The following is a 113435-nucleotide window of genomic DNA, read 5'->3' on the forward strand; positions in this document are numbered from 1 at the left end:
CCGAGATCGCCACGCTGCTAGGGGTGAGTCATGGATAAGCGCAAACGGCCGCCGGCCGTCCACCTGGAGGCGGCCTTCGGCGTCGTCCTCGACGCGGAGCTGCTGGAACGGGCCCTCACCCACCGCTCGTACGCGTACGAGAACGGGGCCTGCCCACCAACGAGCGGCTGGAGTTCCTCGGCGACTCCGTGCTCGGGGTGGTGATCACTACCGCGCTCTTCCACAACCACCCGGACCTACCCGAGGGGCAGCTCGCCAAGCTGCGCGCCAGCGTGGTCAACATGCGGGCGCTGGCCGACGTGGCGCGCGGGCTGGGGCCGAGCGGGCTGGGGGCGTACCTGCTGCTCGGCAAGGGTGAGGAGACCACCGGCGGACGGGACAAGGCGAGCATTCTCGCGGATACGCTGGAGGCGCTGCTCGGCGCGATCTACCTCCAGTACGGGCTGGACATCGCCTCCGAGGTGATCCACCGGCTCTTCGACCCGCTGATGGCCGAGTCGGCCGGCCGGGCGCGGGGCTGGACTGGAAGACGAGCCTCCAGGAGCTGACCGCCTCACTGGGGCTGGGCGTGCCGGAGTACCGGATCGACGAGGCCGGGCCGGACCACGCGAAGACGTTCACGGCGTGGGTTGTGGTGGCTGGCGACAGGTACGGCGGGGCCGAGGGGCGGAGCAAGAAGGAGGCCGAGCAGCGGGCGGCGGAGGCGGCGTACCGCACGCTGTCGACCAAGTTCGGCGAGACAGCCGGTGAACAGCCGGCGGGAGGGGACCATGCCGGAGCTTCCTGAGGTCGAGACGGTCCGCCAGGGCCTGGCCAAGTGGGTGACCGGGCGGCGGATCGCGTCGGTGGAGGTGCGACACCCGCGGGCCATCCGCCGGCACATGCCCGGCGCCGACCACTTCGCCGCGGTGCTGGCCGGGCACACGGTGCTCGACGTGTGCCGGCGCGGCAAGTACCTGTGGCTGCCGCTGGACTCGGGCGACGCGATCATCGGCCACCTCGGCATGTCCGGCCAGCTGCTCTTCCAGCCCGGCGACGCGCCGGACGAGACCCACCTGCGGATCCGGTTTCGCTTCGATGACGACGGCCCGGAGCTGCGCTTCGTCGACCAGCGCACGTTCGGCGGCCTGTCCGTCTCGCCGGGCGGCGCCGAGCTTCCCGCCGAGATCGCGCACATCGCTCGGGACCCGATGGACCCACTCTTCTCGGACGCGGACTTCGCGACCAAGCTGCGCCGCAAGCACACCGAGGTGAAGCGGGCGCTGCTCGACCAAAACCTGATCTCCGGCGTGGGCAACATCTACGCGGACGAGGCGCTGTGGCGGTCCAAACTGCACGGCGTCCGCCCGACCGACGCGCTCACCAAGCCGGCCGCCGCGCGGCTGCTCGGGCACATCCGCGAGGTGCTGTCCGAGGCGCTGGTCGCCGGCGGCACGAGCTTCGACGCGCTCTACGTCAACGTGAACGGCGAGAGCGGGTACTTCGACCGCTCCCTCAACGTGTACGGCCGGGAGGGCGAGCCCTGCAACCGCTGCGGCACCCCGATCCGGCGCGAGCCGTTCATGAACCGCTCGTCCTACTCGTGCCCCCGATGCCAGCCCCGCCCCGCACCCCGATCAGGGTGACCTCGTAGGGACCATTTCCAAGAGGCAGATCCGGGCTACCGCGATGCCCGTTGTGGTCCGGACCGCTGCTCCCGCGGCCTCACCCTCCGCGTTCCACACCCCAAGCCGGCTGCCGCCAGCGGCGGCGACGTGCGCCCTCGCCGGTCGCCGCCGACCGGGACGAAACCAACCCAGCTCGACACCGGCGGAGGCCGTGTGGGTTGGGCTTGGACCGCGGGCCTGGCAGTGGAGGCCGGGGGTTCGGGGAGCGCCAGCGAGCCGCCGGCCGGAACGGTGCCCGCGGGAGCATGCGGTCCGCAGGTGACGCGGACGGGGGCAGATTAGTCCTGAGGGAGGGTTGTGGCCCCGATGCCGAAGGTCTTTGGTCGGGGTATTCCCGAGGCGTTACTTCCGGGGCGGGGCGGGTCGCTCCCGGATGTAGCGTCGCGCTGCGCTCCCTAGCGTCATGTGCTGTGACCAGGACTGTGGCGGAGGGGGAGCCCACGATGGGCAAGCGACCGATGACCGTGCGGGTCGCGCGATGGAGCGCGGAGCATCCGTGGCGCGCGATCGCGCTGTGGGTGGTGTTCGTGGCGGTGTGCTTCGTAGGCGGCAACGCGGCCGGCCTCAGCGAGGCGACCGACGAGGACCAGGCGATCGGCGAGGCCGGTCGTGCGTCCGTGATTGAGATTCACGGTGACTTCGACGACCCGGCGGTGGAGAACGTCCTCATCACCGCCTCAAGTGGACAGTTGGACCGGGCGGCGGCGGATGCGGCGGCGGCCGACGCGGTCACCCGGATGAAGGCTACCGAGGGCGTGGCGAAGGTGGACCCGCCGGTGGCCGCGCGGGACGGCTCCGCGCTGCTGATCGGGGTCACCATGACCGGTGACCCGGACACCGCCTCGGACCGGCTCAAGCCGTTGGAGGACACGACCTCGGCGCTCCAGCAGGCGCACCCGCAACTGCGGATCGAGCAGGTCGGCGGGCCCTCCATCGGCAAGGCGCTCGACGACACGCTGGGCTCGGACTTCAAGCGGGCCGAGCTGCTGAGCCTGCCGGTCACGCTGGCCATCCTGATTGTCGCGTTCGGTGCGCTCATCGCGGCCGGTGTGCCGGTGCTGCTGGCCATGTCTTCGGTGTTCGCGGCGATGGGTCTGTCCACACTGGCCTCCCACCTGCTGCCGGCGACGGACACGACAAACAGCGTGATCCTGCTGATCGGCCTCGCGGTCGGCGTCGACTACTCGCTCTTCTACATCCGCCGCGAGCGGGAGGAGCGGGCCAAGGGGCGGAGCCACATCGACGCGGTGGAGATCGCGGCGGAGACGTCCGGGCACGCCGTGGTGGTGTCCGGCATCGCCGTGATGATTGCCATGGCCGGGCTCTTCCTCGCCACTGACGTGGTGTTCTCCTCGCTGGCCGTCGGCTCGATCCTGGTGGTCGCGGTCTCGGTGATCGGCTCGCTGACCGTGCTGCCGGCAATGCTGGCCAAGCTCGGCCGCTGGGTCGACCGCCCGCGCGTACCGCTGCTGTGGCGCCTTTCGGCCCGCCGCCAGGGTGCGCCCCGCTTCTGGCCGGCCCTGCTCCGCCCGGCGCTGCGCCACCCGCTGCTCGCCCTGGTCATCTCGGTCGGTGCGCTCCTGGCGCTGGCGGTGCCCGCGGCGGGTATGAAGATGAAGTTCCCGGGCATGGAGGACCTGCCCCGCACCACGCCGGCCATGCAGGCGTACGACCGGCTGACCGCCGCGTTCCCGAGCACCGGCACGGCGCACTACCTGGCCGTCGAGGCGCCGGCGGCCGAGGCGCAGCAGGTGAAGGCGGCGCTGACCACGCTCGCGGAGAAGGCCGGTGGTGACCCGCTCTTCGCCCCGGTCGAGGCGGACGGGCCGAAGATCGACCAGTCCGCCGACGGCACGGTGACGCTGCTGCAAGTGGCGACGCCGTACCACACCCGCACCGACGAGGCGCGGCAGTCGCTGGACAAGCTCCGCGAGGTGTACGTGCCTGAGACGATGGCGGGGCTGTCCAACGTGGACTACGCGGTCGGCGGTGACGTGGCCGGCAGCGTCGACTACGCCGCGCATATCCGGCAGAAGCTACCGCTGGTGATGGCGTTCGTACTCATCCTCACGTTCGTGGTGATGGTGCTGACGTTCCGCTCGGTGGTGGTCGCGCTGACCTCGATCCTGCTCAACCTGCTCTCGGTCGGCGCCGCGTACGGCCTGCTGGTGCTCGTCTTCCAGGGCACCTGGGCGGAAGGGCTGCTGGGCTTCACGTCGATGGGGTCGATCGTGACCTGGCTACCGCTCTTCCTCTTCGTCGTCCTCTTCGGACTGTCCATGGACTACCACGTCTTCGTGGTCAGCCGGATCCGCGAGGCGGTCCAACGTGGAGTGTCCAACCGGGACGCTGTGTCGTACGGCATCACAAGCTCGGCCGGCACGGTCAGCAGCGCGGCGATCGTGATGGTGGCGGTCTTCTCCATCTTCGCCACGCTGAGCACGATCGACATGAAGCAGCTCGGCATCGGCCTGGCGGCGGCGATCCTGCTCGACGCGACAATCATCCGCGCGGTCGTGCTGCCCTCGGTGATGACACTGCTGGGCGACGCGAACTGGTGGGCACCGCGCTTCCTGCGCAAGAGCCCGCCGGCCAAGCACGCGGAGCAGCCCGAGCGGGAGCTCGTCTCCGTCCACTGACGAAATGCTTACCAGGTGCGGGTTTCGGCTACCACGCCGAAGCCCGCACCTCGCCATTCCATCAGCTCGCGGGCGGCCTCCGCGTGGGCCGCCGGGACGCCGTACACGAGGTGGCCGTCGCCGGGCGCGGCACCCTCGCCGGTCCAGCGCTGGTAGTCGGCCCAGTCCCCGTCGAAGACGCAGATCGGTGCGCCGAGCGCCCGGTACGCCTGGTCCACCGGCCCGCCCGGGTTGAGCACCACCAGCCCGAACCCGGCCCGCCGGGCAGCCCGTACCGCCAGCGCGACCCCGCCCAGCCCGGCCTGGTCGCCCGGTGCCCGATCCAGGAAGATCCCGTCGAGCGGCTGGGCTGCCCGCCGCTCCACCGCGTCGAGGACGTCGGCGAGCGGGCGAGCGCCGTACTCCAGGTCGACCTTGACCAGCCGGTCCATGGTCATGCCGCCACGTCCTGGTAGAGGTGGTCGTAGGCGCGGCGCGGCGCGAACCGCACCGGCTCCTCCCCGCCCGGCACCACCACGACCTTGGCCGGGTCGGCGCCGTCGCGCAGCTCCCACAGCTGGTGGAAGCGGCTGGCCGTGGCGACGAGCGCGGCCTCCGTGTACCCGAGGCGGCGCAGAGCGCGATGGAAGCGCAGCAGCACCGCCTTGACCGCGGTGGATCCCTCCGCGGCGACCCGCGGGCGGTCCTCGGTGAGCAGGAATGGCGTCCCGGCGCGCCACCGCGCCGCGAGCGCGACAAGCAGCGGCGGCCCGGTGGCGATGGCGTGGCAGAGGTCCGCGGTGGGTGCGCGTACGGCGAGCGGCCGCAACGCGCTGTCGAGGTGGTCGGCCGCGCAGCGCGCGTCCCGCACCGAGAGGCGGGGCAGCGCCGGCTCGCAGCGGGCCGCCAGCCAGGCGTCCAGCAGCACGTCGGCGAGGGGTACGCCGCGTAGCGGGACACCGCCAGCCTCAGCCAGGTCGGCGAGCAGGCGCAGGCTCTCGGCGAACATCGCCGTGCCCTGCTCGCCGTCGGTCAGCAGCCCTCGGCAGAGCAGTACCGCGGCCGCGGTGGCAGCCCGCCTCCTGTGGCGCTGGGCCAGCCGCCCCGTCGGCGCGGGCCGGCGGTCGTCGAGCGGGTGGAGGAGTGCGTTGGGCGGGAGCGTGTACGCGGGCTCCCGCCGCCGCTCGTCCGGGCCGAGCGCGACAAGGTGGAACGTGTGCCGGTCGAGGCCGTGCAGCAGCCGGTGGCACCAGTCGCCCCGGCCACCCTTGACGTACGGGTAGGAGTCGTCCGTGATGAGCGCAACGCGCATGCATAGGACAACGACCGAGGTCGAATCCTGGCGTGTCAGCTACGCGACAGTTCAGACCACCGAACCGAACATCTGTGTCCAGTACGGCGTGCCGTTGCTCGCGTACGCCAGACCGACGCCAATCGCCTTCGCGTTGCAGTTGAGGATGTTGGCGCGGTGGCCGTCGCTGTTCATCCAGCCGTCCATCACGGCGGCTGAGGTGCGGTAGCCGGCGGCCACGTTCTCGCCGATCGCGTTCGTGTACCCGGCCCGCTCCGAGCGCTCCCACGGCGAGCTGCCGTCGCTGCCGTCGTGGGACATCTTGTTGTGCTCTGCCTGGTCCTGGCTGTGCAGCCGGGCGGCGCTGGCGAGCTTGGTGTTGACCTTGACCGGACCGCACCCGGCGGCCGCCCGCTCCTGGTTGGTGATCTCGACGACCTTGTTCTCGTCGGCCGACTGGGCCGGGCTCGTGCCGCCGCCGGTCGCCGGGCGGGTTGTCGACTTGCTCGGCGAGCGCTTCGGCGTCGGGCTCGTGGAGGTGCGGGGCTTGGCCTTGGCGGTCGGTGTGGGGCTCGCCTTCGGGCTCTCGGCGGGGGTCGCGGTGACCGAGACCGCTACGCCGAAACTACCCGTTCCGCCCGCTTCGTCGGTACGCTCCGAAGCTGTCCGATTAGCCCCTGATTCGCCGCCGGTCAGGCTGGGACGGAGTACCGCCGCGGCGGCGCCGAAGGCCAGCAGCAGGGCGCCGACCAGCACGGCGAGGGCGAGCGGGCCCGGCAGGCGGCGAGCGGGCCGGTGTCGGCCGGTATGCCTCGACGGCGCCTCGGCGTCCATAGGGTCCTTCCCGGTAGATGGGCCGTGCCGGACGGTACGGGCGCGCTCCCACCTGGGCAATCGCTCTAAGGAAGATCTAAGGCGGCGCCAAGGAAGCTATCGATCATGGTGGCCGGGCTGGGCATGGGCGCCAATCCTCGCAGGGTGAGGGTGATGTGGGCCCGGTTAACTTGACGAAGCGGTCGTCTCGGCGGAGTATAGGGATCGTCGCCAGTCGCGCCCAATCATGCCCGCGCGTGCCCGTGGGCTGATAGTCGCGAAATTGCTGGGCGCGCGTTGGCCGGCCACTCCGGCAGCGCATTACAAGGAGACGATATGGCGAAGGCCCTCTACGGCCACGTTGGTGCGGCGCCCGATCGGCGCCTCCTCGACGAGGTCACCCGACTGCGTGCCAGGGTTCAGGCACTGGAGTTCGAGGTCACTAGGCTGCGTGCGGAAAACGACCGGCTCGCGGCGGCGGCTGCCGAGGCAGGAGACCTGCTGAGGCTGCCCGAACCGGCCCTGACCTGACCTCCCGGGCGCCGGGGCTGCCGGCGCCCACCGCCTATAACTCGATCGCACCGCACACATCGCGCGCCGACACAACAAGTGGCGGCGCGCAGCTTTTTGCCTTCGCCGAATCATTCGTCCGACGTGCGGGAATCCCTGTCCGCGGTACTGAGCGCGGCGTGGCGGGTGCCCAGGGGCGAGCCGGGTTACCCTGCGAAGGAGATGTCACCTGCGAGCGGATAGAAAGACGTGCATTTAAAGAGCCTGACCGTGAAGGGCTTCAAGTCCTTCGCCTCCGCGACGACGTTGCGACTGGAGCCGGGTATCACCTGCGTGGTGGGCCCCAACGGCTCCGGTAAGTCCAACGTCGTCGATGCGATCGCCTGGGTCCTGGGCGAGCAGGGCGCGAAGGCGCTGCGCGGCGGCAAGATGGAGGACGTGATCTTCGCCGGCACGGCCGGCCGCGCGCCGCTGGGCCGCGCCGAGGTCACGCTCACCATCGACAATACGGATGGCGCGTTGCCGATCGACTACACCGAGGTGTCGATCACGCGACGGATGTTCCGGTCGGGCGAGAGTGAGTACGAGATCAATGGCAGCTCCTGCCGCCTGCTCGACATCCAGGAGCTGCTCTCCGACTCCGGCATCGGCCGAGAGATGCACGTCATCGTGGGGCAGGGCCAGCTCGACGCGGTGCTGCACGCCAAGCCCGAGGACCGGCGCGCGTTCATCGAGGAGGCGGCCGGCGTCCTCAAGCACCGCAAGCGCAAGGAAAAGGCGCTGCGCAAGCTCGACGCGATGCAGGCCAACCTCAACCGGCTCACCGACCTGACCGCCGAGCTGCGCCGCCAGCTCAAGCCGCTCGGCAAGCAGGCCGAGGTGGCCCGGCGCGCGGCCGGTATCCAGTCCGACCTGCGCGATGCCCGACTGCGCCTGCTCGCGGACGATCTGTCCACATTGCGTTCCACTCTGGACAAGGAGATCGCCGACGAGACCGCGCTGCGCGAGCGGCGTGAGCTTGTCGAGCACCAGTACGGCGAGGTGGGGCGGCGGCTCGCGGAGCTTGAGGCGGCGCACGCCGAGGACGCCCCGCTGCTCGCCGCCGCGCAGGACACCTGGTACAAGCTTTCCGCCCTCCAGGAGCGCTTCCGCTCCACCGAGCAGCTGGCCAGCGAGCGGCTGCGCCACCTGTCCGCCACTCCGGACGACGAGCGCCCCGGCCGCGACCCGGAGCAGCTGGCCGCCGAGGCGGAGCGGGTACGGGCCCAGGAGGAGCAGCTGCGCGCCGCGCTCAAGGCCGACCAGGCGCACCTCGCCGAGGCCGTGGAGCGCCGCCAGGAGCTGGAGCGGCAGCTCGCCGACGCCGAGCGGGCCCTGCGCACCGCCGCGAAGGCGATCGCCGACCGCCGGGAAGGGCTGGCCAAGCTGACCGGGCAGGTCAACGCCGCCCGGGCGCGCACCACGAGCGCCGCCGAGGAGATCTCCCGGCTCGCCGCGGCCCACTCCGACGCCCAGCTGCGCGCGGAGAAGGCACAGGCCGAAGTGGACGCTGTGGCCGCGCTATCCACTGAGGCGGATCGGGACAACGCGGACCTCGACGACCAGCACGCCGAGGCGGTGGCCGCGCACGAGGAGGCGACCGCGCGGGTACGGGCGCTGACCGACGCCGAGCGGACCGCGGAGAAGGAAGCCGCGACCTGGAAGGCGCGCGAGGACGCCCTGGCGATGAGCCTGCGCCGCAAGGACGGTGCGGGCGCGCTGCTGGCCCGTGCCGACCAGGTGCCCGGCCTGCTGGGCAGCCTCGCCGGCATGCTGACCGTCGCACCCGGACACGAGGCGGCGCTCGCGGCCGCGCTGGGCGGCCTGGCCGACGCGGTGGCCGTGGCCGGCGTCGACGAGGCGACCGAGGCCATGCGGCTGCTCAAGATCCAGGATGCCGGCCGGGCCAGCCTGCTGGTGGGCAGCCCCGGCGGCCCCGGCATGATCGGGTCGCCGGACGCGCTCCGCCCGGCCCTGCCCGACGGCGCGAGGTGGGCGCCGGACGTGGTCACCTGCCCGGAGCAGATCCGCCCCGCGGTGCACCGGGCGCTGCGCGATGTCGTACTCGTGCCGGATCTCGCCGCCGCCAGCCGGCTGGTGGCGACCAACCCCGAGCTGCGTGCGGTCACGCCCGACGGCGACGTCGTCGGGGCGTACGCGGCGGCCGGCGGCTCGGCCAAGGCACCCAGCTACATCGAGGTACAGGCGGCGGTCGAGGAGGCAAAGGCCCGGCGGGCCGAGGCCGAGGACGTCATGGCCGGCGCCGCCGAGGAGCTCACCGAGGCCCGCGCCGAGGTGGCCGTCCGCAAGGAGGCCGTCACGGTCGCCGCGGCTGCCAAGCGGGAGGCCGAGGGGCAGCGCAACGCCGCCGCCCGGCGCCTCGCCGAGCTGGGCGCCGCCGCCCGTTCCGCCAAGGCCGAGACCGAGCGGCTGGCCGCCTCCCGGTCCAAGGCCGAGGAGGCCCGCGAGCGCGACCTGGCCGCCCTCGACGACCTGGAGGAGCGGCTGCGGCTGGCCGAGGACACCGCGATCGACGAGGAGCCGGACACCGACGAGCGCGACCAGCTCGCCGCCGCGGTGCCGCAGGCCCGGCAGAACGAGATGGAGGTCCGCCTCGCGGTTCGCACCGCCGAGGAGCGGGTCGCCTCGATCGCGGGCCGGGCCGACTCGCTGGCCCGCCAGGCCGCCGCCGAGCGGGCCGCCCGCGAGCGCGCCGCCGCCCGCCGAGCAGCGCGGGCCCGCGGCGCCAACATCGCCCGCGCCGTCGGGGTCGGCGCCCGCGAGGCGCTCGCTCGTGTCGCGGTCTCGCTGGCCGGCGCGGAGCGTACCCGTGACGAGATCGCCCAGTCGCGGTCCGCGCGCGAGGCCGAGCTGTCCGAGGTACGGGGTTCCGCCAAGCGCCTCGGCGCCGACCTGGACCGGCTCACCAACGAGGTGCACCGCGACGAGGTGGCCCGCGCCGAGCAGCGGATGCGCATCGAGCAGCTGGAGATCAAGGCGGCCGAAGACTTCGGGCTCGACGTCGAGACGCTTGTCGCCGAGTACGGCCCGCAGCAGCCCGTACCGCCGACCCAGGTCGAGGTCAACGCCGCTCTCGCCGACGACAAGCCGGCGCCGGAGCCGGTCGCGTACCACCGGCCGACGCAGGAGAAGCGGGCCGCCAAGGCCGAGCGCGAGCTGACGCTGCTCGGCAAGGTCAACCCGCTCGCGCTGGAGGAGTTCGCGGCGCTGGAGGAGCGCTTCAAGTTCCTCTCCGACCAGCTCGAAGACCTCAAGGCCACCCGCCGGGACCTGCTCACCGTGGTCAAGGACGTGGACGACCGCATCCTGGAGGTCTTCGCCAGCGCGTACCAGGACACGGCCCGCGAGTTCGAACAGGTCTTCACGGTGCTCTTCCCGGGTGGGGAGGGGCGGTTGGTGCTCACCGACCCGGAGGACATGCTCGCCACGGGCGTCGAGGTCGAGGCCCGCCCGCCCGGCAAGAAGATCAAGCGGCTCTCGCTGCTCTCCGGTGGCGAGCGCTCGCTCACCGCGGTCGCGATGCTCGTGGCCATCTTCCGGGCGCGGCCCAGCCCGTTCTACATCATGGACGAGGTCGAAGCCGCCCTCGACGACGTCAACCTCGGCCGGCTGATCACGCTGCTGGCCCAGCTTCGGGAGAAGAGTCAGCTGATCATCATCACGCACCAGAAGCGCACGATGGAGGTCGCCGACGCGCTGTACGGCGTAACCATGCGCAGCGGCGTCACCGAAGTGATCAGCCAGCGCCTGTCGAACGACGAGGCCGCGTAGCGTGCGCGCCCGACCAACCGCCCTCCTGGTGGACCTGGACGGCGTGCTGCGCCGGTGGGACCCCGAGGTGCCCGCGCGCGTCGAGGCGGCGCACGACCTGCCCGTCGGCGCGCTGGAAAAGACGGCGATGGACTGGTCCCGCCTCCTCCCGGTGATCACCGGCGTGGTTAGCCACGCAGAGTGGATGGCGGGCGTGGCCGAGGCGCTGGAGGCGCCGGAGGCGGTCGCCGAGTGGCAGGAGTACTGCGGCGACGTCGACCCGGACATGCTGGAGTTCGTGCGCGACGCGCGCGCTGCGGGCATCCCGGTCGCGATCGCCACCAACGCCACCGACCAGCTCGACGCCGAGCTTGACGCCCTCGGCCTGATCGGCGAGGTCGACGCGGTGGTCAACTCTTCGGAGGTCGGCGCCCACAAGCCCACCAAAGAGTTCTTCGCGGCCGCCTGCCAGGCCCTGCGGCGCACCCCGAGCCAGGTGCTGCTGGTCGACGACTCCGACCGCTTCGTGCGCGGTGCCCGGGTGATCGGGCTTTCCGCGTACCGCTGGAACGGCCCCGCCGACCTGCCGTACCTGCGCGCCGCCCTCGGCCTGACCTGACCAACCAGGCCTCGGCGCCGGTTAGCGGCGTTCGTCGTTTTTGTCCTTACTGTCGCCGCGACCGGAAGCTGAAGATCTCTCCGTTATTTTTGATGTTGGGTGGGCCCGATCGGGCTCACCTGCGTCGTACGGAGGGGCAGGAATGCGGATCGAGACCCACGAGGTCTTGCCGGAGGCCATGCTCGACGAAGCGTGGCGACTGTACGCCGAAGCATTCGAAGAGCTGCGCACTGTGGCGGTGCAACGGCACGTGCTGACCCGGGCCGAGTTCGAGGAGCACATGGCCGACCAGCGGGTCGGCAAGTATGTCGTCCGGCATCCGGACGAGGTGCGCCTCGCGGCGCTCGCCACGATCACCAACGACCTTGACGCGGTACCGCTGATCTCGCCCGACTACTTCCGGCACCGCTGGCCGGTGCACTACGCGGAGCGGCGGATCTGGTACGTCCCCTTCAACGCGATCCACCCGGACCACCGGGGCAGCGGCATCTTCGAGCTGATCGTCGAGGCGATGCACCAGGTGGTGGCCTCGCAGCGGCCGGGGATCGTCGGGCTGGACTTCTGCCGGCGCAACGAGGAGCGGTACAAGCTGCCGCAGGCGATCCACAACGCGCTGGACCGGCTCGGCACCGTGCGGAGCCACCGGGCCGACACCCAGGCGTACTGGTGCTATGAGCTGCCGGCGGCGTCCTGAGTGGCCTCCGGCAGCACCGCGAGGGCCAGCCACCGCTCGGTGAACTCCTCGGCGCTCACCGGCGCGCTCCACAAGTGACCCTGTCCCACCGTCACGCCCAATGTGGACAGTACGTCCTGCTGTGTCGGCGTCTCCACGCCCTCGGCCACCACGGTGAGCTTGAGCGCGGTGCTCATCGCGACCACCGCGCGCACGATCTCCTCGTCCTCCGCGTCGGTGCCCAGACCGTCCACAAAGGACCGGTCGATCTTCACGCCCGTCACCGGGTGGCGGCGCAGATAGCCGAGCGCGGAGAAGCCGGTGCCGAAGTCGTCCACGACCATCTTCACGCCGAGCCGGCGCAGGTCGAACAGGACCTGGTCGGTGACCGTGGACGCGTCGATCATCACGGACTCGGTGATCTCCAGTACGACGCTTGTCTGCGGCACGTCCCACCGCTCCAGCGCCTCGGACACCTTCGCCGGCAGCGTGGCGTCGCGCAGCTGGCGGGGGAGACATTCACCGATACCCAGAAGTCCGGGCCGAGCAGCTCGTCGGCCCGCCACGCGGCGACCTGGCGAAGCGTTTCGTCGAGCACCCAGCGACCGATGGCCGCGATAAGCCCGCTGTCCTCCGCGATCGGGATGAAGACGGCCGGTGAGATCGCGCCGCGCAGCGGGTGGCTCCACCGGATCAGCGCCTCGGCGCCGACCAGGTTGCCGCTGGCCAGCTCGACGATCGGCTGGTACGCCAGGTGCAGCTGCCCGTGCGCGAGGGCCTGCCGCAGCGCGAGCTCGATCTCGACCCGCTCCCGTACCCGCTCGTGCATCGACGCGTCGAACTCGGTCCACCGGCCGCGACCGTCGGACTTGGCCCGGTACATCGCCGTGTCCGCGTCGCGCATCAGCGCCTCGGCGGTCACCGCGGCCACGGCGGGCACCGGCGCCATGCCGGCGGTGGTACCCACCACGCCGATCGACGGGGTGATGACCACCTCGGCGCTGCTGACCTGTACCGGTGCGCTGAGCTGCTCCATGATCCGCTCGACCAGCGTGACCGTCTCCTGGCGGCTGCCGACCATGGCGACCACGAACTCGTCGCCGCCCACGCGGGCCACCATGGCCGGCTCCGGCACGGTGTCGCGCAGCCGGCGGGCCACCTCGACGAGCAGGTGGTCACCGGCCTCGTGCCCCCACGAGTCGTTGACCAGCTTGAAGCCGTCGAGGTCCAGGAAGAGCACCCACACGGCCGGCTCGCCGCCGGCGCGGAAGGAGGTCGTGGCCGGCGGGACGGTGGAGAGCAGGCGGCTGATCTCGCGGGCCAGCATGAGCCGGTTGGGCAGGCCGGTCAGCGGGTCGTGGGTGGCCTGGTGCTCGGACTTGACCTGCGCGGCCGCGTAGTCCCGTACCGCCGCCACGGCCCGGGCGACAAGCAGCGCGATCATCGCCGTGCCGCCGATGGTCAGCACGATCCGCTCGGCATCGCCCTGCTGCGCCACGAGCGGGATGAGCGCGAACGGCACGAGCATCGCCGGCACGATCATCAACAGCCGCCGCACCGACCATGTCTGTACGGGCGTCGGTGTGGCGCGGGTCAGGTGGGCCACCGAGGGGTGCAGCGCCGCCGCGCCGATCGCCGTACAGGAGAGCACGAACGGTACGTCGAGGATCCGGCCGCCGGTGAGGTGACCGGCCGCGCCGATGACCGCGTACGCGAGGTCGCCGGCGAGCAGCAGCAGGATTCCACTGAGGAGCAACACGTAGGCCGGGCGGCGGCCGGTGGTGGTGAAGGCGAGGCTGAGCAGCAGCAGTATCAGCACGGCGTCGAAGAGCGGGTACAGCCCGGCCAGGATGGACACGGCCGGCGGGCGGCCGTCGATCGAGGCGGCGGGCAGGGCCAGCAGCAGCGTCGCAGCCAGGCCGGCGCCCACGCAGACGATCAGCCCGTCGATGATCGCGTGGCGCTGTAGGTTGCCGCGGGCCAGCAGGAGCCCGGCCAGCGACAGGGCCATCAGCAGGTAGCCCGGGATCGTGAACGCGTCGCCGAGCAGCGCCTGCCAGCCCGTCCGCTCGACCGACCAGGGCCGCAGCAGCGCCCCGACCAGGAACGTCGCGCCGGCCGCGCCGAGCAGGTACCACGGGTAGTGGGGAGTGGCGCGGTGCAGGCGCGGTGCGGCGAGGCTGGCGGCGACGGCCGCGAGCGCCATGACGGCGAAAGGTACCGCCGCTACCACCTCGGAGCTGGTGGCGACGTACAGTACGCTCGCGGCTACGCCAGCGGCGAGGAAGAGGGCGGACGCTACCCCAGAGGCTCTGCTAGCCCTCGGCGGGGCAGGCTCCTCTATCGGTATCGCCCCCTGCCGGCGTGTTGCGCTGAGCTGATCAACAACGCGCACACAGTATCAAGCAGGGGCGGCCGGGTGCGGAGAAACTTCGCGGAAGATCCGTTCCGTCAGTCTCCGGTCATACCGTCGATCCGCTCGCGGATGAGGTCCGCGTGGCCGTTGTGACGGGCGTACTCCTCGATCATGTGAACGTAGACCCACCGAACGTTGATCTCTTCGCCCGTTCGTGTGTGCACGAACGTCTCGTCCAGCCCGCGCCCGGCGGCCGCGGCCTTGGCCAGCTCCACCTCCGCGCGGAACGTCGCGAAGTCGGCCTCGGCGTCGGCCGTGTCCACGTCGTCGAACTCGCCGTCCGGGTTGTCGTCGGTGTAGTAGATGCCCGGCAGGTCGGCCTCGCCGCCGACCCGGCGCCGGAACCAGCCGCGCTCCACGTCGGCCATGTGCCGTACCAGCCCGAGCAGGCTCAGCGACGACGGTTCGACACTGCGCTGCCGGAGCTGGTCGGCGGTCAGCCCCTGGCACTTCAAAAGCAGGGTGTCCCGGTGGTAGTCGAGCCAGCCCTCCAGCATGGCCCGTTCGTCGGCGACGTACGGCTCGTGGCGGCGTTCGATCTCGGGCGCGGTCCAGGTCATGCAGGCATTCTGTCCGGTACCGCGCCCGGTTTGCGAGCTCAGCGGTCGAGCGCCCGCTCCAGGTGGCGTACGCCGCGCAGCTCGCCGATCGTCTCGCCGACCGGGCGGTCCAGGTAGGCCTCGTCGAGGTCGGCGAGGCGGGTGTGCGGCCCGAGGTGGCGGATCAGCTCGAACGACTCGCCGTACGGCTCCAGCAGTGGCCGCCCGCCGACGACGCTGTGCCCGGGCTGGCGGATGCGGTCCAGGTCGGAGCGGTCGAGAAACGGCGCCTCCGCGTCCGCGGTCACGAACATCCGCCGGTACAGCGCGACATAGTCCTGCTGGCTGGTGCCGCCGACCGCGACGACGCCGGGCAGCAGGCAGCGCACGAGGTAGGCCAGGATCCGGTCGGCGTACAGCACGCCCGCGCGGAGGGCGGCGGCGACGGCGGCCGGCTCCATGGGTACCGGAAGCGGCGAGCCGTTCGTCTCCACGGTCCACTGTGCACCCGCGCCCGAGCCGGTGAGCACCACCTGGTGCAGGCGGCTGCCCTTGCGCAGCCACAAGAAGTCGGGGAGGCGTTGTTGACCGCCAGGTTGCTCGGGTCGGCGACAAGGTGCCGCTTGGCGCGCAGGAACGCGTCCCGCACGGCCGGGTCGAAGAGCAGCGCGAACACCGGGCTGGCCGGGTCCTCGACGTGCAGGGCCACGCACTCGGAGACGACCGCCTCGTCGATCTGCACCCGGCGTACCCCGTGGTCGAGGTCCAGGCCGGCCCAGATCTCGTTGTTGGCCATCCGGTACGCGGTGGGCGCGTCCGGGGCCTTCAGCCCGATCAGCGGCCCGAGCACCGGGTCGGACGCGACGTCGTGCCGGGTCCCCTCCAGCGGCTCGAACGCCATCTCGAGCGGCCCGGGCAGGCCGCAGAACGAGGAGTTCTTCAGGACGGTCTTGGAGAACGGGTAGACGCCGAACAGGCCGCCGCGGCTGCGCAGGAACGTCGGGCCGAGCACCGGGGTGCGGCGGACCAGGCAGCTCACCGTCGTGCACTGGTTGACCAGCGCGACCGTGACACCCGCCTCCCGGCAGGCGACGTGGAAGAGGTAGTTGTGCAGGAAGGTCTCGGCGTCCAGGAGCAGGCTGGCGTGGTCGGCCTGCTGGATTACCGGTACCCGCAGCAGGTGGTCGCAGGTCGCGTCGACGTCCGCGTCACCGTACGAGTGCAGGTACGTCTCCACCGCTCGGGCCAGCCGGAGCCGGTGCGCGTTCGGGTGGGACTGCGGGGCGGGTACCAGCTCGCGCAGGTAGTCGCGCAGCGGTACGTCGAGCGCGCGCGCAAGCTGCACGCCCAACTCGGACCCGCCCGCCACCAGGCGATGGACCCGGTCCGCGGCTGGGTACACGGCGGGCCGGTCGAGCAGGGTCCCCTTGTGGGTGGACAATCCGGGCCTCCAACAGGTGCGAATGCGTCACCTTCCTGACGGAGACAGGGTGGGTTGGGGTTGGACGAACCTCGATCAAACTCCAATCCAGTTTCTGCGCGGATCCTGTGAAGAGAATGTGAAGACGCTTAGACATTGACCGATGTCTGTGCGTAGTGGATTGTTTACTCATCTACATCTATGGATGGGGGACTGGATGCGTTACTACAGAAGGCTTCTCGCGGCCCTGGTCGCACTGCTCGCGGCACTCGTCGTAGCCGCACCCGCTCCGGCTCGGGCCGCCGCCATCCCGCCGGCGCCGTACTGTGATGTACAGATCACTGTGCCGGCGCAGTGGCCCAATGGGTACATCGTGAGCGTCACCGTCAGGAACATTTCCGACGTACCGGTCACTTGGCACGCCACTGTCACCCTCCAGCCGCCCGGCTACATCGTCCAGGCCTGGAACGCGAACGTGACCGTCAGCGGCACGACCGTGTGGATCCGCCCCTGGAACCCGGTGCTCCAGCCGGGCCAGAGCGTCAACTTCGGGTACACCGGCACCGGCCGGGTCGTACTGCCACAGGTCGTCTGCGAACCGGTCACCTAACCTCCGGCGCGCATGGCCTTTCGCGGTGCCAGGTCAACGGCGGCGACCTCGCGCAGGTCGCCGCTGGTGGTGGTGCCCTCGATCAGCACCCGGGCCGAGCGGCCCTGATGCACGAGCGTGCTCACCGCGTTGCCGAAGTAGGGCCCGGCCAGCCGCTGCCACCGCACCGAGGGCGGGGCCACCTTGGCGGTGCGGGCCAGTACGCGTGCCGCCGCGGCCGGGCCCTTCCACCAGCCCAGCCGCAGCACCGGCCGCATGACCGACTGGAGTTGGTTGTGCACCGGGGAGCAGGTGAGCTGGTGCACGGGCGCGGCGACCGGGCGGTCGCGGAAGACGGCGCGGGCCACGTACGAGTGGTGCACGTCGCCGGAGAGCACGCTGATCGACGCGACGCCGGCCGAGCCGACCTCGGCGAAGAGCTTGGCGAGCGAGTCGAACGAGCGCTGGAAGGCCGCCCAGTGCTCCAGGTCCATGGCCCGGCGCTGGCGCTCGGCGAAGCCGGCGACCCAGGCGCGGGGGGAGAGCGCCAGCCGCTCGTTCCACGCCTCGAGGTGGTGGATGCCGGGCGGCAGCAGCCACGGCAGCGAAGAGCCGACCACCAGGTGGTCGAAGTCGCCCCGGGCCAGCCCGGCGAACCAGGCCCACTCGCCAGGCGGGAGTATCGCGCGGTGCTCGGGGTCGAGCACGCGGCTGCACCTGTTGTCCAGCACCACCAGGCGGGTGCGGCCAAGGTCGAGCGCGTAGCTCCACTGGTAGCCGGGTGCCCCGTCGGCCTCCTTGTCGACCGCCGTGCCGAAGTCGCGCAGCACCTCGGTGGCGTCGTCGGCGGACGCGACAACCTTCTGGTACACCGGGTCGGCGGCGATCTGGTCCGGGTCGAGGTTGCCCAGGTGCTGGTAGACCCAGTACGAGGCGAGCCCGCTGGAGATCCGCTCCGGCCACCACGGCTGCGTGCGCACCTCCCGGCGCCAGGAGACGGAGGAGTTCCAGTCGTCGATGATCTCGTGGTCGTCGAAGATCATGACGCTCGGCACGCTCGCCAGCAGCCAGCGGATCTCCGGGTCGCGCCACGACTCCAGGTAGAGCTGCGTGTACTCCTCGTACGACACGACCTGGTTGGCGGGCTTGTGCCTCTCGCGCCCGCGGCGGCTGCGCAGGAAGCGCTTGACGGCCGGCGAGGGGATGTCGGCGTACACCTGGTCGCCGAGGAGGACGAGCAGGTCGGGGGCGGCCTCTTCACCGGCCATCAGGCGCCGGGAGTACGCGTCCAGCGCGTCCGGGGGCAGCCGCCGCGGCGTCGCGTGCTGGGTGGTCTCCCGGCAGGAGCCGAAGACCAGCCGCACCGGCTCGTCGGTGTCGTCGCCCTCCCGGGTGCGGATCACGCTCGGTGGGTACGGGCTCTCCGCCTGTGGCCACACGCGGGTGTCGTCGAGGAACACCTCGTACGGCGTCGCGGTGCCCGGGGTGAGCCCCTCCACCACCACGATCGCGTAGTGATGGCCGTACACGCTGAATGTCGTCGCCTCCCCAGCGGCCGACCCGGCGGACACCCGCACGGTGGCCGGCGCGCCGGTCTCCACCCAGACGGTGGCGCGCGTGCCGACCACCCGGCGCAGCACCGGGCCGATGACAAGCTCAGCGGACAAGGTCTGACCTCCGGTCGGGGGGAATGAAGCCCATCCTCTCTACCCGACATGGCTCTCGGCTAGCCATGACCTATCCCTGAGCCTCACGGTGTGCGGCGCCCAGGCATCTGTCAGGATTTCCGCATGGAGTACGTCGTCATCGCGCTCGTCCTGCTGGGCGTGCTCGTGCTCGGTGGCCTGGGGCTTGTCATTCCCCGCCTGCGCCGCCGGCCCGAGCTGCCGCCGCCACCCGCCCCACCGTCGTCGGTGGAGACGGCGCCGGCCCCGGTTGTGGTGGAGGAGCCGCCGGTCGAGGCCACGCCCGAAGCGGTGACGACAGTCCCCGAGGTCGAGGTACCCGAGCCGACAGCGGGCCGGCTCATCCGGCTGCGGGCACGGTTGTCGAGGTCGCAGAGCGTCCTGGGCAAGGGCCTGCTCGGCCTGCTCTCCCGTGACCGGCTCGACGAGGACGTCTGGGACGAGGTCGAGGAAAACCTGATCACGGCCGACGTCGGCGTCGAGGCGACCGTCCAGATCGTCGAGCGGCTGCGCGAGCGCACCCGGGTGCTGGGCACCCGTACCCCGACGAGCTGCGCGGGCTGCTGACCGAGGAGCTTGTCGCGGCGCTCGACCCGAGCCTGGACCGCTCGCTGAAGCGCGCCGGCCGGCCCACGGTCGTCATGGTGGTCGGGGTCAACGGCTCTGGCAAGACCACCACCTGCGGAAAGATCGCTCGGGTCCTGATTGCCGACGGGCGTAGCGTGCTGCTCGGCGCGGCCGACACGTTCCGCGCCGCGGCCGCCGACCAGCTGGCCACCTGGGCCGTCCGGGTCGGCGCGGAGGTCGTCCGCGGCCCGGAGGGTGCGGACCCGGCGAGCGTGGCGTTCGACGCGGTGCGCCGGGGCATCGAGACCGAGATCGACACGGTACTTGTCGACACCGCCGGCCGCCTCCAGAACAAGGTGGGCCTGATGGACGAGCTCGGCAAGGTCAAGCGGGTGGTGGAAAAGCAGCGGCAGGTCGACGAGACGCTGCTCGTGCTCGACGCCACCACCGGGCAGAACGGCTTGGAGCAGGCCCGGGTCTTCATGGAGGTGGTGGATGTCACTGGCGTGGTGCTGACCAAGCTGGACGGCACCGCCAAGGGCGGCATCGTGATCGCCGTGCAGCGCAAGCTGGGCATTCCGGTGAAGCTTGTCGGTCTGGGCGAGGGCCCGGACGACCTCGCGCCGTTCGAGCCCAAGCAGTTCGTGGACGCGCTCCTTGGCACGGACGCGTAACCTCGGGTGACCTATCGCGATCAGGCGCCGCGCCTCGGGAGACCGTACGTGACTTCGCATGAGATCCCGCTCCGCGGCGGGAACGTCAGCACCGTGGTGCGCGTGGGGGACACCGTCCGGCGCAACGCCGGCCCGTGGACCCCGTCGGTGCATGCGCTGCTGCGCCATCTGGAGTACGTCGGCTTCACCGGCTCACCCCGCGCCCTCGGCATGGACGAGCGCAACCGCGAGGTGCTCTCCTACCTTGAGGGCGAGTGTGGGGAGTACCCGCTGGCCCCGCACTGGGTGACCGACGAGGCGCTGGTGACCGTGGCGACGATGCTGCGGATGTTCCACGACGCGCAGTACGGGTTCACCCCGCCACCGACCGCGGTGTGGCGCTCGTTCGGCCCGCCGCCGCCGGACACCGAGGTCATCTGCCACCACGACGCGGCCCCGCACAATGTCATCTGGCGGCCGGACGGCACGCTCGCGCTGATCGACTTCGACCTCGCCTCGCCCGGCGCCCGGATCTACGACGTGGCGTACGCGGCCTGGACCTGGGTGCCGCTCTTCTCCGACCGCGACTCCTACACGCTGGGCTGGAAGCGGCCCAACCGGCCCCGCCGCCTGCGCCTCTTCGCCGACGCGTACGGGCTGATCCCGCGTGACCGGCACCGCCTCGTGCGCACGATCCGTAAGCGGATCGTGGACCACGTGGAGGGCATCCGGCGGATGGCGGCGGCCGGCGACCCGGCGTTCGTCCGGATCGTGCACAAGGGCCATCTGCGGCGGCCGATGCGTGATCTTCGCCTCCTTGACTACGAGCGGCACACGCTGGAGTACGCGCTCCGGTGACGGTGGTTGATAAAACCGACCGTACGTTCGGTTGAGATGCCGCCCATCCGTCCAGCGGGTTTGAGGCTTTCTTCACACGTACGAAACAAAGCGTGACCTAGCGGAAACGGCGCAGGCACTCCGCGCGAAACCTCGGCGCTAGAAGCTTCCGCGCAACCGGCGTACGGGCAACGCTGCCCCGGCACTGCCGGAGGGAGGCAATCTAACCGAGAGGAGGCAGCGTGGAGATCAATACCGGGAATACCGCCTGGTTGCTCCTGTCGTCTGCGCTCGTGCTGCTCATGACGCCGGGTCTGGCCCTGTTCTACGGAGGCCTCAACCGGTCCAAGGGCGTGCTCAACATGATGATGATGAGCTTCAGCGCCATCGGGCTCATCTCCGTACTGTGGGTCATCTACGGCTTCACCTTGGCGTTCGGCACCAACGACAACGCCTCGGTCAACGATTTCATCGGCAACTTCACGCAATACCTGGGCACCGAGACCGACTTCATCGGCGAGGAGTGGCTCTTCCTCGGCGCGGGCACCGGCATCCCGACGTACGTCTTCATGGCGTTCCAGATGATGTTCGCGATCATCACGGTCGCGCTGATCAGCGGCGCGGCGTCCGACCGGCTCAAGTTCTCGGGCTGGCTGCTCTTCGCGTTCGGCTGGTTCACGCTCTGCTACGTCCCGGTCGCGCACTGGGTCTGGGGCGGCGGCTTCATCGGGGCCGACATCAAGGCGCTCGACTTCGCCGGTGGCACCGCGGTGCACATCAACGCCGGTGCGGCAGCGCTTGGCCTGGTGCTCATCCTCGGCAAGCGCATCGGCTGGCCGAAGGAGAGCTTCAAGCCGCACAACGTGCCGTTCGTGATGCTCGGCGCCGGCCTGCTGTGGTTCGGCTGGTTCGGCTTCAACGCCGGCTCGGAGCTCACGGTCGACGGGACCACGGCGGTCGCGTTCGTCAACACCCAGGTCGCCACGGCCGCCGGTGTGCTGGGCTGGATCATCGTGGAGTGGATCCGCGATGGTAAGCCGACGCTGGTGGGCGCCTCGTCCGGTGCCGTCGCCGGCCTGGTCGCGATCACCCCGGCCTGTGGTTTCATCGCCCCCATCCCGGCGGTAATCCTCGGCATCATCGCCGGTGCGATCTGCGCCCTGGCGGTCAGCCTCAAGTACCGCCTCGGCTTCGATGACTCGCTCGACGTGGTCGGCGTGCACTTCGTCGCCGGCTGGCTCGGTTCGCTGTCGATCGGTTTCTTCGCCACCCTCCAGGTCAACTCGGCGATCGAGGGCTTGGGCGCCAGCGAGGGCATCTTCTACGGCGGCGGTGCGACCCAGCTCGGGCGCCAGTTCCTCGCCAGCGGCATCGTGTCGGTCTACTCGTTCGCCATCGCCGCGATCATCGCCCTGATCGTCAAGGCGATCGTCGGCCTGCGCACCTCGGCCGAGTCCGAGGTCGACGGCATCGACGTGGCGGAGCACGCGGAGAGCGGCTACGACCTGTCCCCGGCCGCGGGTGGCGGCGGCGCGTTCGCCCAGGCGGGCATCGCTCCGACCGGTAACAGCGCGGCGCCGGCCAAGGAGCCGGTGAGCGAGAAGGTCTCCGGTTAACCTCGGACCGATGGAGGGATTGAGCATGAAGCTGGTGACCGCGGTCATCAAGCCGTACCAGCTGGACGCCGTGAAGGAGGCGCTGCACGCCCTCGGCGTAGCCGGCCTCACCGTCAGCGAGGTCCAGGGTTACGGGCGCCAGAAGGGCCACACCGAGGTGTACCGGGGTGCCGAGTACACGGTGGAGTTCCTTCCGAAGATCCGGGTCGAGGTGCTGACCGACGAGATCGACGTGGAAAAGGTCGTCGACGCGGTTGTCACGGCGGCGCGCACCGGAAAGATCGGTGACGGGAAGGTGTGGGTCACGGCGGTGGAAGACGTCGTCCGGGTCCGCACCGGCGAGCGCGGACTGGACGCGCTCTGATAGAGGCAAGCGACAAGGTCGGTGCCGCCGCACGCGTGGAGCGTGCGGCGGCGCTTGACATGTGGCTCCGATCGCTCGTGCCGGCCCTGCCGCCCGGAGTCGCACTGGTCGCGTTCGGTGGGCTGGGCCGGCTTCAGTGCGCCCCGCACAGCGACCTCGACCTGATCCTGCTACACACCGGCGTGCCCGGCATCGACGAGCTGGCCGCGTCCCTCTGGTACCCGATCTGGGACACGCGGATCGGCCTCGACCACTCGGTGCGCACGATCCCCGAGGCGCTGTCGGTCGCGCACGACGACGTCAAGGTCGCCCTCAGCCTGCTCGACAGCCGCCACGTGACCGGCGACCGCGAGCTCACCCAGCAGCTCGTCGAGGCGGCCGCCGAGCAGTGGCGGCGCACGGCCGTACGGCAGCTGGTGCGGCTCCGCGAGATCACGCTGGCCCGCTGGAAGGCGCACGGCGAGCTGGCGTTCCTGCTCGAAGGCGATCTCAAGGAGGCCGCCGGTGGGCTCCGCGACGTCGGCATCCTGCGGGCCATCGCCCAGGGTGGGCTGGCCGACACGATGCGCCCGGCGGTACGCGCCGCGCACCTGCGCCTGCTCGACACCCGTGACGCCCTGCACGCCACGGTGGGTCGGCGGGTCGACCGGCTGGTGGCCCAGGAGCGGGCGTCCGTTGCCCGGCTGCTCGGCTTGGACGACGGCGACGCGCTGCTGCGCCGCGTGGCCAGCGACGCCCGCACCATCACGCACGCGCTCGACGACGGCTGGCGGATGGCCGACCGGCTCCGCTCGGGGCGCCGCCGCGGGGCCGACGGCAAGCCGCAGCGCCGGCCGGTCGCCCGGGACGTGGTGGAGCAGGACGGCGAGCTGGTCCTCGCGCGCACCGCGATCGGCGCCCGCCCCGACCCGAGCCTCTCCGTGCGGGTCGCGGCCGCCGCGGCGGTGACCCAGCTGCCGATCGCGCGGGCCACCTGCGAATGGCTGGCCGCGTACTGCCCACCGCTGCCCGCGCCCTGGCCACCGGCCGCCCGGGACGCGCTCATCACGCTGCTCGGCGCCGGGTTGGGGCTGGTGCCGACCTGGGAGACCTGCGACCGGTACGGGCTCGTCGACGCCTGGCTGCCCGAGTGGACCAGGATGCGCAGCCTGCCGCAGCACAACCCGGTACACCGCTTCACACTCGACCGCCACCTGGTGCAGGCCGCGTACGAGGCGACCGCCTTCACCCGCGAGGTGGGCCGCCCCGACCTGCTGCTGCTCGGCGCGTTCCTGCACGACGTGGGCAAGGGCCTGTCCGGCGACCACAGCCTCGTCGGCGCGCCGGTCGCCGGCGGGATCGCCCAGCGCATCGGCCTGCCGCCCGAGGAAGTGGCGGTCATCGAAAAGCTCGTCCGCCTCCACCTGCTCCTGCCCGACGTGGCCACCCGCCGCGACCTCTCCGACCCGGTGACGATCCGCAGCGTGGCCGCCGCGGTCGGCGACACCACGACGCTGAGCCTGCTGCACGGCCTGGCCCGCGCGGACGCGCAGGCCACCGGCCCGGCCGCGTGGTCGGAGTGGAAGGGACGGCTGATCGCCGACCTGGTGCGCCGCGTGCACATCGCCCTCGACACCGGCGTGCTCCCCGCGCCCCCAAGCCCGACCCGTCGCTGGTGGCCGGCCCGCTGCCGGTCGTACACCTGGACGGCGAACGGGTCGCCGTGGCCGCCGCCGACCGGCGCGGCCTGCTCGCCGCGGTGGCCGGCTGCCTCGCCCTGCACCGCCTGGAGGTCCTCATCGCCGACGCGTCCACGGTGGACGGTCGGGCGCTGGTGGAGTTCCGGGTCCGCCCGCGCTACGGCACCCCGCCCGACTCGCTCGCGCTGGCCAGCGACCTACGCCGCGCGGTCTCCGGCGACGTCTCGGTGACCCAGCGCCTGCGCGGCCGGGCCCTGGCCGCCCGACCGGGTGGCGCCGCCCACGCGGCGCCGCGCGTGGTGTGGCACCGCGAGGCGGCCACGGACGCGGTGATCCTGGAGCTGCGCGCGGCCGACGCGCCGGGGCTGCTGTACCGGGTGACGTCCGCGCTGGACGAGGTGGGCGCCCACGTGCGGGCCGCCCGCATCTCCACCTTGGGCACGGACGTGGTCGACGCGTTCTACCTGGTGGGAGCCTGGGCCGACGACGCCGAACGCGACAAGGTCGAGGCCGCCGTCCTGGGGGCGGCGGCCACGTAACGGCGGTCAGGTCAGTCGAGGCCGGCCTCCTTCCGGAGCAGCGCCGGCAGTTCGTCGGGCGTGACCGCCCCTCCGGTCAGGTCGTGTCCGGTGAACCATTTGCCCACGTTGCGGGCGTCCCGCTCCAGGAAGTGCGGACCTTGGGGGTTCGCGACCACGTCGACCACCTGCGGCAGGTCGATCACGACGACTCGGCCGTGGTGGACCAGCAGGTTGTACGCCGACAGGTCGCCATGCGCCAGCCCGAAGCGGGCCAGCGTCACGAGAAGCTCCACGACCTGATCCCAGAGTGGGACAAGGTCGGCTCCCCGCGTGCGGGTCTCGGCCAGGCGGGGCGCCGCCGTGCCATCGGGTTCGCCGATGAACTCCAGCAGGACCTCGGTGCCGAGGATCTGCACCGGATATGGCACCGGCACACCCGCTTCGTAGAGCCGGCACAGCGCGGCGAACTCGGCGTCCGCCCACTGCGCGGCGATCATCTGCTGGCCGAACGCGGTGCGGTTGGCCATCGCCCGGTTGGTTCGGGACTCCTTAACCCGGCGTCCCTCCAGGTACCCGGCGTCCCGGTGGAAGAGTCGATGTTCGGCGCTGCGGTAGCGCTTCGCGGCGAGCAGGCAGGACTCTTCGGTCCCTGGGACACCCCGTCGCAGCAGGAAGACGTCGGCCTCCTTGCCGGTCTTCAGCACGCCCAGCTCGGTGTCGACCGCGGCGAGCGCGGTGACCAGCCAGTCGGGGTGCGGTCGGGGCCCACGCTGCCCCGCGGTGGACTGGTCCCAGGTGGACCAGCGGTCACCCTCGGGCAGGCCGTCGACGGCGTCTAGGGCGTCCTCGCTGGGTAGCTGGGCGCGGCCGGGATGGCGCTTGTCGTAACGTGGCTCGTCGTCGTCAAAACGCCGTTTTCCACGGCGCTGCGGTGTGAAGTCGCGCAAGGAAGGTGCTCCTCGGGAAGAAAGCGGTCAGGGCAGGCGGCATCGCGCCCACGACGGGCTTCGTCACTCGGCTCGCCTCCCTCCGCTCGACCGGCACGCGGCCGGTTCCCGACTTACGCGGCACAGCGTCCCGTCCCAGCCGGCGGACCGCAACCGAATTTCACCCCGCGACTGCTGCGCCGGGCCTTCCAGCGGCGGTCCCGGCGCCGGCGTGCGGTGGTCATCGGGATCGGCGGCGCCCGAGACGGTAGAGAACGACCGCGACAAGTGCGCCGACGGCCGCGGTGCCCACTGGCAGGAATTTGAAGCCGGCCGGCTCGCCGCCGGAGGCCATGCCGCCGATACCGATGGCCATGTCGAGCATGAGTCCGAACACGAAGCCGGCGACAAGCCCGGCGCCGGCCGCTGCAGACGTCCGTACCACTGCGCACTCCCTCATGAGATCCGAATAGGTTGCCAGTCTACATGTAGGTTGCCAACGTCCCGGCGTACGTCAGCGGGCGTACAGGGACTCACGCTTGGCGGCGGACGTTGGTGGGCGCGATCCGGGCGAGGGTTAGCGCATGTTTCCTGTAGAGACCCGCGAGCTCACCAAGCGGTACGGCCAACTCATCGCCGTCGATCGGGTGAGCCTCACCGTGCGGCCCGGAGAGGTCTACGGGTTCCTCGGACCGAACGGCGCCGGGAAGACGACCACGCTGCGCATGCTGCTCGGACTTGTACGGCCGAGTGCGGGCACCGTGCGCCTGTTCGGCAAGGACGTCGGGCAGAGCCTCGGCGACGTCGGAGCCCTGATCGAGGGGCCGGCCTTCTACCCGTACCTCTCGGGCGGGAGAACCTACGCGTCCTCACCCGCTACGCCGGCTGCCCCGCCGGGCGGGTGGACATCGTGCTCGACCTTGTGGACCTGGCCGACCGGGCCGGGGACCGCTACGGCACGTACTCGCTCGGCATGAAGCAGCGCCTCGGCGTGGCCGCCGCCATGCTCAAGGATCCCCGGCTGCTGATACTCGACGAGCCGACCAACGGGCTCGACCCGGCCGGCATGGCGGACATGCGGCGGCTGATCCGGCGGCTCGGTGCGGCCGGCAAGACCGTGCTGCTCTCCAGCCACATGCTCGGCGAGGTACAGCAGATCTGCGACCGGGTGGGCGTGGTGTCCGCCGGCCGCCTGATCGCCGAGAGCACGGTGGCCGAGCTGCGCGGTGGTGCGCGGCTGCGGGTGGTGGCCGACCCGCTCGAGGAGGCGGCCGCGCGGGCGCGGGCGCTGCTCGGACAGGACCGGGTGCGGGTCGAGGACGGGGCGCTGGTACTCGACGTCGAGGCGGGCAAGGCGGCCTGGATAAACGCCGAGCTGGTGGGCGCCGGCATCGACGTGAGCGAGCTGGGCGTGCGCGAGCGGGAGCTTGAAGACGTGTTCCTGGAGCTGACGAACGCTGGAGGCAGCGATGTGGGGTAGTACGCGAGCCGAGATCACCAAGCTCGTACGGCGACCGGCGAGCTGGCTGCTGCTGGCCGTCGCCGTCGTGCTGAGCCTGACCTTCACCTACCTCGTCCCGTACGCGGGCGCGAACGGCACCGCCGACGGCGCGCCCAACGCCACCCGGGGCATCGCCCAGACACTGCCGGACCAGCTGGTCGGCAACTCGATCGGCGGGCTGCCGGTGTTCGCCGGCGCGATCCTGCTGATCCTGGGCGTGCTGGCGGTCGGTGGCGAGTACGGGTGGGGCACCTGGAAGACACTGCTCGCCCAGGGACCGTCGCGGCTGACCGTGTACGCCGGGAAAATCGCGGCGGTCGCGCTGGCCAGCCTCGCGATCGTGCTGGCGCTCTTCGCGGCCGGCGCCGTGACCAGCGCGGCGATCGCGGCTGCCGAGGGCGCGCCCGCGGCCTGGCCGTCGGTGGTGGACCTGCTCGCCGGGATCGGCGCGGGCTGGCTGATGGCGGCGATGTGGGCCGGCCTCGGCGTGGTGCTCGCCGTCGCCCTGCGCGGCGTCGCGCTGCCGATCGGGCTGGGCCTTGTGTGGCTGATGGCCGTGCAGAACCTGCTCTCCGCCATCGCCGCACCCCTGCTGGACTGGGTGGCCAAGCTCCAGGAGTGGCTGCCCGGCCCGAATGCCGGCTCGCTCGCCGCCTCGCTCGGCTCATCTCCGGACACGCCCGGGGTCGCGACCCTGGTCGGGGACGGGCACGCGGTGGCGGTGCTGGCCGGATACCTGATCCTCTTCGTCGGCATCGGCGGCCTGCTTCTGCGCCGCCGCGACATTATCTAGAAAGAATGAGGCCATGAACGACGCGTACCGGAGGTGGGCGGCCGACGGGCTGCTCACCCTGGTGCTGCTCTTCATCGGGATCGGCGGTACCGCGCCGGCGGGGGAGGGGCAGGACCGGCAGGTCACCACGTTCACGTACGTGCTGGTCGTGATCGTGGCCCTCGCGCTGCTGGTCCGGCGTCGGTGGCCGCTCGTCACGCTCGCCGTCGCGACCGCCGGCACCTCGCTCTACCTGGCACTTCAGTATCCGTACGGGCCGATCCTGCTGGCGTTCATGGTCGCGGTCTACACCACCGCCCGGCACCTGCCGCTCAAGATCGCCGGCATCGCGTCCGGCATCGCGGTGGCCGTGCTGTCGCTGCATACGCTCGTCGACGGCAATGTCGTGGGCCTGGTGCCGGGGGCGGCGTGGGTGGTGGTGCCGTTCGCGGTCGGCGTCACGGTGCGGATCAGCCGTGAGGCAGCCGTACGGGCTCGGGACGACCTGGCCCGCCAGTACGCGGACGAGGAGCGCCTGCGCGTCGCCCAGGAGGTGCACGACGTGGTGGGGCACGGCCTCTCCGCGATCAACATGCAGGCCGAGATCGCCCTCCACCTGCTCGAAAAGCGCCCTGGGCAGGCCGAGACGGCGCTCACCGCGATCAGCCGTACCAGCAGGGAGGCGCTGGACGAGCTGCGGGTGACGCTCGCGCTCGTCCGCCGTACCAAGGAAGGCGAGACAAGAGCGGCCACCGCGGGCCTGGCCCGTCTGGACGACCTCGTGGCGCGGATGTCCGAGACCGGCGTGCCGGTCAAGGTCGAGGTCACCGGCGAGCGACCGGAGCTGCCGGCGGCGGTAGATCTGGCAGCATACCGGGTGGTGCAGGAGTCGCTGACGAACGTGTTGCGCCACGCCGGCGCGGCCACCGCCACCGTGCGGTTGGCCTACCTGCCCAAGGAGGTGAGCGTGGAGGTGCTCGACACCGGCCGCGGGGCGGCCGGCGCTCCCGGCGACGGGCACGGCCTGGTCGGGATGCGCGAGCGGGTCGCGGCGCTGGGCGGCGACTTCACCGCCGGGCCCGCCGAGGGCGGCGGATTCCGGGTGTACGCGAGGCTGCCGCTGCCATGATCCGGATACTCCTCGCCGACGATCAGGATCTGGTCCGCCTCGGGCTGCGCACGCTCGTGGAGAGCGAAGACGACATGGAGGTCGCCGGCGAGGCGCCCGACGGGCTGGCCGCGATCGAGGTGGCCCGGCGCGAGCGCCCCGACATCGTGCTGATGGACATCCGCATGCCGGGCATCGACGGCATCGAGGCCACCCGCCGCATCGTGGCCGACCCGGCGCTGGAGTCGACGCGGGTGGTGGTGCTGACCACGTTCGAGCTGGACGAGTATGTCTTCGACGCGCTTCGCTACGGCGCCAGCGGCTTCCTCATCAAGGACACCAAGCCGGCCGAGCTGCTCCACGCGATCCGGCTGGTGGCCGGGGGCGAGGCGCTGCTGTCACCGTCGGTGACGCGGCGGGTGGTACGCGAGTTCGCGACGAGGCCGAGCCGCGTGCCGAAGCCGCACCCGCAGCTCGACACGCTCACCGAGCGGGAGAAGGAGATCGTCGGGCTGGTCGGCGAGGGGCTGAGCAACGACGAGATCGCCGAGCGGCTGGTGGTCAGCCCGGCGACGGCACGCACCCATGTGAGCCGGGCGATGATCAAGCTGTCCGCGCGCGACCGGGCCCAGCTCGTCGTCTTCGCATACCAGTCGGGCTTGGTCGACCTCTAGAAGATCAATTGCAAGAGACAGATTCGAGCTACCGCGATGCCCGTCGTGGTCCAGACCGCTGCTCCCGCGGCCTCACCCTTCACGGTTGGCAAGCTCAACCCCCAGGGTCGTGGTCGGTCGACCACGACTTTTCGCTGCCGGGTGAGGGACCAAGCCCAGCCTTGACCTCGTTCGGAGTTGGGTCTGCTAGCAGTTCGCGGAGAGGAGGAGTCGGGCGTTGGGCTTGGCCCGCGGACCTGGCAGCGGAGGCCGGGATTTCGGCGAGCGCCAGCGAGCCGCCGGCCTGCGCGGTGCCCGCGGGAGCATACGGTCTGCGACTGACGCGGACCGGGGAAAATACCCATTTCAGGAAAATTGACCCGGAGAGCCTCGCCAGGGACGCCGGGACGGCCCCGCGACTACCTCGATCAAGGAAATGCTCGCGGCCATCGCCGTGTCTGGGCAGATCGTGGTACGGAATGGCCGTCAGAGGGGCGGCTCGGTACCACGATCTGCCGGTTGTCGAGGGAGCCGCTTCCGATTGCCGCCCGCCGGGCGGGAATCCGCGGGCGGATCCGGCGTTGAGGTACCCCGATGTCCATCGCGGCCCGCCCGCTTGGAGTGGGCGGGCCGCGCGGCACCACCCTTGATTACGAGCCGTTGATTGTCATGAACCACTTCACGGTGGCTGCGGTGCCGAGGATGTTGGCGCCGTTGTGGGTCGAGCCCTCGTAGACCAGGTCGCCGACGTCCACGATCGGCGCCCGCACACCGCGGGTGGCGAAGGCGGCCGCGCAGGCTGTGGCGTGCCCCGGGCGGATCTGCTCGTCGCCGCCCGACACCACAAGCCGCACGGGCACCCGTGGCGTCCAGCCGGTGCAGGTCGCGTCGTGTACGGCCAGTGCCGCCGCGAACGGCCCGGTCGGGTTGTCGATCAACGCCCGCCCTCGCTCGGTGAGCAGCAGGTCGAGGCTGGGCGGCAGCGTCTCGAAGAAGTCCTGGCCGGTGTGCACTCCGTCGAAGAGCTGCTCGATGCCGTCCACCTGGAACACGTCGCCCGGCTTGTCGTAGATGTGGTGCAGGCGGTTCCAGGAGACCAGCAGGTAGCCCGTGTAGCCGCTGTTGAACGGCGGTGGGATGTCGTCCAGGGAGGGAAGCAGCTCACGCCGCGCGTCGTACGCCCCGGCGATCGGCGACAGCGCGCCGAGCCGGAACCACCCGTCCGCGCCGCCGGCCAGCGCGCGGGCCAGCCCGGTCGCCGCGGTACCGCCCTGCGAGAAGCCGGTGACCAGCACCTTCCGGTCGAGGGTGTGACCGGCTCGGGGCACGAACTCGCGCGCGGCCCGGAGCAGGTCCAGCGCGGCCGTGGTCTCCGACGGCACGTCCAGGAAGGGGTGCGGGCCGGGGCCGAGGCCCAAGCCCAGGTAGTCGGGCGCGACGGCGGCGAAACCGGCCGAGGCGTACGTGAGCGCCGGACCCACGGCCCACCCGTCACGCCACATCGAGGGTGCGTCGGTCCGGTTGATCTCCGTGCCGTGCGTGTACGACACCGTGGTGAGCTCGCGCGCACCGCCGCGGGGCAGGGCCACCAGGCCGCTCGCCACCGTCGGCTGCCCGGCCGGGTCCACCGTGCGGTAGATCAGCTGGTACGTGTCCACCCCGTACCGCACCTCGTCCGTCTTGAACTCGGCGGCGGCGAGCACGCGCGCCACGTCGTCCTTTGTGGTGAGCGTGCGCAACGGCTGGACCGCCACGATCCGCCCCCGCTCGGTACCGCGCTGCCGGTCGTCGGCGACCGCGGGCGCGGTGAACGCGACCGCCCCCGCGGCGAGCGCACCTACCAGGACCCCGGCTGTCGTTCGCATATATCTCGTCATGGCCTGAACGCTATGAATCCACGTCCCCGGTCTGAATCCGGTCAGCCGGCCTCTTCGTGGTAGGGCCAGCCTGACTCCGTGGCGCCGCGCCGGTATCGGGCCGGTAGGGGTGGGTCCGGTTACGCTTGTTGGCGCGGCCTGCTCATGAGCGGCCGCTTTACCCGGCAAATATCGACAAACGGGATGTTGTGGCGTGTTTGATACCTTGAGTGACCGGCTCTCCGGGATCTTCACCAAGCTCCGCGGGAAGGGGCGCCTCTCCGACGCTGACATCGACGCCACCGCCCGCGAGATCCGCCTCGCCCTACTTGAGGCCGACGTCGCGTTGCCGGTGGTCAAGGCGTTCATCGCGAACCTGAAGGAGCGGGCGCGCGGCGCCGAGGTCTCCCAGGCGCTCAACCCTGCCCAGCAGGTCATCAAGATCGTGCACGAGGAGCTTGTCGCGATCCTGGGTGGGGAGGCGCGGCGGCTCCAGTTCGCCAAGCAGCCACCCACTGTGATCATGCTGGCCGGCCTCCAGGGCTCCGGTAAGACCACACTCGCCGGCAAGCTCGCCCGCTGGCTCAAGGCGCAGGGTCACCAGCCGCTGCTGGTGGCCGCCGACCTCCAGCGCCCCAACGCCGTCGGGCAGCTCCAGGTGCTCGGTGGGCGGGCCGGCGTCGAGGTGTACGCACCGGAGCCCGGCAACGGCGTCGGCGACCCGATCCAGGTGGCTCGCGACTCGATCGACCACGCCCGCCGCGTGGCCCGCGACATCGTCATCGTCGACACCGCCGGCCGGCTGGGCATCGACGCGGAGATGATGGCCCAGGCCGCGTCGATCCGCGACGCCGTCGATCCCGACGAGATCGTGTTCGTCATCGACGCGATGGTCGGCCAGGACGCGGTCTCCACCGCCGAGGCCTTCCGTGACGGCGTTGGCATCACCGGCGTGGTCCTGTCCAAGCTGGATGGCGACGCCCGTGGTGGTGCCGCACTCTCCGTGCGGCACGTGACCGGCCAGCCGATCCTCTTCGCGTCCACCGGTGAAAAGCTGGAGGACTTCGACGTCTTCCACCCCGACCGGATGGCCAGCCGCATCCTCGGCATGGGTGACATGCTCACGCTCATCGAGCAGGCCGAGCAGGCGTTCGACGAGGACCAGAAGGAGAAGATGGCCGCCAAGCTCATGGGCGGCCAGAGCTTCACGCTGGAAGACTTCCTCGACCAGCTCATCGCCGTGCGCCGGATGGGCCCGATCGCGAATGTGCTGTCGATGATGCCGGGCATGGGCCAGATGAAGGACCAGCTGGCCGAGCTCGACGACAAGCACTTCGACCGGGTCACGGCGATCATCCGCTCGATGACGCCGGGCGAGCGCAGCAACCCCAAGATTATCAACGGCTCCCGTCGCGCCCGCATCGCCAACGGCTCCGGCGTCACCGTGATGGATGTCAACCAGCTGCTCAACCGCTTCACCGAAGCGCAGAAGATGATGAAGCAGATGGGCGGCATGATGGGCCTGCCTGGGGGGCGGCGCAAGGCGACCAAGTCCCCGAAGAACAAGCGCAAGGGCACCAAGGGCGGCGGTCGCCCGCGCACTGCGGGCATGCCGGGTGGTCTTCCGGGCGGGATGCCTCCGGGCATGCCTCAGCTTCCGCCGGGCATGGACCCGAGCGCGCTGGCGGGTGGCGGGCTGCCGCCCGGCTTCAAGCTCCCGAAGCTCGACTTCGGCAAGCTCCGCAAGCGCGAAGACGACGAAAAGAACGGCGGCAAGTAGCGCGCGGCGCGACGCCTTTACGTGGTCAAGCTGGGTAAGGAATTGGGGGACTCGGACCAAGGCTGATGGGGCAGCAGGATGAGACGTGAGGTGGTTACGGTGTCGCAGCCCTCACGGAAGGAAGTTCCCATGACTGCTGCCCTCAGCCTGCCGCAGCGCGAGGTGTGGACCGTCGACGACCTGGCCGAGCTGCCGCCCGACCTTCCGTACGAGCTCGTCAACGGAAGGTTGATCCTTTTGTCCCCGGGTTTCGTCCATCAGTTCGTGTGCGGCGAGGTGTTTGTCGCACTCCGGCACAATTGCCCGGCGGGATATTCTCCCGTCCTCGACCTCTCACTCGACGTCGGCCGATACAGCGAACCCCGTCCCGACGTCGTCGTGATGGACACGTCGCACATCGACCAGCATCCGCCGCCCGTCGAGGACGCGGTGCTCGCCGTCGAGGTCGTGTCGAAGGACTCGAAGGTGCGCGACGTGTACGACAAGGCGGGCATGTACGCGGCCGCCGGCGTGAAGCACTACTGGGTGATCGACCCGCTGGGCGACAAGATCTCGCTCGCCGAGCACGTGCTGGAGCCGAAGCCGCGACGGTACGCCATTGCCCGGCAGACCACCGACAGGTTCACCACCGACGAGCCGTACCCGATCACCATCGACCTGCCCGCGCTGACCGCGCGGCGCGATGCTTTCCTGGCCCGGGCAAAGCTGGCGGAGTGATGATCAGGTAGGACTGTGCGTATGGCGTTTCACGTGCGTGGGGTCCTGCTGCCGGAAGACGAAGAGCGCGACCTCTGGCTCGTCGGCGACCGGGTGACGTTTTCACCGGTCGAGGGTGCCGAGACGATCGCGGACCGCGGCTACGTCCTGCCTGGCCTTGTCGATGCGCACTGCCACATCGGCATCGCCCCGGGCGGAGGGCCGGTCGAGGGGATCGCGCAGGCCAAGGAGCTGGCCGCGACCGACCGTGACAGCGGGGTGCTGGCCATCCGGGACTGCGGCTCGCCGTACCCGTACCCCCAGCTGGACGACGACCCCGACGTGCCGCGACTGGCCCGCGCGGGCCAGCATGTCGCGCCGCCCAAGCGTTATCTGCGGGATATCGGCGTGGAGGTTGGCGCGCCGGACGTGCCGGGCGAGATCGCCGCGCAGGCGCGGGCCGGAAACGGCTGGGTGAAGCTTGTCGGCGACTGGATCGACCGCTCGGTCGGCGACCTCGCGCCGGCCTGGGACGCCGCCACCCTCGAAGCGGCGGTGCGCGCGGCGCAGGCGGCCGGGGCGCGGATCACCGCGCACACGTTCTCCGAGGAGGCGGTGGCGGTGCTGGTGCGGGCCGGCATCGACTGCCTGGAGCACGGCACCGGCCTGTCAATCGACCTGATCGACGAGATGGCCCGGCGCGGCACGGCCCTGGTGCCTACGATGATCAATATCGCCACGTTCGGCGACATCGCAGCGCGGGCGGAGGGCAAGTTTCCCGAGTACGCGCGGCACATGCGCGCTCTCGGTGACGGCTTCCCGGCGGTCGTGCGCGCCGCGTACGAAGCGGGCGTCCCCCTGTTCGTCGGCACCGACGCCGGTGGCGGGATCAGCCACGGGGTTATCGCCGACGAGATGCTGTGCCTGCACGAGGAGGCCGGCCTGGCACCGCTCGACGTGCTGCGTGCGGCGTCCTGGGGCGCGCGCGAGTGGCTTGGCTTCCCCGGGCTCGTCGAGGGCGGGCTGGCCGACCTCGTCGTGTACGCCGAGGACCCCCGCCGCGACCTCCGCGTGGTCCGCGCTCCGCAGCGGATGGTCCTTCGTGGCCGGGTGATCCGCTAGCGCGGGTGGTCCGGTCGCCGCGATAGTGATCATCGCGGCGAGATGTCCCACACCTGGAAGCCGGTCGCCGTCGGGCAGGCTACGCGGCGCTCGGTCCACGAGCAGTAGCGGCCATGTTCTGGCAGCTCGCCCAGCACGCGTACGCTGCCGTCCGCGGCGTCGACGGCGGCCAGCTCCGTGGCGCCGAAGGAGAGCAGCGTGCCGCTGGAGAGCCAGACCACCTGAGTGTCCGAGCGCAGCACCTGCCGGCCGTCCTGGTCGAGCAGGACGCTCACCGTGCCCAGTTCGTGGCTTCGCCCGGTGGCGAGGACTCGCGCGCCCGCCGAGGTCAGCAGCTCCACGTCGCGAGGCGCGCCCACCCGCCACGCTTCCCGTCCCCGGTCGACGTCTATGGCGATCACCTGGGCCTCGTCATAAATGTCCAGCACGCACACCCGGCCGGCGCCGCAGGCGGCGAGGCTGGTGATGTTGTGGCCGGGGGCGCCGGTGAAGATGTCCCGGGGTGCGCCGGTACCGTCCACGTCGGACACCCGCAGGCGGTTCGTCTGCTCGGTCAGCGAGTACCCGTAGAGCCGCCCGCCGAAAGCGATGTAGTTGGCGTGCGAGCTAGGCGCGACTCCGGCCCGGGTGGCGGTCACCGCGCCGGTGGCCGCGTCGCGTACCAGCAGGTTGCCGCTCGCGGTGATCTGGAGCAGCCGGGGGTCGCGTAGCAGCGGCGGGTGCTGCTCGAGTGCGCCGGTGGGTAGCTCGCCGTCCACCTGGTGCATGCCGATGCTCATCACCGGCCGCTCCGCCGGGTGCAGCTCCTCCCACAGCACCCGGCCGGTGCCCCAGTCGTACCCCCGGGAGGTGCCGTCCGCGGTCACCAGCACCGCCGCCGCCTCGAAGAACAGCAGGTGGTCGTCGTTGATGCTGAACGGAAGCTCCCAGCGCACCTCACCACTGTCCGGGTCGATGATGAACAGCAGCTGGTCCGGGACCGTACCGTCGTTGTGCTCGCCGATCGCCAGCAGCGCGTGGGGGAGCGCCACGATGCCGTTGGAATCGTCGAACTCGCCCAACGCCCGCGGCGGCCACACCGGCCGGCCGGTCTCCAGATCAGCGGCGGCCACCGTGAGCTGGTCGCCGGCGAACCAGCTCGCGTACACCCGGTCGCCGCCAAGCGCGGTCAGCGCAAACTCCGGCCGCCCGCCGAAGGCGATCTCCTCGTTCAGCGGGCGCGGCGGGCCCAGCTCGACGACGCGGTCAGGCGGCGCCACCGGCTCGGGCTCCGGCCCGGCGAGGTCGCGGGTCAGCCACGAGCCGCCGGCCAGGCCCGCGACCACGGCGCAGACCACAGCCACGGCGGTCGCGACGAGCTGGGTACGGCGGCGCCGCTCGCCCCGCCGGCGCGCGCTGATCGCCTCGGTGAGCGGGATCGCGTCGGCGTCCTGCCGCAGTGCGTTGAACATCCGGTCGAGGTCAGTCGACACCGCCGGCACCTCCTTCGGTGGACCGGGCCAGCGGCTCGCCGAGGGCGGCGGCGAGCTCGGCGCGCCCTCGGGAGAGCCACGACTTGACCGTCCCCGTCGCCGCGCCGGTCTCGGCAGCGATATCCGCCACCGAGCGGTCGAGCAGGTAGTGCAGGACCAGCGCGCGCCGGTGCGCCGGCGGCAGCGCGCGCATGGCCGAGACCAGCAGCACGGTGTCCTCTGAGGGCGGTGGGACATCTGGCGGTGGACCGGCCGTGGCGGCGCGGAGCCGCCGTACCCGGAGGTAGCGCCACCGGTCCGCGGCCAGGCGGGTGATCACGATTCGCAGCCACGCCTCGGCGTTGTCGAACCCGCTCAGCCGCCGCCACCGCTGCCAGGCCCGCGCGTACGCCTCCTGCACGAGGTCCTGTGCCTCGGCCGCGTCGCCGGTGAGCCCGTACGCGTACCGCACCAGGCGTCTCGACGTGTCCCGGTAGAACGCGTCGAACCGCTCAGCCTCAGCCATCCCCACCACCTATCGATTCATGTGCCACTAGGAACACGGGGCGGCGCCGGTTCGGGTTGCATCCGGCGGCGCGGCTAGGATGTCGGCTCATGGCACGCGTGCTCACTCCCCGTGCGGAGGACTTCCCCCGCTGGTACCAGGACGTCATCGCAAAAGCGCAGCTCGCCGACAACGGGCCGGTCCGCGGGACGATGGTGATCCGACCGACGGGATACGCCATCTGGGAGCGCATGCAGGCCGAGATGGACGCCCGGATCAAGGTGGCCGGCGCGGAAAACGCGTACTTCCCGCTGTTCATCCCGGAGAGCTACCTGCGCCGCGAGGCCGAGCACGTCGAGGGCTTCTCGCCGGAGCTGGCGGTCGTCACGCACGGCGGCGGCAAGCAGCTCGCCGAGCCGGTGGTGGTGCGGCCGACCAGTGAGACGGTGATCGGCGAGTTCATGGCCAAGTGGGTCGACTCGTACCGCGACCTGCCGCTGCTGCTCAACCAGTGGGCCAATGTGGTGCGGTGGGAGCTGCGGCCGCGGGTGTTCCTGCGCACGAGCGAGTTCCTGTGGCAGGAGGGGCACACCGCGCACGCCACCGAGGCCGACGCGCGGGCCTACGCCCGCAAGATCCTCCACGAGGTGTACGAGGACTTCATGGTCGGGGTGCTCGGCATCCCGGTGCTGGTCGGGCGCAAGACGGCCGGTGAGCGGTTCGCGGGCGCCACGAATACGTACACGCTCGAGGGCATGATGGGCGACGGCAAGGCGCTCCAGCTGGGCACCTCGCACGAGCTGGGGCAGAATTTCGCCCGCGCGTTCGACATCACGTACTCGTCGGCGACCGGCGGGGTCGAGCACGCGTGGACCACGAGCTGGGGCACCTCGACCCGCATGCTCGGCGGCCTGATCATGTGCCACGGCGACGACAACGGGCTGCGGGTGCCGCCGCGGCTGGCGCCGGTGCAGGCGTACGTGATGATCGTGAAGGACGGCGAGGGCGTGGGCGAGGCTGCGGCCAAGCTCCGCGACGCGCTGCGGGACGCCGGCGTCCGGGTCGGGCTGGACGACCGGGTGGACACCCCGTTCGGCCGCCGGGCCGTCGACGCCGAGCTCAAGGGCTACCCGGTACGGATCGAGGTGGGCCCCCGCGACCTCGCCGCCGGCAATGCGGTGCTGGTGCGCCGCACCGACGGCTCGAAGACGCCGGTCGCGGTGCCGGACGTGGTCAAGGCGGTGCTCGCCGCGCTCGAGGCCGACCAGCAGGCGCTGTACGACGAGGCGCTGAAGAGGCGCCTCGACCGCACGGTCACGGTGGGGACGCTGGCGGAGGCGATCGAGGCCAGCGCCACGGGCTGGGCCAAGGTGCCGTGGTCGGAGGTCGGTCCGGCCGGCGAGAAGGAGGCGAACGGGCAGGGTGTGACCGTCCGCTGCCTGATCAGCGCGGACGGCACGGTGCCCGACTCCGAAGACGAACCGGAGCTGCAAGCGATCCTGGCTCGGGCCTACTGAGTCCGCGCCGGCCGATGTACTTCACTCCCGGTCAGCTGATCATCCACCGCAACGTCCACCGCGGCCGCATCGCCTGGGTACGCCCGGGGCGGGTGGTCGCCGACGACGAGCGCGGCCTGCTGGTCTGGATCGCCCGCGGCACACCTGTGGCGGGTGAGGTCGCCGCCGACGGGCGGGGGATGCGGGCGATGCCGTTCGCCGAGTGGATCGAGCAGCAGCCCTACCGCTTGGCGGAAGGCACCTGGGCCGGCCCGCCGGTGCTCAAGTTCCTGCCGCCCGGGGCGCACCACTCGGTGTGGTGGTTCCGGGACGACGAGGGCCGCTTCGCCAACTGGTACGTCAACCTCGAAGAGCCCGGCGTGCGCTGGGACGACGGCGAGATGGCCGGTGTCGACATCGTCGACCAGGATCTGGACATCGTGGTCCGGCCGGATCTCTCCTGGCGTTGGAAGGACGAGGAGGAGTTCGCCGAGCGGCTGCGGTACCCGGATCACTACTGGGTGGCCGACGAGGCGGCGGTACGGGCCGAGGGCTGGCGGGTGGTCAAGCAGATCGAGGCGGGCGAGTTCCCGTTCGACGGCACGTGGACCGACTTCACCCCGGATCCGGCGTGGACTCCTCCGGCGGTAATGCCCGCGGGGTGGGACCGTCCGCCGGCGCGTTTCTGATCATTCACCCCCGGTCGGGCCTTTCGTCGCGGGTCTGGCAGAATGGTTCGCTGGTATCCGGTCCGTGTCCGCGCCCTCTAACCCGGACGCGCGGCCAGTCCACCCGAGCCCCGACGTCACAACCCCACGTGGCGATCCGGTCAGCTCACCCGTATCGCACAGGAGCGAAAACAAACGTGGCCGTAAAGATCCGGCTCCTGCGGATGGGTAAGATCCGCAACCCGCAGTACCGCATCGTTGTCGCCGACTCGCGCACGAAGCGCGATGGTCGCGCGATCGAGTACGTCGGTATCTACCAGCCGAAGGAAGACCCTTCGGTGATCGAAGTCAAGTCGGACCGGGTGCAGTACTGGCTCTCCGTCGGCGCCCAGCCCAGCGAGGCTGTCCAGCGCCTGCTGGAGAAGACCGGCGACTGGCAGAAGTTCAAGGGCCAGCCGGCCCCGCCGCCGCTCCTGGTGGCCGCCGAGCGTGTCGACCGCCAGGCGGCGTACGAGGCGGAGGCCAAGGCGGCCGCCGGGCTCGCGGAGGCGGCCGCTCCGGCCAAGACCGCGAAGAAGGCGACCAAGAAGGCGGCTGCCGAGGCGCCCGCCGAGAAGACCGAGGAGCAGGCCGGTGCGGACTCCGGCGAGCAGGTCTGAGGTGGCACTCCGGCCGGCGCTGGAGCACCTCGTCAAGGGCATCGTCGACCACCCGGACGACGTTCGGGTGCGCATGATCGACTCGCGCCGTGGCAAGCGGCTCGAGGTGCGGGTGCACCCCGAGGACCTGGGCACCGTGATCGGCCGGGGCGGTCGCACCGCCAAGGCCCTGCGGCAGGTCATCGGATCGATCGGCGGTCGTGGCGTGCGCGTCGACATCGTCGACTCGTACTGATAGATGCTGCTTTACGTCGGGCGTATCGTCCGGCCGCACGGGATCCGCGGTGAGGTCATCGTGGAAGTGCGGACGGACGACCCGGATGAGCGTTTCGCCCCCGGAAAGGTCCTGGTGACCGATCCGGGGGCGATGTCGTCCACGAGCACGGACGCGGCCGCCTACAAGGTGCCGGACCGGCTCAGGATCGAAGAGGTGCGGGCCCACCTGGGCCGGCTGATCGTCGGGTTCGACGGTGTCTACGACCGCAACGTCGCCGAGGCCCTGCGCGAGGTGCTGCTCTGCGTGGATAGCGCCGACGTGGGTCCGCTGTCCGACCCGGACGAGTTCCACGACCACCAGCTGGTGGGTTTGACAGCGGTGACGCTCGCGGGGGAGACGCTGGGCGAGGTCACCCGCATCGACCACGCGCCCGCGTCGGACCTGCTGGTGCTGCGCCGGCCCGAGGGAGGGACCGCGCTGGTCCCGTTCGTCAAGGCGATCGTCCCCGAGGTCGACCTGGCCGGCGGCCGCGTCATAGTCGACCCACCCGAGGGCCTCTTCGACCTCTAGAAGATCCATTCCAAAGAAACAGATCTGAGCTACCGCCCAAGTCTTTTGGTTTGGCGGTAGCCCCTCCTTCCGTGGCCAGGGCCCAGTTCCCTGGCCACGGGGTCGGGGTCACTTCCTACTACCGGAACCCGGAGGCAGGGGTTCCTTCGAGAAACCCGGAGGCGTGGGTTTCCGTCTTGTAGAACCCCCGGGTGGCGGGGAGGCGTGGTACGTCCGCCACCCGGGGGCTGTCACCGGTCGGGGGATGACCGGCTGATCAGGCCGCCGTGGCCGGAGGCAGGGCGGGAGCGGCCAGATGACAGATGGTCGTTCGGGTCGACCATCCGGTTACGCGAACCGTGTACGCCGCCGCGACCGCCGCCCGAGCCCAGCGCATGCGGGCGACGGCGGTGTCGGGGTGGTCGCCGAACTGCTGCGCGACCTTGGCCACGCAGTCTTTCGCGCCGTACGCGCGAACGGTCCGGACGACTGCGGCGCGTACCTGCTCCGCGCTGGGGCGCTGCGAGTGCTGTAGATCGGACACGAACAGCGCCTCGCACCGCGTCGCGGTGATGTCCAGGCGGGGCATGGCTCTCACCATCTCCCCGCGTTGCGAGGGAAACATCCGCCACTACGCGGAGACTCGGACTTAGGTGCTTGGGGAGGGGTGGCAACGATCGCCAGAATCTGCTCGACGGTCGTGTGCGCCCGGTCGGCGATCTGGTCGATCGAGGCCTTGCTGGCGAGGGCTTGCCTGATCGCCGAGCGCCAGGTGACGTCGGCCCGGGCGCGCACATCAGCCGCCTGGTCCAGCACGTAGAGTGCCTGCTCGGGTGATCCGTACATGGGTTAAAGACTCGGCCAGAGCGCGTGCGGATACATCCGCCACCATGCGGAGGTCGAAACAGGGATGCGGATCGACGTTGTCACGATCTTCCCGGAGTACCTTGGCCCGCTCGACCTGTCGCTGATCGGCAAGGCGCGGGACAGCGGGCTGCTCGACGTGGGCGTACACGATCTGCGGGAGTGGACGCACGACGTGCACCGGACGGTCGACGACACTCCGTACGGCGGTGGTCCGGGCATGGTCATGCGCCCGGAGCCGTGGGGTGAGGCGCTGGACGCGCTGGCCCCCGAGGGCGGGGCGCGGCTGGTGGTACCCACGCCGGCGGGCCAGGTGTTCAGCCAGGCGATGGCGCACGAGCTTGCCGCCGAGCCGCGGCTGATCTTCGCGTGTGGCCGATATGAGGGCATCGACCAGCGGGTGCTCGACCACGCGGCCAGCCGGATGCCGGTGACCGAGGTATCGCTCGGCGACTACGTGCTCTTCGGCGGGGAGGTGGCCGTGCTGGTCATGTGCGAGGCGATCGTGCGGCTGCTGCCCGGGGTGCTGGGCAACGCGGACTCGCTCGCCGAGGAGTCGCACGCGAACGGGGTGCTGGAGGCGCCAGTCTTCACGAAACCACCGGAGTGGCGTGGACACCCGGTACCCGAGATCCTCCGGTCAGGTGATCATGGTCGGATCGCCAGGTGGCGGCGCGACGAGGCCCTGTTACGCACAGCACAGCGCCGCCCGGATCTGCTTGCCGCACTTGACCCCGGTATCCTGGACAAGCGCGATGTCGCTCTCCTCTCCGGGGCCGGATTTCAGGTCCGGGGTGTCGATATGGCAAAGTAGTGAGGTTGCCGCGACCAGCCACCGCCCTCCGGTGGGCCCGCGTGCTCATCCCCGGCCGCCGCCGGGTGGTGATCGCCCCAACGAGTCATGAGGAAGCCACGCGATGAACACGCTCGACCTACTGGACGCCCAGTCGCAGCGGACCGACATCCCCGACTTCCGCGCTGGTGACACCGTCAAGGTGCACGCGCGGGTCGTCGAGGGCAACCGTTCCCGGGTCCAGGTCTTCCAGGGCGTGGTCATCCGGCGCCAGGGTGGCGGCCTGCGCGAGACCTTCACGGTCCGCAAGGTCAGCTTCGGCGTCGGCGTGGAGCGCACCTACCCGATCAACAGCCCGGCGATCGACCGCATCGAGGTCGTGACCCGTGGCGCGGTCCGCCGGGCCAAGCTCTACTACCTGCGCGAGCTGCGCGGCAAGGCCGCCAAGATCAAGGAAAAGCGGGAGAAGCAGGCGAGCTGACGCTCGCCCCTCCTGGCATCGCCCGGATGGTCGCCCGTCGTCGTCCCGGGTTTGTGCTCTTGGCATTGGCCGGCGCGGGCGCCGGGCGGATACGCTGTGCGCGGTGACGTACGACGAAGGCTTCGTCCGCGGTCAACGCCGCGACGGCGCGACACCCCCGCACTACCGCTCGCCCAGCCCCCGCGGAGGAGGCCTCGCGGGCGGTAGTGCTGTATCTCGGACTCGGGGGGCGCGCGACGTGCGGTCAGACGGTGACGTCGATCCATGGCGGACACCCCGCCGCAGCGGCGGGCGCCGGCGGCAGATGCCGCTGTGGCAGGAGCTTCCGCTGCTGCTCATCGTCGCGTTCTGCCTGGCGGTGCTGATCCGTACGTTCCTGCTGCAGGCGTTCTTCATCCCCTCCGGGTCGATGGAGGACACGCTGCTGGTCGGCGACCGCGTGCTGGTCAACAAGATCGTGTATGACGTACGCGACCCCGAGCGGGGCGAGGTCGTCGTCTTCCGCGGCCCACCCAACTGGACGCCCGAGTTCCAGGAGGAGCCGCAGGTCGGCTTCATGGCCAAGCTCGGCCGCACGGTGGGCGACCTCGTCGGCGTCAGCCGCCCGGGTGAGAAAGACTTCATCAAGCGGGTCATCGGCGTGCCCGGCGACAAGGTCAAGTGCTGCGACGCGGATGGGCGCGTTCAGGTCAACGGCAAGTCGATGGACGAGCCGTATGTGTTGGAGAACTCCGATCCCGACCTGCCACCCAATCCGCGCGAGTGCCGCTCGCGGCAGTTCGACGAGATCACCGTCGCGCCGGGCAACCTGTTCGTGATGGGCGATCACCGCCTGGTCTCGCAGGACTCGCGGTGCCAGGGCCAGGTGCCGATCGACAACGTGATCGGGCGGGCCTTCGTGATCGTCTGGCCGTACGACCGGTGGGCGGGGCTCGGCGTGCCACCAAACTTCGACGACGTGCCGCAGGCCGCGGCGCTCGGACCGCCGGCGGAGTCTCCGGCTCGCCTGCCTGACCAGGGAGGTCTCGCTGTCGTCCTGCCGCTCTTGCTGCCGTTGGCCTTCACCACACGAGGCTCGTCGCTGTGGTCTTTGGGGCTGTCCGCGCGTTCCCGACGTGCGTTTCCAGGTGGCCGTCGTAGGCTCCGTCCGTGATTGACGAGCAGACCGACAAGCGCCGCAGTTCGTTCTGGCGCGAGCTTCCCATCCTGCTGGGCGTGGCGATCCTGGTGGCCGTGCTCGTGCGCGCCTTCGTGCTGCAGACGTTCTACATCCCGTCGCCGTCGATGGAGCACACGCTCGACATCAATGACCGGGTGCTCGTCAACAAGCTCGTCTACGACTTCCGCTCCCCGCATCGCGGCGAGATTGCCGTCTTCGAGGCGCCCGCCGACTGGCGCAGCAATCCCGACGGCGAAGACTTCATCAAGCGGGTCATCGGCGTGGGCGGCGACCACATCGTCTGCTGCGACCCGGACCAGCGCCTGATCATCAACGGGCAGTCGCTGGACGAGCCGTACCTGTTCTCCGAGGGCGGCACGAGAGACCTGGCGGCCGACGAGTCCTTCGACATCACGGTGCCCCAGGGGCGCCTGTGGATGATGGGCGACCACCGCTCGGCCTCGGGCGACTCGCTGGAGCACTGGGAGCGCACCCGCGACATCAACGCCTCCACGATCCCGGAAGACGCCGTGATCGGGCGCGCGTTCGTGGTGTTCTGGCCGGTGGGCCGGGCCAAGTGGCTGACTGTTCCGGAGCCGTACGACAAGGTCCCTAACTCCTGACCGCTGTCGAGGTCTTCACCGCGTCCCGGGCTTCGGGGCCGGTAGCCGCGTGTCGAGGCTTCCGGGGCTGCTGGCTGCGCCTTGGGGCTTCGCGGGTGCTGGCCGTGCCTTGAGGTTTCGGGGCCACTGGCTGTGTCTCGGGGCTTCGGGGGTGCTCGCCGGGTCGTGAGGGTTCTCGGGTGGCTCACCGGGTCCTGAGGCCTCTTGGTGCTCATCGCGTGGTGAAACCTTGGGAGTGCTCACCGAGTGGTGAGGCCTCGGGGTGCTCACCGGGTCTCGAAGCGAAGCAATAGGCTGGGGCCGTGGACGTTATCCCCGCCGGGCGGCCCGGGTGCTGCTCGTCGACGGTAACGACCGCGTGTTGCTGTTTCGTGGCTTCGACCCGGCCCGGCCGCACCATCGCTTCTGGTTCACCCCTGGCGGTGGCCTCGACTCCGACGAGTCATTCGCGGTGGGCGCCGCCCGCGAGCTCGCCGAGGAGACCGGCCTGCGGCTGGCCCCGGAGGAGCTGGGCGCGCCAGTGTGGGACGAGGTGACGGAGTACCCGTTCGACGGCCAGTGGTACCGGCAGCGGCAGGAGTTCTTCCTGGTGCGCGTGCGAAGCTGGGAGGTCGACACGGGCGGCTTCGACCAGGTGGAGCGCGACTCGATCGACGATCACCGGTGGTGGGAGGTGGGCGAGCTGGAGTCGACCGACGAGCGGGTGTACCCGAAGGATCTCGCCACCCTGCTGCGGCGCCTGCTGCCGCAGGGCCCAGCCTTGGGCGGCAGTCTTCCCGCTGGCGGTGGTGGCTTGAGCGGGCTTGCGTCGGGCGGCGCCCTTGCCTCTGACGGCGGTGCTGGCGGGGTAGTGCCTGGTAGCCGTGTTGCCGGCGGTGGTGGCTCGGGTGGGCTGGCTTCGGGTGGTGGTCTTGTGGTCGGGGACGGCGCCGGTGCGGCGGCCTCTGATGGGGGTCTTGCGGCCGGAGATGGCGCTGGCGTCGCGGAGGCGCCGTGTTGACGCCGCCGCGGACGGTGGTCCGCCGGGAGGGTGGCATCTACGCCCTTGAGCGGGCGCTACAGCGCCGCGGCTTCCGCATCGTGGCCGGTGCCGACGAGGCCGGCCGAGGCGCCTGTGCTGGGCCGCTGGTGGCCGCCGCGGCCATCCTCCCGAGGGCAAGCGCGGCGAGATCGACGAGCTGACCGACTCCAAGCTGCTCACGCCCGCCGCCCGCGAACGCGTCTACGCCGAGGTGGTCAAGCGCGCCCTCGCCTACGCCGTCGTGATCATTCCGGCCGCCGAGGTGGACGCCCGCGGCCTGCACGTGTGCAACCTCGCCGCGATGCGCCGCGCGCTGGCCACGTTGACCACCCGCCCGGAGTACGTGCTGACCGACGGCTTCGGCGTCGACGGGCTGGGCGTGCCCGGGCTCGCGGTGTGGAAGGGCGACCAGGTGGCCGCCTGCGTGGCTGCCGCCAGCGTGCTCGCCAAGGTCACGCGAGACCGGATCATGGTGGACCTGCACGAGCGCTTCCCGCAGTACGGCTTCGACGAGCACAAGGGCTACGTCACGCCCGAGCACAGCGCCGCACTCTCCGCTCACGGTCCGTGTGCGGAGCATCGCTTCTCGTACGTCAATGTGGCCACCGTCTCCGGCCGCGACTCCCGCCCTCCACGGTCCCGCCGACCCGCGGTCGTCGGTGTGCTCGATCCGATAGAGCAGGCGATCCCCGCAGGGGGTACCGTCGGCGTGGCGTTGGCCGAGGGGGCGCGGCTGCCGCTGTCGGTGGGGGAAGATGTGGCCATGGAAGGCGGAGTGTGATGAGCGCAGAAGATCTCGAGAAGTATGAAACCGAGATGGAGCTGCAGCTCTACCGGGAGTACCGCGACATCGTCCGCCAGTTCTCCTACGTGGTCGAGACCGAGCGCCGCTTCTACCTCGCCAACCAGGTCGACCTACACGTTCGCAACTCGGACGGCGAGGTCTACTTCGAGGTCGAGATGCACGACGCGTGGGTGTGGGACATGTACCGTCCCGCCCGTTTTGTGAAGAACGTGCGCGTAATGACCTTTAAAGACGTCAACGTGGAGGAGCTGGAGAAGCCCGACATCTCCCTCCCAACCGAAAACGGCTTCGGCAGCTAGCCCGCGGGCCTCCTAGCAGATCAACAAGCTTTTCGGGCGTTATCCACAACGGGCCCGGCCATCCACAGGATGACCGCGGCCCGATTGCCTTCTTCCCCGGGTACGGCCGACGCTCCCCTCCATGCACGCGTTGGTATGGCTGTTAGCGATCATGCTGTCTCTGCCTGATCCGGTGCCGGCTGTGGCCGGGGCGCCGGGCTTCGTTCCAGTGCCGGCTGCGTCCGTGACCTCGGGCTTTGTTCGGGTGCCGGTCGTGGCTGTGGCGTCGGCTCCTGTTGGGGTGCCTGTTGTGGCTGGGGCTTCTCGGTGGTCCTTGGCGCGGCGGTGCTCGCCGTCGAACCCGCCCTGGCCAGTTGGGACAGGGCCGGGTCACCTGGCCAGGTTCGCTCCGCCGCGTTTGGGTCCTGTCCGGGTGCCCGCCGTGTCTCGAGCCTCGGGGTTCAATTGGGTGCCGGCGGTGTCCGGGGCCTCGGATTCGGTTCAGGTGCCGGCTGTGGCTGGGGCTTTGGGGCGTGTCCAGGTGCTGGCGGTGTCTGGGACCTCGGGTTTCGTTTGCGTCCCGGCTGTGTCTGGGAGCACTGTTACCATCCGGGCGCCGCTGGTGGCTTGGCCCTTGGGTTCCGTTTGGGTGCCGGCTGGGGCTGGGGGCTCGGGTCTTGTCTGGGCTGGCGCGGTGGCGCCCCTGCCCGCCGGGTCGTTCCGGTGGCCGTTGGACGGGCCGCCGCGGGTGGTGCGTCGCTTCGACCCGCCGCCGCGTCCATGGCTGGCTGGCCACCGCGGCGTCGACCTGGCGGCCTGGCCGGGTGCCCCGATCCGTGCGGCGGGCGCCGGCACGGTCCACTTCGCCGGGCTCGTGGCCGGCCGTGGCGTCGTCAGCGTCACCCACCCGAACGGGCTGCGCACCACCTACGAGCCCGTCGAGCCGGCCGTCCGCGCGGGACAGGCGGTGGCGCCCGGTGACCAGGTCGGGGCCCTAGCTGCGGGGCACGCCGGCTGCCCTGTGGCGGCCTGCCTGCACTGGGGCCTGAGACGCGGCGAGGAATACCTGGACCCGCTCGCCTTGCTGGGCCTGGGCCGAGTGCGTCTGCTGCCGTTGGGAACGGTTCCCATTTCGTCTTCGGCTCGCCTCGCCGGAGTTGTCCGATGACCGCCGAGCGATTCGCCGTGCCTGAGCAGCATGCGGGTGGACGGGCGCCGGAGGTGGTCGACGAGCCGGAGTGGCGGACTCGACTGCGCGCGGCCGTCGAGCGCACGGTGAGCCAGCGCGCCGCCCGCGACGAGCACCGGCGGGCCCTCACCGCCCGCCGCGCGGCCGGCCTACAGGCCCGCCAGGCCGCCCGCCTGGCGCGGTTGGACGAGATTCCATGACGGCCGGCTGGGCGGGCCAGCCGCTTAGCGGAGTCGGCGCAGGAAGTCGGGCAGCTGTTCGGCCAGCCGGTCGTACTCGTCTCGGCGGTTGTAGACCTGGCCACAAAGCCGCAGCCACCCACGGCCGCTCCACGACATCACTCCCACGACGGCGGCAAGCTCTTGCTCGATCAGCCTGGGGAGATCCTCCGCCGCCTCGAAGGTCGTCGCTATGCCGCGGGCAACGGCAGGATGCGCATCGCCACCTCGGGGAGCCGGGGTCGGGCAGCTCCTCCGGAGTCAGGCCGAGCGCGGCCCCCACCACCCGCTGGCCGTACGCGGCGAGGTCGGCGTTGTGTGCCCGTACCCGCTCCGCGCCGAGCGTCCGTAGAAAGAAGAGTCCGGTCGGCGTGGCCAGCCATGGTGAGTAGTCCAGCGTGCCCTGCCACTCCACACGCGCCGGGTAGCCGCTGTGCTGCTGCCACGAGATGGCCAGCGGGTCGATGCGCTCACGCCAGGGCGGGGCGACGCTGAGCAGGGCGGTGCCGCGCGGGGCGTACGCCCACTTGTGCAGATTGCCCACCCAGAAGTCGGCGCCGATCGAGTCCACCGAGACCGGCAGCATGCCCGGCACGTGGGCGGCGTCGACAAGCACCGGTACCTCACGCTCGCGCGCTGCCGCCACGATCTTCTCGACGGGGAAGAGCCGGGCGGTCGGTGAGGAGATCTGGTCGACGATGAGCAGCCGCGTGCGCCCAGGCCGGAGTGCCTGCGTCACGGTTGCGGTGACCTCGTCGTCGTCCGCGTCGAGCGGCACACCGACGGTGCGGACGGTGGCACCCGTACGGCGGCACTCACGCTCGGCGGTGAAGGCGATCGCCCCGTACCGGTGGTCGGTCATCAGCACCTCGTCACCCGAGCGCAGCCCGAGCGACTGAAGCACGATCGCCGCACCGATGGTGGTGTTGCCGACCAGTGCGGCACCCGCCGGGTCCGCGCCGAGGAAAGTGGCGATGTAGCGGCGCGTGTGCGCGATGCGATCCGGCAGGTCGCGGAAGTAGCGGATCGGGTTGGTCTCGCCCTCGTCACGCACCCGCTGCTGCGCCCGCTGTACGGCGATGGGGACGGCTCCGCGAGCGCCGTGGTTGAGGTATGCGATAGCGGGGTCGAGCGAGAAGCTTTCCCTGATGCGGTCCCAGCCGACTTGTACGCCCTCGACCACCGTGCCTCCCACGCACCAACCCTACGCGCCGTCAGGCAGGTCCCGACACGCCAGCGTGTGTACGCCGGCGAGTGCTTCGCCGAGGAGTCCACACCCGGCATCGGAAAGGGACATCGCCCTTGGGGCTGGCTTGAACCCCGAGCCCGCCTGAACCTCCTACGCGCGGGGATGGGCCTGGCGGTACGCGGCGCGGAGGCGTTCGACGGAGACGTGGGTGTAAATCTGGGTGCTGGACAGGGATGCGTGGCCGAGCAGCTCCTGAACCGCCCGCAGGTCGGCGCCGCCCTCCAACAGGTGGGTCGCTGCGGAGTGGCGGAGGCCGTGCGGGCTGGTGTGTGGCAGGCCGGCGGCGCGGGCGTAGCCGCTCACCACGCGTCTCGCGATCGTGGGCTGTAGGCGGCCGCCGCGGGCGCCGAGCAGGAGGGCGTCGCCGCTGGCGGGGGTGGCGAGGGCGGCGCGGCCGAGGCGGAGCCAGTCGTCGATCGCCTCGTCGGCGGGGAGTCCATAGGGGACGGAACGTTCTTTGGCGCCCTTGCCGAGCACGCGCACCACGCGGCGGCCGCGGTCCACGTCGGGCACGTCGAGGCCGCACAGCTCGCTGACCCGGATGCCGGTCGCGTACAGCAGCTCCAGCAACGCGCGGTCGCGTAGCAGTACCGGGGATGCCTCGTCCCCTGGGGCGAGCACCAGCGCTTGGGCTTGGTCGGCGCGGAGCACGGCCGGCAAATCGCGGTGGGCCTTCGGGCTGGCCAGCTGGGCGCCGACGTCGGTGGCGAGCCGGCCGACGCGGTGGGCCCAGGCGCTGAAGGTACGGGCCGACGCGGCTCGGCGGGCCAGTGTGGTGCGGGCACCGCCCAGCGTGCGGAGCTTCGCCAGCCAGCTGCGCAATACGGCGATGTCGATGTCGGCCGGCTCGGCGCAACCCATCAGCGTGGCGTGGTCGAGGAGCGAGACGATGTCGCCGACGTAGGCCCGGACGGTGTGGGCCGAGCGGTTGTCGACGCGGGCGAGGTGGTCCGCGAAGTCGTCGACCGCCTCGCGCATCAGCTCGGGCAGACCCTCGTGGATCGCCCGGATGCTGATGCTCTTTCGCTTCACATGGCTGACCGTGGAAGCCAGGGCCGGTTGGTGTCAAGGCGCCGCGCCGGCTCTGCGCTCCTTCGACAGCCGTGAGCGGGCCGCGCGGCGGGTGCCAGGGGCACTCGCGGGAGCGGGCTCAACCGCACGGGCCTCGGGCGGCGACGTGCCAGCTTCAGGCGGTGAGGCGCCTCCTTGAGGCGTTGAGGCGCCAGTTTCGGGCGTTGAGGCGGCTCCTTCGGGTGGTGAGGTGCCTCCTTGGGGCGGTGCGGCGCCTCCTTGAGGCGGTGAGGCCTCTGCCTGATCTGCCTCGGCAGGAGGTGTGGCGGCTGCGGGCGACGCCGCTGCGGCCCTCGCCGGGCGGGACTTGGCAGCGATCGTGTAGCCGCCGCCGCGCCGGGCCACGAAGCCCAGGCTCTCTAGCAGCGTGAGCTTGCGCATCACCGTACGGAGGTCGAGGCCGGCGCGGGCCGCCAGCTCGTCGGGGCCGACGGAGCCGCGGCGCGGGACCGACTCCAGCACCATCGCCGACTCGACGTCGAGGCCGTCGTGCGGCCGCTCGGGGCCCGCGGCCGGGGTGCGAGGTCGCTGCCGATGTGGCCGATCTCCTCCAGGACGTGGGCGGCTCCGGTGACAAGTCGTACCTCTGGGCGCTCGCGTAGCAGCTCGTGGCAGCCCACCGACATGGCGGACGTGACCGGGCCGGGCACCACCATCGGGCTGCGGAGGAGCGCGATGGCGCGGCGCAGCGTCTGGCTGGCGCCGCTGCGGGCGGACGCCTCGATGACCACGGTGCCGCGAGTAGCGGCCGCGATCACGCGGTTGCGGATAAGGAAGCGGTGGCGGACCGGCACCGTGCCGGGCGGCCACTCGCTGATGAGCAGGCCGCCGTCGGCGATGCGGTCGAAGAGGCCGGTGTTGCCGGACGGGTAGGGCTTGTCGACACCGGACGCCAGCACCGCGACGGTGAGCCCGCCGGCGTTGAGCGCGCCCCGGTGCGCGGCGGCGTCGATACCGTGGGCGCCGCCGGAGACGACGGTCCACTCCCGCTCGGCCAGCTCGTACGCCATCGTGGTGGCCACGTGTTCGCCGTAGTGGGTGGAGGCCCGCGCACCCACCAGCGCTACCGACTGGGCGAGCGTCTCGTCGAGCCGGGGTGCGCCGCGCACCCACAGGCAGAGCGGCGGTGCGACGTCGCGGTCGATGCGATCTTTGGCCGGCCGGCCGAGTAGCTGGGTGAGGTCGCGCACGGACCGCGGCCACTCGTCGTCTTCCGGGATGACGATGCGGGCGCCCAACCGCTCGGCGCGGCCGAGTGCCGCCTCGGCCACCGCGCGTGGATCGCCAGCGCCCATCCGGGCCTCGGTCGCGCCGCGCAGCTGCGGGTCGGACACGTCACCCTCGACGAGTCGCTCCAGCGCGCGGAGTGGGCCGTTGGCATTGACCATGCGGTACACGGCCTCGTTTCCCGGCTCGATCAGCCAGTGCAGCGCGATCCGAGCCAGTCGAACCTGCTCGTTCACAGAACCTCCCTCATGGGGCTATGCCAGTGCGTAGCTGGGTGGCCTCGAGTACGTCATCACCGTCCGGCCGATGCCGACCGTCGAGGTCGGCGATCGTCCAGGCGAGCCGGAGGATGCGATCGAAGCCGCGGGCGGAGAGCGAACCGTGGTCGAGGCGCATGCGCAGCGCCTTCAGATCGGCGGCCGGCAGGCGCCACGGCGGTCGCCGAAGTGCCGCGCCGGGCACGTCGGCGTTGGTCCGCCAGCCGTGCTCGGACCAGCGCGCCGACGCCGCCGCCCGCGCCTTGAGCACGCGGTCGGCCACCACGGCGGACGGCTCGCTCCTCGACTCCGGCGCCATCAGCTCGGCGGCGCCGAGTGGATCGAGCGTGACCTGCACGTCGATCCGGTCGAGCAAGGGGCCGGAGATACGTCCGATGTAGCGGCGGCGGGCCTGCGGGCTGCACTCGCAGAATTGATCGCCTGAGGGCTTTGCGCAGGGGCAGGGATTTGCCGCGAGCACCAGTTGAAACCGTGCGGGGTACTCGGTCGCGCCGTCGGCCCGGCGCAGCAGGATGCGGCCGGTCTCCAGCGGCTGCCGCAGCGCGTCGAGAGCCCGGCCTGCAAATTCGGCTGCTTCATCCAGAAAAAGCACACCATGGTGTGAAAGCGACACGGCGCCCGGTCGGGCCAGACCGGAGCCACCGCCGACCAGGGCCTGGACGGTGGCGGTGTGGTGCGGGGCCTGGAAGGGCGGCCGGCGCCGCAGCCGCCCGCCGGGTGGCAGCACGCCGGCGATCGAGTGCAAGGCGGTTACCGCGAGCGCGGCCTCGTCGTCGAGCTCGGGCAGGATCGACGGCAGGCGCTCGGCCAGCATGGTCTTGCCGGCGCCGGGCGGGCCGAGAAGCGCCACATGATGCGCGCCCGCCGCGGCCACCTCGATCGCGCGCCGGCCCAGCGCCTGGCCGGCCACCTCGGCGAGGTCTGGCCCTTCCGGCTCGGCCTCCGGCCCGCCCTCGGGCGGGTCGAGCAGCGGCACGCCGTCGCGCACGAACGCGACAAGCCGGTGCAGCGTGTCGACGGCCTTGACCTCGACGCCGGGCACTACCGCCGCCTCCGTGGCGTTGCCGAGCGGCACGACCACGCGGCTGATCCCAGCCTCGGCGGCCGCCGCCACCATCGGCAGCGCGCCGCGCACCGGGCGGACTGTGCCGTCGAGCCCAAGTTCGCCGAAGATGGCGACCTCGTCGAACGCGGCCAGCGGCAACTCGCCCGCACCGCCAAGCAACACGACGGCGATGGCCAGGTCGAAGGCGGAGCCGGTCTTGCGCATGCCGGCCGGCAACAGGTTGACCGTGATGCGGCGGCTGGGCCAGCGCTGCCCCGAGTTGACGATCGCGGCGCGGACGCGGTCGCGCGCCTCGTTGAGCGCGGTGTCGGGCAGGCCGGAGAGCACGACCGCAGGCAGCCCCGGCGACAGGTCGGCCTCCACCTCGACCAGGTGACCGGTGACGCCGGTCAGCCCCACCGACAGCACCTTCGCGTAACTCATGGCCGTCCTCGCTTCGCTGCTGGCGGCCGTGAGCCTTTGTGCGCGCTGTGCTTCTTGGTCCGCTTGCTGCGCTCCCGTATGGCCGCCCCCGCTTCGCCGTAGCCGGCTACAAGGCTCGCTGCGGACAGGCGCGAGTCTCGCCGTCCTTGCTGTGCCGCGAGGCGCGCCACAGCCAGCCGCGAGCCTCGCTGGCCCCATGCTTCGCCGCCGGCGCGAGCCCTGCCGCAGCCGGCCGCGAGGCGCGGGCCTCGCCGTCCTCGTTTGGCCGCGGGCGTGAGCCCGGCCGCAGGTGGCGGCGAGCCTCCGTGTGCGCTGGGCCGGTCGGCTCGCTCGGTCATCAGAAGACCCCGCGCAGGTGCTCGACGCGGGCCGCACCCCGTCGCTGCGGGAGCACGGATACTACGTCGAAGCGTACGTCGCGGGCGTGCTCGTCGTGCTCCTGGAGCCAACGCACCGCGAGCCGGCGTAGCCGCCGTGCCTTGGCCGACACCACCGCGCTGGCCGGCGGGCCGAACTCCAGGCTGCGGCGGGTCTTCACCTCGCAGAAGACGATGTCGTCGCCGTCGCGCGCGATGATGTCGATCTCACCGTCGGCGCACCTCCAGTTGCGCTCGACGATCCGAAGGCCCGCCTCGACCAGGTGGGCGACCGCTCGCCGCTCGCCGTACGCACCGACCGCCAATGTCGCCGTCGTCATGGGACCGAGCATGTGGGGGAGGGGGTGGGTGGGGCGCGGGGTCCACGATCGATATGTGGACGGGCGGGTGGGCTGTGGAGAGCCGGACAATCATGCGGTGGATGTGTTATGAGGCGGGCGCGTACGCGTACTCCCGCTGGACCCACTCCAACCACTGGCCGTGCGGGCCGGTCCGGGCCAGGACCTCGACGGAGGCCCGGCCGCCCCGCCACGCGACAAGCGTGAGCAGCCCCACGGCCAGCACCCCGCGCGGGCCCGCCTCGGCCGGGCGCCCGGTGAAGAGCTCCGCGCCGCACTGGGACGCCTCGTTCAGCACGACGGTAAGGTCGCGCCGCGCCCCGAAGTCGGCCAACGTGGCGGCCAGGCGTCCGCGGTCGGCGGTGGACAGGTACATGAGCGCGTTGGACGTGAAGACGCACGGCACCGCACCCTCGTCCACTGTGGACAGCACGGCGGGCAGGGTGGCGACCATCTCGCCGGCCACCAGGCGCGGCCGGGCGGCGGCCACCTCGGCCAGGGCGGCGTCGAGCCGGGCCAGCCGTTCGACGTGCTCGGGCCACACGCAGGCGCGCAGCCACTCGGTGGCCCGCGGGTCGGTGGCGTCCACAGGGGACAGGTCGATGCCGACCCGGTCGGCCACGGCGATGTCGGCCGCCACCGGTGACGGCCACCGATCGCCGCGCACCTCGCAGCTCATCGTCAGCCCGCCGGCAGGACCGTAGGACTCGACCCGGTCGCCGTTGCGGTACTCGCAGGCGTACCGGTCGCTGATCAGCAGCAGCCCCGCGCTGGTCCCGAGCTCGACGAGCGCGAGTGGCCGCCCGGTCATCTCCGCGGCGCGGCCGAAGGCCGGCCGCAGCAGGGCCGCCCGGCGTGCCTCGTTCGTCTGGGTCGTCCTTGTCGCGCAGAGTGCGGTGAGATCGTCGCGATGCCCGGCCACGAGGTCCGCGAGCGCCGCCGGCATGCCGCTGTCCACGTCGCGCGCGCCACCGAGCGTCGGCAGGTACGCGGCGAGCGGGTGGTCCCGCGCGACAGTGCGCAGGATGTACTGCACCGCGGCGAAGAACAGGATCGCCCGCCGCTGGTCCGGCGGGGCGGCGAGTAGCGGCTCACCGAGCTCGGGGCGGTCGGCGACGGCCGCGGACAGGTACTCGTACCGGATCGAGTGGCCGCGGAACTCCTTGCGTGCGAAATGCCGGAAAGTCCGGGTCAGCAGGGCGGCGTCCACCGGTCTCATGCCGGGATCGTGCCGGCGCGCCGCCGGCCGCGCAGCGACGCCGATCACAGGCCTTTGCCCGCTTTGCGCAAGTGGCCTTATCACGCCGGTTCGCATACCGTGCGGCCGTGGACCCACAAAGGAACGCTTCCGACCAGGCAGATCGCGGCTGGTATGACCGCCGGCACGGCGAGCCTGAGTGGGAGGGTTACCGGCTGCCTGGGCCGCGCGGCGCGGGGGACGCGCTGGAGGCCGACCCGCTCTCGGGTGGCTCGCGCGCGGCGCCGCAGTCGGGGTACGACCCGCAGAGCGGCTATGGGCACCTGGGAGGCCCGGCGATCGAGGTGCCGGCGTATGGGGTGCCGCCGTACAGCGCACCACCCGCGCCACCCGCGCCTGCGCCGGCCGCGTACGAGATGCCGCAGAACACGCTCCCGCCGCAGGCCTCGTTCGAGCCCCAAGCCTCGTTCCAGCAGCCGACCAGCGTGGTGCCGCCGGTGGCGCCCCGCCCCGAGGGTGAGCCGATGGAGACCCAGCGCTTCCACACCGAGGCGATCGACAGGGCCGCGCTGCGCCGCCCGCCCGCGCCGCCGGCCGAGGGGGTCTACCGGACAAAACGCCCAGCGGCGGGCATGGTGTTCGCGGTACTCACCGCGGTCTTCGAGATCCCGGCGCTGCGCCTGCTCGCGGACGGCGCGATCGGCGGCCCCGTGGTCGCCTCCGGTGTGGTGGCCGGCACGTTCCTGGTGGCCGGGCTGCCGCTGGTGGCGTTGGGGCTGTATGCGCTGGTCACCGGCGCCAACCGGCTCCCCGGCGACGGCGGAGGCGCGCAGGCGTGGCTGCGGCCGCCGACCGCGTACCTGCCGGTAGGCCTGATCCTGCTGGTCGCGGCGGCGCTTGCGGCCTAAACCCCGCCCGGCGCGGCATCCAACCCTGCCCAACAAGGTCGCGGCGGCGTAAACCGCACGCGGCGCCGGCATCCAACTCTGCCGGCAAGGTCGTGGCGGCGCTCGTGGCTTGCCCCCCCGGCGGCGCCGCGTATCCAGCCCGCCGGCCGACCGGACGGTGTGGGGCGTACACTCGTCTACTGGCGACCGCCTCGAGGCGGCCGACCTCGCGCGCCCTCCCCACGGCATCGTCCATGGGGCGACGGTCCCCTGGTCCCGACGCATGTCGGGCCCACCTCGGCCGGCGACCAGGCGCCAGGACGCCTGGCCGACCGGCCCGGCGTGACAACCAGGGAACGCACGAGGAGCACCCCACCATGGCCGTAGTTACCATGCGCCAGCTGCTGGAGAGCGGTGTCCACTTCGGGCACCAGACTCGCCGCTGGAACCCGAAGATGAAGCGGTTCATCTTCACCGAACGCAATGGCATCTACATCATCGACCTGCGCCAGACGCTCGACTACATCGAGAAGGCGTATGACTTCGTCCGCAACACCGTCGCCGAGGGCGGCAGCATCCTGTTCGTCGGCACCAAGAAGCAGGCCCAGGAGGCGATCGCCGAGCAGGCGACGCGGGTCGGCCAGCCGTTCGTCAACCACCGCTGGCTCGGTGGCATGCTGACCAACTTCCAGACCGTGTACAAGCGGCTCCAGCGGATGAAGGAGCTGGAGTCGCTCGACCTGACCGGCACCGCCGCGGGGTACACGAAGAAGGAGACCCTCCAGCTGTCCCGCGAGAAGGACAAGCTGAGCCGCACGCTCGGTGGTCTGCGTGACATGCAGAAGGTGCCGGCCGCGATCTGGGTGGTCGACACCAAGAAGGAGCACATCGCCGTCGACGAGGCCCGCAAGCTGGGTATCCCGGTGATCGCGGTCCTCGACACCAACTGCGACCCGGACGAGGTCGACTTCCCGATTCCGGGTAACGACGACGCGATCCGTTCCGCCGAGCTGCTCACCAAGGTCGTCGCCACGGCCGTGGCCGACGGCCTGATCGCCCGCTCCGGACGCGCCACCCGAAGCGGCGCCGAGGAGAAGCCCCAGCCCGGTGTGGTCGGCGCCGACGAGCCGCTGCCCGAGTGGGAGCGCGAACTGCTCGAGGACACCGAGAAGAAGGCGGACGAGCCGGCGCCGGCCGCCGCTGAGTCGGCGCCCGCTGCTGCTGAGTCGGCGCCCGCTGCTGCCGAGCCGGCGCCCGCCGCTGCCGAGTAGGACCGAAAGCCAGTCGACAACCCACGACCCAAAGAGAGAGTCATGGCCAACTTCACCGCCGCGGACGTCAAGAAGCTCCGCGACCTCACCGGCGCCGGCATGTTGGACGCCAAGAAGGCGCTCGAAGAGGCAGAGGGCGACTTCGACAAGGCCGTCGAGGTCCTGCGCATCAAGGGTGCGAAGGATGTGGGCAAGCGCGCCGGGCGCACGGCCGCCAACGGTCTGGTGGCCCACTCGGGCAAGGCGCTTCTGGAGCTCAACTGCGAGACCGACTTCGTCGCCAAGAACGCCGACTTCGTCGCGCTGGCCCAGCGCCTGGTCGAGCACGGCGACCAGGCCGGCGTGACCACCACCGAGGAGCTGCTCGCCTCGGCGCTCGAGGACGGCCAGACGGTCGCCGACGCGGTGCAGGACCTGTCCGCCAAGATCGGTGAGAAGCTGGTGCTCAACCGCTACGGCGTCGTCGACGGCACCGCCGCGGTCTACCTGCACCGCAAGAGTCAGGACCTGCCGCCGGCGGTCGGTGTGCTGGTGGCGTACACCGGCAAGACCGACGAGGCGGGCGACGCCGACGCTCGTGCCGTGGCGATGCAGATCGCCGCGATGCGCCCGAAGTACCTCGCCCGCGACGAGGTGCCGGCGGACGTTGTCGAGTCGGAGCGCCGCATCGCCGAGCAGACCGCGCGCGAGGAGGGCAAGCCGGAGGCGGCGCTGCCCAAGATCGTTGACGGTCGGGTGAACGCCTTCTTCAAGGACTTCGTCCTGCTGGAGCAGGCGTCGGTCGCCGACAACAAGAAGTCGGTCAAGCAGGTGCTGGCCGCGGCCGGCATCGACGTGACCCGCTTCCTGCGCTTCGAGGTCGGCCAGGCCTGACCGGCCTGGCCGGGCCTCCGGCCAGCGGAGAAGGTTCCGGAACTCAAGCACAGCCGAGGAGGCCGCTGGTGGACGAGACAGTCGCCGCGGCCTCCCGTGCCGTGTCCGCCGGATCGCAGCAGGGATCCGGCGGGCCAACACGGCGACCGGCGGCGCGTTCGCCGAAAGCCGAGGGGTCGGCTCGCACCGACAAGATCCACCGGGCAGGCCCTTGTCACGTAGTGTGAGCGTCAGCGCCGGTGCCACCGGAGCGCGCCACAGCAGCACCACCGGCATCACTCGCAAGACAGCCAACGACGGCGGAAGGCGGACCGGATGACGCAGACGGTGGCGGGAGAGCCCGCGACGATGGACGATCCGACCGCGCCGCCCCCGGGCGTGCGCGCCGGGTCGTGCTCAAGCTCTCCGGCGAGGTCTTCGGCGGGGCGCGGTCGGCGTCGACCCCGACGTCGTGCAGGCCGTGGCCCGGCAGATCGCGACCGTCGTGCGGCGCGGCATTCAGGTCTCCGTGGTGGTCGGCGGTGGAAACTTCTTCCGCGGCGCTGAGCTACAGAAGCGCGGGATGGACCGGGCACGTGCCGACTACATGGGCATGCTCGGCACGGTCATGAACTGCCTGGCCCTCCAGGACTTCCTGGAGAAGGAGGGCATCGAGACCCGGGTGCAGACCGCGATCAACATGGCCCAGGTCGCCGAGCCGTACATCCCGCTGCGCGCCATCCGTCACTTGGAGAAGGGCGGGTCGTGATCTTCGGCGCGGGTGCCGGCATGCCGTACTTCTCCACCGACACGGTCGCCGCGCAGCGGGCCCTGGAGATCCGCGCCCACGTCGTGCTGATGAGCAAGAACGGCGTCGACGGCGTCTACACCGCCGACCCCCGTACCGACCCCACCGCCGTGAAGCTCGACACGATCACCTTCGACGAGACGCTTCAGCGGGGCCTGCGGGTCGCCGACGCCGCCGCGTTCAGCCTGTGCCGCGATAACGGGCTGCCGATGCTGGTGTTCGGCGCCGAGGGCGACGACACGATCGTCAAGGCCGTGGGCGGCGAGCGCATCGGCACGCTGATCACCGCGAACTAGCGAGCGCATCGGCACCCTGATCACTGCGAACTAGCTAGAAGGGAGGCGACGAGGCAGGTGATCGACGACACCCTCCTCGAGGCCGAGGAAAAGATGGAGCGCGCGGTCGAGCACGCCAAGGAGGAGTTCGCGGCGATCCGCACCGGGCGCGCCAACGCGGCGATGTTCTCCAAGATCATCATTGACTACTACGGCAGCCCAACCCCGCTGACCCAGATGGCTTCCGTGGGCACCCCGAGCCGCGGATGGCCATCATCAAGCCGTACGACGCTTCGCAGCTCAGCGCGATGGAGAAGGCGATCCGCGACTCCGACCTCGGGGTAAACCCCAACAACGAGGGCAACCAGCTGCGCATCCTGCTGCCGCAGATGACCGAGGAACGCCGCCGCGACATGATCAAGGTGGCCCGCCACAAGGGCGAGGAAGCCAAGGTCGCCATCCGCAACGTGCGCCGCAAGGCCAAGGAAGAGCTGGACCGCATCGTCAAGGACGGCGAGGCCGGCGAAGACGAGGGCCGCCGCGCGGAGAAGGACCTCGACGACACCACGCAGAAGTACGTCACGAACATCGACGAGCTCGTCAAACACAAGGAAACCGAGCTGCTCGAGGTCTGATGTCGCAACTCGACCCTTACGGCAACCCGACGCCCAATCGGACACCCGACCACTGGGTGCCGGATCCGTGGCTGGACCAGCCCGACCGCGAGCCGGCGGGGACGACTGGTCGACCCGCAATGGGCACGTCGACGCGCCGTACACCGGGTCGGGTGACCTTTCGTACTCGGAGGGTGAGGCCGACACGGCGGCGTACCCGCAGGTCCGCCGCCGCCCGCAAGCGCCCCCGGAGCCGGAGCCCGAGCCGGTGCGCCCCCGCCGCCCAGGTCCTGGAAAGCGGCGGGCGACCGGTCGGGCCGGCCGCAATCTGCCGGCGGCGATCGGCGTCGGCATCACGCTCGGCGCGGTGGTCATCGCGTCACTGTTCGTGTGGCGGCCGGCGTTCCTCGCGGTGATCGCGATCGCCGTCGCCGTCGCGGTCTGGGAGATGAGCCGCGCGGTGCGCGCGGTGGGCGCGCATCCGCCGGTGGTGCCACTCGCCGCCGGGGCCTGGTCACGACCGGGATGGCTTGGTACGCGGGTGAGGACGCCCTCATGCTCGGCTTCCTTGTCACGCTGCTGGCGGCGCTCGTGTGGCGGCTCGCCGACGGCTTCTCCGGCTACGGGCGGGACGCGGCGGCGGCCACGCTGATCGCGGTGTACGTGCCATTTCTTGGCGGATTCGCCGCGCTGCTCGCCGAGCCCGACGACGGTGCGCGCCGCGTGATCGTCACCCTCGCCGCCGTGGTGCTTTCCGACACCGGTGGGTACGCGGCCGGTGTCTTCCTCGGCAAGCACCCGATGGCGCCCACGGTCAGCCCCAAGAAGTCCTGGGAAGGGCTGGTCGGCTCGCTCGTGGCGGCGGCGGTGGGTAGCGCCATCCTGCTCTACTTCCTGCTCGACGTGGAGCTGTGGTGGGGTGCCGTGTTCGGCCTGGCGCTCTCCATCGCGTCGGTACTGGGCGACCTTGCCGAATCGATGCTCAAACGCGACCTGCGCATCAAGGACATGAGCAATTTGTTGCCAGGACACGGTGGCCTGATGGACCGGCTGGACTCCGTGCTCTTCGCGCTGCCGACCGCGTACCTGCTGCTGGCCGTCTTCACCTGACACGAGTCCGCGCCAACTGCGGGCGCATGGGAGACTGGACGAGCTATGACGAGCCTGCCAGTACTCCCGCTCAGTCCCGACGCGCCCGGGCGCCGCCCGGCGCTGCCCCCACGACACTTAGCCGACCTCGATCTCGCCGGTCGGCAGGCGCTGTTGGCGGAGCTCGGCGAGCCGGCGTTCCGGGCCAAGCAGCTGTCCACCCACTACTTCGGCCGCCTGGTGCGCGACCCGGCGCAGATGACCGACCTGCCCGCCGCCAGCCGCGATCGGCTGGCCGAGTCGCTGATGCCGCGGCTGCTCACGCCGGTGCGCGAGCTGGCCTGTGACGGCGGCGCCACGCGCAAGGCGCTGTGGCGGCTGCATGACGGCTCGCTGGTGGAGAGCGTGCTGATGGGATACCCCGATCGGGTCACGGTCTGTATCTCCAGCCAGGCCGGATGCGGCATGGCCTGCCCGTTCTGCGCCACCGGCCAGGCCGGCCTCACCCGTAACCTGTCGACTGCCGAGATCGTCGACCAAGCCGTCTACCTGGCCGGCGTCGCCGCGTCCGGCGCGGTCACCGGATCGCCGCCCCGGCTGTCGCACGTGGTGTTCATGGGCATGGGCGAGCCACTGGCCAATTACTCTCGCGTGGTCGATGCGGTCCGGCGGCTCTGCACGCCGGCACCGGAGGGCCTGGGCTTTCGCAACGCCATGTGACGGTCTCGACGGTGGGACTCGTGCCAGCGATGCGTAGGCTTGCTGGAGAGGGACTCTCCGTAACCCTTGCGCTGTCGTTGCACGCGCCCGATGATGAGCTGCGCGACGAACTTGTGCCCGTCAACCAACGCTGGAAGGTCGCAGAGGTGCTTGACGCCGCGTGGGACTACGCCTCCCGCACGGGTCGCCGCGTGTCCGTCGAATACGCGATGATCAGGGATGTGAACGACCAGCCGTGGCGAGCCGACCTGCTGGGACGGCTTCTCAGCGGGCGGCTGGCGCACGTGAATCTCATTCCGCTCAACCCGACCCCGGGCAGTCGCTGGGACGCGAGCCCGAAGCCGGTCGAGCGGGAGTTCGTCCGGCGGTTGCGCGAGGCCGGCGTTTCGACCACAGTGCGTGACACGCGGGGCGGGAGATAGACGGCGCGTGCGGACAGCTGGCCGCCAGCGAGACCGGCAGCGCGGACGGAAGGTGACATAGGTGGCTAGTCAGGGTCAGCGGTTCCGGCGCCGGGCGCTGCGTCGCGGTTACAAGGTCGACGAGGTCGATGCGTTCCTCGACCGCGTGGAGGCCACCCTGGCGGGCGAACCAATGGGTGCGCCGGTCGCTTCGCAAGAGGTCCACGACGTGGTTTTCCGCGTCCGCTTCGGCGGTTACGACGAGTGGCAGGTCGACCTTCACCTCGACCGCGTCGAGCGGCAGCTCGCCGAGTTGGAGGAGCGCGGCGGCTATGGTCGTGGCCCCGAGCGCCTTGGCCCGCCCGACCGCCTCGCTCCCGCCGACCGTATGGGTCCGCCCGACCGTATGGGTCCGCCGGATCGCATGGGTCCACCGGACCGTATGGGCCCGCCCGACCGCATGGGCAGCGGCCCCATGACGGAGCGCATCGGTCCGCCGCTCCGTGACGACCGCATGTCTCCGTCCGGCCCGCCGATGCCCCAGCGGCCGATGCCCGCCCAGGCCGGCCCCCGCCCCGCGACCCGTATGGGCGCTACGACGAGCAGGGTGGCTACGACCAGGGCGGTTACGAGCAGGCTGGCTATGGCAGCAACGGCGGCTTCGATGGCCCGCCCGGCCGTGGCGGTTTCGACGGTCCGCCCCAGCGCGGTGGCTTCGACGGTCCGCCCGGCCGTGGTGGCTTTGACGGTCCGCCGCAGCGTGGTGGGTTTGACGGTCCGCCCGGTCGTGGTGGCTTTGACGGCCCGCCGAATGGTGGTTTTGACGGTCCACCGACCGGTGGCTTCGGCCCGCCTCCCGGCGGCTTCGGCGGCCCGCCGGACGACAGGTACGGCGGCGAGGATCGCTTCGACGGCTTCGCCGAGCCCGGCCGGCACGGCAAGGACATGACCACCGAAATGCGGCTCGGCGGCCCACCGTCCATGGGCGGCCCGCCGCAGGGGATTCCCGGCCTGCCCCCGGAGCTACAGCGGATCGACCAGCTGCGTCGCGCCTTCCAGGTGCGCCGGTTCGGCAGCGGCTACGACCCGGCCCAGGTCGACCGCCTCTTCGAGGGCATCCTGAATGCGGTGACCGGCCGCGGCCCGATGCCGATGAGCCCCAACGAGATCGACCGGGCGCAGTTCGGGCTTGTGCCGGGCGGCTACTTCGAGGCTGAGGTGGACGCCGCGCTCAAGGAGGTCAAGGACATCCTCCGCGGCCAGTGAGCCCGTCGCCCGGACCGATCCTGGTCGTGGGTGGGAGCGGCCTTCTCGGACGGGAGCTCACCCGCCAAGGGCGACTCGCGGGTCATCGCGTCGTCGCGACCTTTCACCGTGGCGCACCCGCCGTCGCCGGCGTGGACTGGCGGCACCTGGACATCCGCATCCGCGACGACGTCACGGCCCTGATCCTCGCGGTACGGCCCGATGTGGTCGTGAACGCCGCCTACCAGCAATCCGACTGGGCGACCACAGCCGATGGCGGCACACACGTCGCCCTCGCGGCTGCCGCGGTCAGTGCGCGCCTTGTGCACGTGTCCAGCGACGCGGTCTTCTCCGGTACGGCGGACAGCTACGACGAGTCGCACACGAACACGCAGGCGCGGTTGGTCACGCGGCTACGCGGTGCGCGCGAGTTCCTGATACCTACGCCGAGGTGAGTGAGGCTAGGAGCGGAGGCCGTTACGGCGCAGGATCACGTCGCCCACGAGGGCCAGCAGCAGTCCGGCCGCGATGACGATCAGGAAGATGTCCTCGGTGCGGCCCTGGTGGTTGCCGAACAGCATCGACAGCAGGATCACGGCCACCACGAATGCGGAAATGCGGGAGGCCTTACGGCTGCCCGGCTTGCGCTGGTCCGGTGAGGTCACCGGCTCGCTACCCGCCACCTTCGGGTCCTTCCCCTCGATCCGATCTAGGCCTAAGTCTGGCATGGCGAGAATGGCGCCCCGCGCCGGGATCTGGCTACGCGCCCGGTAGCGTCGGTACGTAACCTCACTGCGACGTCAAACCGAGTGGAGGTAGTGCGGTGCGAGTGACGGGTACGGGGCACGCGAGCATGCGGATCGACACAGCCGCGGGCAGCATCCTGTGCGACCCGTGGGTCAACCCGGCGTACTTCGCCTCCTGGTTCCCGTTTCCGGACAACTCCCAGCTCGACTGGGAGAGCCTGGGGCAGACCGACTACCTGTACGTCTCCCACCTGCACCGGGACCACTTCGACGCCGAGCACCTCAAGCGCTTCATCTCCAAGAAGGCGACGGTGCTGCTGCCGGCCTACCCGACGAGCGAGCTTGAGGACCAGCTGCGCGAGCTGGGCTTCACGAGCTTCATCGAGACCACGACGAACGAGGTCATGGAGCTCGACGGCGGCCTGAAGGTGATGATCCAGGCGCTGACCTCGCCCACGGACGGGCCGATCGGCGACTCGTCGCTGTGGGTGGAGTACGACGGGGTGCGGCTGCTCAACCAGAACGACGCCCGACCGACCGACCTGGCCACGTTCGCCGAGCTGGGTCACGTGCACGCGCACATGCTTCAGTTCTCCGGCGCGATCTGGTACCCGATGGTCTACGAGCTGCCGCAGTCCGCGAAGACCGCGTTCGGCAAGCAGAAGCGGGACCGGCAGTTCGACCGCACGTTCCGCTACATCGACGACCTCAAGGCGTCGTACGTCTTCCCGATCGCCGGGCCGCCCTGCTTCCTCGACGACGAGCTGTGGCAGTTCAACGACATCTTCGGCGACGAGGGCAACATCTTCCCGGACCAGTCGGTCTTCATCCGGGAGTACGCCAAGGTCGGCGGGGACAACGGCGTCGTGCTGCTGCCGGGTTCGGTGACCGAGCTCACCACGGAGTCGTGCACCACGACGCACCCGACGGACGTGGACCAGTACTTCGCGAACAAGAAGGCCCACCTCATCGAGATGCGGGAGCGCAAGCGCCCGATCATCGAGGCGGCGAAGGCGTCGTGGCGGCACCCCGAGATCGACGTGCTCAAGGAGATGAAGCGGATCATCGAGCCGCTCCTGGACGAGTCGATCTACCTGGCCAAGGGAGTGGGCGGGCCGGTCCGCTTCGACCTGGTCGGCTACGACGGCGAGTCGGTCGAGTCGATCGTGGTGGACTTCCCGGGCAAGCAGGTGCGGCCGTACGGCGACGAGAAGGTCCGCTACCGCTTCCGCACCGAGCGCGCCCTGGTGGAGCACCTGCTGTACATCGGCGAGGTCGACTGGGTCAACTCGCTCTTCCTGTCCTGCCGCTTCTCCGCGGCCCGGATCGGCCAGTACAACGAGTACATCTACGCGTTCTTCAAGTGCCTGTCCGAGGAGCGGTTGCAGTACGCCGAGGGCTGGTACGACGAGCACCTCAAGAACGCCGACCAGGAGGACATCCGCCTCGGCGACTGGGTCGTGCAGCGGCGGTGCCCGCACCTGAAGGCCGACCTGACCCGCTTCGGCGTGCTCGACGGCAGCCAGCTCACCTGCCAGCTGCACGGGTGGAGGTTCGACCTGGACAGCGGGCGCTGCCTGACCAGCGCGGGGCACGAGATCCGCGCGAGCAAGGCCCCAACCGGCGGTTGATCAGGGAGTTGGTGCGGCGACACGTGGTACGACACGCCCGCCAAGTCCCTGATCAACGCGGAGGGCGGCCTAGGTCGCGGAGGATTTTCTGGGCGGCGTTGTGGCCTGCCGCGCCGACTACGCTGCCGGCTGGGTAGCAGCCGGCAGAGCCGGCGTATACGCCGTCTACGCCGGTCGCGTAGGGCATGCGGTCGGTGAAGGACACCGTGTTGTCGACGTGGTGGATGTGCCCGCCGGTGATGCCGAAATGCCGCTCGATCCCGGCCGGCGTCAGCGGGAACGCGTCCGCCACGAGCGCGGACGTGCCCGGCGCGTACGAGTCGCAAATGGACAACAGGTGCTCCACATAGGAGGGGACCTGATCGTCGGTGAGCGTGGCCGGCACCGACTGTACGAACAGCGCCGACGAGTGGTGCCCACCCTGGTCCTGTAGTGACGGGTCGACGGTCGTGTGCACGTACCACTCGATGGTCGGCTCGGCCGGCAGCCGCCCCGACATCACGTCCATCCACATCGCACGGAGCGAGGCCAGCGGCGAGTCCTGGTAGGGCAGCAGGTGGATCGTCGCGCCGAACGGGCTGGGTGCCTCGGGCGGCAGGCATGGGAAGCGGGGCAGCCCGGCCAGCGCCATGTTGACCTTGAGGGTCGTGCCGGGGCGGCGGACCCCCGCCATCCGCGCGGTGAGCTCCGCCGGCAGCGCGCCGTCGGGCATCAGCTCGATCAGCCGGAACGGATCACACGCGCCAAGCACGACCTTCGCGCGTACCGCCTGGCCGTCGTCCAGGACCACGCCGGACGCCGCGCCGCCGTCGAGGGTGATCTCCTTTACCCGGGTACCGGTGAAAAGCTGGGCCCCGGCGGCGCGTGCGGCGTCGGCGAAGGTCCGCGAGACGGTGCCCATGCCGCCCTTGGCGATCATCCAGGTGCCGTCCGCGCCGGGGAGCCGGCACATGTTGTGCACCAGGAAGTTGTGGCCGGTGCCGGGGTCGTCCGGGCCGGCGTTGAGGCCGGAGAGGCCGTCGGTGACCACGTACATGGAGACGAGCAGCTCCGACCGGAAGTCGAAGCGGGCCAGGTAGTCGGCGACCGAACCGCGTACCAGGTCGATGAAAGCCTCCTGGAGCGACGGCCGGATGTAGCGCTGCGCGGTCTCCTCGACGGGCAGTGGCTCGGCCAGCCACGCGGGGCGAGGTCGTCGCGGAGCGCGCCGATCTCGGCCTGCATGGCGTCGTCGGCGCCCACGTCCTCGGGCGAGAAGAAGCGCATCATCTGGGCGCGGGTGGCCTCCCGGTCGGAGCCGAAGAGCAGGTACGCGTCGCCGCGCGTGGGCAGGAAGTAGTGCGGGTCGCGGCGGAGCACCGGGATGTCCACGTCGAGCGTCTTGAGCAGCTCGGGCGGCATGAGACCGAGCAGGTACGACCCGGTCGACTGCCCCAGCCCCGGCACCCGCGGGAACGGGTGCTCGGTGCGCGCCGCGCCGCCGAGCACGTCGGCCGCCTCGAGCACCACCACGTCGAGGCCGGCCCGGGCCAGCAGCACCGCCGAGACGAGCCCGTTGTGTCCGGCTCCGACAATCACCACGTCCGCGCGTTCAGGCACTCTGCCTGCCGCCGCTCTGCCGCTCGGCGCTCGGCCGCCGTCGTGGTCAAGGTCCGTAGCCTCGCGACTCCCGCTCATGCCACGCAAGGTTAGTCCGGCGACACGCCGACTTGGCTCAGGAATTGGACGATCTCGGCCTCGAAGAGCGCCTCCGGCTTGGTCAGCGCCCACCGCACCTGGCCGAAGACCTCCATCGCGACCATGCCGTAGAGCCGCGCCCACCCGGACAGGTACGTATACGCGACCTCGATCGGCAGGTCACCGTGGGTCTCGCGCAGCGGGCCGAGATGGGGGCCGAGGTGCTTCAGCATGTACTCGTGCGGGGCGTGGGCCACGGCTTGCGCTGCCACAAGGCGAGGAACACGTCCAGGTACGGCTGTCCGAAGCGGGCGCCCGGGTCGTCCGGCAGGCAGTCTGTCGTGAAGTCGGCCAGCGTCGGCGTCGGCGGACCGAAGATCAGGCCGAACTCCACCGGATTGGCGACCGCCCACGCCCGGTACGCGCGCGCCATCGCCGCCAGCTGGCGGCCCGGGTCGTCGCCGACTGCCGCGGTGGCCTCCGCGACGGTGGCCGCCACCTCATTCCACAGGTCCTCGGCGAGCGCGGTGACGAGCGCCTCCAGGCTGGGGAAGTAGCGGTAGATGGCCGGCGCGGTCATGCCCATCTCGCGGGCGATCTGGCGCAGCGAGATGGCCTGCGGCCCGCCGGTCACCAGCAGCCGGCGCGCCCCTTCCTTGATCTCCGAGACGGTCGCCGACCGCAGCCGCTCCCGGCGGGTGGGTGAGGAAGTCGTCATACCCGCGAACCCCCTTGACCCACGCGAACGGCGATTGCGATAGTTAACATCGTTCACCTGACTGATCGGCTATTACAGCCTACCGGTCGCGGCGTAGGGGAAGTGGATGTTCTCGTGGTGGGGTGGCGCCGTCGTCCGGCTGAGATGGGCCGTGCTCGCCGCGGCCGCGGTGCTGGTCGTGGTGGGTGCGACCTGGGGCGCCGGGGTGTTCGGCAAGCTGACCGGCGGGGGCTTCGAGGACCCGGCGAGCGAGTCGACCAAGGCCCGCGAGCGGATCATGGCCGAGCTTGGCAACCAGGACGTCGACGTGCTCGTCCTGTACTCCAGCGAGACGGCCACAGTGGACCAGCCGGCTTTCCGCGACCCGGTCACCACGACGCTCACCCGGCTCCGCGAGCTGCCCGAGGTGGCGAGCGTGACCAGCTGGTACGAGTTGCAGGGGCAGGCCTCGTCTCCACCGACCGCCACGCGACGTACGCGGTGGTGCAACTGCGGGCGGTCGAGCCAGACGACAAGACGAAGGCGTACGAGCGGCTGGCGCCGGCCCTCGACGCGCCGGGCCTGACCACCGAGGCGGGCGGCACGGTGCCGTTCCTCTACGAAGCCAACCACCAGACCGAGCGGGACCTGGTCCGCGCCGAGACGCTCTCGCTGCCCGTGCTCCTCGTGCTGCTCGTCGTGATCTTCGGCGGGCTGGTGGCAGCCGGCCTGCCGTTGCTGGTCGGCGGGCTGGCGATCCTCGGCGCGTTCGTGGCGGTACGCCTGCTCACGCTCGCCACCGACATCTCGGTCTTCGCGGTCAACGTGATCACGCTGATCGGCCTCGGCATGGCGATCGACTACGCGCTCTTCATCGTCAGCCGCTTCCGGGAGGAGTTGGCCGCCGGGCACGAGACCCCGGCCGCGATCCAGCGGACCATGACCACCGCCGGCCGTACCGTGATGGTCTCCGGCCTCACGATCGCGCTCGCGCTGGCCAGCCTCCTGATCTACCCGCAGGTCTTTCTCCGCTCGATCGGCTTCGGCGGCATGGCGGCGGTGCTCGTGGCGATGCTCGGCGCGCTGACCGTGCTGCCCGCGCTGCTCGCCGTGGTCGGCCCACGGGTGAACGCGCTGCGCATCCCCACGCCTTGGCGGCGGCGCGAGCACGTGGAGGGTTCCGGCTGGGCCCGGCTCGCCCGCAGCGTGATGCGCCGCCCCTGGCTGTACGCGGTCGGCGTGGTCGCGATCCTCGCCGTCTTCGCCGCGCCGGCGGCACGGATGCAGTTCGGCGGCTTCGACGAGCGGGTGCTGCCGGCCGGTACCGAGCCACGGGTGGTCGCCGCCCGGCTGGCGGCCGAGTTTCCGGGGAGCACGGTGGGGCCGATCGAGGTCCTCGTCTCCGGCGTGCCGCTGGCCGAGGCGCAACGGTTCGCCCAGGAGGTCGGGCGGGTGCCGGGCGTGACCGGGGTGCAGCTGACCGCCAGTCGAGGGACGCGACGCTGCTGTCCGCGGCGTACACCGGCGAGCCCACTGGCGACGCGGCCCAGGAGGCGGTGCGTACGATCCGCGACCTGCCCGGGCCGGACGGCGCCGAGGTGCTGGTCACCGGGCGTACCGCCGCCGACATCGACCTGGTCTCCAGCCTCGCCTCCCGGCTGCCGTGGATGGCCCTGCTCATCGCCGTGGCCACGCTGGTGCTGCTCTTCTTCGCGTTCGGCTCGGTGGTGCTGCCGATCAAGGCCGTACTGATGAACCTCGTCTCGATCGGCGCCTCGTTCGGCGTCGTGGTCTGGGTCTTCCAGGACGGCCACCTGTCCGACCTGCTGGGCTTCACGCCGACCGGCTTCATCGAGCCGAGCAACCCGATCCTCATGCTGGCCGTCCTCTTCGGACTCGCCACGGACTACGAGGTGTTTCTGCTCTCTCGGGTACGCGAGGAGTGGGACCGCACCGGCGACAACACCGCGTCGGTCGCGCACGGGCTGGCCCGTACCGGCCGCATCATCACGGCCGCGGCGCTACTGCTCGTCATCGTGGTCGCCGGCTTCGCGACCGGCGGCATCATGTTCATCAAGCTGATCGGCATCGGCATGATCGTCGCCATCGTCGTCGACGCGACGCTGGTCCGCGCCCTCCTGGTACCGGCGACGATGCGGCTGCTGGGCCGCTGGAACTGGTGGGCCCCGGCCCACTAGGCCGCGTCTACCGCCGTTACGGCCTCCACGAGACCAAACCCTCCGACCCCACACGCGAGCCAGAGCCCGCCGCTACGACCTAAGACGAGTGAGGTCGGGGGCCAGCGGGACAGTGGGGCGGCGGGCGGGCTGCTAGCGTCCCGCCGTGCAGATCGCGTTCACCGCGCCCCGCGACAGGGAGTACGCGCGCCGGCTGGTCCGCCGGTCGGACCGGCGCCAGCTGTTCTGGTCAGGCTACGTCGCGGCCGCGTTCGTCGTCTTCGGTGCCGGGAGTGTCATCACCAGCGACGGGGGCGCGCTGGGGAGTGGGATGGGGTCGGTGGCCGTAGGCGCCTGCCTTGCTGTGGGCTCTTGCGGGGCGTGTCGCGGAGCGTCAACCGGCTGCCCGAGGAGTGGTTCGAGCCGCGGACCTACGACATCACCGACGACCGGGTGGCCTGGCAGTCCGTGCATGCCGGCAGCAGCATCTCGTGGGGCCTGATCGAGCGCGTCGAGGAGACGCGGTTCGCGTTCCTGCTGTGGCAGAAGGGCGGTCTGCCCGCCTGGGACCTGCCCCTCGAGGCGATGACCGAGGCGCAGCGGGAGGAGCTTCGGGAGTTCGTGCGGCGCCGCTCCGCCCCGCCGCCTGCCTCACAGCCGGCCCCGCAGGGGGACAAACCGGCCACTCAACCGGGGACCGGCAGCCTCCGCCCGCCAGCGCCTGGCGAGCGTTGAGAGAATAGGCCGGTGAGTCCTCCCCGCGAGATCGTGCTCCTCGGCTCGACCGGGTCGATCGGCACGCAGGCGATCGACATTGTGCGGCGCAACCCTGACCGGTTTCGGGTGGTGGCCGTCGGCGCGGGCGGCGGAAACGTGGAGCAGCTCGCCACCCAGGCGCTGGAGTTGGGCGTCGAGGCGGTGGGCGTGGCCAAGGCGTCCACCGCCCAGGACCTTCAGCTGGCGTTCTACGCCGAGGCGTCCCGCCGGGGGTATGCGACCGGCGAGTTCCGTATCCCCAAGATCCTGGCCGGGCCGGCCGCGATGACCGAGCTGGCCGAGTGGCCGTGCGACGTCGTGCTCAACGGCGTGGTCGGCTCCCTCGGGCTCGCGCCGACGCTGGCCGCGCTCCACGCCGGGCGTACCCTCGCGCTCGCCAACAAGGAGTCACTCGTGGCCGGCGGCCCCTCGTCAAGGCCGCGGTGACGCGGCCGGGGCAGATCGTGCCGGTCGACTCCGAGCATTCGGCGCTGGCCCAGTGCCTGCGCGGCGGGTCGGCGGACGAGGTGCGGCGGCTCGTGCTGACCGCGAGTGGCGGGCCGTTCCGGGGCGGCGGCGCGAGGAGCTGACCGACGTCACGCCGGCGCAGGCGCTCGCCCACCCGACATGGGCCATGGGGCCGGTCGTAACGATCAACTCGGCCACGCTTGTGAACAAGGGGCTCGAGGTTATCGAGACGCATGAGCTTTTCGGGATCGGGTACGACGCGATCGAGGTCATGGTCCACCCGCAGTCCGTGATCCACTCGATGGTGGAGTTCGCCGACGGGTCGACGATCGCCCAGGCCAGCCCGCCCGACATGCGGCTGCCGATCGCGCTGGCGCTGGGCTGGCCCGACCGGGTGCCCGACGCGGCGCCCGGGTCGACTGGACGAAGGCGCACACGTGGGAGCTCGCGCCGCTGGACGACGCGGCTTTCCCAGCGGTGCGCCTGGCCAAGGAGGCGGGCTCGTCCGGATGCTGCCTCCCGGCCGTCTACAACGCGGCCAATGAGGAGTGTGTGGCCGCGTTCGTGGCCGGCCGCCTGCCGTTCCTGGGGATGGTCGAAACGCTCGAGCGGGTCTTGGACGAAGCTCCGGACTTCGACGAACCAGGTACCGTCGAGGACGTGCTTGCGGCGGAGACCTGGGCGCGATCACACGCCCAGCGGATCATCGGTGAAGGAGCTTGATGGAGATCTTCGGGATCCTCCTGTTCGCGCTGGGTATCTTCATCTCCGTCGCTCTCCACGAAGCCGGACATATGGGTACGGCGCGGATGTTCGGGATGAAGGTCACTCGATTCTTTGTGGGCTTCGGGCCGACGCTCTTCTCGTTCCGGCGCAAAGAGACCGAGTACGGGCTGAAGGCGATCCCCGCCGGCGCGTTCGTGAAGATCGTCGGGATGACGCCGCAGGACGACGACGTCGCGCCCGAGGACCAGCCGCGCGCGATGTGGCGCTTCCCGGTGTGGAAGCGCACGGTCGTGATGAGCGCCGGGTCGATCACGCACTTCGCGCTCGGCATCCTGATCCTGTGGGGGCTCTTCTCGTTCGTCCCGCTCAACGACGAGACAAAGCTCCAGAGCCAGCCGGTCACGATCGCGAGCGTCTCGCCCTGCGTCGAGCAGCAGTGGAGCGTCGACCCGGCCACCCAGCGTGAGCGCCTCTGTGAGAAGGGCGTCGACCCGGACAGCGCCGCGGTCACGCTCGGCCTCCAGCCCGGCGACACCATCACCGCGCTCAACGGGCAGCAGATCAGCGGCTGGGACGCGCTGACCACCAAGATCCGCGCCTCCGGTGGCCAGCAGGTCAGCATCACGTACGACCGGAATGGCACCAGCGAAACCAAGTCGATCGTGCTCCCGGTCGCCGAGCGGGTCAAGCAGCAGGTGATCCGCGACAACCCGGACCGTGCGGCCGAGGACATCACCCCCGCCGACCTGGAAAACGTCGGCATGCTGGGCATCACGCCGGTGATCCCGCGCACCGCGGCCGGACCGATCGACGGCGTTGGCAAGGCCGCCGACCAGACGGGCGTGATGTTCCAGGGCACGTTCAGCGCGCTCAAGCGCTTCCCGGAGAAGGTGCCGGCCCTGTGGTCCGCGCTGACCGGCGAGGAGCGCGACCCGGAGACGCCGATCAGCGTGGTGGGCGCCAGCCGGATCGGTGGCGAGCTGTTCGACCGCGGCGAGTGGCCGACGTTCCTCCTGCTGCTGGCCGCGCTCAACTTCTTCATCGGCATCTTCAACCTGCTGCCGCTGCTCCCGCTGGACGGCGGGCACATCGCGATCGCCTGGTTCGAAAGGGTGCGTTCGTGGCTGTACGCGCGGCTCGGCCGGCCGGACCCGGGCCGGGTCGACTACTTCAAGCTCATGCCGGTCACCTACGTGGTCATTCTGATCTTCGGCGGGTTCACATTGCTGACCGTCGCCGCGGATATCGTCAACCCGATCCAGCTGCCCTTCTGAGGTGAGTTCAATGACGTCCGTATCTCTCGGAATGCCAGCGGTCCCACCGCCGCCGCTCGCGCCGCGTCGCAACTCTCGCCAGATCATGGTCGGCTCCGTGCCGGTCGGTGGCGGTGCGCCGGTGTCGGTGCAGTCGATGACGACCACGCTCACTGCCGATGTCAACGCCACGCTCCAGCAGATCGCTGAGCTGACCGCGTCGGGTTGCCAGATCGTGCGGGTGGCGGTGCCGTCGGCCGACGACGTGGCGGCGCTGCCGGCGATCGCGAAGAAGTCGCAGATCCCGGTGATCGCCGACATCCACTTCCAGCCCAAGTACGTGTTCGCCGCGATCGACGCCGGCTGCGCGGCGGTCCGGGTCAACCCGGGCAACATCAAGGCGTTCGACGACAAGGTGGCCGAGATCGCCCGCGCGGCGGCCGACGCCAAGGTGCCGATCCGGATCGGTGTCAACGCCGGCTCGCTCGACAAGCGGCTGATGACCAAGTACGGCAAGGCCACCGCGGAGGCGCTGGTCGAGTCGGCGCTGTGGGAGTGCTCGCTGTTCGAGGAGCACGGCTTCCGCGACATCAAGATCTCGGTCAAGCACAACGACCCGGTCGTGATGATCCGCGCGTACCGCCAGCTCGCCGAGCAGTGCGACTACCCGCTGCACCTCGGCGTGACCGAGGCCGGCCCGGCGTTCCAGGGCACGGTGAAGTCGGCGGTCGCGTTCGGCGCGCTGCTGGCCGAGGGATCGGCGACACCATCCGCGTGTCGCTGTCCGCGCCGCCGGTCGAGGAGATCAAGGTCGGCAACGCGATCCTGGAGTCGCTCGGCCTGCGCGAGCGCGGCCTGGAGATCGTCTCCTGCCCGTCGTGCGGCCGCGCCCAGGTCGACGTGTACACACTGGCCGACCAGGTCACCGCCGGCTTGGAAGGGCTGCCGGTCCCGCTGCGCGTGGCCGTGATGGGCTGCGTGGTCAACGGTCCGGGCGAGGCCCGCGAGGCAGACCTCGGTGTCGCGTCCGGCAACGGCAAGGGCCAGATCTTCGTCAAGGGCGAGGTCATCAAGACCGTGCCGGAGTCGCAGATCGTGGAGACCCTGATCGAGGAGGCGCTGCGCCTCGCCGACGAGATGGGTGCGGAGCTCCCCGAGGAGCTGCGCGATCTGGTGCCGGGCCCGCGGGTGACGGTGCACTGATCCGGCTCGTCGCGCTCGGTGGGGTGGCTCTCGGCATCACGTACGCCTCGTGGGGCCTCGCGATCGTGTGCGCTCTGCTCTTCCTCATCGCCGCGCTCTGGACTGTCAGCGCGGTGCGAAGCGAGCTGGACGCCCGCCGCTTGGAGCGGCGGGCGCGCCGCAGCCCTAGCTTCTAATGAAGCCGTCCGCGCGGGCTCGAGACCCGCGCGGACGTACCTCGGTCACTCGGACTCGGCCAGGATGGCGTACAGCTTGCGCTTGGTCTCGTTGAGCACGTCGAGCGCGCGCTGGCGCTGCTCCGCGGTGCCGTTGAAGCCGACCTGGCGCAGCGCGTTCATGATCCCGAACGCGGCGTCGCGGAAGTCCTGAGCCTGCGACACGGTGTCGTCGGCGAACTCCTGCCACGGCGGTGCCTCGGCCGCGCTGGCGGCCTCCTCGCGGCCGGCCTCGGTGAGCGCGAACCGCTTGCGGCCCTCGCCGGTTTCGGCGACGATCAGGCCCTCGTCCTCCAGCAGCTGTAGCGTCGGGTAGACCGAGCCAGGGCTGGGGCGCCAGATGCCGCCGGTGCGGCTCTCCAGCTCGCGGATCATCTCGTAGCCGTGCATCGGGCGCTCGGCCAGCAGGGCGAGCACAGCGGCCCGCACGTTCTGCCGGCGACCGCCGCGACCCCTGCCCTGCCGGTGGCCGTGCTCGTGGCCCCAGCCTCCGCCCCAGCCCGCGCCGCCGAATCCGAAGCCGCGCATCCGGGCCTCATGCATGTCTTGGAAACCTCTGCGGAATCCCATCGTTCTCCCCTCGGATAGATCTTCGTTCTGTCGTTGATACGTTGACGATATATCGGTAACCTATCGTCGACAAGGGCAACGGGGGAGGTTGTGACGTGGACGACGAGCTCACCGGTCTGGAGCACCTACTGCTGGTGGCCTGGCGCCAGCGCATGGACTCGGCAGTCGCGCGGACACGTGCCGCCTGCCTTGTCATCGGGCTCGGCCTGGGCGAGGTGGCCCATCGGCCCGTTCGGACGTACGCGCCGGAGGCCCGCCGCCGGCTCGACGAGGCACTGCATCTGATGAGCGAAGAACCCGGCCGGTCCAACGGGGGACCGGCCGGGTCAGGGAGGGTTGGGCTCAGGCGGTGCCGAGCACCGACAGTCCGGGAAGCGCCCGGTCGCTGTAGTCGAAGAGGGCCTGGTTTTCCCAGCCGTTGCCGGACGAGGGGTTGGTCGGGTCCCAGCCGTTGCCGGAGACCGCGGTCCAGGTCGGCTCCCAGTAGAAGACGCCGAGACCGCGGCCGTTCGGCACCGCCTTGACCGCGTTGATCACGGCCCGCAGCGCGTCTGCCTGGCCCTGTGCGGTCGCCGGGTAGCCGCCGGTCTGCTGGAGCGAGGAGTTGAAGATGTTCGGCTCGCTGTCGTCCTGGGCGAGCGTGAAGCCGTATGCGGTCTCGGCGACCACCACCGGCTTGCCGTAGCGGGAGGCGAGGTCGTTGATATTCGTCTGGAGGCTGGCGATCGAGCCGTGCCAGTAGATGTAGTGCGAGACCCCGATGACGTCGAACGGTACGCCGCGGCTCACCGCCTGGTCGAACCACCACCGGTGCTGGCTGTTGTTGCCACCCTCGGCCAGGTGCAGCATCACCTGGGTCGAAGAGTTGACCGCCTTGACCGCGTTGCTGCCGGCGGTCAGCAGCGAGGCGAGGTTGGCCCAGTTGTTCGAGCGGCCGTCCGGCCACAGCATGCCGTCGTTGATCTCGTTTCCGACCTGCACCATGTCCGCCGCCGTGCCCTGCGCCTTGAGCGCGTTCAGCACGTCGTACGTGTGGTCGTAGACCGCCTGCCGCAGCGCGCTGAACGGGAGCGACGCCCATGCGGCCGGCTTGTTCTGCTTGCCCGGGTCCGCCCACGAGTCGGAGTAGTGGAAGTCGACGAGCAGCTTCATGCCCTGCCCCTTGATGCGGCTGGCCATGGTGAGCACGCGCGCCTTGTTGTTGTACCCGTCGGCGGGGTTGACCCACACTTTGAGCCGCCCGTAGTTCGCGCCGCTTCCGCGGAGGATGGCGAGGGCGTCGCGCTGGGTGCCGCCGCCGTCCCGGTACACGCCGCCGCGGTCCTCGCTCTTCTTCAGCGTGGACACGTCGACCCCGCGGATCTGGATGGTGCCACCGGTCGACCCGGCGGCGAAGCTGGCGTCGTCGAAGCTGGCCCAGTTGCCCGCGTTCGCGTCGGAGAAGAGGCTCACCGTGCACTGTCCATTCGAGACGGTGGTGGTCACCGAGATCTGCGTCCAGCCGTCGCTGACGGGTACGGGGGCCCGCTGCTCGGCACCGCCGCAGTTTTTGAGGGCGAGGTATGCGGCGTTCTGCCCGCCACCCGACCGCGTCCAGACCCTGGCCGTGTACGAGCCGTTGCTCAGCCCGGTCAGCGTCTGGGTCGTCTCCCACCGGTAGGCGGCGGAGGCCCAGTGGGTGAGCCGGAGGCCGGAGCGCCCGCCCGACTCGGTGTAACCGTTACCTGTCCAGCCGGTGAGGCCCGACTCGAAGCCGGTGTTGGTCAATGTGGACGCCGCCCAGGCGGGCGCCGCCGGAATCAGCAGCAGAGCGGCCAGGAGCACCACGAGACGGCGCATCAGTATCTCCCGAAGACTCGCAGGGCCGGCAGCGCACGGCCCGAGTAGTCGAAGACCGCCTGGTTTTCCCAGCCGTCGCCGGACGTCGGGTCGGCCGGGTCCCAGCCGGCGCCGTCCACCGCGGTCCAGGTGGGCTCCCAGTACACGACGCCGAGCGTGCCGGGCACGGCGGCCACCACGTTGAACATGTCCCGCAGCGCGTCGGCCTGTCCCTGCGGCGTCGCCGGGTAGCCGCCGGCCTGCGCCAGCGAGGCGTTGAAGATGTTGGCCTCGTGGTCGTTCTCTTCGAGAGTGAAGCCGTACGCCGTCTCCACCACCGCGATCGGCTTGCCGTAGCGGGCGGAGAGGTCGAAGAGGTTGGCCTGGAGCGCGCCGAGCGGCCCGTGCCAGTAGACGTAGTGCGAGACCCCGATAATGTCGAACGGCACGCCGCGCGCCACCGCGTTGTCGAACCACCAGACGTGGCCGCCGTTGTTGCCGCCCTCGGCGAGGTGCAGCACGACCTTTGTGGACGGTGAGGCGGCCTTGACCGCGTTGCTGCCGGCGGTGAGGAGCGCGGCGAGGCCGTCCCAGTTGTCCCAGCGCCCGTCCGGCCACAGTAGACCGCCGTTGATCTCGTTGCCCACCTGCGCCATGTCGGCCGGCGTACCCTGACTGCGCAGTGCGGAGATGACGTCGTACGTGTGGTCGTACAGCGCCTGGCGCAGCCCGTCGAACGGCAGGTCCGCCCAGGCGGCCGGCTTGTTCTGCTTGCCGGGTCGGCCCACGCGTCGGAGTAGTGGAAGTCGATTAGCAGCCGCATGCCCTGTGCCTTGGCCCGCTTGGCCATCGCGAGCACCTGTGCCTTGCTGTTGTAGCCGTCCGCCGGGTCCACCCACACCTTGAGGCGGGCGACGTTCACGCCGTTCTCACGGAGGATCCGGACCGCGTCGCCGCGCTTGCCGCGGTGGTCGCGGTATACGGCGCCGTAGTCCTCGTTCTTGCTGAGGTGGGAGATGTCGGCGCCCTTGACCCGCACCGGGTCGAGCTCGCCGCGCGCGAGTGTGACGTCGTCGATGTGCGCCCAGCCGCTCGCCGAGGCCAGGCGGATCAGGCAGCGGCCGGAGGTCACCCGCGCGTCGACCGCCACCTGCACCCAGAGGTCAGGGCCGGTGCGGGGGACATCCACCCGGCGGTCGGGCCCGCCGCAGTCCAGGCTCACCGCCGCAGCGCCGCCGCCGCGGACCCAGACCCGCAGCGTGTACGCGCCGCGGGCCAGCCCGGACACCCGTTGCGTCACTGATGCGGCGGCGGAGAGGGTGAGTCGGGCGGTGCCCGTGTGCCCGCCGTCCTCAAACGTGGCGGCGCCGGCGGTGGCCCAGCCGGCGAGCCCTTCCTCGAAACCCGCGTTGCGCACGCCGCCTTCCGTGGCTTGTGCTGGAACCATCCCCAGGAACCCGCCGACAAGGGCCGCGGACACCGCGACCGCGACCAGCCGGAACATCCTCATTGCCAGCCTCCTGTGAGCGCTCACAGTTAATTGAAATGGAGTTATGCCCGTAACATCGCCGTCATACTGTGAGCGCTTACAGTGACCACTGTCAAGGTCTGCGGGGCCAGGGAGAAGCGTTGCTGCATTTGCCTCATATCCGGCGGGTTCGCTCCAGGCGGGTTGCATATAGGCTGGCAGATGTGCTGACGGTGCCCGTGCGGCAGCTCGGCGAGACCGAGCGCGGTGCGGTCGAGCGACTTCTCGACCTCGATCCGTTCGGTGCTGCCCAGGTGACGGAGCGGGTCGCCACGCACGGGCTGTCCTGGTGGCGTGCCGACGGCCGGATCTTCGGCTACGGCTCGCGCCGCCACCTTGAGTCACTGTGCTGGTTCGGCGGCCACCTGACGCCCGTGCTGGCCACGCCGGCGGCGGTCTCCGCGTTCGCCGAGCTGATCCTCTCCGAAGATCGCGGCTGCTCCTCGATCGTGGGCAGGGCCGACGCGGTGCTCGGGCTGTGGGAGCGGCTCGGCACGCACTGGGGCCCGGCCCGCGACGTCCGGCCCTACCAGCCGCTGCTCGTCGCTGACGCGCCGCCCGCCCTCACGGCCGACCCCGGCGTGCGGCTGGTCCGCTCCGACGAGATCGAGCTGCTCTTCCCGGCCGCTGTCGCGATGTACACCGAGGAGGTCGGCGTCTCACCGCTGGCCGACGACGGCGGGCGTGGATACCGGCGGAGGGTGGCGGAGTTGGTGCGCGCCCGCCGGGCGTATGCGCGGATCGCGGGTGGCGAAGTGATCTTCAAGGCCGAGCTGGCCGTCGTCACCCGGCACACGGCGCAGGTCCAAGGGGTGTGGGTGGCGCCGGAGTGGCGCGGTCGTGGCCTGGCCGGTCCCGCGATGGCGGCGGTGGTGCGCGACGCGCTGCGGCGGGTGGCACCGACCGTGAGCCTGTACGTCAACGGTCACAACGACCGAGCCCGCCACGTGTACGCCAGGTGTGGGTTCCGCCCGGCGGGCGAGTTCGCGACCGTCCTGTTCTAGCGGCTTACCGCCCAGTATCTGGGAGAATGGTAGGCGTTTTCAGCAAGGAGCCAACACGCTTCGCTCACATTTGCCTACGCTACGTAACTTCCGACTGCGATGCAGGTTACGGCCAGTGGGGTGAGCACCGCGATGGGGCGGATCATGAAGCAGGTCTCCGAGGGGACCGCGAAGTACTACTGGTACCCGGGTGACAAGAAGGAGTGGATCCGCGCGGCTGTGGCAGTCGGCGTCGGGTTGGCCTCGTTCGGCCTGCTGATGTTCTTCACCCGGAACGTCCTCGTGGCGACCGTGGTGGGCACCTCGGTCACCGCCGTGGGTGCCGGCCTCAACTTTGGCCGCCGCGACGCGCGCGCCCTGGCCGGCTTTCCTGACCGAGGCAAGCGCGCCGCGCGGCGGGCGATCGCGGGCCACACGGGCAAGGCGGTGTGGCGGGCGTTCGCGCACGGCCTCGGCGGCGCGGCGGCGGCCGTCTTGATCCTGAACCTCCCGCAGGGCGGCATCATCGCCGACTGGGTGCTGCCGGTGGTGCCGGCGGTCGCGGGGGCGCTCGCCCACCAGGCCGGAATGATGTACGAGCAGCTGAACGCATCCGCCTCGACGCCCGGCCCGGCATCGGCAAAGCCGAAACCCGCACTCACGAAGTAGGGCGGACCGTTCATGTGCCGCGTCACATGAGCGGCGATACCTCGGTATTGCCCACCCGACGCCCTTTCGTGCTTACAGCGGCACCACCTCAACGCCCAGCTCCCTGTAGCGCTCCGGATGGAGTGTCACGATGGGATGCCCTGTCGCGAGGGCTCGCTGCGCGGCGTGCGTGCCGGCCCAATCGAGCAGCGTGTGGGCGGTCCGGGCGGCGTCGAGCCCGGCGTCGCGGACGAACTCGCGCACCGCGACCGCACCCGGCGGCGCAGTCGCGACGAGATCGGCCACGTGCTCGGCGATCGAGCGGCGGGCGGTGGTCGCCTCGGCGAGACAGAGGGCCGGCACGTCAAGCATCGGCCCGCCCTCCGCCGCTCGATGGATCATGCGTGACAGCTCGCGGCGGTAGTGCTCACCGCTCGCGCCACCGAGGCCGGCCACCAGCGCGAGGTCGTCCAGGACGTAGCCCCGGCTCGGCCTGGCGGTGCGCTCGTCGTGCTCGCTCATTGTGGCTCGGCCATGTAGGCGGCCAGTGCCTCCACGGCGACGGTGGACAGGATCTGCCTGGGGTCGCGCTTGTCATCGACACCACGGAGGCCGGTCGCGGCTTCCTGGACCGCGGCGGCGACCGGCTTGGGCGAGGGTAGCGCCCCGTCGTGTCGCGCACCCAGGCCAGCGCGTCGGCCTGCGCCTCAAGAACGTCGACGACCCGGCAGGCCGCCGCGTCGGGCGTGCCGAAGACCCTGTCTATGAACGCGTGTAGCTCCGCAGGGTCCAATCTGGTTTGCATGCCGGCTAGGGTCATGCCGGTCAGGGTAGGGCGTGGGTCTGACGGGTGCAGCCCCGCGAACGCCGATCAAGGGATGGCGTGCCCGAGTTGCCGATGGGGGTGCGTGAACCACGCACCCCTCCTTGTCGACCAGCCGGCGCAGCCCTTTGGCAGTACGCGGGCTGGGACTTCGCTTCATCGGCTCCGCTCCAGCGGCTTGGACTTCATCCTTTCCCGAGCGGGCTTCGCGTACGTCCGCCAGGTGGCGTATTCACGTCGGATGCAATTTGCGCGTTGGCAGAGGGTACGGCGGGCCTCACCGTGGGTACTTCGGTCCCTACCGCGCGCGGACGGGCGACGATCGACAGCACCGCCGCGGCCGCTGTGAAGAGCGCGGCGACCCAGAACGCGCGCGCCATCCCGTCCACATCGACGGTCGACGTGCTCGCCACCGTCACCAGTACGGCCAAGCCGAGCGCGCCGCCGACCTGCTGCATCGCGTTGAGGAGGCTGGCGGCGGCGCCCGAGTCGGCCGGTGCCACGCCGCCGAGGATGGCGGTCGTGAGCGGCGCGAAGAGCAGTCCGGCGCCGAGTCCGAAGAGGAGCACCGGGCCGAGGACGCCAGCGGCGTACCCGGTCTGGGAGCTGATCTGCGCCACCCACACAAGGCCGGCCGTCGTGACGGTGGCGCCGGTCGCGGCCAGCGGGGTCGTACCGAACCGGGGGACCAGCCGCGCGGCCAGCGTCGACGAGGCGAGTACCAGCAGGGTCAGAGGCAGGAACGCGAAGCCGGTGCGGAGCGCGCTGTACCCGTGCACCTGCTGTAGGAAACCGGTCAGGAAGAAGAACATCCCGAACATCGCCGCGGGGAAGACAAGCATCGTCGCGAACCCGGCCGCACGGGTACGGTCGGCAAGAAGCCGGAGCGGCAGGATCGGTTGGCTCGCCCGGGCCTCGCGCACCACAAACCCGGCCAGCAGCAGCGCGGCGGCGCCCAGCGCGCCCAGGGCGAGCGGGTCGTGCCAGCCGTCCGCGGAGGCGCGGATCAGGCCGTACACCAGGCTTGTCATGCCGGCTGTCGAGGTGAGCGCGCCGGCGAGGTCGAAGTGGCCGGGGCGCCGCGGCGTCTCGCGGATGGCCATCGGCGCGGCGAGCACCACGGCGGCGGCCACCGGCACGTTGATGAACAGCACCCACCGCCACGAGGCCCAGTCGCTGAGCAGCCCACCCACGATGAGGCCGACCGCGCCGCCGGCCGCCGCGACCGCCGTGTAGACGCCGATCGCGCGGGTGCGAGGCGGGCCCTCCGCGAAGTTCGCCGGGATGAGCGCGAGCGCACTCGGCGCGGCGAGTGCGGCGCCGACGCCCTGGGCGGTACGCGCGACAAGCAGGATCCACTCCTCGTCGGCCAGCCCGCCGACCAGCGAGGCGAGTCCGAAGAGGGCGATGCCGGCCACGAAGACCCGCCGCTGGCCGAGGATGTCGCCGGCCCGGCCGCCGAGCAGGAGCAGGCCGCCGAAGGCCAGCGTGTACGCATTGACCACCCAGGACAGTCCGGCCGTGGAGAAGCCGAGGTCGGCCTGGATCTTGGGGAGGGCCACGTACACCACCGTGCCGTCCAGGACGACCATCAGTTGGCAGGCCGCGATGATGGCGAGCGCGGCGGAGGCTCGTGGTACGCGCATGAGGAGGTACCCCCGAAGTGAGTTAAGCTGAGGCTGCCTCAGGAAAAGATAATGAGGGTGCCTCGACTTAGCAAGAGGGATGTGACATGGCCACGACTGGCGTGCCCCGCGGCGCATGCGCGCGGACGCCCGGCGCAACTACGAGCGGCTGCTCGCCGAGGCGGACGCGGTCTTTCGCGAGCACGGCACCGAGGCGTCGCTGGAGGAGATCGCGCGCCGGGCCGGTGTGGCGATCGGCACGCTGTACGCGCACTTCCCGACCCGGCACGCCCTGCTGGAGTCGCTGATGCGGGACCGAAACGACGCGGTCGTCGCCCAGGGGAGGAGCTGCTGGGTAGTGAGTCGGCCGGCGCGGCGCTGGAGGCCTGGGCGCGGATCGCGGCCGCGCACACCGCCGCCTACCGGGGGCTGGCCGCCTCGCTGATCAGCTGCTTCGACGACCCCGCGTCCCCGCTGTACGGCGCCTGCCACCTGATGACCGAGATGGGTGAGCGGCTCGTCGAGCGGGCGCGCGAGGCCGGGGGCATCCGGCCGGACGCCAATGCGTCCGACCTGTTCGCGCTGATATCGGCAGCGGCCTGGCTGCGGGAGCAGGTGTCCGAAGAGCAGGCTGAGCGGCTGCTCAGCATCATGCTGGACGGGCTTCAGCCCACGCGGTGATGCGTGCGGCGTGGGTTGGCGATCCGCAGGTCGGCGTCGATCGTCGCGACCGTGGCCAGCAGCTGGGGCAGCAGGTCGCGGCGGATCGACTCGACCGAGTTGCGGCTGGCGTGTACCGAGATGTTGGCCGCGCCGATCACCGCCCCGCTGCGATCGCGGATCGGCGCCGCCACCGAGCGCAGGCCCTCCTCCAGCTCCTGGTCGACGATCGCGTACCCCTGGGCGCGCACCTTGCGCAGCTCGGTGCGGAGTGCCGCGTGCGTGGTGAGCGTGCGCGGGGTCAGGCGGGTCAGCTTCACCCGATCGAGGTACGCCGCCAGCTCGTCGTCGGGTAGCCCGGCCAGCAGCACACGTCCCATGGACGTGGCGTACGCGGGGAAACGGGTGCCCACGTTGATCGCGACGGTCATGATCCGGGAGGTGGGGACGCGGGCCACGTACACCACGTCGTCGCCGTCGAGCACGCACACCGACGACGACTCGTGCACCTCGGCCACCAGCCGCTCCAGGTGGGGCTCGGCCACCTCGGGCAGCGAGAGGCTGGACAGGAAGGCGTAGCCCAGCTCCAGCACCCGCGGCGTGAGGCTGAACATGCGCTCGTCGGTGCGCACGTACCCCAGGTCGACGAGCGTCAGCAGGAAGCGGCGGGCGGCGGCGCGGGTGAGGTCGCAGATGCGGGCCACCTCGCTGAGCGTCAGCTCAGGGTGGTCGGCGTCGAACGCGCGGATGACGGCCAGCCCACGCTCCAGCGACTGTACGAAATGGGCCTCCCGCCCCACATCGTCACTCATCCGTCCCCCTCGTCAAGCGGGTCGAGCGAGTCGAGCACCCGCTGCGCCACCGCCAGCGCGCTGTTCGCCGCCGGCACACCAGCGTAGACGGCTGTGTGCAGCAGCACCTCGCCGATCTCGGCCGGGCTGAGGCCGTTTCGGCGGGCCGCGCGCACGTGCATCGCCAGCTCGTCCTCGCACCGCAGAGCCGCCAGCACGGCGAGCGTCACGCAGCTGCGGGTGCGGCGGTCGAGGCCGTCGCGGCCCCAGACCGAGCCCCAGGCGTACCGGGTGATGAACTCCTGGAACGGCGCGGTCAGTGGCGTCGTGTTGGCGATCGCCCGGTCGACGTGCGCGTCGCCGAGCACCTCCCGGCGGACCGTCATGCCCCGGTCGAAGTCACTCACGCGTTCCTCCAAGATGGTCGACGATAAGCGCGGTAACCACGTCGACCTGCTCCACATTGGCCAGATGGGCGGCGTCGCGCACCAGCGCGAGCCGCGCGCCGGGTACCGCCGCCGCGATGTCCGCGCCGTGCGAGGGGAGGATCGCCGGGTCGTCCGCGCCGTGCAGGACAAGCGTGGGCGCGCCGATCCGGGGTAGCGCGCTGGTGAGGTCGAGCGTCTCGATGGCCCCGCAGCAGGACGCGTATCCCTCGGTGGGCGTGGCGGCGAGCATCGCGCGCAGGCGGGCGACCAGGCCGGGCTGGCGGGACGCGTACTCCGGCGTGAGCCACCGGCTCACCACCAGGTCGGCGATCGCGCCAGTGCCCTCCGCCCGCACCGTGGCCGCGCGGTGCGCCCACGACTCGGGCGCGTCCGGCCGGGCCGAGGTGCAGCACAGTACGAGCCGGTCGATCCGCTCCGGAGCGTGCGCGGCGAGCCACATGCCGACCATGCCGCCCAGGGAAAGGCCGCAGAAATGGGCCCGCGCCACGCCGAGCCCGTCGAGCAGCGCGAGCACGTCGCTGCCCAGATCCCCGATTGTGTACGGCCCCGGGGGCACCGCCGAGCGGCCGTGCCCGCGGGTGTCGAAGCGGACCACGCGGTACCGCTCGGCCAGCGCGGGCAGCTGCGGCTCCCACATGTCCACGGTGGTGCCGAGCGAGTTCGCCAGTACCAGCACCGGCGCATCGGGCGGACCGTCCACGATGGAGTACAGCGTCATGCCTGCTCCCCGTGCCGCTTGAGTGCCCGGTCAGTCAGCGCGGGCGCGGCGCCGACATAGGACGCCGGGTCGAGGAGCGAGGCGAGCTGGTCCGGGTCGAGGTGCCCGGCGAGTGCCTCGGCGAGCGGCCGGCCGCTGGCGACCGCCTCGCGGACCAGGTCGTGCGCCTCGCTGGCACCGACCTTCGGCGCGAGCGCGGCGCTGACCCGCTCGGCCAGCAGTGCCCCGCCGGTGAGGTCGAGGTTGGCCCGCATCCGGGCGGTGTCCGCCCGCAGGTACGGCAGGCACCGCGCCAGCCACTGCGCCGCCGAGCCGGTCGCCCGCAGCAGCGCGGTGAACGGCGCCCACTCCGCGTGCCAGGCGCCGGCCGCCCGCTGGTGCTCGTGTCCCATGGACCCCAGCAGCGTGGCGACGAGGCCGGGCGCCCGGGCCGCGCCGGCGCGGGCCGAGATCGCGGCGACCGGGTTTCGCTTGTGCGGCATGCTCGACGAGCCGCCCGGCTGCCCTTCGGCGAGCTCACCCACCTCGGTCTGGGCGTAGAGCACGACGTCGCCGGCCACCTTACCGATGACGCCGCAGGCCGTGCCGAGCGCGCCGGCGAGGTCCGCGATCCGGGTGCGGTCGGTGTGCCACGGCAGGGCGGGCGCGGGCAGGCCCAGCTCCGCCGCGAACCTGTCCACGATGGACGGTGAGTCGAACGCGGCGAGCGTGCCGGCCGCGCCGCCGAGCTGGACCGCCAGGCCGGTGGCCCGTACGGCGGCGAGGCGGTCGGCCGCGCTGTCCAGCGCGGTCAGCCACCCGGCGGCGACAAGCCCGAACGTCGTTGGCAGCGCCTGCTGTAGCAGCGTGCGCGCGGCGACCGGCGTGTCCCGGTGCGCCTCGGCGAGGTGAGCCGCGGCAGCCGACGCCACGGCCATGTCCGCCAGGATCAGGCCGAGCGCCTCCCGTGCGATGAGCATCGCGGCCGAGTCGAGGATGTCCTGGCTTGTCGCGCCGCGGTGCACGTGTTGGGAAGCGGCGGGAGAGACGGCGGCACGGAGCGCGCGGACCAGCGGTACCACCGGATTGCCGGACTCCGCCGCGGCCGAACCGAGCGCGGCGATATCCAAGCGATTGGCCGCGGCCCTGATCTCTTCCGCCACCTCCGGTGGCGTGCCGCCGGCGCGGGCGAGCGCCGCCTCGACGTCGAGCATCGCCCGCAGCCAGGCCGCATCACCCGTCGCCGCGCGTATTGGACCGGCGGCGAGCACGCCGTCGAAGAGGCCAAGCGGCTCAGACGGCGAAGAAGACGGTCTCATCGTCGCCCTGCAAGCGGATGTCGAACCGGTAGCCGGTCTCGTCAGGTACCGCCAGCAGCGTCGCGCGCCGGTTCTCGGGCACGCCGGTCAGGATCGCGTCGGTCGCGTTCGCCGCTTCCTCGTCGGCGAAGTACACCCGCGTCACGACCCGGTGCAGCAGCCCGCGCGCGAAGACCGACACGTCGATGTGCGGAGCCTGCGGTGCCCCGTCCGGACCGGGCACCGCGCCGGGCTTGAGCGTGCGGATCCAGTACCGTCCACTGTCGTCGGTGGGGCAGCGGCCGAAGCCGCGGAAGCCGGAGACCGCGCCGCGCGGGTCGTCCGGGTGGTCGAAGCGGCCAGCGGGATCGGCCTGCCAGGTCTCGACGAGCGCGTCGGGAATCGGGTCGCCGGCGCCGTCAGTCACCACGCCGTGCAGCCGGAACGCGCCCGGGACGCCCTCGGTGACCACGTCCGGCCCGTCCGGCCAGGGCAGGCCGATCGACAGGTACGGCCCGACAGTCTGCGACGGGGTGTACGTCACGACTCCTCCATCGGGGTCGCCTCGCGTCCACGTAGGACGATGTCGAACTCGAAGCCCAGCGCCCACTCCTCGACCGTGGCGGAGAGGTCGAAGCGGGACACCATGCGGTGCCGGGCCGCCTCGGGCACGGAGTTGTAGATCGGGTCGTAGGGGAAGAGCGGGTCGTCCGGGAAGTACATCTGCGTGACGAGCCGCTGGGTGAACGCCCGACCGAAGAGCGAGAGGTGGATGTGCGCCGGCCGCCACGCGTTGTGGTGGTTGCGCCACGGGTACGCGCCCGGCTTGATCGTGACGAACCTGTACCGCCCCAGCGAGTCGGTCAGCACCCGCCCCACGCCCGTGAAGTGCGGATCGAGCGGGCTGTCGTGCTGGTCCCACTTGTGCAGGTAGCGCCCGCCCGCGTTGGCCTGCCACACCTCGACGAGCGTGTCCGGCACCGGGCGGCCGTCGCTGTCCCGGACCTGCCCGTGTACGACGATCCGCTGCCCCTGCGCCTCTCCGCCGGCATGCCGGGTGAGGTCGGAGTCGGCCGCGGTGACCCGCCCCTCGCCGAGCAGCGGCCCGGTCACCTCGGTCAGCGTGTGTGGCAGCAGCAGCGGGGCCTGGCTCGGCGCGCGCAGCATGGTCGACTTGTAGTCGGGCGAGCGCAGGGGCGGGTGGGCGTCGGCGTCGTCCCGGCGGTACCCGGGCACCACCAGCCGGTCGGCGGTCGTCATGATCGCTCCCTCCTCACCTGTCAAATCCTGCCGTTCCAGCCCTGCCGTCCCAGCAGGCGGAACCTGTCAATCCTGCCGTTCGAGCAGGCGGAGCGTGGACAGCTCGGTCGGGCTGGGGACGGGCGTGACGCTCAGCTCCGGCGCGACGGCCAGCGGCCAGCCGGTGGCCGCCACCGCGCTCGCCGGCTCGACGCCTGGGTGCACCCGGGTGAGCGTCAGCTCGGCGGTCTCCGGGTCGGGCTCCAGCACACCGAGGTCGGTGATGACCAGGACCGGCCCACGGCCGGTGAGGCCCAGCTTGGCGCGGTCGCCCGGTCCGTGGCCGAAGCCGACCGAGGTGACGAAGTCGACCCGCTCCACGAACGTACGCGGGCTGTGCTTGACGATCACGATGACCTCGCGGCAGGACGCCGCGATCTCCGGGGCGCCGCCCGCGCCGGGCAGCCGTACCCCGGGTCCCGGTAGTCGTCGCCGATCACCGTCGTGTTGATGTTGCCGTAGCGGTCGATCTGCGCCGCGCCGAGGAAGCCGACGTCGACCCGGCCGGGCTGGAGCCAGTAGTTGAAGATCTCCGGCACCGGGACGACCGCGTCGGCGGTCTCGGCCAGCACACCGTCGCCGATGGAGAGCGGCAGCCGGTCCGGCTTCGCGCCGATCGTGCCGGACTCGTAGATGAGCACGAGGTCGGGCGCGTGGGTACGGCGGGCCAGGTTGGCGGCGGTGCTCGGGCGGCCGATGCCCACGAAGCACCGGTCGCCGTCGCGCAGCGCCCGGGCGGCGGCGACCGTCATCATCTCGTCGGCGGTCCAGGTCCTCATGTCGCCGGTACCCGATTCAGCACGTGCTCTTCCAACCATGCGGCGAACGCCTCCCGGTCCCGGCTGATCGCGTCCCAGGCCTGGTAGTAGTCGTTGTCCCGCTCGCTGTAGCCCATCGCGTACGACGGGTGGGCGCCGCCGGGCACCTCGGCCACGTACGTGACCGCCCAGCTCGGCAGGACCACCGCGCCGGGCCGTGGATCGAGCTCGTCGACGATCTCCTCCACCGTCACCAGCGACCGGCGCGCGGCGAGCACGACCTCCTTCTGTACCCCGGTGATGCCCCACATCTGCACGTTGCCCGCGCGGTCCGCGCGCTGGGCGTGCACGATGCCGACGTCCGGGTTGAGGGCCGGCACCGCGGTCAGCACCTCGCCGGTGAACGGGCAGGTGATCTGCTTGATGGTCGCGGTGTGCGCGGGCAGGTCGGTGCCGGCGTACCCGCGCAACACCGCGAACGGCAGCCCGGAAGCGCCGGCCACGTACCGATTGGCCATGCCCGCGTGGCTGTGCTCCTCGATCTCCAGGGGAGCGGGCCAGCGGCGCTGCACCGCGTCGCGAAAGCGGTGCAGCGAGCCGACGCCGGGGTTGCCGGCCCAGGAGAAGACCAGCTTGCGCGCACAGCCGGCGCCGATCATCTGGTCGTAGACGATGTCCGGCGTCATCCGGATCAGGGTGAGGTCGCGGCGTCCCTGCCGGATGATCTCGTGGCCGGCGGCGACCGGGATCAGGTGCGTGAAACCCTCCAGGGCCACGGACCCCCCGTCGCGTACCAACTCGGCGATCGCTTCGGGCAGCGTGGCTATGACCCCCATACGACCTTCCTTGGTTCTGTGCGGTGCAAGAACTTTAGTTCGCAATCCGCACGCTACGGCCGTCCAGGGGCAGTGTCAACGCACCAACCCCGTTGCCCAACCGAGACATTGACGTGAGTACCGTCACGTCGTACGTTCACGATAAGAACCCTCGTTCGTATGTCGCACGAATCTCACGGAGGTCCCATGCGCCGGTCCTTCGCACTTCTCTCCGTGGCTGCCGCGCTGGTCGGCGCCACGGCATGCGGGTCGTCCGACTCCCCGTCGACGCCCGCCGACGAAGGCTCCACCAAGGTCACCGTTGGCGTCATCCCGATCGTCGACGTAGCGCCGATCTATCTCGGCAAGGAGAAGGGCTTCTTCGCCAGCCGCGGCATCGACCTCGTCATGGAGAGCGGCCAGGGCGGCGCCGCCATCGTGCCCGGGGTGCTGAGCGGCCAGTTCCAGTTCGGCTTCAGCAACGTGACGTCGCTGATGATCGCCCAGACCAAGGGCGTGCCGATCAAGGTCGTGGCCAACGGGGTGGCCTCGACCGGCGAGGAGGGCGCCGACTTCGGCGGCGTCGCGGTGCGGGCGGACAGCCCGATCCAGTCCGCCAAGGACCTCGCCGGCAAGAAGGTCGCTGTCAACACCCTCCAGAACATCGGCGACACCACCGTCCGCGAGTCCGTGCGCAAGGCAGGCGGCGACCCCAGCACGATCAGCTTCGTCGAGATCGGCTTCCCGCAGATGCCGGCCGCGCTGGCCGGCGGCCAGGTCGACGCGGCGTGGGTCGTCGAGCCATCCCTTTCGGTCGTCAAGTCGCAGGGCGGCCGGGTCGTCGCGTGGAACTACGTGGATGCCGCACCCGATCTCACCGTCGCCACCTACTTCGCCTCGACCAAGCTCATGCAGGAGAACGCCGACCTGGTGCGCCGCTTCACCGAGGCGATGAACGAGTCGCTGACGTACGCCGCCGCGCATGGCGACGAGGTGCGGCAAGTGCTGGGCACGTACACCCAGATCGACCAGAAGACCCGCGACGCGATGACGCTGCCGCAGTGGCCGACCGAGATCAACAAGGCGTCGATCGAGACGCTGGCGACGCTGGGCAAGAACGACGGCGTCTTCGGCGACAAGACGCCCGACCTCACCGCGCTGCTGCCGTGACCGGAGTACGGGCGATGCCGGCGATCCTGGGACTCTCCGGGCTCGCCGGCCTTCTCCTGCTCGTGGAGGTGCTGCCGTACACCGGGGTGGTGTCGGCGGACTTCCTCCCGCCCACCCACCGGATCGCCGCCGCCCTGGTCGACGAGGTAGCCGAGGGCGCGTTCTGGAGCGCCCTGTGGGACACGCTGGTCGCCTGGGCGGTCGGGCTCGCCATCGCGGTGGCCGCCGGCATCGCGGCGGGCATCGTGATCGGCGCGGTACCGCTGCTGCGCGCGCTCACCGCGTCGACGATCGAGTTTCTGCGGCCGATCCCGTCGGTCGCAATGATCCCGCTCGCCGTCCTGCTCTACGGCACGGAGATCCAGTCCACCCTCATGCTCGTCGTGTACGCCTCGTTCTGGCAGGTGCTGATCCAGGTGCTGTACGGCGTGCAGGACGTCGACCCGGTCGCCGAGGAGACCGCGCGCAGCTACGGGCTCGGGGCCTGGGCCCGCGTGCGGTACGTGCTGTGGCCCACCGCCCTGCCGTACGTGATGACCGGCGTCCGCCTCGCCGCCGCGGTGGCCCTCGTGCTGGCGATCACCGCCGAGCTTGTCATCGGGGCGCCCGGCCTCGGCAGCCGCATCGCGGTGGCGCAGTCATCCAACGCGGTGCCGAACATGTACGCGCTCATCGCCGTCACCGGCCTGCTCGGCGTCGGCATCAACCTCGCCGCCCGCGGCGTCGAGCGGCTCCTGCTCTCCTGGCACCAGTCCGTACGCGGGGAGGTGCTTGTATGACCAACCTCCTCACGCGGATCGGGCTGGCGCTCGCACTGCCGGTGGTGCTCTTCGCCGCGTGGTGGTTCGGCACTGAGGGCAGCGACAACTTCTACGTGCCGCCGCTCCGCGAGATCCTGCGCACCTTTCCCGAGGTGTGGACCGGGGAGCGGATTCGCGCCGACGTGCTGCCCAGCCTGATCCGCCTCGCCGCCGGGTACACGGTCGCGGTGTTTGCCGGTGTCTGCCTCGGCGTCCTGGTCGGCAGCCGCCGGCGAGTGCGGGCCGTACTGGAGCCGGTGCTGGAGTTCTTCCGGGCCATCCCGCCGCCGGTGCTGGTACCGGTCATCATGCTCTTCGCCGGCATCGGCGACACGATGAAGGTCGTCGTCATCGCGGCCGGCTGCGTGTGGCCGATCCTGCTCAACACGGTCGAGGGCGTGCGGGCCGTCGACGGCGTGCTGGCGGACACGTGTAGGTCGTACGGCATCACCGGCCCGGCCCGCCTCCGCCACCTCGTGCTCCGCTCGGCCAGCCCGCAGATCGCGGCCGGCATGCGGCAGGCGCTGTCGATCGGCATCATCCTGATGGTCATCAGCGAGATGTTCGCGGCCAGCAACGGACTCGGCTTCACCATCGTGCAGTTCCAACGCAGCTTCGCCATCCCGGACATGTGGAGCGGAATCCTGCTGCTCGGCCTGCTCGGCCTCGCCCTGTCCGTCCTCTTTCGACTCGCGGAGAGCCGGGCCCTGGCCTGGTACCACGGCCAGCGCCGCGCCCAGCGTGGCCTGCGGTAGGCGGAGAAAGGAAACCCGATGTTGCTCGACGTCCGCGGCCTCAAGAAGGTGTACGAAGGCCGCCAGCGCCCGGTCGAGGCGATCCGCGACCTGACGTTCGGCCTCGACGCGGGCGACCTCGTGTGCCTGGTCGGCCCGTCCGGCTGCGGCAAGACCACGCTGCTCAAGTGCATGGCCGGGCTGCTCGCCCCGACCGAGGGCGAGGTGCGGCTGCGGGACAAGCGGATCACCGGGCCGCCGCCGGGCATGGCCGTGGTCTTCCAGGAGTACGGCCGCAGCCTCTTCCCGTGGATGAGCGTGCGGGACAACGTGGAGCTCCCGCTGCGCAACAAGGGCATCGCCCGCAGGCAACGGCAGGACCTCGTGGCCCAGGCCCTCGCCGTGGTGGGTCTGGCCGACGCGCACCACGCGTACCCGTGGCAGCTCTCCGGGGGCATGCAGCAGCGGGTGGCGATCGCGCGCGCGGTCGCGTACCAGCCGGATGTGCTCCTGATGGACGAGCCGTTCGCGGCCGTCGACGCACAGACCCGCGCGGACCTCGAAGATCTGATCCGCGATCTGTGGCGAAAGCTGGGCGTCACCATCCTGTTCGTCACGCACGACATCGACGAAGCGGTCTACCTCGGGCAGCGGGTGATCATCCTCTCCTCCTCGCCCACGGTGGTGCGCGAGGTGCTCGGCGTAGACCTGCCCGAACGGCGTGACCAGCTGACTACGCGGTCAGACAGCCGCTTCACGGAGCTGCGCGCGCACGTGTACGCGCAGATCCAAGCCGCCAAACGAGAATCCATGGAGATCTTGGCGACTTTCGGTCGTGCTGGCAGCGGAAAGTCGTCAAGATCGCAAAGCGAAGCGAAGAGTGTGTGAGGAGTAAGGCGTGGAGGCGTTCATCGTCGATGGTGTCCGTACACCGTTCGGCAGGTACGGAGGTGCGTTGTCGGCCGTGCGGCCAGACGACTTGGCGGCGCACGTCGTACGGGCACTGGCGGCCAAGCTGCCATCCGTGGACTGGGCGGCGGTGGACGACGTCGTGCTCGGCTGCGCCAACCAGGCCGGCGAGGACAACCGCAACGTAGCGCGGATGGCCCTGCTGCTCGGTGGGCTGCCGGAGCACGTGTCGGGTACCACCGTCAACCGGCTCTGCGGGTCCGGCCTCGACGCGGTCGCCACCGCCGCTCGGGCGATCCGCGCTGGCGAGGCGCACCTTGTGGTCGCCGGGGGCGTGGAGAGCATGAGCCGGGCGCCGTTCGTGATGCCGAAGGCGGCGAGCGCGTTCTCCCGTACCGCGGAGATCTTCGACACGACGATCGGCTGGCGCTTCGTCAACAAGCTGATGCGCGACGGCTGGGGTATCGACTCCATGCCGGAGACCGCCGAGAACGTGGCCGCCGACTTCGGCGTCAGCCGCGAGGCGCAGGACGAGTTCGCGCTGCGGTCGCAGGAGCGGGCGGCGAAGTCGCGGGACCGCCTGGCGCTGGAGATCGCGCCGATCGAGGTGCCGGCGGGGCGCGGGGCCACGAAAACGGTCGATGCCGACGAGCCGCCGCGGGATACGTCGCTGGAGAAGCTCGCCGCGCTGCCGACGCCGTTCCGGGCCGGAGGCACCGTGACCGCGGGCAACTCCTCACCGGTCAACGACGGGGCGGCGGCGCTGCTGGTGGCGAGCGAGGAGGCGGTCGCGCGGTACGGCCTGACGCCGCTCGCCCGGGTGGTCGGCGGCGCGGCGGCCGGCGTGGCTCCGAGGATCATGGGCATCGGGCCGGTACCGGCCACCCGCAAGCTGCTCGGCCGGCTCGACCTCGAACTGGCGGACGTCGACGTGGTGGAGCTGAACGAGGCGTTCGCCGCGCAGGCGGTGGCCGTCCTGCGCGAGCTGGGACTGCCCGTGGACGCCGAGCACGTCAACCCGAACGGCGGGGCGATCGCCCTCGGTCACCCACTCGGTGCGAGCGGTGCGCGGCTTGCCTTGACCGCGGCGGTGGAGTTGGGACAACGCGGGGCGCGGCGGGCACTGTGCACCATGTGCATCGGTGTTGGCCAGGGGATCTCTCTGCTGCTAGAGATGCCCTAGCGGTAGGGTGATCGCGAACCGCCGGGGAGATGGGACGAGCAGCCCGAGCGGTACCTCCGGTTGCCGGAGGGACGCGCCGCCGAGGCTGCGGGAGGCGACGATCGACAATTTCAGCGGGGAGGGAGCGGAGCGGTACGCGCGGAATTGGGCGCGTGCCGGGACGTCGCTCGGCTTCGTACCCATGAGCCAGGCGGAAATCGAGCGCATGCTGCACGACCACACCGTGCTGCTGGCCGAGACGCTTGTGTCCGAACCCTTCACCTCAGCGCCCGCGCACGCGGTGGGACGCGCGCTCGTCGACGCCCACCTCACCGCGCCGGAGTTCCTCGACCGGACGCTGCTCACGTTCGGCCGGCTGTTCCTGGAGCTGGTCGTACCCGAAGTGACGGCCGAGCGCGAGGCGGCGCGGAAGTACGCCGACCGGGCCATCGCCATGCAGGCCGCCCTGGCCGCCGGCTACGCGCGGGCACTGCGCGACCGGACGTTCACCCAGCAGGAACGCATCAGCCGCGCGGTGTGGTCCGCGCGCAACCAGGCCGAGCAGGACCTGCGGGACAGCGAGGCCCGCTTCCGGGCGGTCTTCGCCGGCGCCGGGATCGGCATCGGCATGGCCGACATGGACGGGCGGATCATCGACGTCAACCAGGCCTTCGCCGACATGCTCGGGTACAGCGTCGAGGAGCTGCGCGAGATCAACGTCGCGACGCTCTTCTACCCGGAGGACGCGCCGGGCATGTGGGACACGTACAAGGAGATGATCGAGGGCAAGCGCGACGGCACGCGGGTGGAGAAGCGCTACTACCGCAAGGACCGCTCGATCCTCTGGACCGACCTCTCCGTCTCGCTCATCCGTGACGAGGACGGCCAGCCGCGCTTCACGGTGGCGATGGTCGAGGACATCACCGACCGGTACGAGCTACAGGAGCGGCTGCGCTTCCAGGCGCTGCACGATCCGCTCACCGGGCTGCCCAACCGCACGCTCTTCTTCGAACGGCTGGCCGCGGTCTTCGACGGCGTCGCGTCCCGGGTCGGGGTGTGCTTCCTCGACCTCGACGGCTTCAAGGCGGTCAACGACAGCCTCGGCCACTACGTGGGCGACGAGCTGCTTGTAGTCGTGGCACGGCGGCTGGCCGCCTCGGTCTCCGCGCGCGGGCACCTGGTGGCGCGGATGGGCGGCGACGAGTTCGTGATCCTTGTCGAGGATTCGACCGGCACCGACGCGGCCATCGAGGTGGCCGATGCGGCGTTGCGGGCGGTGGCCGAGCCCGTGAAGATCGAGTCGCATCAGCCGCTTTCGGTGACGGCCAGCATCGGCATCGTCGAGCGGGAGGTCGAGGGCACCAGCCCCACCGAGGTGATGAAGGCCGCGGACACCACCCTCTACTGGGCGAAGGCCGACGGGCGCGGCCAGTGGGCGCTCTTCGACCCGGTGCGGGGCGCGCACCAGCTGGCCCGCGCGGCGCTCGCGGCCGCGCTGCCCGGCGCGCTCGACCGGGGTGAGTTCACATTGGAGTACCAGCCGATCGTCGGCTTGGAGAGCAGGCGGCTGCGCGCGGTCGAGGCGCTGGTGCGGTGGCGCCACCCGGAGCTGGGCATGGTGCCGCCGGACCGGTTCATCGGGCTGGCCGAGGAGACCGGCATGATCGTCCGACTTGGACGGTGGGTGCTGGAGCAGGCGTGTATACAGGGCGCGGAGTGGCACCGCGAGTTTCCGGACGCCAGCCTGGTGGTGAGCGTCAACCTCGCGGTACGCCAAGCGAACGCGCCCGGCATCGTCGAGGAGGTGGCCAGCGTGCTGGAGCGCACCGGGCTCCCGGCCGGCCAACTCCAGCTGGAGCTCACCGAGAGCGCGGTCATGCCCACCGCCGGCGAGCCGGTGCGCTCGCTGCGTGGCCTGGCCGCCACCGGCGTACGTATCGCGATCGACGACTTCGGCACCGGGTACTCCAACCTGGCGTACCTGCGGCGGCTGCCGATCCACTCGCTCAAGCTGGCCGGGCCGTTCATCGAAGAGCTGCGCTCGGGCGACCTCGGAGACTCGGCGAGCAAGGCCGACGAGCGGATCGTGGACGCGCTTGTACGGCTGGCGCACGCGCTGGGCTTGACCGTGACGGCGGAGGCGGTGGAGACGGCTCAGCAGGCGGAGCTGCTGCGTGCGCTGGACTGCGACACTGGCCAGGGGCTGCTCTTCGGCGGTGCGACGTCGGCCGACGACATCACGGCGCGATTGCGGTCAACCCGCTGAACGGGCACACCTTTCTGTCCGGGGCTGTCGCGATCGGCGGTCGAATGGGATGCTGTCGCGCGTGTGCGGTCTCGTGGAGGTCGGGGCCGTGACTGGGGGATGCGGCCTGGCCGGTGGCGCCGGCGGGTCAGCGATACGCGGGGAGACCGAGGACGTGAGCGGGGATCAGGGGTCGCGCGCTGCGCCGTTGCGCAAGGGTGACCCGCGAAAGCTGGGGCGATACGAGCTGATTGGCCGGCTTGGCGAGGGCGGGATGGGTGTCGTCTACCTCGCCCGCGGCGCGGACAGTCGGCAGGTCGCGATCAAGATGATCCGGGCCGACCTGGCGGTGGACGAGGAGTTCCGCCGCCGCTTCCGAAGCGAGGTCAACCGGGCGCGGCAGGTGCCACCCTTCTGCACGGCCGAGGTGCTCGACGCCGATCCTGAGCACGAGCACCCGTACCTCGTGGTCGAGTATGTCGACGGGCCCAGCCTCTCCGCCGTGGTCACCGAGCGCGGCCCGCTCAGCCCGGCCAACCTGCACGCGCTCGCGATCGGCATGGCCACCGCGCTCACCGCGATCCACGGCGCGGGCGTGATCCATCGCGACCTCAAGCCCAGCAACGTGCTCCTGCCGCCGGGCAGCCCGAAGGTCATCGACTTCGGCATCGCGCGGGCGGTGGAGGCGACGAGCCACCACACGGCGACGAACCAGTGGCTGGGCACGGTGGCGTACATGGCGCCGGAGCGCTTCGGCAGCGACGCGAGCACGGTCATCACGCCCGCGGCGGACATCTTCGCGTGGGGTGCGGTGCTGGCGTTCGCGGGCACCGGCCGTACCCCTTCGCGGCCGATTCGCCGCCGGTGGTCGCCGCCCGCATCCTCACCCAGCCGCCCGACCTGACCGGCCTGGTCCCGCCGCTGCGCGAGCTTGTCGAGCGGACGCTCGCCAAGGACCCGACCGCTCGTCCCACGTCGCGGGCGTTGCTCGACCTGCTGCTGGCCGCCGGCCCGGACCGGCCGCCCGCGGTGGCCGCCGCGCTGGCCCGGCAGCCGGGCCTGCTTGTCGCCGCCGAGGAGGCGCAGGCGGCGACGGACCAGCACCCGGGGCACGCGGTGACCGCGGCCGCCGTGCCGCCGGAGCTGGAGACTGTCGCGGCGGGCCCGACCGAGCTGGTGACCGCGCCGGCCGTCGCCCCGCAGCCGTTGTCCGCGCCCACCCAGCAGGTGGCGCCGCCGCCTCCGGCCGTGCCGTTGCCCGCGCATGTCCCGCCGCCGCCCATCCTGCCGCCGCTCGCCGCCTCGGTGCCGGCGCCGGTCCCGCCTACGGTCAGCAGCCGGAGTGGCAGCCGGTGGGGACGCTTCGCGAACGTGGCGATGGCCCTGGCGGTGCTCGTCACCTCGCTGACCGTGGCCGGCATATCGACCGGGGTACTCCCGTTCGGCGGCGACGGCACCCCGTCCGGCGCGGCGCCGTCGGCCACCGCCGGCTCGCCGACCGCGCCCACGTCCTCCACGTCACCCCGGGCCAGCGAGCTCGTCGCCCAGGACCCGCTGACCGAGCCGCGGTTGTGGCAGCTCCGCGATGACCCGACTCAGCTCACCACCTGCACCTTCGAGGGCGCACTTGTGATCACCCGCGACAAGCAGGGGCCGTACCGGTGCCCAGGCCCGATGGACCAACTCGCCGACTTCTCCATGGCGGTGGACGTGCGGCTCCGGTCCGAGGGCGCCTGCGCCGCGATGTGGTTCCGCTTCGTGGCGGCAGCCGGCTACATCGTGCGCATCTGCCCGGAGGCCTTCTACGTGGGCACCCACGGCGTCGGCGACGGCACGACCGTGCGGGTGCTGCGCACGCTGGGCTTCGAGACGCCGATCCCGCTGGACACCCCGACCCGCGTCAGCGTCTCGATGCAGGGCAGCACAATCGCGCTGGAGCGGGACGGCCAGCCGGTCGGCACCGTACAGGACACGACGTTCAGCGAGGGCCGCGTGGTGCTCGGCATCTACCCGGAGACCCCGGAGCACCAGCCGCCCTTCACGGTCGCCTTCAACAACGTCGAGGTCCGCTCCTTCGAACGCTAGAGATATTCCCCGGTCCGCGTCAGTTGTAGACCGTATGCTCCCGCGGGCACCGCGGAGATCGGCGGCTCGCTGGCGCTCGCCGAGATCCCCGACCTCCGCTGCCAGGTCCGCGGTCCAAGCGCCCCCCGGGGTTCCTGTTTCCGCGAGCTGTCGAGCTGGGCGCGTGGCCGCGCCCAGCAGCACGACCACGACCCTGGCTTCGGACGGGGACCCTGCCGCTAGGTCCTGGGCGCACCAATGCGCCCAGCTCGACAGCCCCCGAACCGCGCGGATGGCGGCGGGCTGCCCCCGGCCGACGGCCGCCCGGTGCGAGCTTTCGGGACCGGGCCCGGGGCCGCGTTGACGGGATCGAGCATCGACGCTATCCGGCAGATCGTGGTATCTAGCTGCGGTTATAGCGACAGCTAAATACCACGATCGTTGGCGTGCTCCGACTGGCATGCGGACAAACCGGCTAAAGCGCCCAACCCAAGGTGTCGCTGTGGCCAAGCCCGCGAGATCTAGGCGACTTCCTGTCGTCCTGACGGCAGAAAGTCGACTAGATCCAGAGTTTCCGTCGGGAGTGCGCAGACTCGGCGCCGGAAACCATCCCGGGGAAGCTATGGTCGCGACAGATTTCCCCAAAGCCCGAAGGACCCGACCCAACCCGGCACTCCGCGCAGCCTCGCAGAATGCCCAAGTCATCGCCTTGACCAAACTAGGCTGAGTGCCATTGGGTCTGGACCACCGCGGACGTCGCGGTAGCTCACATCTTTCATTTGGCAATGAATCCGCAGCCACCATTGTGGACGGAGCCATTACCCCGACGCCAAAGGTCTCTAGTTGTAGAACATTGTGGGGAACCAGCCGAAGCCGAAGAGTGCGGGCACTCGGACGTCCCAGTAGATGACTGTGAAGACGCCGAGCGCCAGCAGCAGGGCGCCGGATACGGCGGCGGCGCGTCGTGGTGTGGCGGACAGCCAGGTCAGGAAGCGGCCGCCGGTGAGGGCCACGAGCAGCGCGAAGAGCACGGTGACGATGACGATATTGCCCAGCGACTGAAGGACGAACGCGCCTGCGCCGTAGAGCGGGTTTCCGGTGTCGGCGGCCCAATGGAAGAGCTTGTTGAACAAGGGGTACGGGCGGCCGATGAGGAAGCCACCGATGAGGGCGCCCAGCGTGACCACGCGCGCGACGGGGCGGCCGGCGAAGATGTCCGGCAGCGTGCCGAGGGCGGCCAGGCCCAGGTAGATCAGCGCGAGCCCGATGATCCCGAAGACCACCGAGGTCTGGATGAGGCGGACCGGCATGTCGCCCACCCGGGCGGTGGAAAGCTGCGGCAGGCGGTCGCCGAGCAGGACGCCGACGAAGCCGTACACCGCAGAGACACTGACCATGCCGGCGGTGAGGTAGGCGACGGGGCGCAGGATCGCGCGCAGCGCACCCGCCGAGCCGGCGCGGCTGGCTTGGCTCATCGGCCCGATCGAGGCGGCCATCGCGATGTTGCACGCGGTGAACGTGCCGGCGAGACCGGACACGAACGCGAAGAGCAGGCCGGCGGCGGTGCCGGCGATCGCGGTCTCCTTGGCATCATGGCCGAGGAGCGTGTTGGCGACGTTGTCCCCGATCGTCGAGTCGACGAACTCGTACGACCACAGGACGGCGAGGGCGAGGCCGGCGAGGACGCTCAGCACGATGATGCGACCGGTGCGCGGCGGGCGCCCACTCCCGGTCTCCGTTGAGGGCGTGCGAACTGCTGACGTGGCGGTCATGGGGACACTAAACGAAAACCCACTACGCCCCGCACCTTCCAGATTGCGGAATCTCGCTCAGGCGCCGCGCACCCGGGCGTTGGTGGGGTCGTAGAGGGGTTCGTCGCGGACCTCGGCGCTCTGCCACGAGCCGAAGACGCCGACCTCGACCTTCGTGCCCACCTCCACAGTGGACGGCAGGTACGCGTACGCGATGGAGGCGCCGACCCGGTAGCCGTAGCCGCCGGAGGTGACGCGGCCGCGGGGACGGCCGTCGACCCGGACCGGTTCGGTGCCGAGGCAGACCGTGCGCGGGTCGTCGAGCACGAGGCAGCGCAGCCGGCGCTTCGGCCCACCCGCCTCGCGTGCGGCCAGCAGCGCGTCGCGGCCGAGAAAGTCGGTCTCGGTCCGTACCGCGAACGACAGTCCGGCCTCGTCGGGTGTGGTCTCCGGGGTGATGTCGGAGCCCCAGACCCGGTACCCCTTCTCCAGCCGCATCGCGTCGATCGCCCGATAGCCGGCCGGGGCCAAGCCGGACGGGGCGCCGGTCGACAGCAGCAGGTCCCACAGCGTCAGCATGTACTCGGTGGGCGCGTACAGCTCCCAGCCGTACTCGCCCACGAACGTGACCCGCTGGGCGAGCACCGGCACCGGGCCCACGGTGAGCTGCCGCGCCCGCATGAAGCGGAAGTCGAGCGCCTCGTCGACAAGCGGCTGGAGGATGTCCCGGGCAGCGGGGCCCCACAGGCACAGGCAGCCGTACGCGCCGGTGACATCCTCGACGCTCGCGCCCTCGGGCGCGTGGCGGCGCAGCCAGGCCAGGTCGCGCACGCCCGAGGCGGTACTCGTCACCACCCTGAAGTGCGTCTCGCCCAGCCGGGTGACGGTGAGGTCGGCCTCGATGCCGGCACGCGGGTTGAGCAGCTGGGTGTACACCACCGTCCCCACCGGACGGTCCACATCGGCCGCGCACATCCGCTGGAGGAACGACACCGGCCCGCGCACGTCCAGCTTCGCGAAGGACGACTGGTCGAAGAGGCCCGCCGCGTCCGCCGTCGCCCGGCACTCCGCCTCGATGGCCGGCGACCACACGTGTCCTGCCCAGCCGGCCGGGCGGGGCGCCGACGGTACGAAGCCGGGCGGCGGCCCGAACCAGTTGACCCGTTCCCAGCCGGCCTTCTCGCCGAGCGCCGCACCGAGCGGCTCGAGCCGAGGCCAGGTCGCCGAACGGCGCAATGGGCGGCCGGCGGACCATTCGGTGTACGGGTACACGACGTCGTAGTACCGCGAGTACGCGTCGAGAGCCTTGGCGGTGGCCCAGGAGCGGCTCCCCGCGTGCGCGCCGAAGCGCCGGATGTCCATATGGGACACGTCGAATTCCGGCTGGCCGTCCACAATCCACTCCGCCAGCACCTTGCCGACCCCGCCGGCCGCCGCGAGCCCGTGTACGCAGAAGCCGGCCGCCACCCAGAGGCCGCGCACCGACGTCTCGCCGAGCAGGAACTCGCCGTCCGGCGTGAACGCCTCCGGCCCGTGCACCACCCGCTCGATCTCCGCCGCTCTCAGGGCCGGCACCCGGCGGCGGGCGTTCGCCCAGGACTCCTCGAACTTCGGCAGGTCCGGCGGGAAGAGCGTGCGCGCGGTGGCCAGCGGCGCCTCGCCCCCGTCCGGCCAGCACACGTCGGGGGTGCGGATGTACCCGCCGACGAGCAGCCCGCCGCCCTCGCCGCGGAAGTAGACGATGTGGTCCGGGTCGCGCACGGTCGGGATGCCGGGCACGTCCGGCGCGTCCACCGCCGACGACACCACGTACTGGTGCTTGATCGGCACGATCGGGATGGCGACCCCGGCGAGGCGCCCCACGTGGCCCGCCGCCGCGCCGGCCGCATTCACCACGGCCTCGGTGGCGATGCGTCCCTGGTCGGTCAGCACCGCCCGCACCCGGCCCCGCTCGACCTCGACGCCGGTGACCCGCACGCCGGTGTGGAACTCGACGCCGAGCTTGTGCGCGCCCGCCGCGAGCGCCGCGGCGAGCGGCTCGGGGCGCAGGTAGCCGTCGCCGGGCAGCCAGCCCGCCGACCGTACGTCGGAGACGTCCAGCAACGGCAGGAGCGAGCGTGCCTCGGCGGGGGAGAGCAGCTCCATCTCCAGCCCGTACGTGTCGGCGGCGCTGACCTGCCGCAGCAGCTCCTCCTCCCGCTCCGGCGTGGTGGCCAGCCGCAGCCCGCCGACGCCCCGCCAGCCCGGGTCCAGCCCGGTGCTTTCGCGCAGCTCGGCGTAGAGCGACGAGGAATACATGATCATGCGGGTCTGGCTGATGGTGGAGCGGAGCTGGCCGACGAAGCCGGCCGAGTGCCAGGTCGTGCCCTCGGTCAGCTCGTGCTGCTCCAGTACCACCACGTCGGTCCAGCCCAGCCGGGCCAGGTGGTAGGCGATGCTGCACCCGGCCACCCCGCCGCCCACCACGACAACCCGCGCATCAGTACGCACACGCGAGTCCTATCACCTAATTGGTCAGACCAAAAGGTCTGAGCGGCCACTCAAAACTTAGCCTGCCGTGTATTGACGCTGTTCAGCTCACGGACAGAAACTCAGCCATGGGTGCACGGATGGTCCATGTCGAAGACGTGCTGGGGCGTGTCTCGCTGTGGGCTGGCCAGCCGGTCACCCACAGGCCGCTGACGGGCGGCCTTTCGCACCACATATGGCGGGTCGACGTGAGGGGCCGCAGCTACGTACTGCGTGTGCTCGAACCCGCGGTCTCCGCGGCGGGGCTGGGGGTGCCCCCGCCGCTGGAGATCGAAAATACTCGGCGGGCGGCGGAGTCGGGCGTCGGCGCGCGGGTCTACGAGGTATTGCCCGACCTACCCGCTCTGGTGCTGGAGTTCTTACCCGGGCGCACGCTGGACTCGGCGTCGGTCCGAGAGGCGACCACGATTCCGCGGATCGCGACCGCCTGCCGGCGCCTGCACGCCGGGCCCCGCTTCGGCAACGACTTCGACATCATCGGCAAGCTGTACGAGCTGCTGGACGTCTGCCGCTACCACGACCTGCCGTTGCCGGACGGCTACCTGGAACGGCTGTCCACAGTGGAGTACGTTCGCACGGCGCTGGGCGTCCTCCCCATGCGTACCGTGCCCTGCCACAACGACCTACTGGCGGAAAACCTCATCGACGCCCCCGGAGGCATCCGGATCGTCGACTACCAACTGTCCGGCAACAACGACCCGTCGTTCGAGTTGGGTGACATCGCGGCCGAGGCCGACTTCGACCCGGAGCAGGTGGCGGACCTCACCGCCGCCTATTTCGGCGCCGAGACCACGCCCGCCCTGGTCGCCCGGGTACGGCTGAACCTCCTGCTCTCCAACGTCACCTGGACGTTGTGGTTCACCGTGCATCACGGCCTGCTGCGGGATCCCGGGTCGACCTTCGACTACCGGGCCGAGGCGGCCGACAAGTGGGGCCAGGCCTGCCGGGACATGGACGCACCGGACCTGGGCCGGCTCATGCGGGCGGCCGCGGGCCGCACCTCCTCCCTCCATCCGTAGACACAGGGAGACTCCTCATGGCAACCACCGCGCCGGCGACGGCCGAGCACCCTATGGATGACGACGCCCATCGCCTTGCCGAACTCGGTTACAAGCAGGAGCTGCGCCGCAAGTGGAGCGGCTTCTCGAACTTCGCCATCTCCTTCTCCATCATCTCGATCCTGGCCGGCTGCTTCACGACGTTCGGCCAGGCGTGGAACAACGGCGGCCCGGTCGCGATCAGCTGGGGCTGGCCGCTCATCTCGCTGTTCATCCTGATCATCGGCTTCAGCATGTCCGAGCTCGTGTCCGCGTTTCCGACCGCGGGCGGCATCTACTGGTGGGCGTCGCGGATGGGCAAGCCGGTACACGGCTGGTTCACCGGGTGGCTGAACCTGATCGGGCTCATCGCGGTCACCGCGTCGGTCGACTACGGCTGCGCGACGTTCCTCAACCTGACCCTCTCGGCGCTCTTCGAAGGCTGGGCCGGCACGCTCAACCAGGCGTTCCTGCTCTTCGTGATCATCCTGACACTGCACGGGATCATCAACATCTTCGGGCACCAGATCATCGACCTCCTCCAGAACGTCTCGGTGTGGTGGCACGTGGCCGGCGCGGCGGCGGTCGTACTGATCCTGATCTTCGTGCCGGACAACCACCAGAGCATGGAGTTCGTCTTCACCGAAAAGTTCAACAACTCCGGCTTCGCCGGCGGCGACAACAACGGGCTGGCGTTCTGGTTCTACATCCTGCCGCTGGGTTTCCTGCTCACCCAGTACACGATCACGGGCTTCGACGCTTGCGCGCACGTGTCCGAGGAGACCAAGGGCGCGTCGCTGGCGGCCGCGAGAGGGCTGTGGCGGTCCATCTTCTACTCCGCTATCGGCGGCTGGATCCTGCTGCTCTCGTTCCTCTTCGCGGCGACCAATGTGGACGCTGTCAACGAGGCGGGCGGCTTCTCCGGCGCCATCTTCGAGAGCGCACTCACGCCGTTCTTCTTCAAGGCCGTCATCATCATCTCCACCATCGGGCAGTTCTTCTGCGGCATGAGCTGCGTGACGAGCATGTCCCGGATGACGTACGCGTTCAGCCGCGACCGCGCGGTGCCCGGCTGGACGCTCTGGTCCAAGGTGGACCGCAACGGCACGCCGGTGAACGCCATCATCGGCGCCACCGTCGCCGGCCTGATCCTTACCCTCCCAGCGCTGTACAAGAGCTCGGCCGGCATCCCGGTCGCGTTCTACGCGGTCGTGTCGGTCGCGGTGATCGGCCTGTACCTGGCGTTCCTCATCCCGATCGCGCTGCGGCTGCGGATGGGCGACCGCTTCGTGCCCGGCCCGTGGACGCTCGGCAGCAAGTACAAGGTGCTCGGCTGGATCTCGGTCATCGAGATCGCGGTGATCTGCGTGTACTTCATCATGCCGATCGTTCCCGCGGGCGTGCCCGGCAACGACGAGTTCAGCTGGTCCGCGGTGAACTACGCGCCGATCGCGGTCGGCGGCGTACTGCTCCTCGTGGCGGTCTGGTGGTACGCCTCGGCCCGCAAATGGTTCACCGGCCCGCGCCGTACGATCGACGAGGCCGACGGCCCTGAAGTGGAGCAGCCGGTCGCCTAGTGCCGGGAGAGAACGCATGTCGAGCGACGCGGTCGCCGCGAAGCAGGGGCGCGAGTCGCCCGGCGCGGCGATGCCCCTGTGGCGACCCGTGCGCGGCGGCAACGCGTTCGAGATCACGGTGTCCCGGCTGGCCCAGGCGATCAAGCTCGGGCTGGTGGCCGAGGGAGAGCGGCTGCCGGCCGAGCGCGAGCTCGCCGAAAAGCTCCAGGTCAGCCGGGTCACCCTGCGCGAGGCGATCCGCGCGCTCCGGGAGGCGGGCTACCTGGAGTCCCGCCGGGGGCGCACCGGAGGGACGTTCGTGGTGTCGCGGGCCGGGACTCCACCGGTCGTCGGCCGCGTGCGGTCGGCGGCCGGGCGGGCCCGGCCCGGGCGCAAGGCGGTCGTGCCGGCGGCGTCCGTCACGCCGCTGGCCCGGCGCGGCACCGCGGCCGACCTGGCCCGGGAGATGGGTGACACGCTCCACGACGCGCTCGACTTCCGGCGGGTGGTGGAGCCGGGCGCGGCCGGCCTGTCCGCCAGCCGGGCACTCGCCGCGGCCGACCGCCAGCACCTGGTGGCCTGCCTCACCGCGTCCCGCGACCGCGACCCGGCCACGCGGCGGGTGGCCGACTCGCGGCTGCACCTGGCGATCGCGGGGGCGAGCGGCAGCCCGTCCCTGGCTGCCGCGGTCGCCGACGTGCAGCTCACGCTCGACCGGCTGCTGGCCGCGATCCCGGTCATCAAGCGCAACCTGGACCATTCCGACGACCAGCACACCCGGGTCGTCGACGCGATCCTCGCCGGCGACCCGGCCGGCGCGCGCTCGCTGATGGAGGAGCACTGCGACGGTACGGCGGAGCTTTTGCTGGGGCTGCTGACCTGATATGCCTATAGCTTGGAAATATTTGGTATAGCTACGAACCTTTTCCCGGAGGCGCTCTCATGACTGCACCCAGGCCGGCACTCTCGCTGGAAGAGCTGCGCGTGGCGGTCGACGCGGGGCAGATCGACACCGTGGTGCTGGCCCTCACCGACATGCAGGGGCGGTTGCAGGGCAAGCGTTTCCACGCCCGCCACTTCCTGGACGAGGTGGTCGCGCACGGCAGCGAGGGGTGCAACTACCTGCTCGCCGTCGACGTCGACATGAACACAGTGGACGGATACGAGATGTCGTCGTGGGATCGCGGCTACGGCGATTTCGCGATGGCGCCAGACCTTTCCACGCTCCGCCGGGTCCCGTGGCAGCCGGGCACCGCGATGCTGCTGGCCGACCTGCGGTGGCTGGACGGCTCCGGTGACGTGCTCGCCTCACCCCGGCAGATCCTGCGCCGCCAGCTCGACCGGCTTGCCGAGCACGGGCTTACCGCGTACGCCGGCACCGAGCTCGAGTTCGTGCTCTACCGCGACTCGTACGAGGACGCGTGGCGGCGCGGCTACCGCGACCTCAACCCGGCAAACCTCTACAACATCGACTACTCACTGCTCGGCACGGCTCGGGTCGAGCCGCTGCTGCGCCGGATCCGCAACGAGATGGCCGGCGCGGGCCTGGTGCCGGAGAGCGCCAAGGGCGAGTGCAACCTGGGGCAGCACGAGATCGCGTTCCGGTACGCGGACGCGCTCACCTGCGCGGACAACCACGTGATCTACAAGAACGGGGCGAAGGAGATCGCGGCTCAGGAGGGCATGTCGATCACCTTCATGGCCAAGCCCAACCAGCGCGAGGGTAACTCCTGCCATATCCACTTCTCGCTGCGTACACCGGCCGGCGGCGCGGCGATGGTCGGCGACGGATCAGGCCCAGCGGCCGGGAGCGGCGGAAAGGCGAACCTCTCTGAGACCGGGCAGCGGGCGATCGCCGGGCTGCTCGCCACGATGCGCGAGCTGAGCCTCTTCTACGCCCCCAACATCAACTCGTACAAGCGCTACCAGCCCGGCTCGTTCGCCCCGACGGCCGTGCGCTGGGGCACCGACAACCGCACCTGTGCGCTGCGCCTGGTCGGGCACGGCGGCCACTCGCTACGGGTGGAAAACCGGGTGCCGGGTGCGGACGTCAACCCGTACCTGGCGATCGCCGCGCTCGTGGCCGGGGCGCTGCACGGCATCGAAAACGAGCTCGCTCTCGAGGAGGCGTACGGCGGCAACGCGTACGAGGACGAGAGCGCGCTCCGGGTGCCCGCGTCACTGCGCGACGCGGTGGGTCTGTGGGAGACTTCCGCGGTCGCGCGCGCGGCGTTCGGGGATGACGTGATCGCCCACTACGCCAACAACGCGCGGGTCGAACTCGCCGCCTTCGACGCCGCGGTCACGGACTGGGAGCTGTACCGGGGGTTCGAACGGCTGTGACGACGACGGATGTGCTCAACCCGGCGACCGGGCAGGTCATGGCGACGGTCCCGTCGGCATCGACCGAGGAGACCGACGCCGCCATCGAGCGCTCGAGGGGGGCGTTCGATTCCTGGCGCCAGGTCTCACCCGGCGACCGGGCCCGGCTGCTCCGGCGGTTCGCGGCCGTGGTCGACGGGCACCTTTCGGAGCTGGCCGATCTTGAGGTGCGCAACTCCGGGCACACCATCGGCAATGCCCGCTGGGAGGTGGGCAACGTCCGCGACGTGCTCGACTACTACGCGGGCGCCCCGGAGCGGCTGACCGGACACCAGATCCCGGTGGCGGGCGGGCTCGACGTGACGTTCCACGAGCCGCTCGGCGTCGTCGGCGTGATCGTCCCGTGGAACTTCCCGATGCCGATCGCCGGCTGGGGCTTCGCGCCGGCCCTGGCCGCGGGCAACACGGTGGTGCTCAAGCCGGCCGAGCTGACCCCGCTCACCGCCCTGCGCCTCGGCGAGCTGGCGCTGGAGGCGGGCCTGCCGGAGGGCGTCCTCACGGTCGTACCCGGGAAGGGGTCGGTCGTGGGCGAGCGGTTCGTGACCCATCCCGCGGTGCGCAAGGTGTGCTTCACCGGGTCCACCGAGGTGGGCAAGCGGATCATGGCGGGCTGCGCGGAGCAGGTGAAGCGGGTGACGCTGGAGTTGGGCGGCAAGAGCGCCAACCTCGTCTTCGCGGACGCCGACCTGGCGGCGGCCGCGGCCGCCGCGCCGGCCGCGGTCTTCGACAACGCCGGCCAAGACTGCTGCGCGCGGTCCCGGATCCTGGTGCAGCGATCGGTGTACGACGAGTTCCTGGCGCTGCTGGAGCCGGCGGTGCGGGCCTTCCGGGTGGAGGACCCGGCGCTTCCGACCGCGCAGATGGGCCCGCTCATCTCGGCCGGTCAGCGGGCCACCGTCTCCTCCTATGTGGACGGGGCGAAGGTGGCGTTCACCGGCTCCGCCCCGCCGGGAGGGTTTCTGGTACGCGCCGACGGTGCTGCTCGCCGACTCGCCGGCTGAGCGGCACTGGCGGGAGGAGATCTTCGGGCCGGTCGTGTCGGTGCTGCCCTTCGACGACGAGGCGGACGCGATCCGCCTCGCCAACGACACCGAGTACGGGCTCTCCGGCTCGATCTGGACCCGTGACGTGGGACGGGCCATCCGGGTGGCGCGCGGTGTGGAGTCGGGCAACCTGAGCGTCAACTCCAACTCGTCGGTGCGCTACTGGACCCCGTTCGGCGGGATGAAGCAGTCCGGCCTCGGCCGTGAGCTGGGCCCTGATGCCTTGCATGCCTTCACTGACGTGAAAAATGTGTTTATTGCGGCATAAGGAGTGACATGGAGCGTCTTGCCGGTCGCGTCGCGGTCGTTACCGGGGCGGGGAGCGGGATCGGTCTGGCCACCGCCCGGCGACTGCGCGCCGAGGGTGCGTCGGTGGTCTGCGTCGACGTGGACGAAGACTCCGGCAAGGCGGCCGCGGCCGAGGTGGCGGGGGAGTTCGTCGCCTGCGACGTGACCGACGAGGCGGCCGTGCGGGACCTCTTCGACGGGGTGGCGGCCCGGCACGGTCGGGTGGACGTCGCGTTCAACAACGCCGGCATCTCGCCGCCCGACGACGACTCGATCCTGGTCACCGGGCTGGAGGCCTGGGAGCGGGTGCTCAGGGTCAACACCACGAGCGTGTACCTGTGCTGCAAGTACGCGATCCCGCACATGCAGCGGCAGGGCAAGGGCTCGATCATCAACACCGCCTCGTTCGTCGCGCTGATGGGGGCGGCGACAAGCCAGATCGCGTACACGGCGAGCAAGGGCGGGGTACTCGCGCTCAGCCGCGAGCTCGGCGTGCAGTTCGCCCGCGAGGGTATCCGCGTCAACGCGCTCTGCCCCGGGCCGGTGGCGACGCCGATGCTCATGGAACTCTTCGCCAAGGACCCGGAGCGGGCCGCCCGGCGCCTCGTACACGTGCCGATGGGCCGCTTCGCCCAGCCGGAGGAGATCGCCGCCGCGGTCGCGTTCCTGGCCAGCGACGACGCGTCGTTCGTCACGGCGTCCCAGTTCGTGGTCGACGGCGGGATCACCGGCGCCTACGTGACGCCCCTTTAGGTCGGGATATCTCAATGCGGCCGATCATCGGAATCACCTCGTACGTAGAGCCCGCCACCTGGGGCGTGTGGCGCGACTTGCCGGCGACTGTCCTTCCGTACTCTTACGTGCGCGCGGTCGAGGCGGCCGGCGGTCGGGCGATCGTGATCCCGCCCGACCCGGAGAGCGCCGAGATCCTCCGCGTGCTCGACGGGCTCGTGCTCGCCGGCGGCGCGGACATCGAGCCGTCCCGGTACGGCGCGGCACCCCACCCCCGTACCGACAGCCGGCCACAGCGGGACGCGGGGGAGTTCGCGCTGGTCGGCGCCGACTTGCCGATCCTCGGTGTGTGCCGGGGCATGCAGCTGCTCGCGGTGGCGTACGGCGGGCGGCTGCACCAGCACCTGCCCGACGTGGTGGGGCACGAAAAGCACTGCCCGGTGCCCGGTGAGTTCGGCTCGCACGGCGCCCGTTTCGCCCCTGGCAGCCTTGTCCAGCGAATCATGGGCGGCGACGGTGAGGTCAACTCGTACCACCACCAGGGGTCGCCGACGCGGGACGGCTCACCGTCAGCGCCTGGGCGGACGACGGCGGTATCGAGGCGGTCGAGGACCCAGCGCGCCCCTTCGTGCTCGGTGTCCAGTGGCACCCGGAAGTGGAGGGGACGTCCGGCCGTTCAAGGCCCTGGTGGACGCCTCACGGTAGGGTTGGGCCACATGAGGCGTCCGCTCATTGGTCTCACCACATATGCGGAGAACGCACGGTTCGGGGCCAATGACACATTTTCCGCCATCCTTCCCCTGCGGTACGTGCACGCGGTCCACGAGAGCGGCGGCCGCGCGGTCCTGATCACGCCGGACGCGCCCGACGCCGACGTGCTGGACGACATCGACGGGATCATGTTCACCGGCGGCTCGGACGTCGACCCGACCCTCTACGGCGAGCCGCCCCACCCCACGACCAATGTCAACCCGCAGCGGGACGCGGCCGAGCTGCTCCTGCTCCGCGCGGCGGTCGCCCGCGACCTGCCCGTGTTCGGCATCTGCCGGGGCATGCAGCTGATGGCCGTCGGGTACGGCGGGAGCCTGCACCAGCACCTGCCGGACGTGCTCGGCCACGAGGGGCACCGGCCGACCAGCGGCCCCAAGTTCAGCCAGCGGCACCCCGTGCGGCTGCTGCCGCACTCCCGGGCGCACGCCATCCTCGGCGACGAGGCGACTGTCAACTCGTACCACCACCAGGGGGTGCGCGACCCGGGCGGGCTGACGCCGGTCGGCTGGTGCCCGGACGACGGCCTCATCGAGGTGGTGGAGGACCCGAGCCGCACGTTCGTGCTCGGCGTGCAGTGGCATCCCGAGGTCAGCGACGACTTCCGGGTCTTCGAAGCCTTCGTGGAGGCGGCCAACGCCCGCAAGATGGCATTGCGGTAAGGCGGCGGCCCCCGGCGCTAGGGTGGATGCCATGACCGCCGTACGTGCCCATTTGGCGCCGGGCCAGATTTCGCCTTGGCGCCAGGTGCCCGCCTCCATCCCGCGCCCTGAGTATGTGGGCAAGAAGCGGCCCAAGGAGTGGCGCGGCTCGCACGTGCAGACACCCGAGACGATCGAGAAGATGCGGATCGCCGGCCGGCTCGCGGCCCAGGCGACCCAGCTCGCCGGCGAGCACTGCAAGCCGGGTGTCACCACGGACGAGATCGACAAGGTCGTGCACGAGTTCCTCTGCGACCACGGCGCCTACCCGTCGACGCTTGGCTACAAGGGCTTTCCGAAGTCCTGCTGCACCAGCCTCAACGAGGTGATCTGCCACGGCATCCCGGACACCACGGTGCTGGAAGACGGCGACATCATCAACGTCGACGTGACCGCGTTCATCGGCGGGGTGCACGGCGACACCGACGCGACATTCGGAGTCGGCGACGTCTCGGAGGAGGCGCGGCTGCTCATCGAGCGCACGCACGAGGCGATGATGCGGGGCATCCGGGCGGTCGCGCCGGGTCGCCCGCTCAACGCGGTGGGCCGAGTCATCGAGGCGTACGCGCGCCGCTTCGGGTACGGGGTGGTGCGCGACTTCACCGGGCACGGCATCGGCGAGTCGTTCCACAGTGGCCTGTACGTGCCGCACTACGACAACCCGCAGCTCGACGTCGTCATGGAGCCGGGCATGACGTTCACGATCGAGCCGATGATCACGCTGGGCACCCACGAGTACACGATGTGGCGGGACGGCTGGACGGTCGTGACCAAGGACCTCAAGTGGACCGCCCAGTTCGAGCACACGATCGTGGTGACCGACGACGGGCACGAGATCCTGACCCTCCCGTGACGCCGGAAAGACCGGCGGCCCTCACCCCCAACCACCACCCCGACGTCTCCGGCGGCTGGCTGCGCGCGGCCGTGTTCGGTGCGATGGACGGCCTTGTCACCAACATCGCGCTGATCGCCGGCGTCGGCGGTGGCGGGGTCTCGTCGCGGAACATCGTGCTCACCGGCGTGGCCGGCCTGGTCGCCGGCGCGATCTCGATGGGCCTCGGCGAGTACACGAGCGTGCGCACCCAGAACGAGCAGGTGGCCGCCGAGGTCGCCAAGGAGCGGCGCGAGCTGGAGCGGTTTCCGGACGCGGAGGCGCACGAGCTTGTGGAGGCCTGGGCCGGCCGGGGATGCCGCGTGACCTGGCCGAGGAGGTCGCGGCCGTCCTCAAGCGCAACCCGGAGGAGGCGCTGCGCTTCCACGCCCGCGAGGAGCTCGGCGTCGACCCGGACGAGCGGCCCAGCCCGTGGACGGCAGCGGGTTCGTCCTTTGTCTGCTTCTCGGTCGGCGCGCTGGTGCCGCTGATCACGTTCCTGCTCGGCTTCGACCAGCTGTGGCTGGCGCTCGCGGTCGGCGGTGTGGGGCTCTTCGTGGCCGGTGCCCTTGTCGCCCGGTTTACGGGCCGCTCGTGGCTTGGCAGTGGGCTGCGGCAGCTGCTGCTCGGCGCCGCGGCCACCGCCGCCACCTACGCGATCGGCAGGCTGATCGGCGTGGGCGGGGCCTAGGGCCAGCTCAGGCGTCGAATATCTG

At 71.1% G+C, this 113435-nt stretch carries 94 protein-coding genes and 23 pseudogenes (2 of these 117 cut by a window edge); 75 read left to right on the forward strand and 42 right to left on the reverse strand.

Annotated elements, in window-relative coordinates:
• From Pflav_RS40430 to Pflav_RS40445, 4 genes and pseudogenes are all read left to right on the forward strand, one after another.
• Positions 1-38, forward strand: a pseudogene (locus tag Pflav_RS40430) (phosphate acyltransferase PlsX); it begins 890 nt to the left of the window's first position.
• Positions 31-787, forward strand: a pseudogene (gene rnc / locus Pflav_RS40435) (ribonuclease III). Before Pflav_RS40430 ends, rnc begins: the two co-directional pseudogenes overlap by 8 nt.
• Positions 771-1625: a bifunctional DNA-formamidopyrimidine glycosylase/DNA-(apurinic or apyrimidinic site) lyase gene (gene mutM, locus Pflav_RS40440; protein WP_173041797.1), complete on the forward strand. Its 855-nt coding sequence runs from the start codon at positions 771-773 to the stop codon at positions 1623-1625. Before rnc ends, mutM begins: the two are co-directional and overlap by 17 nt.
• Before the next feature lie 485 nt (positions 1626-2110).
• Entirely contained in the window at positions 2111-4306 is a 2196-nt protein-coding gene (locus Pflav_RS40445; protein ID WP_173042918.1) for an MMPL family transporter, read from the forward strand.
• Positions 4307-4314: 8 nt separating this feature from the next.
• On the opposite strand, the gene Pflav_RS40450 is transcribed toward Pflav_RS40445, so the two are convergent.
• From Pflav_RS40450 to Pflav_RS40460, 3 genes are read right to left on the reverse strand one after another with little or no spacing between them, the layout of a single operon-like run.
• Positions 4315-4743, reverse strand: a complete 429-nt coding sequence (locus Pflav_RS40450; RefSeq protein WP_173041798.1) for a spherulation-specific family 4 protein — start codon at positions 4741-4743, stop codon at positions 4315-4317.
• Positions 4740-5597 carry a DUF3492 domain-containing protein gene (locus Pflav_RS40455; RefSeq protein WP_173041799.1) on the reverse strand — a complete coding sequence of 286 codons (858 nt, stop codon included), beginning with the start codon at positions 5595-5597 and terminating at the stop codon, positions 4740-4742. Before Pflav_RS40455 ends, Pflav_RS40450 begins: the two co-directional genes overlap by 4 nt.
• A 51-nt stretch (positions 5598-5648) precedes the next feature.
• Entirely contained in the window at positions 5649-6410 is a 762-nt protein-coding gene (locus Pflav_RS40460; protein ID WP_173041800.1) for a CAP domain-containing protein, read from the reverse strand.
• 315 nt (positions 6411-6725) lie between these two features.
• On the opposite strand from Pflav_RS40460, the gene Pflav_RS40465 reads away from it, so the two are divergent.
• The 4 genes from Pflav_RS40465 (at position 6726) to Pflav_RS40480 (ending at position 12022) form a co-directional block, all read left to right on the forward strand.
• A complete protein-coding gene (locus Pflav_RS40465; protein ID WP_173041801.1) occupies positions 6726-6920 on the forward strand; it encodes a hypothetical protein in 195 nt (64 codons plus the stop codon).
• A 228-nt stretch (positions 6921-7148) separates the two neighbouring features.
• On the forward strand, positions 7149-10730 hold the full coding sequence (gene smc / locus Pflav_RS40470; RefSeq protein WP_173041802.1) for a chromosome segregation protein SMC: 3582 nt from the start codon (positions 7149-7151) through the stop codon (positions 10728-10730).
• 1 nt (position 10731) lies between these two features.
• Positions 10732-11328, forward strand: coding sequence for an HAD-IA family hydrolase (locus Pflav_RS40475; RefSeq protein WP_173041803.1), 597 nt, complete (start codon positions 10732-10734; stop codon positions 11326-11328).
• 142 nt (positions 11329-11470) lie between these two features.
• Complete coding sequence (locus tag Pflav_RS40480; protein ID WP_173041804.1) at positions 11471-12022, forward strand: hypothetical protein; 552 nt, start codon at positions 11471-11473, stop codon at positions 12020-12022.
• On the opposite strand, the pseudogene Pflav_RS40490 reads toward Pflav_RS40480, so the two are convergent.
• From Pflav_RS40490 to Pflav_RS40500, 4 genes and pseudogenes are all read right to left on the reverse strand, one after another.
• Positions 11998-14207, reverse strand: a pseudogene (locus Pflav_RS40490) (putative bifunctional diguanylate cyclase/phosphodiesterase). The gene Pflav_RS40480 and the pseudogene Pflav_RS40490 sit on opposite strands and share 25 nt — an antisense overlap.
• A gap of 245 nt (positions 14208-14452) precedes the next feature.
• A complete protein-coding gene (locus tag Pflav_RS40495; RefSeq protein ID WP_173041807.1) occupies positions 14453-14977 on the reverse strand; it encodes a DinB family protein in 525 nt (174 codons plus the stop codon).
• Positions 14978-15015: 38 nt separating this feature from the next.
• Entirely contained in the window at positions 15016-15264 is a 249-nt protein-coding gene (locus Pflav_RS44390; protein ID WP_197938865.1) for a hypothetical protein, read from the reverse strand.
• Entirely contained in the window at positions 15261-16397 is a 1137-nt protein-coding gene (locus Pflav_RS40500) for a hypothetical protein (protein WP_197938866.1), read from the reverse strand. The genes Pflav_RS44390 and Pflav_RS40500 overlap by 4 nt, the downstream gene beginning before the upstream one ends.
• A 196-nt stretch (positions 16398-16593) precedes the next feature.
• On the opposite strand from Pflav_RS40500, the gene Pflav_RS40505 reads away from it, so the two are divergent.
• The gene (locus tag Pflav_RS40505) at positions 16594-16986 is read left to right on the forward strand and encodes a cellulose binding domain-containing protein (protein ID WP_173041808.1); all 393 of its coding nucleotides are present in this window, start codon (positions 16594-16596) and stop codon (positions 16984-16986) included.
• On the opposite strand, the gene Pflav_RS40510 is transcribed toward Pflav_RS40505, so the two are convergent.
• Positions 16983-18632 (reverse strand): alkaline phosphatase D family protein, encoded by a 1650-nt coding sequence (locus Pflav_RS40510; protein WP_173041809.1) that lies wholly within the window; start codon positions 18630-18632, stop codon positions 16983-16985. The two genes, Pflav_RS40505 and Pflav_RS40510, sit on opposite strands and share 4 nt — an antisense overlap.
• 123 nt (positions 18633-18755) lie before the next feature.
• Between Pflav_RS40510 and ftsY the strand changes: the two are divergent.
• The 5 genes and pseudogenes from ftsY to Pflav_RS40535 form a co-directional block, all read left to right on the forward strand.
• Positions 18756-19891 (forward strand): annotated as a pseudogene (gene ftsY, locus Pflav_RS40515) (signal recognition particle-docking protein FtsY).
• A 6-nt stretch (positions 19892-19897) separates the two neighbouring features.
• The gene (locus tag Pflav_RS40520; protein ID WP_173041810.1) at positions 19898-20728 is read left to right on the forward strand and encodes an aminoglycoside phosphotransferase family protein; all 831 of its coding nucleotides are present in this window, start codon (positions 19898-19900) and stop codon (positions 20726-20728) included.
• A gap of 221 nt (positions 20729-20949) precedes the next feature.
• On the forward strand, positions 20950-22323 hold the full coding sequence (locus tag Pflav_RS40525) for an ammonium transporter (RefSeq protein ID WP_173041811.1): 1374 nt from the start codon (positions 20950-20952) through the stop codon (positions 22321-22323).
• Between the two features lie 25 nt (positions 22324-22348).
• The gene (locus Pflav_RS40530; protein WP_173041812.1) at positions 22349-22687 is read left to right on the forward strand and encodes a P-II family nitrogen regulator; all 339 of its coding nucleotides are present in this window, start codon (positions 22349-22351) and stop codon (positions 22685-22687) included.
• 17 nt (positions 22688-22704) lie between these two features.
• Positions 22705-24905, forward strand: a pseudogene (locus tag Pflav_RS40535) ([protein-PII] uridylyltransferase); the annotation flags it as partial.
• 11 nt (positions 24906-24916) lie between these two features.
• Here Pflav_RS40535 and Pflav_RS40540 read toward each other — a convergent pair.
• Positions 24917-25834 (reverse strand): serine protein kinase RIO, encoded by a 918-nt coding sequence (locus Pflav_RS40540; RefSeq protein WP_173041813.1) that lies wholly within the window; start codon positions 25832-25834, stop codon positions 24917-24919.
• A gap of 220 nt (positions 25835-26054) precedes the next feature.
• Entirely contained in the window at positions 26055-26258 is a 204-nt protein-coding gene (locus Pflav_RS40545; protein WP_173041814.1) for a DUF5957 family protein, read from the reverse strand.
• A 139-nt stretch (positions 26259-26397) separates the two neighbouring features.
• On the opposite strand from Pflav_RS40545, the gene Pflav_RS46875 reads away from it, so the two are divergent.
• The 5 genes from Pflav_RS46875 to Pflav_RS40565 are packed head-to-tail and all read left to right on the forward strand — an operon-like array spanning position 26398 to position 29868.
• Entirely contained in the window at positions 26398-26790 is a 393-nt protein-coding gene (locus Pflav_RS46875) for an ATP-binding cassette domain-containing protein (protein WP_269474587.1), read from the forward strand.
• Complete coding sequence (locus Pflav_RS46880; RefSeq protein WP_269474588.1) at positions 26724-27293, forward strand: ATP-binding cassette domain-containing protein; 570 nt, start codon at positions 26724-26726, stop codon at positions 27291-27293. The genes Pflav_RS46875 and Pflav_RS46880 overlap by 67 nt, the downstream gene beginning before the upstream one ends.
• Positions 27283-28107, forward strand: a complete 825-nt coding sequence (locus tag Pflav_RS40555; protein ID WP_173041815.1) for an ABC transporter permease — start codon at positions 27283-27285, stop codon at positions 28105-28107. Before Pflav_RS46880 ends, Pflav_RS40555 begins: the two co-directional genes overlap by 11 nt.
• Positions 28108-28120: 13 nt before the next feature.
• A complete protein-coding gene (locus tag Pflav_RS40560) occupies positions 28121-29215 on the forward strand; it encodes a sensor histidine kinase (RefSeq protein WP_173041816.1) in 1095 nt (364 codons plus the stop codon).
• The gene (locus tag Pflav_RS40565; RefSeq protein ID WP_173041817.1) at positions 29212-29868 is read left to right on the forward strand and encodes a response regulator transcription factor; all 657 of its coding nucleotides are present in this window, start codon (positions 29212-29214) and stop codon (positions 29866-29868) included. The genes Pflav_RS40560 and Pflav_RS40565 overlap by 4 nt, the downstream gene beginning before the upstream one ends.
• 629 nt (positions 29869-30497) lie before the next feature.
• Here Pflav_RS40565 and Pflav_RS40570 read toward each other — a convergent pair.
• Positions 30498-31724 (reverse strand): alpha/beta hydrolase family protein, encoded by a 1227-nt coding sequence (locus Pflav_RS40570; protein ID WP_173041818.1) that lies wholly within the window; start codon positions 31722-31724, stop codon positions 30498-30500.
• Positions 31725-31917: 193 nt separating this feature from the next.
• Here Pflav_RS40570 and ffh point away from each other — a divergent pair, with 193 nt between their 5' ends.
• The 3 genes from ffh to Pflav_RS40585 all read left to right on the forward strand — a co-directional run bounded on the left by ffh (position 31918) and on the right by Pflav_RS40585 (position 35301).
• A complete protein-coding gene (gene ffh / locus Pflav_RS40575; RefSeq protein WP_173041819.1) occupies positions 31918-33483 on the forward strand; it encodes a signal recognition particle protein in 1566 nt (521 codons plus the stop codon).
• A 129-nt stretch (positions 33484-33612) separates the two neighbouring features.
• Positions 33613-34200, forward strand: a complete 588-nt coding sequence (locus Pflav_RS40580) for a Uma2 family endonuclease (protein WP_173041820.1) — start codon at positions 33613-33615, stop codon at positions 34198-34200.
• 21 nt (positions 34201-34221) lie between these two features.
• Complete coding sequence (locus tag Pflav_RS40585; protein WP_173041821.1) at positions 34222-35301, forward strand: amidohydrolase family protein; 1080 nt, start codon at positions 34222-34224, stop codon at positions 35299-35301.
• A 29-nt stretch (positions 35302-35330) separates the two neighbouring features.
• Here the strand turns inward: Pflav_RS40585 and Pflav_RS40590 are convergent, their stop codons facing one another.
• Positions 35331-36773: an outer membrane protein assembly factor BamB family protein gene (locus Pflav_RS40590; RefSeq protein ID WP_173041822.1), complete on the reverse strand. Its 1443-nt coding sequence runs from the start codon at positions 36771-36773 to the stop codon at positions 35331-35333.
• The gene (locus tag Pflav_RS40595; RefSeq protein ID WP_173041823.1) at positions 36763-37278 is read right to left on the reverse strand and encodes a SigE family RNA polymerase sigma factor; all 516 of its coding nucleotides are present in this window, start codon (positions 37276-37278) and stop codon (positions 36763-36765) included. The genes Pflav_RS40590 and Pflav_RS40595 overlap by 11 nt, the downstream gene beginning before the upstream one ends.
• An 89-nt stretch (positions 37279-37367) precedes the next feature.
• On the opposite strand from Pflav_RS40595, the gene proS reads away from it, so the two are divergent.
• From proS to rimM, 5 genes are all read left to right on the forward strand, one after another.
• On the forward strand, positions 37368-38774 hold the full coding sequence (gene proS / locus Pflav_RS40600) for a proline--tRNA ligase (RefSeq protein WP_173041824.1): 1407 nt from the start codon (positions 37368-37370) through the stop codon (positions 38772-38774).
• Between the two features lie 14 nt (positions 38775-38788).
• Complete coding sequence (locus Pflav_RS40605; protein ID WP_173041825.1) at positions 38789-39442, forward strand: ribonuclease FAU-1 family protein; 654 nt, start codon at positions 38789-38791, stop codon at positions 39440-39442.
• Between the two features lie 176 nt (positions 39443-39618).
• Positions 39619-40080, forward strand: a complete 462-nt coding sequence (gene rpsP / locus Pflav_RS40610) for a 30S ribosomal protein S16 (RefSeq protein WP_173041826.1) — start codon at positions 39619-39621, stop codon at positions 40078-40080.
• Positions 40055-40315: an RNA-binding protein gene (locus Pflav_RS40615; RefSeq protein ID WP_173041827.1), complete on the forward strand. Its 261-nt coding sequence runs from the start codon at positions 40055-40057 to the stop codon at positions 40313-40315. The genes rpsP and Pflav_RS40615 overlap by 26 nt, the downstream gene beginning before the upstream one ends.
• Positions 40316-40321: 6 nt before the next feature.
• The gene (gene rimM / locus Pflav_RS40620; RefSeq protein ID WP_173042919.1) at positions 40322-40867 is read left to right on the forward strand and encodes a ribosome maturation factor RimM; all 546 of its coding nucleotides are present in this window, start codon (positions 40322-40324) and stop codon (positions 40865-40867) included.
• 256 nt (positions 40868-41123) lie between these two features.
• Here the strand turns inward: rimM and Pflav_RS40625 are convergent, their stop codons facing one another.
• Both Pflav_RS40625 and Pflav_RS40630 read right to left on the reverse strand, forming a co-directional pair.
• Positions 41124-41435 (reverse strand): hypothetical protein, encoded by a 312-nt coding sequence (locus Pflav_RS40625; RefSeq protein WP_180201303.1) that lies wholly within the window; start codon positions 41433-41435, stop codon positions 41124-41126.
• Positions 41436-41440: 5 nt separating this feature from the next.
• Entirely contained in the window at positions 41441-41692 is a 252-nt protein-coding gene (locus tag Pflav_RS40630) for a hypothetical protein (RefSeq protein ID WP_173041828.1), read from the reverse strand.
• Positions 41693-41756: 64 nt separating this feature from the next.
• On the opposite strand from Pflav_RS40630, the gene trmD reads away from it, so the two are divergent.
• From trmD to Pflav_RS40675, 9 genes and pseudogenes are all read left to right on the forward strand, one after another.
• On the forward strand, positions 41757-42524 hold the full coding sequence (gene trmD, locus Pflav_RS40635; protein ID WP_173041829.1) for a tRNA (guanosine(37)-N1)-methyltransferase TrmD: 768 nt from the start codon (positions 41757-41759) through the stop codon (positions 42522-42524).
• Between the two features lie 103 nt (positions 42525-42627).
• Positions 42628-42984 (forward strand): 50S ribosomal protein L19, encoded by a 357-nt coding sequence (gene rplS / locus Pflav_RS40640; RefSeq protein WP_173041830.1) that lies wholly within the window; start codon positions 42628-42630, stop codon positions 42982-42984.
• Between the two features lie 304 nt (positions 42985-43288).
• Positions 43289-44137, forward strand: a complete 849-nt coding sequence (lepB, locus tag Pflav_RS40645) for a signal peptidase I (RefSeq protein ID WP_173042920.1) — start codon at positions 43289-43291, stop codon at positions 44135-44137.
• The gene (gene lepB, locus Pflav_RS40650) at positions 44134-44766 is read left to right on the forward strand and encodes a signal peptidase I (RefSeq protein ID WP_173041831.1); all 633 of its coding nucleotides are present in this window, start codon (positions 44134-44136) and stop codon (positions 44764-44766) included. The genes lepB (Pflav_RS40645) and lepB (Pflav_RS40650) overlap by 4 nt, the downstream gene beginning before the upstream one ends.
• A 262-nt stretch (positions 44767-45028) precedes the next feature.
• A complete protein-coding gene (locus tag Pflav_RS48240) occupies positions 45029-45766 on the forward strand; it encodes an NUDIX hydrolase (RefSeq protein WP_332107841.1) in 738 nt (245 codons plus the stop codon).
• A pseudogene (locus tag Pflav_RS40660) lies at positions 45760-46568 on the forward strand (ribonuclease HII). The gene Pflav_RS48240 and the pseudogene Pflav_RS40660 overlap by 7 nt, the downstream one beginning before the upstream one ends.
• Entirely contained in the window at positions 46568-46891 is a 324-nt protein-coding gene (locus Pflav_RS40665) for a DUF2469 domain-containing protein (protein WP_173041832.1), read from the forward strand. Before Pflav_RS40660 ends, Pflav_RS40665 begins: the two are co-directional and overlap by 1 nt.
• 505 nt (positions 46892-47396) lie before the next feature.
• A complete protein-coding gene (locus Pflav_RS46885) occupies positions 47397-48038 on the forward strand; it encodes a M23 family metallopeptidase (protein WP_377310932.1) in 642 nt (213 codons plus the stop codon).
• Positions 48035-48259 (forward strand): hypothetical protein, encoded by a 225-nt coding sequence (locus tag Pflav_RS40675; protein ID WP_173041833.1) that lies wholly within the window; start codon positions 48035-48037, stop codon positions 48257-48259. Before Pflav_RS46885 ends, Pflav_RS40675 begins: the two co-directional genes overlap by 4 nt.
• Before the next feature lie 24 nt (positions 48260-48283).
• Here the strand turns inward: Pflav_RS40675 and Pflav_RS40680 are convergent.
• The 6 genes and pseudogenes from Pflav_RS40680 to Pflav_RS40705 form a co-directional block, all read right to left on the reverse strand.
• A pseudogene (locus tag Pflav_RS40680) lies at positions 48284-49460 on the reverse strand (aminotransferase class V-fold PLP-dependent enzyme).
• A gap of 156 nt (positions 49461-49616) precedes the next feature.
• Positions 49617-50504 carry a tyrosine recombinase XerC gene (locus Pflav_RS40685; RefSeq protein ID WP_173042922.1) on the reverse strand — a complete coding sequence of 296 codons (888 nt, stop codon included), beginning with the start codon at positions 50502-50504 and terminating at the stop codon, positions 49617-49619.
• A gap of 405 nt (positions 50505-50909) precedes the next feature.
• A pseudogene (locus Pflav_RS40690) lies at positions 50910-52060 on the reverse strand (DNA-processing protein DprA); the annotation flags it as partial.
• A gap of 10 nt (positions 52061-52070) precedes the next feature.
• On the reverse strand, positions 52071-53591 hold the full coding sequence (locus tag Pflav_RS40695) for a YifB family Mg chelatase-like AAA ATPase (RefSeq protein ID WP_173041834.1): 1521 nt from the start codon (positions 53589-53591) through the stop codon (positions 52071-52073).
• A gap of 337 nt (positions 53592-53928) precedes the next feature.
• Positions 53929-54288 (reverse strand): YraN family protein, encoded by a 360-nt coding sequence (locus Pflav_RS40700; protein ID WP_173041835.1) that lies wholly within the window; start codon positions 54286-54288, stop codon positions 53929-53931.
• 106 nt (positions 54289-54394) lie between these two features.
• Positions 54395-55525, reverse strand: a complete 1131-nt coding sequence (locus Pflav_RS40705) for a DUF2332 domain-containing protein (RefSeq protein WP_173041836.1) — start codon at positions 55523-55525, stop codon at positions 54395-54397.
• A 107-nt stretch (positions 55526-55632) separates the two neighbouring features.
• On the opposite strand from Pflav_RS40705, the gene Pflav_RS40710 reads away from it, so the two are divergent.
• From Pflav_RS40710 to Pflav_RS40750, 9 genes and pseudogenes are all read left to right on the forward strand, one after another.
• Entirely contained in the window at positions 55633-56412 is a 780-nt protein-coding gene (locus tag Pflav_RS40710) for a hypothetical protein (RefSeq protein ID WP_173041837.1), read from the forward strand.
• A gap of 356 nt (positions 56413-56768) precedes the next feature.
• A complete protein-coding gene (rpsB, locus tag Pflav_RS40715; protein ID WP_173041838.1) occupies positions 56769-57662 on the forward strand; it encodes a 30S ribosomal protein S2 in 894 nt (297 codons plus the stop codon).
• Positions 57663-57704: 42 nt separating this feature from the next.
• Positions 57705-58535 carry a translation elongation factor Ts gene (tsf, locus tag Pflav_RS40720; protein ID WP_173041839.1) on the forward strand — a complete coding sequence of 277 codons (831 nt, stop codon included), beginning with the start codon at positions 57705-57707 and terminating at the stop codon, positions 58533-58535.
• Positions 58536-58883: 348 nt separating this feature from the next.
• Positions 58884-59618: pseudogene (gene pyrH, locus Pflav_RS40725) on the forward strand (UMP kinase).
• Between the two features lie 57 nt (positions 59619-59675).
• A pseudogene (frr, locus tag Pflav_RS40730) lies at positions 59676-60232 on the forward strand (ribosome recycling factor).
• Between the two features lie 52 nt (positions 60233-60284).
• Positions 60285-61321 (forward strand): annotated as a pseudogene (locus Pflav_RS40735) (phosphatidate cytidylyltransferase).
• 45 nt (positions 61322-61366) lie between these two features.
• Positions 61367-62498: pseudogene (gene rlmN, locus Pflav_RS40740) on the forward strand (dual-specificity RNA methyltransferase RlmN).
• 5 nt (positions 62499-62503) lie between these two features.
• Positions 62504-63687: pseudogene (locus Pflav_RS40745) on the forward strand (DivIVA domain-containing protein).
• Positions 63684-64046 (forward strand): annotated as a pseudogene (locus Pflav_RS40750) (sugar nucleotide-binding protein); the annotation flags it as partial. The pseudogenes Pflav_RS40745 and Pflav_RS40750, both read left to right, overlap by 4 nt.
• An 81-nt stretch (positions 64047-64127) precedes the next feature.
• On the opposite strand, the gene Pflav_RS40755 reads toward Pflav_RS40750, so the two are convergent.
• Complete coding sequence (locus Pflav_RS40755; RefSeq protein WP_173041840.1) at positions 64128-64394, reverse strand: DUF2631 domain-containing protein; 267 nt, start codon at positions 64392-64394, stop codon at positions 64128-64130.
• A gap of 101 nt (positions 64395-64495) precedes the next feature.
• Between Pflav_RS40755 and Pflav_RS40760 the strand changes: the two genes are divergently transcribed.
• Positions 64496-66043: a Rieske 2Fe-2S domain-containing protein gene (locus tag Pflav_RS40760; RefSeq protein WP_173042924.1), complete on the forward strand. Its 1548-nt coding sequence runs from the start codon at positions 64496-64498 to the stop codon at positions 66041-66043.
• 52 nt (positions 66044-66095) lie between these two features.
• On the opposite strand, the pseudogene Pflav_RS40765 reads toward Pflav_RS40760, so the two are convergent.
• The 4 genes and pseudogenes from Pflav_RS40765 to Pflav_RS40775 all read right to left on the reverse strand — a co-directional run.
• Positions 66096-67256, reverse strand: a pseudogene (locus Pflav_RS40765) (phytoene desaturase family protein); the annotation flags it as partial.
• Between the two features lie 290 nt (positions 67257-67546).
• Positions 67547-67720, reverse strand: a pseudogene (locus Pflav_RS48245) (FAD-dependent monooxygenase); the annotation flags it as partial.
• An 11-nt stretch (positions 67721-67731) separates the two neighbouring features.
• Entirely contained in the window at positions 67732-67953 is a 222-nt protein-coding gene (locus Pflav_RS40770; protein ID WP_173041841.1) for a TetR-like C-terminal domain-containing protein, read from the reverse strand.
• Positions 67947-68438: a TetR/AcrR family transcriptional regulator gene (locus tag Pflav_RS40775; RefSeq protein WP_173041842.1), complete on the reverse strand. Its 492-nt coding sequence runs from the start codon at positions 68436-68438 to the stop codon at positions 67947-67949. Before Pflav_RS40775 ends, Pflav_RS40770 begins: the two co-directional genes overlap by 7 nt.
• A 106-nt stretch (positions 68439-68544) precedes the next feature.
• Here Pflav_RS40775 and Pflav_RS46890 point away from each other — a divergent pair, with 106 nt between their 5' ends.
• The 8 genes and pseudogenes from Pflav_RS46890 (at position 68545) to Pflav_RS40805 (ending at position 75176) form a co-directional block, all read left to right on the forward strand.
• A complete protein-coding gene (locus Pflav_RS46890; protein WP_232072493.1) occupies positions 68545-69003 on the forward strand; it encodes a hypothetical protein in 459 nt (152 codons plus the stop codon).
• Positions 68922-69578: pseudogene (locus Pflav_RS46895) on the forward strand (MMPL family transporter); the annotation flags it as partial. The gene Pflav_RS46890 and the pseudogene Pflav_RS46895, both read left to right, overlap by 82 nt.
• Before the next feature lie 395 nt (positions 69579-69973).
• A complete protein-coding gene (locus Pflav_RS46900) occupies positions 69974-70615 on the forward strand; it encodes an MMPL family transporter (RefSeq protein ID WP_232072495.1) in 642 nt (213 codons plus the stop codon).
• 360 nt (positions 70616-70975) lie between these two features.
• Positions 70976-71329: a YcxB family protein gene (locus Pflav_RS40785; RefSeq protein WP_173041843.1), complete on the forward strand. Its 354-nt coding sequence runs from the start codon at positions 70976-70978 to the stop codon at positions 71327-71329.
• 33 nt (positions 71330-71362) lie between these two features.
• Positions 71363-72541, forward strand: a pseudogene (gene dxr, locus Pflav_RS40790) (1-deoxy-D-xylulose-5-phosphate reductoisomerase).
• Positions 72538-73818, forward strand: a complete 1281-nt coding sequence (locus tag Pflav_RS40795) for a M50 family metallopeptidase (RefSeq protein ID WP_173041844.1) — start codon at positions 72538-72540, stop codon at positions 73816-73818. The pseudogene dxr and the gene Pflav_RS40795 overlap by 4 nt, the downstream one beginning before the upstream one ends.
• Before the next feature lie 10 nt (positions 73819-73828).
• A pseudogene (gene ispG, locus Pflav_RS40800) lies at positions 73829-75000 on the forward strand (flavodoxin-dependent (E)-4-hydroxy-3-methylbut-2-enyl-diphosphate synthase).
• A 23-nt stretch (positions 75001-75023) separates the two neighbouring features.
• Positions 75024-75176 (forward strand): hypothetical protein, encoded by a 153-nt coding sequence (locus Pflav_RS40805; protein ID WP_173041845.1) that lies wholly within the window; start codon positions 75024-75026, stop codon positions 75174-75176.
• Between the two features lie 45 nt (positions 75177-75221).
• Here Pflav_RS40805 and Pflav_RS40810 read toward each other — a convergent pair whose 3' ends face one another.
• From Pflav_RS40810 to Pflav_RS49205, 3 genes and pseudogenes are all read right to left on the reverse strand, one after another.
• Positions 75222-75785 (reverse strand): PadR family transcriptional regulator, encoded by a 564-nt coding sequence (locus Pflav_RS40810; RefSeq protein WP_173041846.1) that lies wholly within the window; start codon positions 75783-75785, stop codon positions 75222-75224.
• A gap of 342 nt (positions 75786-76127) precedes the next feature.
• The gene (locus Pflav_RS40815) at positions 76128-77624 is read right to left on the reverse strand and encodes a glycoside hydrolase family 53 protein (protein ID WP_173041847.1); all 1497 of its coding nucleotides are present in this window, start codon (positions 77622-77624) and stop codon (positions 76128-76130) included.
• Positions 77624-79281: pseudogene (locus tag Pflav_RS49205) on the reverse strand (glycoside hydrolase family 53 protein). The gene Pflav_RS40815 and the pseudogene Pflav_RS49205 overlap by 1 nt, the downstream one beginning before the upstream one ends.
• 14 nt (positions 79282-79295) lie before the next feature.
• On the opposite strand from Pflav_RS49205, the gene Pflav_RS40825 reads away from it, so the two are divergent.
• Both Pflav_RS40825 and Pflav_RS40830 read left to right on the forward strand, forming a co-directional pair.
• The gene (locus Pflav_RS40825; protein ID WP_173041848.1) at positions 79296-80135 is read left to right on the forward strand and encodes a GNAT family N-acetyltransferase; all 840 of its coding nucleotides are present in this window, start codon (positions 79296-79298) and stop codon (positions 80133-80135) included.
• Between the two features lie 120 nt (positions 80136-80255).
• Positions 80256-80783, forward strand: coding sequence for a hypothetical protein (locus Pflav_RS40830; protein ID WP_232072497.1), 528 nt, complete (start codon positions 80256-80258; stop codon positions 80781-80783).
• A 72-nt stretch (positions 80784-80855) separates the two neighbouring features.
• On the opposite strand, the gene Pflav_RS40835 is transcribed toward Pflav_RS40830, so the two are convergent.
• Positions 80856-81284 carry a hypothetical protein gene (locus Pflav_RS40835; RefSeq protein WP_173041849.1) on the reverse strand — a complete coding sequence of 143 codons (429 nt, stop codon included), beginning with the start codon at positions 81282-81284 and terminating at the stop codon, positions 80856-80858.
• Positions 81285-81770: 486 nt separating this feature from the next.
• On the reverse strand, positions 81771-83231 hold the full coding sequence (locus tag Pflav_RS40840; protein WP_173041850.1) for an MFS transporter: 1461 nt from the start codon (positions 83229-83231) through the stop codon (positions 81771-81773).
• A gap of 115 nt (positions 83232-83346) precedes the next feature.
• Here Pflav_RS40840 and Pflav_RS44400 point away from each other — a divergent pair, with 115 nt between their 5' ends.
• Together Pflav_RS44400 and Pflav_RS44405 are read left to right on the forward strand one after the other, a co-directional pair.
• Positions 83347-83655: a helix-turn-helix domain-containing protein gene (locus Pflav_RS44400; protein WP_197938868.1), complete on the forward strand. Its 309-nt coding sequence runs from the start codon at positions 83347-83349 to the stop codon at positions 83653-83655.
• Entirely contained in the window at positions 83640-83891 is a 252-nt protein-coding gene (locus Pflav_RS44405) for an SbtR family transcriptional regulator (protein ID WP_332107894.1), read from the forward strand. The genes Pflav_RS44400 and Pflav_RS44405 overlap by 16 nt, the downstream gene beginning before the upstream one ends.
• Here Pflav_RS44405 and Pflav_RS40850 read toward each other — a convergent pair.
• The 8 genes and pseudogenes from Pflav_RS40850 to Pflav_RS40885 all read right to left on the reverse strand — a co-directional run bounded on the left by Pflav_RS40850 (position 83876) and on the right by Pflav_RS40885 (position 89998).
• Entirely contained in the window at positions 83876-84682 is an 807-nt protein-coding gene (locus Pflav_RS40850) for an IclR family transcriptional regulator domain-containing protein (protein ID WP_173041851.1), read from the reverse strand. The genes Pflav_RS44405 and Pflav_RS40850 overlap by 16 nt on opposite strands.
• Entirely contained in the window at positions 84679-85068 is a 390-nt protein-coding gene (pcaC, locus tag Pflav_RS40855) for a 4-carboxymuconolactone decarboxylase (RefSeq protein ID WP_232072499.1), read from the reverse strand. Before pcaC ends, Pflav_RS40850 begins: the two co-directional genes overlap by 4 nt.
• Complete coding sequence (gene pcaD / locus Pflav_RS40860; RefSeq protein ID WP_173041853.1) at positions 85061-85828, reverse strand: 3-oxoadipate enol-lactonase; 768 nt, start codon at positions 85826-85828, stop codon at positions 85061-85063. Before pcaD ends, pcaC begins: the two co-directional genes overlap by 8 nt.
• A complete protein-coding gene (gene pcaB / locus Pflav_RS40865; RefSeq protein ID WP_173041854.1) occupies positions 85825-87126 on the reverse strand; it encodes a 3-carboxy-cis,cis-muconate cycloisomerase in 1302 nt (433 codons plus the stop codon). The genes pcaD and pcaB overlap by 4 nt, the downstream gene beginning before the upstream one ends.
• The gene (gene pcaG, locus Pflav_RS40870) at positions 87101-87649 is read right to left on the reverse strand and encodes a protocatechuate 3,4-dioxygenase subunit alpha (RefSeq protein WP_173041855.1); all 549 of its coding nucleotides are present in this window, start codon (positions 87647-87649) and stop codon (positions 87101-87103) included. Before pcaG ends, pcaB begins: the two co-directional genes overlap by 26 nt.
• A complete protein-coding gene (pcaH, locus tag Pflav_RS40875) occupies positions 87646-88365 on the reverse strand; it encodes a protocatechuate 3,4-dioxygenase subunit beta (RefSeq protein ID WP_173041856.1) in 720 nt (239 codons plus the stop codon). The genes pcaG and pcaH overlap by 4 nt, the downstream gene beginning before the upstream one ends.
• Before the next feature lie 66 nt (positions 88366-88431).
• Positions 88432-89222: pseudogene (locus tag Pflav_RS49210) on the reverse strand (CoA-transferase subunit beta).
• Positions 89180-89998 (reverse strand): CoA transferase subunit A, encoded by an 819-nt coding sequence (locus Pflav_RS40885; protein ID WP_173041857.1) that lies wholly within the window; start codon positions 89996-89998, stop codon positions 89180-89182. Before Pflav_RS40885 ends, Pflav_RS49210 begins: the two are co-directional and overlap by 43 nt.
• Positions 89999-90184: 186 nt before the next feature.
• On the opposite strand from Pflav_RS40885, the gene Pflav_RS40890 reads away from it, so the two are divergent.
• From Pflav_RS40890 to Pflav_RS46920, 8 genes are all read left to right on the forward strand, one after another.
• Positions 90185-91147, forward strand: coding sequence for an ABC transporter substrate-binding protein (locus tag Pflav_RS40890; RefSeq protein ID WP_173041858.1), 963 nt, complete (start codon positions 90185-90187; stop codon positions 91145-91147).
• Complete coding sequence (locus Pflav_RS40895; RefSeq protein WP_232072503.1) at positions 91144-91926, forward strand: ABC transporter permease; 783 nt, start codon at positions 91144-91146, stop codon at positions 91924-91926. The genes Pflav_RS40890 and Pflav_RS40895 overlap by 4 nt, the downstream gene beginning before the upstream one ends.
• A complete protein-coding gene (locus Pflav_RS40900; protein ID WP_173041859.1) occupies positions 91923-92702 on the forward strand; it encodes an ABC transporter permease in 780 nt (259 codons plus the stop codon). The genes Pflav_RS40895 and Pflav_RS40900 overlap by 4 nt, the downstream gene beginning before the upstream one ends.
• Positions 92703-92720: 18 nt before the next feature.
• Complete coding sequence (locus Pflav_RS40905) at positions 92721-93569, forward strand: ABC transporter ATP-binding protein (protein ID WP_197938870.1); 849 nt, start codon at positions 92721-92723, stop codon at positions 93567-93569.
• Between the two features lie 10 nt (positions 93570-93579).
• Positions 93580-94773 carry a 3-oxoadipyl-CoA thiolase gene (pcaF, locus tag Pflav_RS40910; RefSeq protein WP_173041860.1) on the forward strand — a complete coding sequence of 398 codons (1194 nt, stop codon included), beginning with the start codon at positions 93580-93582 and terminating at the stop codon, positions 94771-94773.
• Positions 94774-94858: 85 nt separating this feature from the next.
• A complete protein-coding gene (locus Pflav_RS40915; protein ID WP_232072809.1) occupies positions 94859-97018 on the forward strand; it encodes a putative bifunctional diguanylate cyclase/phosphodiesterase in 2160 nt (719 codons plus the stop codon).
• Positions 97019-97172: 154 nt separating this feature from the next.
• Entirely contained in the window at positions 97173-97901 is a 729-nt protein-coding gene (locus tag Pflav_RS46915; protein WP_232072504.1) for a serine/threonine-protein kinase, read from the forward strand.
• On the forward strand, positions 97862-99082 hold the full coding sequence (locus Pflav_RS46920) for a serine/threonine-protein kinase (protein WP_232072506.1): 1221 nt from the start codon (positions 97862-97864) through the stop codon (positions 99080-99082). The genes Pflav_RS46915 and Pflav_RS46920 overlap by 40 nt, the downstream gene beginning before the upstream one ends.
• A gap of 818 nt (positions 99083-99900) precedes the next feature.
• Here the strand turns inward: Pflav_RS46920 and Pflav_RS40925 are convergent.
• On the reverse strand, positions 99901-100833 hold the full coding sequence (locus Pflav_RS40925) for a hypothetical protein (RefSeq protein WP_173041862.1): 933 nt from the start codon (positions 100831-100833) through the stop codon (positions 99901-99903).
• A 57-nt stretch (positions 100834-100890) separates the two neighbouring features.
• Positions 100891-103302 carry a GcvT family protein gene (locus Pflav_RS40930; RefSeq protein ID WP_173041863.1) on the reverse strand — a complete coding sequence of 804 codons (2412 nt, stop codon included), beginning with the start codon at positions 103300-103302 and terminating at the stop codon, positions 100891-100893.
• Between the two features lie 119 nt (positions 103303-103421).
• Here Pflav_RS40930 and Pflav_RS40935 point away from each other — a divergent pair, with 119 nt between their 5' ends.
• The 9 genes and pseudogenes from Pflav_RS40935 to Pflav_RS40980 all read left to right on the forward strand — a co-directional run bounded on the left by Pflav_RS40935 (position 103422) and on the right by Pflav_RS40980 (position 113410).
• Entirely contained in the window at positions 103422-104360 is a 939-nt protein-coding gene (locus tag Pflav_RS40935; protein WP_173041864.1) for a choline/ethanolamine kinase family protein, read from the forward strand.
• A gap of 17 nt (positions 104361-104377) precedes the next feature.
• The gene (locus Pflav_RS40940; RefSeq protein ID WP_173041865.1) at positions 104378-105955 is read left to right on the forward strand and encodes an amino acid permease; all 1578 of its coding nucleotides are present in this window, start codon (positions 104378-104380) and stop codon (positions 105953-105955) included.
• A 16-nt stretch (positions 105956-105971) separates the two neighbouring features.
• Positions 105972-106817: a FadR/GntR family transcriptional regulator gene (locus Pflav_RS40945; protein WP_173041866.1), complete on the forward strand. Its 846-nt coding sequence runs from the start codon at positions 105972-105974 to the stop codon at positions 106815-106817.
• 59 nt (positions 106818-106876) lie between these two features.
• A complete protein-coding gene (locus tag Pflav_RS40950) occupies positions 106877-108277 on the forward strand; it encodes a glutamine synthetase family protein (RefSeq protein WP_173041867.1) in 1401 nt (466 codons plus the stop codon).
• Positions 108278-108315: 38 nt separating this feature from the next.
• Positions 108316-109627: pseudogene (locus Pflav_RS40955) on the forward strand (aldehyde dehydrogenase family protein).
• 8 nt (positions 109628-109635) lie between these two features.
• On the forward strand, positions 109636-110400 hold the full coding sequence (locus Pflav_RS40960; protein WP_173041868.1) for a 3-oxoacyl-ACP reductase: 765 nt from the start codon (positions 109636-109638) through the stop codon (positions 110398-110400).
• A 14-nt stretch (positions 110401-110414) separates the two neighbouring features.
• A complete protein-coding gene (locus Pflav_RS49380; protein WP_462933162.1) occupies positions 110415-111809 on the forward strand; it encodes a gamma-glutamyl-gamma-aminobutyrate hydrolase family protein in 1395 nt (464 codons plus the stop codon).
• Between the two features lie 31 nt (positions 111810-111840).
• Positions 111841-112701, forward strand: coding sequence for a type I methionyl aminopeptidase (gene map / locus Pflav_RS40975; protein WP_173041870.1), 861 nt, complete (start codon positions 111841-111843; stop codon positions 112699-112701).
• A gap of 83 nt (positions 112702-112784) precedes the next feature.
• Positions 112785-113410: pseudogene (locus tag Pflav_RS40980) on the forward strand (VIT1/CCC1 transporter family protein).
• A 7-nt stretch (positions 113411-113417) separates the two neighbouring features.
• On the opposite strand, the gene Pflav_RS40985 reads toward Pflav_RS40980, so the two are convergent.
• Positions 113418-113435, reverse strand: the 3' portion of a protein-coding gene (locus Pflav_RS40985) for a nucleotidyltransferase domain-containing protein (RefSeq protein ID WP_232072511.1). The gene runs 696 nt beyond the window's last position; only the last 18 of its 714 coding nucleotides appear in the window; its start codon lies off the right edge, out of view; its stop codon occupies positions 113418-113420.

The organism is Phytohabitans flavus, assembly GCF_011764545.1.
GTDB classification, from domain to species: Bacteria; Actinomycetota; Actinomycetes; order Mycobacteriales; family Micromonosporaceae; genus Phytohabitans; species Phytohabitans flavus.

What these genes read in the sequence shown, in the direction of transcription:
- Pflav_RS40450 (WP_173041798.1), bottom strand. Translation starts at nt 4,743, where the DNA reads ATGACCATGGACCGGCTGGTCAAGGTCGACCTGGAGTACGGCGCTCGC.
- Pflav_RS40700 (WP_173041835.1), bottom strand. Translation starts at nt 54,288, where the DNA reads ATGACGACGGCGACATTGGCGGTCGGTGCGTACGGCGAGCGGCGAGCG.
- Pflav_RS46890 (WP_232072493.1), top strand. Translation starts at nt 68,545, where the DNA reads ATGTTCTCGTGGTGGGGTGGCGCCGTCGTCCGGCTGAGATGGGCCGTG.
- Pflav_RS40630 (WP_173041828.1), bottom strand. Translation starts at nt 41,692, where the DNA reads ATGTACGGATCACCCGAGCAGGCACTCTACGTGCTGGACCAGGCGGCT.
- Pflav_RS40705 (WP_173041836.1), bottom strand. Translation starts at nt 55,525, where the DNA reads ATGAGACCGGTGGACGCCGCCCTGCTGACCCGGACTTTCCGGCATTTC.
- Pflav_RS40685 (WP_173042922.1), bottom strand. Translation starts at nt 50,504, where the DNA reads ATGCGCGAGGCGGTCGACGACTTCGCGGACCACCTCGCCCGCGTCGAC.
- Pflav_RS40580 (WP_173041820.1), top strand. Translation starts at nt 33,613, where the DNA reads ATGACTGCTGCCCTCAGCCTGCCGCAGCGCGAGGTGTGGACCGTCGAC.
- Pflav_RS40950 (WP_173041867.1), top strand. Translation starts at nt 106,877, where the DNA reads ATGACTGCACCCAGGCCGGCACTCTCGCTGGAAGAGCTGCGCGTGGCG.
- Pflav_RS40905 (WP_197938870.1), top strand. Translation starts at nt 92,721, where the DNA reads ATGTTGCTCGACGTCCGCGGCCTCAAGAAGGTGTACGAAGGCCGCCAG.
- Pflav_RS49380 (WP_462933162.1), top strand. Translation starts at nt 110,415, where the DNA reads ATGCGGCCGATCATCGGAATCACCTCGTACGTAGAGCCCGCCACCTGG.
- map (WP_173041870.1), top strand. Translation starts at nt 111,841, where the DNA reads ATGACCGCCGTACGTGCCCATTTGGCGCCGGGCCAGATTTCGCCTTGG.
- Pflav_RS40570 (WP_173041818.1), bottom strand. Translation starts at nt 31,724, where the DNA reads ATGACGAGATATATGCGAACGACAGCCGGGGTCCTGGTAGGTGCGCTC.
- proS (WP_173041824.1), top strand. Translation starts at nt 37,368, where the DNA reads ATGGCACGCGTGCTCACTCCCCGTGCGGAGGACTTCCCCCGCTGGTAC.
- Pflav_RS40625 (WP_180201303.1), bottom strand. Translation starts at nt 41,435, where the DNA reads ATGCCCCGCCTGGACATCACCGCGACGCGGTGCGAGGCGCTGTTCGTG.
- Pflav_RS40815 (WP_173041847.1), bottom strand. Translation starts at nt 77,624, where the DNA reads ATGCGCCGTCTCGTGGTGCTCCTGGCCGCTCTGCTGCTGATTCCGGCG.
- Pflav_RS40665 (WP_173041832.1), top strand. Translation starts at nt 46,568, where the DNA reads ATGAGCGCAGAAGATCTCGAGAAGTATGAAACCGAGATGGAGCTGCAG.
- Pflav_RS40890 (WP_173041858.1), top strand. Translation starts at nt 90,185, where the DNA reads ATGCGCCGGTCCTTCGCACTTCTCTCCGTGGCTGCCGCGCTGGTCGGC.
- Pflav_RS40465 (WP_173041801.1), top strand. Translation starts at nt 6,726, where the DNA reads ATGGCGAAGGCCCTCTACGGCCACGTTGGTGCGGCGCCCGATCGGCGC.
- Pflav_RS40940 (WP_173041865.1), top strand. Translation starts at nt 104,378, where the DNA reads ATGGCAACCACCGCGCCGGCGACGGCCGAGCACCCTATGGATGACGAC.
- pcaB (WP_173041854.1), bottom strand. Translation starts at nt 87,126, where the DNA reads ATGAGACCGTCTTCTTCGCCGTCTGAGCCGCTTGGCCTCTTCGACGGC.
- Pflav_RS40900 (WP_173041859.1), top strand. Translation starts at nt 91,923, where the DNA reads ATGACCAACCTCCTCACGCGGATCGGGCTGGCGCTCGCACTGCCGGTG.
- Pflav_RS40835 (WP_173041849.1), bottom strand. Translation starts at nt 81,284, where the DNA reads ATGAGCGAGCACGACGAGCGCACCGCCAGGCCGAGCCGGGGCTACGTC.
- Pflav_RS40850 (WP_173041851.1), bottom strand. Translation starts at nt 84,682, where the DNA reads ATGAGTGACGATGTGGGGCGGGAGGCCCATTTCGTACAGTCGCTGGAG.
- rpsB (WP_173041838.1), top strand. Translation starts at nt 56,769, where the DNA reads ATGGCCGTAGTTACCATGCGCCAGCTGCTGGAGAGCGGTGTCCACTTC.
- lepB (WP_173042920.1), top strand. Translation starts at nt 43,289, where the DNA reads ATGCCGCTGTGGCAGGAGCTTCCGCTGCTGCTCATCGTCGCGTTCTGC.
- Pflav_RS40560 (WP_173041816.1), top strand. Translation starts at nt 28,121, where the DNA reads ATGAACGACGCGTACCGGAGGTGGGCGGCCGACGGGCTGCTCACCCTG.
- Pflav_RS40480 (WP_173041804.1), top strand. Translation starts at nt 11,471, where the DNA reads ATGCGGATCGAGACCCACGAGGTCTTGCCGGAGGCCATGCTCGACGAA.
- rplS (WP_173041830.1), top strand. Translation starts at nt 42,628, where the DNA reads ATGAACACGCTCGACCTACTGGACGCCCAGTCGCAGCGGACCGACATC.
- Pflav_RS40455 (WP_173041799.1), bottom strand. Translation starts at nt 5,597, where the DNA reads ATGCGCGTTGCGCTCATCACGGACGACTCCTACCCGTACGTCAAGGGT.
- Pflav_RS40695 (WP_173041834.1), bottom strand. Translation starts at nt 53,591, where the DNA reads ATGAGTTACGCGAAGGTGCTGTCGGTGGGGCTGACCGGCGTCACCGGT.
- Pflav_RS40770 (WP_173041841.1), bottom strand. Translation starts at nt 67,953, where the DNA reads ATGCTGAAGCACCTCGGCCCCCATCTCGGCCCGCTGCGCGAGACCCAC.
- tsf (WP_173041839.1), top strand. Translation starts at nt 57,705, where the DNA reads ATGGCCAACTTCACCGCCGCGGACGTCAAGAAGCTCCGCGACCTCACC.
- Pflav_RS40775 (WP_173041842.1), bottom strand. Translation starts at nt 68,438, where the DNA reads ATGACGACTTCCTCACCCACCCGCCGGGAGCGGCTGCGGTCGGCGACC.
- Pflav_RS40925 (WP_173041862.1), bottom strand. Translation starts at nt 100,833, where the DNA reads ATGACCGCCACGTCAGCAGTTCGCACGCCCTCAACGGAGACCGGGAGT.
- Pflav_RS44400 (WP_197938868.1), top strand. Translation starts at nt 83,347, where the DNA reads ATGCGCGCGGACGCCCGGCGCAACTACGAGCGGCTGCTCGCCGAGGCG.
- Pflav_RS40530 (WP_173041812.1), top strand. Translation starts at nt 22,349, where the DNA reads ATGAAGCTGGTGACCGCGGTCATCAAGCCGTACCAGCTGGACGCCGTG.
- Pflav_RS40810 (WP_173041846.1), bottom strand. Translation starts at nt 75,785, where the DNA reads ATGGGATTCCGCAGAGGTTTCCAAGACATGCATGAGGCCCGGATGCGC.
- Pflav_RS40675 (WP_173041833.1), top strand. Translation starts at nt 48,035, where the DNA reads ATGACCGCCGAGCGATTCGCCGTGCCTGAGCAGCATGCGGGTGGACGG.
- Pflav_RS40755 (WP_173041840.1), bottom strand. Translation starts at nt 64,394, where the DNA reads ATGCCAGACTTAGGCCTAGATCGGATCGAGGGGAAGGACCCGAAGGTG.
- Pflav_RS40605 (WP_173041825.1), top strand. Translation starts at nt 38,789, where the DNA reads ATGTACTTCACTCCCGGTCAGCTGATCATCCACCGCAACGTCCACCGC.
- mutM (WP_173041797.1), top strand. Translation starts at nt 771, where the DNA reads ATGCCGGAGCTTCCTGAGGTCGAGACGGTCCGCCAGGGCCTGGCCAAG.
- Pflav_RS40495 (WP_173041807.1), bottom strand. Translation starts at nt 14,977, where the DNA reads ATGACCTGGACCGCGCCCGAGATCGAACGCCGCCACGAGCCGTACGTC.
- trmD (WP_173041829.1), top strand. Translation starts at nt 41,757, where the DNA reads ATGCGGATCGACGTTGTCACGATCTTCCCGGAGTACCTTGGCCCGCTC.
- Pflav_RS40840 (WP_173041850.1), bottom strand. Translation starts at nt 83,231, where the DNA reads ATGCGCGTACCACGAGCCTCCGCCGCGCTCGCCATCATCGCGGCCTGC.
- Pflav_RS40935 (WP_173041864.1), top strand. Translation starts at nt 103,422, where the DNA reads ATGGTCCATGTCGAAGACGTGCTGGGGCGTGTCTCGCTGTGGGCTGGC.
- Pflav_RS40555 (WP_173041815.1), top strand. Translation starts at nt 27,283, where the DNA reads ATGTGGGGTAGTACGCGAGCCGAGATCACCAAGCTCGTACGGCGACCG.
- Pflav_RS40945 (WP_173041866.1), top strand. Translation starts at nt 105,972, where the DNA reads ATGTCGAGCGACGCGGTCGCCGCGAAGCAGGGGCGCGAGTCGCCCGGC.
- Pflav_RS40960 (WP_173041868.1), top strand. Translation starts at nt 109,636, where the DNA reads ATGGAGCGTCTTGCCGGTCGCGTCGCGGTCGTTACCGGGGCGGGGAGC.
- Pflav_RS40885 (WP_173041857.1), bottom strand. Translation starts at nt 89,998, where the DNA reads ATGGGGGTCATAGCCACGCTGCCCGAAGCGATCGCCGAGTTGGTACGC.
- pcaH (WP_173041856.1), bottom strand. Translation starts at nt 88,365, where the DNA reads ATGACGACCGCCGACCGGCTGGTGGTGCCCGGGTACCGCCGGGACGAC.
- Pflav_RS40595 (WP_173041823.1), bottom strand. Translation starts at nt 37,278, where the DNA reads ATGGCTGAGGCTGAGCGGTTCGACGCGTTCTACCGGGACACGTCGAGA.
- pcaD (WP_173041853.1), bottom strand. Translation starts at nt 85,828, where the DNA reads ATGACGCTGTACTCCATCGTGGACGGTCCGCCCGATGCGCCGGTGCTG.
- Pflav_RS40505 (WP_173041808.1), top strand. Translation starts at nt 16,594, where the DNA reads ATGCGTTACTACAGAAGGCTTCTCGCGGCCCTGGTCGCACTGCTCGCG.
- Pflav_RS46875 (WP_269474587.1), top strand. Translation starts at nt 26,398, where the DNA reads ATGTTTCCTGTAGAGACCCGCGAGCTCACCAAGCGGTACGGCCAACTC.
- Pflav_RS40460 (WP_173041800.1), bottom strand. Translation starts at nt 6,410, where the DNA reads ATGGACGCCGAGGCGCCGTCGAGGCATACCGGCCGACACCGGCCCGCT.
- Pflav_RS40445 (WP_173042918.1), top strand. Translation starts at nt 2,111, where the DNA reads ATGGGCAAGCGACCGATGACCGTGCGGGTCGCGCGATGGAGCGCGGAG.
- Pflav_RS40585 (WP_173041821.1), top strand. Translation starts at nt 34,222, where the DNA reads ATGGCGTTTCACGTGCGTGGGGTCCTGCTGCCGGAAGACGAAGAGCGC.
- Pflav_RS40565 (WP_173041817.1), top strand. Translation starts at nt 29,212, where the DNA reads ATGATCCGGATACTCCTCGCCGACGATCAGGATCTGGTCCGCCTCGGG.